Origin of the sequence: Streptomyces sp. NPDC050704 (genome assembly GCF_040654355.1) — a bacterium.
Lineage (GTDB): Bacteria > Actinomycetota > Actinomycetes > Streptomycetales > Streptomycetaceae > Streptomyces.
In genome coordinates this window covers 1-92,258 of sequence record NZ_JBFAHW010000038.1, presented here as the reverse complement: position 1 = coordinate 92,258, position 92,258 = coordinate 1, and the positions used below count along the sequence as shown (strand labels likewise).

The following is a 92,258-nucleotide window of genomic DNA, read 5'->3' as shown; positions in this document are numbered from 1 at the left end:
GTTCATGTCGACCGCGACCACGCCCCGGGCCAGCGCCGCCGGAAGCGGCAGGACGGGGGTGGCGGCGCGTTGCCAGGCGGCGGTGACATACCAGCGGCTGCGGGCCGGGTCGTGGTGGATGCGGTAGGCCACCGCCCGGTTGGCGGTGATCCGGTCGCGCCACTCCTGCCCGCGGTGCTGGAAGCGCACGGTCGCGTTCAGCAGATACCGGCCGTGCGGCGCGTTCGCCCGGTGGGCCAGCGGGGCCGGGAGCTTGAGCGAGAGCTGGCCGGTGTCGGTGACCCGGATCGTCTCGTTGCCGAACCGCTTGCCGGACTCCCCGTCCGCGGCCAGGAACATCCGCGCCGCCTGCCACCGCCGGCGCCACGCCGCTTCGTCCAGCCCGGCCGCCGCCAGGTGGTGCCGGGTGTTCGCGAGTTGCTTGCCGCCGCGCACCACGCGCACCCGGCTCGCCGCCCGGTCCGCCTCCACCGCGGCGAGCCGGTCCTTCAAAGTGTGCAGGCGGCGGGACTTGGCATGCCACTCACCCCGCGAGGCATACCCGCGCACCAGCCCGGCCCGCTTGTCCGCGGTGGCGCCCAGCGGACGGGCCAGCCGCGCCTCGACCGCGGCGATCTGCCCGCGCAACCAGCCCAGATGCGCGACCTGCCCGCGCCTCGCCAGCGCCCACTGGTCATGGCTGGCCTTGGTGATGCTGCCCGCCCAGCGCGCCGACGACCGCCCCGTCAACCCCCGCTTGCGCACGGCCCACGAGGCCGCATCATTTCCCAGCCCCTGTCGGGCGCGTGCCGCGAGATCCCTGGCCGCCAGCGAGCCCAGGAACACCCCGACCTCCGTCAGCACGGTCGCATCGGCCGCGCTCACCCGCAACCGGTCCCGGATCGCCACCCCGGCCGGACCGGGCACCACGAACGACGCCGCCAACTCCCGCAACCCACCCACCCCTTCACCCCCGCCCGGCCAGAAATCCCCGTCACGGCAGTCAACGAGCAGCCCCCGCAAAGGTCACCCATTCGACCCACGAACTCCCGTTCCCCTCCCGAGAAAGGGCCAGAACACACCCCCGACAGCACAGGCCGTCCCGGCACACAGCAGACCACCGCATCCGTCCCCGGCGCTCACTCGCGCTCACCAGAAGTCACTCCTGCCCGGTACACCGGCAGCAGTTCCAAACCCTCACCTGTGCCGGCGGCGCTGCCCGATGATGAAGGCGAGTGCGAGCCGGGAAAGGGGCGGCGAGGTGGCGGGTCCCAGGCGCAGCACCCATTCAGGCATGCGGCAGGCGCTCCGGGCCCATATCACGCCCCGGTCGTCCCTGAACTCGTAGGCACCCCACTTCGTACCGGCGAAAGGTTCGACGGAGCCCACCGGTGTACCGTCAAGAGCAAGCAGCGCGTAGCCGCCGGGCGAGTCCTTGCCGGTGCTGCGGATGATGTGCCCGGACACACCGGAGGGGTCCCAGACCACCAGTTCCGGCACGGATTTCCCGGCGCGGCGCTTCTCGACCCGGAACATAGGCTGCCCTGCGGGGTCGCGGACCTCCCAGTACGTCGTCTTCACCCCAGGCGCAGCAGGCACGGGTCGAGGAAGCGTGACCACCAACGCCGAGCGCCGACCGTCGGGCGTGTGCGCGCCCTTGCCCGTGACAATCAGCAGATCCCCGGGGGCGCCGGGTTCCGCGAGGAGCCGGCGGGTGCGCTTCCCTGCCCGGACCTGCTGCACCGTCAGGGCACCGAATGAGACCAGCCAGAACAACGACAGGAAGACAGGCAGAGCGGCAGCCCTGGGGCCGGGACGGTACGGACCCAACGGGCCGACGCGCACCTCGACGGTGTGTCCCGCGTCGCTGCGGCTGAGGCCGTAGATTCCGCCGGAACCGGTGTCGCCGCTGGTGGTGCGCCATGTCCCCGTGCACCTGAGTGGGCTGCGGCTGGCGCCCCGATGACACTCGGCGACCTGCGCGGTGGCCCGCTCTCCGGCCAGGAAGGTGCACGTCAGCACCGTGGGCCAGAAGAGTCCGCCGATCATTGCCAGGGGTATCGCGGCACGGAGCAACCAAAATCTCATAGTGCAGCAAGCTACAGCGGCGGACCGGCCGACACGCGGCCTGAACCCGCCTGCCCAGCTCTTCGACCAGCGCCTCCAGCTCGCTCCGGCGAGCCGTGATCCGCTCCAGCTCGGACATCCCCGCTCCGGCCCCGCGATCTGGTGGCGTATCCGTACGGCGACGGGTGGTTGGCGGTCCCTCGCCACAGGCGCGGCAGAACCCGAGAACCGCCCCAGCCGCCGAGTCAGACGATCTTCACCGTGGGCAGCGGCCGCCGGCCAGTGCGAGCGTGGCAAGGCGCGCACACCAGCCCACCTGACCAGCCGTTCTCACGATGCACACCGCTCATTGAGCTTTGTGCGTCCTGAAGTTACTCGTCACGGAGCTGGTATGAGCGGCCGGGCGGATACTCATGCTGGTGGTGGGCGGGAGTCTGCGTCGTAGATCGTCTGTCAGCATGCGACTTCGCAGCTCGTCAGAACCAGCGGGGATCGTAGGCGGGCGGTGGCGTGCGCCGCGTTCAGACGGAGCCTGGTGAGGATGCGTCAGTTTGTCAGGCGGGCGAGCGTCGTCTGCGGTGGCGATCATGGGATGGTCGGATCGCCGGTGGGGCCGAGGCCAGCCACGCGCGGCTGCTGGGTGATCTTATTGTGGCGGGCGGTAGTGACCTCCGAGGAGCGGGCCAAGCCGACCGGAACCCGCCCGTCGCGTTGTACGATCGACATGTCGGCCTCATGGACGTCCCGTGGCGAACTCGCGGGCCCGTTGTCGGCAGCTACCGCAAGGACCATTCATGAGGCTGTCCGCATTCCGTGCTCCTGTCGTGCTCGCATTGGTTTCCGCGCTGGCACTGGCCGCCTGCAGTAACAGCAGCGGCACTCCTGAAGTTGCCCGCCCGGCGGGCCCTGGTTCTCCGTCGCCAACGTCTGATCTCACGGATGATGCGATCCAGGAGGTCCTCAACAAGGCCCTGCCCCGCGGCGGAAGCGGCACGTTGATCGCCGCCCGCGGCGGTAAGGTCACACACTGCGCCGGTTACGGGATGGCCGATCGGGCCCACCGCATCTCCGCGAGCTGCGACACGGTGTACGACATCATGTCGATGACCAAGTCGTTCACGGCCGTGGCGATCATGAAGCTGCAGATGGCGGGCAAGCTGCAGGTCAGCGACACGATCAGCAAGTTCGTCGGACCTGTAACGGCGGACAAGCGCAACATCACGATTCACCAGTTGCTCACCCACACCTCCGGGCTGCCGGAGGCGCTGGGAGACGACTACGATCCGATCTCCCGCCAGGAGATGATCGACGGAGCCGCCAAGTCCAAGCTGATCGCCCCGCCCGGCACGAAGTTCGCCTACTCCAACCTGGGCTACAGCTTGCTGGCCGCCGTCATCGAGAACGCCTCCGGCACGGACTACGAGCACTTCCTGGCGAAGCAGATCTTTGCTCCCGCCGGCATGAAGGACACCGGCTACGTCCTGCCGCGCTGGGACACAGAGCGGATCGCGGTGGAGTACGACGAACAGGGCGTCTCCCAAGGGCGGCCGCTGGACCACCGATGGGCCGCTGACGGTCCGTACTGGAACCTGCGCGGAAACGGCGGTTTGCTGTCCACTGCCCGCGATATGTACCGCTTCCACCGCGCTTTGACTGGCGAGGCCCTCCTGGACCGCGACGCGCAGGCCATGATGTTCAAAGCCCACGCCCCCACCGACCTGCCGGGCTACGACGGCTACGCCACCGGCTACGGGTGGGGCATCATGCCCGATCGGAGCCTCGCGACCCACTCCGGCGGCAACGACTGGTCCTACGGCGTGAACGTGCACGCCGTGGACGGTGACCTGATGGTGTTCTGGATAAGTAACCAGGCTGTCCAGGACGGGAAATGGGATCTCCAAGAGGTCGCCCGACCCCTCATACTGAAGCTGATCAAGCACCTCCAAGCCCGCCCGGCCGGTGAGTGAGCGAATGCCGTCGTGATCGCGCAGTCACGGGGCTGGTGTGGGTCGGACGCGGGGTACTCCCGTCGGCCGGGAGCATGATCGGCTGTGGGAGATCGTCTGTCACCTCTGGACCTCTGTGCCGGCCGGGACGAGCAGGGCCCTCAGGAGTGTGGTCGCGTGACGGGCGTTCATGCGGACCTGGGTCAGGAAGGGCCAGGTGTCCCGTCTCTCCCAGGTCGAGGCGTCCCGGTCTATGTGAGGCACTTGCTCGTGTGTCTCTGTTAATCCGAGGCACTGCGGCGCCTGCGGTGCGCGCGGCCGCTCGGCTGCTGTCGTGATCCCTGAAGGAACGGGAGGTCACCGGCAGCTGCCGGAGACCTGTAATCCGCGGCGGTACGCACGTCACTTGTGGCAGCGGCTCGACCGGGAGGGTGTTCGGAGCGGCAAGCCAGGACCGACTACTCCAAGGCCAGGCCCCATTGGGCCAGGAAGTCGTCCGGGAGTCGATGAACTCGGGCAGGAACGCGGCGAACTCGGCAGCCACTTGGTCAGCGGTCATCCCCTGTTTCCCGGCCACCTCGGTGAAGACCTGCGCCGGCAGTACCGCCTGCAACTGGGCTGCGGACCGCCGACCGGGTACTCGGCGAGCCGTCGTCCGTAACGGCTGTGCACCCGGCGCGCGACGGTCGCGCAGTCCGGGCACGTCAACTCCGTCACGACGCTGCGGGCTTTGGCCGCAACCACCCCGTCCACCTCGGTCAACCGGTCCAGCACCATCCCCACGGCATCCGGGAACAGCACTTCCTTCAACGTGAGCAGATCCCCCATGACCAGGGCGTTCCCGCTGCCGAACGCCCCGGCCGGAGGGGGGAGGCGGACGCCATGCGGCAGCACCGCTACCCCTCGGACACCACCGACCTCGAATGGGCCCTCATCGAGCCTTTGTCGCCGGTGCCGACCTGCCGCACCCCGCGCGGCGGCCGACCGGAAGCCCATCCCCGGCGCGAGATCGTCGATGCCCTGCGCTATGTCGTCGACACGGGCTGCAAGTGGTCTGCGCTGCCCGGCGACTACCCGCCCTTCAAAACGGTGTTCGGGTTCTTCACCCGATGGTCCGCACCCGGGGTCTTCAACCTCATCCGAGACCAGCTGCGGCGCCGGGTCCGCAGGTCGACGGGCACGTCCCCGCACGTGGTGGCGGCGGTGATCGACTCGCAGTCCGTCAAGGTTGCCGCCACGGTCCCGGGCGCCACGTCGGGATAGGACGCGGGGAAGAAGACGCCAGGCAGGAAGAGATACATAATCGTGGACCTCAAGGGGCTCCCGCTGTTCGTGATGGTCACCCCGGTCGACCTGCACGACAGCGTCGTGGCCCGCGAAGCCCTTTTCCGGCTGCGGCTGATGTATCCCGAAATCAGTATCGTCTGGGCCGACGTGGCCTACGCCGGAACGCTCGTCGACTGGGCCAAGTCCTTCCTTCATCTGACGATCAAAACAGTGAGCAGGCCCAAGGGCGCCAAGGGATTTGTGGTCCTCCCGAGGCGTTGGGTGGTGGAGAGGAGCCTGGCGTGGCTGTTGCACGCGCGCCGGGACGTCCGGGACTACGAGACGAGGCCCGAGCACTCCGAAACGATGCTCACGCTCGCCGTGATCACGCTGATGCCCCGCAGCCTGGCCCGGCACCCCGTTTACCCGAAGGCGGCAAAGCCCCGCGTCCCCAGGCCGTCGCAGCGGCCTGAGCATCAGAAGTCCCAGTCCAGTTCATCCTCGTCAACGGCGACAGGCAGGTAACCGTCCACCGCCTCGCCGGTCTCCAGAGCCGTGGCTTTCGCATCCAGGAGAGCCGGGAGCGAGGCCCACATGGGGTTGGGCGAAAACGAGCATCCAGTCTCATGATCGGCCTTGCCGATCCTTCCGCGGCGACGGTAGGGGCGCATGTCCATGATGAGGTCATCCCCTCCGCCGTTATAGGCGATGGGGATCCACTGTGCGTGCCACCACGGCCCGTATTCCCCGTCCGGGTCGCCTTCCTCTGCTCCCGCCAGCACATCTCCGTAGATCTTCATGCGTGTCTGCCAGGCACTGGTGATGCCCTCCACCCCAAGCAAAGACCAGAACGGCGGCAGCAGGTCGCGATGGCCCATGCCGTTGTGCCGCAGCAAGGACTCGACCAAGGGCTCGGGGAACGGCTGACCGATGGCCTGTTCGGCCACGGCAATTGCCGAGCGCTCCGCCGGGGGGTCAAGCGCAGCAAACGTACGAGGCGTGTGCTGGGCGAGCCAAGCCTCTATACGGGTCCACGACTCGGATATCGACGAAGTCATCCTGGGATCATGCCAGTTCGACGCGCCGCTGAACGGGAGGATTCGAGACGGGTTCTGAGCTTGTTCTTTATCTTCTGGTGTTCCTGATGTGGTGCGGGCAGGGTGGGCGGCATGACAGACAGTTCCGGCCCTGTTCCTGCGGACGTAGACGACCGCCAGGCGGTAGAGCGCATCCTCGGTCGTCCCTTGAGCCAGACATGGCCGACGGGTGCCCTGGCACCGGGCCGCCGGGTCACGGTCGTTCGCGACCAGGACTGGGACGGTCCTTGGCAGGCCGAGTTTGCTGGAACGATCGATGCCATGGGTGCACCCGAACCCAACGAACATGCTCAGTCGCTCAGCGGCGAGCTGCTGTACTGGGTGACCTTTGACGCGCCGCAGTACGACTGCGACGGGGCCGGTCCCTATCACAAGGCCCAGATCTGGGGCCGGTACCTAAGGGCCGAGCCAGAGTCCGAAGCGTAGGGATGCAGCGCCTCATGTTCCGCTCGAATCGTCCGTCGAACTGGGTCGCTCACCTGGGGATTCGCCGGACGTGGGGGCGGCCTTCGGCTGATCATGTGCTCCGACCAAGGTGCACGTGACCACGACGAAGGCCGTAAGGGTGAGTTTGCTGCCTGATGCTGTCCGAAGGGAGGCGTTCGTGGAAGCGTCACGCTTCCGGGGCGAGTTCTACAAGTGCCTGACCGCCTGGCGCGATGAGTTGTTCGAGCTGGTGGACGCGGTGCTGTATGTGGACGGTGCGGTGAAGTCCCCGGTGGACCTGACGCTGTTGCCCGAGCATCGTCGTGGGCACCGAGCGATGTACGGCGGCTTGAACTACGGCCGGATCGACGTCGATCGCCTGCGGACGGTGCTGGCCGGGCTGTCGCTTCCACGTTTCGATGGCGGGCAGCTGGTCCTGGCGGTCGATGTGTCACATGGCTCCGCTCGGACGCGCCGTGCTTGGCCGATCGGCTGTTCTGCCACGTCTACGGCCGCGCGAAGACGGCCTCGCAGTTCATCCCGGGCTGGCCGTACTCGTTCGTCGCCGTGCTGGAGCGGGGCGCCACGTCCTGGACCGCGACTCTGGACGCGGTCCGGCTCGGACCGGTGGATGACGCGACCGCGGTCACCGCCGACCAGCTCCGAGGAATCGCTGAACGGCTCATCGCCGCAGGCCGGTGGCAGGCCGGGGACCCGGGCATCGTGATCGTGAGCGACGCCGGTTACGACGTCACCCGCCTGGCCTGGGTCCTGCGAGACCTGCCCGTCGAGCTGGTCGGCCGGGTCCGCTTCGACCGCGTCATGCGGCTGCCGAAACCACCGAGGATGCACGGCGTCAACGGCCGGCCGCCCAAGCACGGACCGGAGTTCCGCTTCGCCAAGCCGGAGACCTGGCCCGAGCCCGCCATCACCACGGTCACCGACACCACCAACTACGGCAAGGCCGAAACCCAGGCATGGGGCAGGGTCCACCTCAGCCTCACCCGCCGCTCCTCCTGGCTCGACCACGACGGTGAACTTCCCTTGGCGGAGGGCACGTTGATCCGCCTGAAGGTCGAACACCTATCGAAGGAACGGGACGCTCCGCTGCTTCGATCTGGAGCACACCTTCCGCTTCGTGAAGCGGACCCTCGGCTGGAGCACCTCGAAACTCCGTGCCCCCGACGCAGCGGACCGCTGGACCTGGATCCTGCTCGTCGCTCACACTCAACTCCGCCTCGCCCGGCCACTCGCCCGGATCTCCGTCGGCCCTGGGAGAAACCCACCGCACTCGACCGGCTCACCCCGGCCCGGGTCCGCCAGGGATTCAGGAACATCCGCGCTCACCTCGCCTGCCCGACCCGTGTTCCCAAACCCCGGGCACCCCGCTACGACGTCGGCAAGACCGTCAAACGCCCCGAGACTCTCAAGGCCATCGGTAGACCTGGCAGGTCCTGGTAAATAGAGAACAAGCTGAGGGCTTCCCCTATGGTTTGCATGCCACGCCGCCGAAGTCGTCGACCTCGGCGGACGCTTGGGCACCCGTCTCTGCGGGGCGCCAGCGAGAGACCGAGACGAGGCCGGGCGCCAGCAGCTCCAGGCCATCAAAGAACCGGGCGAGCTGTTCGGGACTGCGGTTGATGCGGGGGTTGTCGCTCGCCTCGTTCCACTGCTCGATCATCTCGCGCATCTGCTCGGGGTTGAGCACCTCGGTGTCGTCGCAGAGCACGAGGTGGCTGCCGGAGGGCAGGGCATCCATCAGGCGCCCGACTATCTCGTACACGGAGTCGTCGGTGACGTGCGCGGTGATCCCCAGCAGCATCAGCGCCACCGGCTGGGTGAGGTCCAGGGTCTTGGCGGCGTGTTCCAGGATCGCGTCGGGGTTGTGCAGGTCGGCGTCGATGTAGTCCGTCGCGCCCTCGGGCGTGCTGCTGAGCAGCGCCTCGGCGTGGGCCAGCACGACCGGGTCGTGGTCGACGTAGACGATCCGTGTCTCGGGGGCGAGGCGCTGGGCGACCTGGTGGGTGTTGTTCGCGGTGGGCAGGCCGGTGCCCACGTCCAGGAACTGGCGGATGCCGGCGTCGGTGACGAGGTACTCCACGGCGCGCACGAGGAACGCCCGCTGCTCCCGGGCGATATCGAGGATGGCCGGGTTGGCCTCGGAGATCTGGTCACCGACCTGCCGGTCGATCTCGTAGCAGTCTTTGCCGCCCAGCCAGTAGTTCCAGATGCGGGCGGAGTGAGGCACGCTGCTGTTGATGATCGGACGTTCAACCGACATGGGATCTCCCCGAGTTGACCTGATGTCACACAATCTAGCCGCATGGCACGTCGGGTGCCGGGGAAGACTGGATCTTCGCCGATGATCTGCACGTGTTCGCTGCCCGGCGCCGGATCTGGCTGTTCCGCTTGTGCCGTCCGACGTCGCTGCTGATACTCAGGGCCGCTGCTGCCCTGTCGGCCCTTCGCCCGTACGGTTGGACGAACCGAGTGTTCCCGCAGGTTGGTTCGGTGGTCCATCGCGCCGACGCATGGCCGTTTCAGACCGGCGTTGGCAGCGTCTTGTCTGTGCTCGTACGGTAGCGGCCACGACCGAGGCGCCGGACTGGCGCAGGTTGATCGAGATCGCCCGTTCACTCAACCACTACCGGTGGCAGCCCCGATGAGGAAGTCCGTGCGGTGCGGTCTTCCTCCAGCTGGTGAAGGGTGTGGAGGGGAAGGAGCGCCCAGGTTTCCCCCCGGGTGGGTGCGCAGCCATGGAAGCCGCGACTGCATCCGGAGAACGGCGCCGTGCTGGCCGAGGAAGTCGCCTTGCTGCGGGAGGAGTTCCTGCCCGGGTGGCGCCCCGTCGACCCGATGTCTCGCCCATGGTCGAGCTGAGCGACCTCGATGTCCGGGGAGCGCAGCCGGTGGCGCAGCACGCCGAGGCCGTGCGAGCGGCCGGGGGAGAGGCTGCTCTGCCCGGGCCGACGGGCGACGACATCGCTCGGCAAGTCGCAGCCGCCGCGACCGGCGAATGCGCAGGTCACGAGATCCCTTGCCGACACAAGCGTAGGACTCCGTTAGGTCTTTCCGTTCGGCCTGATCAAGAGCATGTTGGGTGTGTGGACGCACATGAAGTGAACCGTATGCGGGCGAAGTTGGCGTTGTTCGTGGCCGATGTGTTCGCGTCGGTGCCGCGTAAGGATCAGCGGGCGAAGGGTGACTGCTATCTGCGGGGGCTGATGCTGGACGGGCGGCGGAAGTCGATCCAGCCGATGGCGGAGCGGCTGCCGGACGGCAACGAGCAGAACCTGCAGCAGTTCGTGAACCAGTCGACCTGGGATCCGGTGCCGGTGCGGCGACGGATCGCGGAGCGGATGGTGCCGCAGCTCGGCCCGGACGCCTGGGCGGTCGATGACGTGTCGTTCCCCAAGGACGGGAAGATGTCGGTGGCGGTCGCGCGCCAGTACTGCGGCGCTTTGGGCAAACGGGCCAACTGCCAGGTCGCGGTGAGCGTGCACGCGGTCTCCGATGCCGCGTCCTGTCCGTTGCAGTGGCGGTTGTTCGTGCCCCAGGAGTGGGCGGACGACGCCCCACGCCGGCAGAAGACCGGGATACCGCGGGAGGTCGGACACCGGGAGAAGTGGCGCCTGGCCCTGGACATCTTCGACGAGTTGGCCAGGTGGAATCTGGTGGCGCCGGTGGCGGTAGCCGACGCCGGCTACGGGACCAACGCCGACTTCCGCGACGGCTTGGACGGTCGGGGCATCGGCTATGTCGTCGCCATCCGCTCGGATGTGACCGTCCACCCGCACGATGCGCGGCGCACCGCCCCGGCATGGTCGGGCAACGGCCGCAAGCCACAGTCCCGTTACCGCGACAAGCTGTCCTCGGTGGCCGCGCCGGCAGCCGGTCATGGACGGCAGACCTTCACCGAGGTGACCTGGCGGGAAGGATCCCGCGGGCCGATGCACTCACGCTTTGCGGCACTGCGGGTGCGGCCGGCCGGAGTCCGGGCCCGCCGCCTGGCCTGGGCCGCAGCCATCGCACAAGAGGGCTTCTGGGATGGGGTCCTGCCCGAGGTCACGCTGCTGGTCGAATGGCCCGAGCAGGCCCAAGACCCCACCGACTACTGGCTGACCAGTCTGCCCGCCGGCACCTCGCTCACCGAACTGGTCCGCCTGGCGAAGATTCGGTGGCGGATCGAGCACGACTACCGCGAACTCAAGCACGGCCGTCGGTGAGTGAGGAGGCCTCGCCGCTCATGGCGCGGGGCAACACCGTGACCGTGTCGGGGGCGCACTTCCGGTACCAGGTGGACGCGGTCCTGTCGGGGCCTGTGCGGACCCGGACATGGATGGTGCGGGAGGGGGTGTGGGGCTTACTTTGCCGGGGACGGGGTGGGCCGCTCTTCATACGGGGAGCTGCCCATGGACGTATGAAACCCAGACGTATGGAACTCAGCAAAGCCGTTCGACCCGGTCCGCCGCGTTGAGAACGGGAACCGAGCCGTAGGCGGTGTCAGACTGGTTCCACCAGACGATCCCGGTTGTCGCGTCGGAGTACTGGACCACGCGGTTGGTGTTGTTGTAAGAGGACTCGATACGGTTGCCCCAGCCCCAGGTGCTCAGATACTGCACGCCGCAGTCCGAAAGCCTTCCCCGAGAGCCCTGGAAATTCGGACCGTCCCAGAAGCAGAACCAGCCCTCCGGGCATGAGGCGGCCGTCGACTCGGCCGAAGCCGCGGACGCGACCGTCGATCCGGCCAGCAGCCCGACGACCCCCGCGAGCACCGCGATGCGACGCCTGATCACGGACATACCATCCCCTTCCGTATGGATGTGCATGATGCACATCTGAACGCTCAAAACAGTGGCAGCCGCGAGGCCGCCCAGCCAGGCAAGCAACACGCAACTAACCCGCAACTGACCTGATGCGCGGCCGCTGTTGTGTGTCTCAGTCGGACGGTGGCGGGTGGGAGGTGTACGTCCGCCTGGGCGGTCCGGGGCCCGACGTGACGGGGTGGGCCTTCGCGCTCGCCGAAGTCGGGTACACCACCGTGAGCGATGACCACACCTGAACGCTTGGGGCAAATATCAGGTACGCCCGGCTAAGAGGGTGCACATGGTGGGCCGCGCCGAGATCCGACCGCTGACCACGCGGACGGGGCCGCATGACGGCGACCTGCTGGGCGGAGGTCGATAACGTGCCGAACGTCCTCGACGACTCGCTGTCCGGCCCTGTCCGGGTGGTCGAGGTCCTGTACACAGAGCTGGTGGGCGCTGCGGTGGTCGGCTTCACCGGGTACCGGTCGCGGTCGCGCGCCGTGGGGGCGTGATCGGCGAGGCCGATGAACGTCCACACGGCAGTGTCTAACCGAGCCCGTACCTGCTACCACTCTGCTACCATCAAGTGTGGCTACGAATAGGCAAACGCAGGTCCGGCTGGACGAGGGCGTGTTGGAGGCCGGCAAGGCTGCCGCGCGCTCCCGCCGGCTCGACTTCAACAAGTACGTCGAGCGGCTCATCATCGAGGACACCACCGGGGCCCGTGCCGCCGGTATGGCAGCCGCCCAGCGTCTCATCGACGAGCACGGCACGTTCCTCGACGACCTCGAGCAGCAGCTCGACGCCCCGTACAACCAGCAGCAGCCGGGCGCCGCCGCGTGATCCTGCACGTCGACGAGTCCTGGATCTTCGAAGTAGCGGAGCGGGCCGGGCACCGCGATCCGGCCGCCGACGACTACGGCGTGCCCATCGCCGCCGTCGCCCGCCACCGCGGTGAACTCCTCGACACTCCCGTCTACGACGGCCCTTACACCCGGGCCGCCGCCCTGGTGCACACCGTGGGCCGCTGCCGGTGGCTGGAGCGCTCCAACCTCACCGTCGCCTGCGCCGTGGCCGTCATGTATCTCGAAGCCAGCAACATTCCCGTCAACCCCACCCGCGAACAACTCACCGCACTCGCTCACGAACTGAACAACCCCCGCTGCACCGCCAAGCGGATCGTCTCCTTCCTACGCACCTGGAAACCCTGATCCGGACAGGCGTTGATCGCCTTCCGTCCGGGCCAGGTCAGTGGGCCGGGGAGAACGGTGGCCTCTGAGGGCGCGGTGCTACGCGGCGTTTTCGGCCCGGACCCGCAGGAGCAGCAGGTCGAATTCCGGGCCGTCCGGGGTTGGGGACTGCTGCCGATTTACTGAGCGGGAGTGACTTCTGGTGAGTGTAAGTGAGTGCCGTAGCCGGATGCGGTCGGCTGGTGCCCGGTATCGGCGCCGGGATGGTCCGCTCTGTCGTGGGGTGTGTTCTCGGGTGTTTCGTTCTTCGGAGGGGAACGGGAGTTTGTGGGTCGAATGGGTGACCTTTGCGGGGGCTGCTCGTTGACTGTCGTGGCGGGGATTTCTGGCCGGGTGGGGGTGAAGGGGTGGGTGGGTTGCGGGAGTTGGCGGCGTCGTTCGTGGTGCCCGGTCCGGCCGGGGTGGCGGTCCGGGACCGGCTGCGGGTGAGCGCGGCCGATGCGACCGTGCTGACGGAGGTCGGGGTGTTCCTGGGCTCGCTGGCGGCCGGGGATCTCGCGGTACGCGCCCGGCAGGGGCTGGGACATGATGCGGCCTCGTGGGCGGTGCGCAAGCGGGGGTTGACGGGGCGGTCGTCGGCGCGCTGGGCGGGCAGTATCACCAAGGCCACCCACGACCAGTGGGCCCTGGCCCGGCGCGGCCAGGCGGCCCATCGGGGCTGACTGCGCGGGCAGATCGCGTCCATCGAGGCACGGCTGGCCCGGCCGCTGGGCGCCCCGGCGGACAAGCGGGCCGGGCTGGCGCGCGGGTATGCCTCCCGGGGTGAGTGGCATGCCAAGTCCCGCCGCCTGCAGACATTGAAGGACCGGTTGGCGGGGGTGGAGGCGGACTGGGCGGCGGGCCGGGTGCGGGTGGTGCGCGGCGGCAAGCGCCTCGCGCATGCCCGCCATCATCTGGCGGCGGCCGGGCTGGATGAAGCGGCGTGGCGGGCACGCTGGCAGGCAGTACGGATGTTTTTGGCCGCGGACGGCGAGTCGGGCAAACGGTTCGGCAACGAGACCCTCCGGATCACCGACACCGGACAGCTGTCGCTCAAGCTCCCGGCCCCGCTGGCCCACCGGGCGAATGCACCGCACGGCCGGTACGTGCTGGACGCGACCGTGCGCTTCCAGCACCGGGGGCAGGAGTGGCGGGATCGGATCACCGCGAACCGGGCGGTGGCCTACCGCATCCACCACGACCCGGCCCGCGGCCGCTGGTATGTCACCGCCGCCTGGCAACGCGCCGCCACCCCGGTGCTGCCACTTCCGGCAGCGCTGGCCCGAGGGGTGGTCGCGGTCGACATGAACGACGACCTCCCCCACTCTCGACTTCCCTCGAGCGGGGGACCCCCACGGCCGCCTGGCACCTGGACGGGCACGGCAACCCGGTCGGCGGGCCGCAGCGTCACCATGATGTTCATGCCTCTGTCGAGCCACACCGCGCGGGTACCGGACGGCGGCGGCACGCTAAAGAAGAGCCAGCCCAGGGGCGGCAAGGAACAGGTCGAGCCCGTGCCGTCCGGCACCCTCGACGCTACGGCCGCGAACCGCGCGTCTGGGATCGATTGAACAAGTCAGGAACGGTGTTGGTGATTTCCTCGTGTGCGTCGGCCCAGATGTCGGCGATCGTGTCGATGAGCGGCGGGACCTGGCCGGGGCCGTAGGTGCGGATCACGACGTCGGTGCGGGTGCTCGCCGCTGAAGCCGAGGCCGCCGTCGCCCGGGAAGCCGAGCTGCGCGAAGCCGCCCGGGCCGATGAGCTCCAGGCGCTGCGCGAGCTCGGCACGCTGGAGTAAACCGAGCCCCGCGAGGGCGGCGAAGCTGTACGGGACGAACTCACCCGGCGGGCCGGCTCGTATATGCAGAAGGATGCCGACGCCTGGCTCGCTCACGCCCTGGCCGCGCACTGCGGGCACTACGCGGATCCCGCCGTCCGCGCGGTCGCCGCCGATCTGCTGCCGACGCATCTGCTCGCCCACGCCGCGCTGCTCACCGAACTCGCGCACCTCGCGCCGGGCGCCGGCGTCGACCAACTGGCGTTGGCGGCCCGGCTCGCCGCCGCCGACCCCGAGGCCACCGGCGGCCTCGCCGCGTTCCTCGCCCGCTCCCGGTCCGAGCAGAGCTGATCCCATCGGTTTGACCGGCGCAGCGGATATAGGCTGACTCAACTATCAGCTGGAGGAGCGTCACATGGAACCGACCGTCGACAGGCCAGCGCCACAGGTTACCGTCACAGACATCCGTACCCTTTTGGACTCTTCCGCTGAGCTCCCCGTTCTGTACATCAACTACGGTCCCGGCGACGGCGACGGCGACGGGGACAGCGAAGCGGAGTTGGACGTGTGGGCCGCAGGCCTGGTCTACCAGCCCGACATCGTCCTCACCCGCGCGACCGCTCTGGACCAGCTTGGCGAGGAACCCAATAGCGAGGCCATCGCGGCGTTCCTGCCGAAGGTTCAGAAAGCCGTGGACCAGATGGTCTCGGTCCGAGGCCTGTGAAGCAGATCTGCTGCCCCGAGGGACCGTCTCATTCGGCAAGGTTGTCCTGTGACATCGATGCTGGATCGTTTGCCATCGAAGTTGGACTGTCCGGCGGCGCGGCGCGGGAACCTTCTGCGCTACGTCCAGCACCCCAGGTTGCGCTGTCCAACGGGGCGCTTACAGAGGGGCGTTGCGCTCCGCATTTCGCCGATAGATGTCATGTGCCGCCTGAGTGATGAACCCAGCGACGAAAGCGACCGGGCTGCCATAGAGCAAAGGAGGACCCACATCGGAAATCCAGTCCCCGATGGCTAGACAAGCGACAACGTCGAGGTAGCAAAACAGGAACAGTGCCCCTTGGCCGAGCTTCGTCATCGCCCATCCCCCTTGTGGTCACCGCTCTTTCGCCTATGAACATGCCCGGTCCGTTACGGTCCGACACCGCTGTCTCGTCTCAAATGATCTGGTCTGCGGGTAGGGCTGTGACCTGCGGCGACTAGATCAACTGAGACGCCGGGCGGCCGAGAATCTCGGGTGATCTGGTCCCGGACGGTTGGATGCCGGGTGCTGTCTCAGTTGATCTGGTCCGGTGGCATCGCTTCCAGCTGATATCAGGTGTGGGTGGTCGACCACGACTGGTAGTCCCTGAAGATCCTGGCGAGACTGTCCGACTGCTCTCGCGCGTCGAAGAACTCGGCGAGGAGTCGATGGAGAGTGATCACGGCCTCCGCTTGGCCCGGGGCGAGAGCGGGTGGATCCAGCCGCTGGGGGCCAGGTGGCGGACCACCGTGGCCGAGTGTCGGATTCCGTCATGCGAAAGGGTGACAACCCGTCTCAAACAATCCGGTCGACGCAGGCCAGGGAAAGTCTGACCGCTCCTGCGTCATCGTCACGGCCGCAGTTGCCGCGCCTGCGGGTCGAAGCAGTTGAGGCCCATCGACGAAGCAACTTCCGCCGCGTAGGCAGATGCCTCCACCGCCATGCTCCAGCGCATAGGGAAGTAGATCAGCGGCCCACGGGCCTCCTTGATCAGCGGACCCGTCGACCGAGGCGAGGTGTCGTCCTCGTCCTCGGTGAGATCGGGCCACCGTTCCAGGAGGGCGGAGACGAAGGTCGCTATTTGCTCCACTGGAGGAACCGCAAGCTCCTCCGTATCGATGTATCGGTCGTACAGATCGGTGAAGCATAGGGTTGCAGCGGCGTCATCCGACGGCCGCTCGCCCTCCCACACGGCAAGGTCGTAGCTCATGGGCGCAGCCTGCCACCCGTCACCGACAGCAGCACCGTCGGACCAGATCATCTGAGACGGCGAGCGGATCGGACCAGATCGCGTGAGACGGGACAACCGCGGAGGGCGGCCCGCACCATCCTGTCCAGTGTCCGGTGCGACTGGCGTAGCCGGGCCCGAAGGGACCGGGGCAGGCAGCTGTGAGGCTCGCTTGGAATCGGATAACACCGGCGGTGAGCTCCGGATGCGCAGTGGAGGAACAGATACCCATGTCGCCGTGGGCGGACAACCGAACGCGGTTCTTGCTGAACCTGAGCCGGGGCCGAACTGCACGTTGAGGGAACCGCCGTTGCAGACGACGTCACTGATGTCCGCCGGGGCTGCGGCTGCTGCCTGGCCGAGCGGAGAAAGAGGGATCACCGCTGCGGCGGCAACAGCCGCTGACATGAGGGGACTGCGCATGGGGCCTCGTTCTGCTTAGGGGTGCTTTCAGAAAGCCAAGTGCTTGCGGGCGAGGGTCATGCAGTGGGCGAGTTGAAGGAAGGCGTCGTGCATGTCGTCGCGTACTTCCCACCGGATTCGCAGGCGGCGGGGGCCATGGAGCCAGGCGATGGCGGACTCGGCGACCCACCTGACCTTGCCCAGGCCCGAGCCGTGCGGCTCGCCACGCCTGGCGATCTTCGGCGTGATGCCGCGCTCACGCAGCCGGCAGCGGTACAGGTCGTAGTCGTAGCCGCGGTCGGCGTATAACGTACGGGGCCTGCACCGGGGCCGGCCCCGCTTGCCCCGCACCGGCCCAAGGCTGTCGATCAGCGGCAGCAGCTGGGTGACATCGTGGCGGTGACCGCCGGTCAGCGACACCCGCAGCGGGGTGCCGTGCGCATCGGTCAGCACGTGGTGCTTCGAGCCCGGCCGCCGCCGGTCAACCGGACTCGGACCGACTTTTGGGCTGCGTCGCCCCCGCTTGGCCGGCACGTGCGAGGCGTCGATGGTGGCCCGGGAGAAGTCCAGACGGTCCGCCGCCCGCAAGCGGTCCAGCAGCACTCGCTGGAGTTCCTCCCACACCCCGGCCTCCTGCCACTCGGCCAGCCGCCGCCAGCACGTCGGCCCAGAACCGAACCCCAGCTCCTGCGGCAGGTACTCCCACTGGATGCCGGTGTACAGGACGAACAACACGCCCTGCAGCGTCTTGCGGTCATCGATCCGCTTGCGCCCCGGATGCCGAAAGCGCCGCTCGTGCTTCGGCAACAGCGGCTCGATCACCGCCCACAACTCGTCACTGACCTCCCACGGCTTCCGCCGCGCCATGGCCACACCCCACAAAACACGGAATCACCTACAACTCCACCGTGCCACAACACGATCTTTCTGCAAGGACCCCTTAGGGAATGTGAGCGAACACGGAAAGCGAACCCGCTTTCGCATGGGGCAGTCCGCGCCGCGCCCTCGGGCCCTCACCACGTCACCCGAACGGCGCGTGCGCTGCAGCCCGCAAGACAGCTGCCAGCCGGTCGTACGACCAGCTGGACGCGCCGTGCCCGGAGTCGGCCACCCACACCGACCGGGCCGACGACGGCGACCGGTACGCGGTGTGCGACGACCACGCGATGACCGCCCGCCTCCAGATCACCAACGCCCAGGTCCTGCCGGGCACCCCGGCCTGAACAGTCCGGCAGACCTGTGTCATCAACCCCCTGCAACCGCCGCAGAACCTGGGTCCCTGGGTCCTCAGACCGGTGTTTTCGCTGGTGGACACGATCCGCAACGGCTGCTGGGTCCACCTGGGTCCCTGGGTCCCGCACCCTCGTACGGCCGGGTTCGTCCGGAGTGGTCCCCAGGGCCGGGTGCCAGCCGTCCCGTGCCGAAGCCCAGCTGCACAGCCGGCCGAGTGCCGACCCGCCCGGCCAGCGCGAGCCCCACTCGCTCCAGGGCGTGGTTGAGCCGAGTGGCGAACCATGCGTGCGGGGCGGCCAACCGGGAGAACGGCTCGACGAACGTCCGGCGCGGGCAATCCGCCGCTCCGCAGATGAAGCACCGGACCGTCAGCTTGATCACAAAACTCTGCTCAGCTAGCGGAAGGTCCTTCCGTCTGCGCTGGTAACGGTCGTGGACTCGTTCCGAGAAGCGCCCGCAGTCCGGACACGCCGCCCCGGCCGCGTGGCCTCTCGCCACCACCTCGACCGTGCCGAACGCGGCCGTCACCGCCTCGACGTCCACATGGTCGATCCCGTCGAACACCAGCGAGTCCCAGAACGGTGCATCGGTCTGCATGACCAGCACCATCACCGTCCACAACCGGCCGCAGCGGCGGTCGGCAGACACCTGAGGGAGCGTCAATTGTGATCGTGGGACGACGAGGCGTACGCGGTCTCACGCGAACCTGTCTCCTCGCAATCGAACATCGAGGTAACGCTTCGTGACGGCTCCCCGAGATCTGTGCCAGAACCCGGGGTGAGCCAGGCCGAGTCCACGTGCCGATGTACGAAAGGTCTGCCCAGGCATGGGAGAGCGTGAGGGCGTGCGGCGGCGGTTCCTTGTGGGGCGAACGACCGGCACACTCGGCGGCCGGGCCGGGCTACTGTGCCCGTCGTAGGGGGGCTGGCACCGGCGGTGGCGGGGTGCGCGTCCAAGCCGTGCGAGTGCGCCTGACACACTGGCAGTTCGCTCCCGGCCACTTCTTGTTCTGATCGTCCGGAAGGGAGCTGACCATGACCACGGCCCGCTTGGGCGCAGCGGCTTGGGGCCTGTCGGCCGTAGCCGCCGGCGTGCTGCTCGTCGGCTGCTCGGGCTCCGTCAGCGTGGGAAACTCCGAGCCAAAGACGGGACGCGCAGCGGCTGTGCCAGGGACAGCTTCTAGCCGTTCGCGAGCGGAAGGCACCATCCGTGCATGACTACGACGACCCCGCCTGGGGGCCGCTTCCGGTCCGCCCGGCCGCACTGCGCTGGCTGCTGCTTCTGCCCCTGACCCTGGTGTTCCTGCCGCTGTGGTGGGTGGTGTGGGTTCTCATCGCGGTCTGTGTCTACTGCGTGGCGCCGTTGGCCGAGCTGATCGTCTACATGGTGCCGCGTGCCGAGAACGGTGCGACACGGATGCTGGACGCCACGCTGGGCCAAGTGCCGTTCGTCCCGCTCTGGTGCGTGAGCCCGGTGGCGCTGGTGCGGGAGGGCGACACGGCGTACTACCGGGCGCGGGTGGAGCGGCGCGTCGGGAAGCAGACCCGGCGAGTGGAGACCTCCCGGCACCGTCGCGAGTACCACCGCGACCTGGAACTGGCAGCACACTACTTCCGGGGCGCCGGCGCCGGTCACGTCCTGCGCGTCGCCTCGGAGCAGGGCTGGAACCTCCATCCGGTGCTGCGCTCGCACCCCCGGCGTCGGCTACGGCTGCGCCACAACGGCCGACCACGGCCGGACTGGATCTGACGGTCCTGAACGATCTTCGTCAACGGCGGCCGCCTCGCCCCGTTGATGAGCCGGTCGCGACACCGCGGGCCAGGCTCCGGGGCTGATCGGCCCCGGCGTGCTCGCACTCTTCCAAGGAGACGACACTGAAAAGAAGCGCCCTGCGGTGGCCGATACCGGTCATCGCGTCCGTGCTGGGCTTGTCCTGGTTGACCGGCTGCGCCATCGACAAGGGCACGGCACTCGCTGCGGATTTCGAAGAAGAGTGGGCCGGCACGCCGGACGTGGCAAAGATCCACACCACCAAGAACAACACGCTGCCCTTCAAGGGGACGTCGGACGGCACGCTGATCCTCAAGGAGGGCACTTCCGCCGACCGCGTGACCAAGCTGGCGGGCGAGATGAGACAGTACGTCGCCCGTCACGACAAGATCACCGGCCGGATCACGGCGGACGGCATCACCTTCACCGTGGTCGCGGACGAAAGGCGCACCCACGAAGTGCTGGCGCTGTGGCGGTCCCTGACGGCCGACGACCAGGTGGTGAACGCCGACATTTATGATTCGCCCTGGAAAGAAGCAACCGACCGCTGGCGGATCGAGGTCACCGCGGTCGATGCCGGCGGCGCATTGGCGGTGTTCAAGGACATGCTCGCCGAGGGCGACCGGCACCGGACCCTCTCCGGCGTGATGGTCCTCAAGGTCACAGGGCCGGGTCTCTTTGTGGAGACCGACTTCAACAACGGTTTCCCTGCCGAGGCGATCGCCGCGTACGAGGCGGTGCTCGCTCAGTACCCGGTCACCGGCGCGGGTGTGCGACGCGACGCTGTGTCTGGATCGGCGGTGAGCATCGTCGTGGCGCAGCGCGCGGATCGGGACCACGCCGACGAACTCGCCAGGAGGGCGGCGCCGAACCTCGGTGCCGCCGCCGTCAAGGTCACCAGCGACAGCCGCCACTGATCGCCGGCCTGTATCTGCCGAAGAAGTGGACCGGCGACCGGGAGCACTGCCGGTGCGTGCATCCGAGACCCAGGCCACGGCTGATACTGGCCCATCACCCTGGCCCAGCCGGCCGCCGCGTTCCCTGCCTCCAGGACGCGGCGGCCCTGCGCGAGCAGGGCCCCTCGCCTCGGAGCACTTCCGTCGGGAGGCGGCACAGCCCGCAGACCGCAACAGGGGGACGAGGCTGACCCCGCCGGCTGCGTCCCGCCCCTGCGTTTGACCGCCTACGAGGTCCGCCGCCTCGTCCTCGTCCTGCATCCCCAGCCCCAGCCGACCCGCCCCGACCGGATCCGGCAGTGTTTGCGCGGGTCCAGTCGGCGACGCTGCCCCCAGGCCCGCGCCCGCCATCGAACCCGCCGCTGCACGGCCCCGGCCACCCTGAACAACAGCAGTCCACCCGCTCTACGGCTGAAGGGCTTGTGGGGCGAACGACCGGCACACTCGGCGACCGGGCCGGGCTACTGTGCCCGTCGTACGGGGCTGACACCGACGGCGAGGGGCGCGCACGACCTCACTTTCGCGCGTGGGACGTCCCAGGATGACGCCACGTGTACGCCGACTGCGGCCGGACATCGCGCCGAAGGCCCAGTCTCGTCGCGGAGCCGGCCCGTGCGGTCGGTTCTGCTCATCGCACGTCAACGGAGGGAAAAGCATGCGCGCACTCACCAAGGCACTCGTCAGTGTCACCGCCGCCGTCGGAATCGCCGCCGGCGGCCTGGCCACCACGGGCACAGCCGTGGCGGCCCCCGCGCCGACCCAGCAGCAGGCGGTGACCGGTGAGGTGGGCACGCTCGCGGTGGTCAACCTCGGGCTGAGCACCGCCCAGGCGAAGGACTGGCAGTGCTGGCTGCGCGCACTGGGTTACAAGCCCGGCACGATCGACGGGCAGCTGGGTACCAGCAGCTGGAAGGCGGCGCAGGAATTCTTCACTCCCCAGGGCTTCTACAAGGATGACATCGACGGAATCGTCGGACCCCACACGATCCAGGCGCTCCAGCGCTACCTGAACTCCCGCAACCTGGGCTACAACCTTGACGTCGACGGGATCGCCGGAAAGCGCACCAAGGCCGCGTTCGCGCATTACGCCGACAGGTTCTCGCACCTCTGCTGAGCCGACAGGCACAATGCCTGACCATCGTGCTCAGGGCACTGTTCGTCGGTCTCAGCCAGGGCGTCCCCCTCGGTCTCGCCCCTGGTGCCGACGCGCAGTACTTCGTCGGCACGGCCCGCGCTCTGGCATCCGGGATGTCTCTCCTTGATCACGATACGGATGCTTCGTGATGGTCAGTCAGATGAGGCGTCGCCTCCACCAGCCACCCCCACTCGGCGCGCTGACCAGCCGCAATGACCGTAGGAGGCAGAGCGAACCGCTGCCTCGGTTTGACCGAGACACCGCACCGAATGCCCGAGATTGAGCGGGACATGTGACCGGATGCCGTACAAAGACGGGGACTGCCTCAACTGAACGGAGACGGGACATCTGGCCTGTGGATAACCCGCTTCCGCTCAGCGGCCTCGGAGCGCGGCCCGGATGGCTGCGACGTGGGGCTGGGGGAAGGCCCGCGCCTGTTGTTCGGCCTGAGCGTGCTCTTCGGCGGTGAGGGGCCGCCGTACGCACAGTTCGGTGATCTCGACTTCGTACCTGCGGTAGTCGTCTACTGGCCGGGGCAGTGGGACGGGGTACCGGTGCCAGCCGTGCGCGGTCGACCGCCACAGCGGGCGGTCGGCCTCTGCGAGGGTGCCGTAGTGATCGACGAACATGGCCACGACGCCGGCGTCGAAGTGCAGCGAGGGCCGGTCGCCCGCCTCGCATCCCGGGCAGCCGTCCTTGCCTGTGCACACCACGAGGCGCCGGTCGTAGCGCGGCGGGCAGAAGCGGGGATGGGCGCGCTGCTGGGTGTAGGCGCGGTCGATCCGGCGGCGGTGGACCTCGACGTGGCCGCCGGCTTCAAGGCAGCGCACGGCTCGCCGTACGGCGGCACGCTGACAACGCGTTCCCTGCCCAGGATGGGGCGTTCTCACATTTTCGGGGGTGACGAGGTAGGGGCCGACCCACTTGCGGGAGCAGCCCGTCGGGGCGGGCCGCACTCGTTCTGCATCCAGGGCCATGCAGCGAGCACAGGGCCAAACTCGACATCCCGGGGGTTACTCCTGGGTCGTGGCTATGCAGCACTTGCTTCATGCACAACGGACCTTGGCACCCGTCTCGATGCTGTACCGGCCCCAGAGCATTGCCCAGCGTGTCTCGGGGCCGTACTCGCCGTCCTGCCTCACGCCGGCTCTGCCCTGCGCGTATTCGAGTGCTTCCTTGGTGGCGGGCCCGAACTCCCCGTCAATCGCGATGTTCCTGCCATAGCAGTGCCGCAATGCCTTCTGCAGGGAGGTGACACCGCCACCGGTGCTTCCCTGGGCCATGACACATGTTGTGTTGGTGTTGCTGGTTGACGGCCTGGTCGTCCAGGTGGTGTCCGCACTCTGCGTCCAGGCGGACGAGGTGCACCACGGGTATGCCGCAGCTGCAGCAGAGGGCGCGGCAGCGAGGGCCCCTCCCAGGGAAGCAGCCAACAGCCCGGAAGCAACAAGTGATGTGGCGCCCTTACGAGTGCGCAGGAACATACTCAGCCCTCTCAGCGATCTGCAAACTTCCGGCCAGGTCGGACACGCTGTCGACTACTAGGTCAACGCGCGGCCGGTGTCAGCCCTGTACGACGGGGACAGTAGCCCGGTCCGGTCGCTGAGTGTGCCGGTCGTTTGCCCCACAAGGAACAGCCATCGCGCCGTAATACGGGCAAGGCGGCGGTCGAGACCGCCTCTGGTTTACAGCCGTGACCTTGTCGAGCTCAACTGCCGCTACCGCTGGGACCACGAGAAGCTGGGTCCGTCAGATCCGTGACTCGCAGCGAAGCCTCGATCGCACCGCCGACGGACCGCGATGCTGACGCCCCGCCGCGCTGCGCGCCCGCAGACGGGAGAGCCTCTGTAGACCAGCCTCCGTGAGGCCTTCACGCATGAAGGCCAGACGACTCGTTGAAGTGGCGGCCGCCCTCTTTGCCAAGAGGGCGGGATCTCCGCCTGGCACAAGACGTGTTCAAGCAGATCGACGCATTTCGTCGGCTCCTCGCCATAACCCAGCCCCACCCTCAGGCGAAGGACCCGGGCTCTCCCGCAAGATTCGTTCGGCCCTCCGACTACTCCGCGCCCCGATCCGGCGCACGCGGTCTGCCCGGCCGAACCCACTCACCCAGCACCGGAAACGCCAGCCAGGTGGACGGGTTCCCAGCCAGGCCGCTCCCAGATTCCGGGAATGCGCGCGCTTGGGCCTGGGGCATCCTCCTCCACCCCGGCCACGGCGACGTCCGCGCCGATCCGTACGCCGCACGCCGCGCCCTGCTCCTGCTGCAGGAGCACGGCGTCCAGCCGCCGCTCCAGGCAGTCCCCATGACGGACGACTCCGACGTGGCGATGACCTGGACGAACAACTCCGGGAGCGGGGCTGTGAGGGCATCGTCTGCAAGTCGGCCGACTCGGCATGCAAAGCAGAGCGGATCTGGAAGAAAGGCAAGACACGTGGACACAGTGGGCGCCGAGATCGTCGGCTGCACAGGCCTCGCCGCGCGCCCGCACGCTCTCGTCGTCCGGCTCCCCGGCGGCCGCATCGCGCGCACGCAGACCCTCAAGGCGCCACTCGCGGCCCGGATCTCCGCGTTCCTCGTCGCGAGTGGACCGTCCCGAAACGCACGCAGCCGTGCGGGGGAGGGCTACCGCACGACCGGACCGGGCCCGGTGGTCGAAGTCCTGGCCGGGACGACCAGACCATGGAGGCTCCGGACTGTCCTGAGTTGGGTGGCGTGCTTGTGCGCCCCGTGAAGAGGCATACCTGAAATGTTTCAGGTTCCGCCCACCGTGCGGCTTCTCCAGACTGAGGCAGGCGAGCAACGCCGCGCCCACAGACCACAACGGGGAGAGACCATGATCATCAAGAAGACTGCCCGGCGCATCGGTATCGGTATCGCGACCGTCGCCCTCGCGGGCACGGCCTTCGCGGGCTCGGCCCATGCCGGGGACCTGAAGGACGTACAGGTGACGGCCAGCGCACCCTGCACGGACCGTCACATCATCTTCGGCGTCGACGGCACTCTGTACCACGGCTTCGACTACAGCAAGGCGCTGAAGACCGTCATCTCCAAGGGCTCCCAGGGCAACATCGTCAAGGAGGCCCAGTGCCTGCTGGAGTACGTCAAGTGCGCTCCGGGCACGGTGGACGGCATCTTCGGTGACAAGACCAGGGCCGCGACGATCCGCTTCCAGGAGAAGAACGGGCTGGGCACCGACGGCTCGATCGGCCCGAAGACCTGGCCGAAGCTGCGCGACTTGGATCCCAAGGGCTGCTGAGCCGCGAATCCTGACGGTATCCATCTCATCAAGGGAAGAATCATGCCCCGAAGCAGCTCGTCCCCTTTCCAGGCCGCCCTCGCCACCGGAGCCCTCACCGCCACGCTCCTCACTGGAGCGATCGCCACCGCACCGGCCGCCTCTTCGGCGTCCTACCCGACCTGCAACGGCGTCAAGACGGTGTCCCTGTCCTCGACGGCCTCGGTCAAGCAGCCCTACTACAAGGGCAACGGGACCAGGAACTGCGTCCTGGCCTCCGGAAGCAGCAGCACGGCCGTCACCGCCCTCCAGGACGCCCTGATCGCCTGCTATAGGCAGGACACGGGCGGCAAGGACGGGGTCTACGGCAGCAAGACCAAGCAGGCCGTGTGGAACGTCCAGGGCCGGTACGACAGCCTCAAGCAGGACGGCGTCTACGGCCCGGAGACCCGCAAGATGATGGGCTGGCGCGTCTACACCAGCGGAAACGCCACGACCCAGTGCACGGCCCCGGGCACGTGAGGGCCGTACCGCGACGCTGAAAAGTCGTAGGTACCGTCAGCCAGGCCCGTCCACCACCATGGACCCCGTGCCGTCCCCGGGGGGAGTCGGCACGGCAGAGGGAGCAGACCGCGAACTGGGGTGCGCGATCGATCCCGTGCACGGCCGCGGTGAGCGTCACGTTCCCACGCTCACCGCGGCCCCCGGCCGTCCCACCGTGATACCTGCTTCGACCAGTGGCTCCTCGGAGTCGTTCCAGGCAAGGATGATCGAGATATTGCGGGGTGTGCCGTCCTTGGCGACGCAGGCCGAGCGGGTCACGTCGCGAGCCAGCAGTTCCTGAACCGGCCGGCCGGTTCAGAACCTCGATGATCTCATTCTGTTGTCGTTCTCGGTCCGTCCAGCGGATCGTTCTGGTTGGTCGCAGGTCGGCCGCTACGGGCCGTTAGCTGATTATTGGTGCGACGCACAACCTGAACTGTTTCAGGTACCCATGGCACCTGTGTTCAGGAGACAGTCAGGTGTGCCTGACCGGGCATGTACCCACCAGGGCGAAACGGGGAGCGGATTCTTAATTTCTCGTGCCGCTCGCCCTCACGGCACGCTCATGTCCCGCCACCGCTTCGTCCCGCGTGACTCAGCAGCTCAGGGCGGGACGCGTCCCGTGTTGTCCCAACCGGGCCGGGCTCTGTGGCTTGTTGGGATCACGACCTCCAACATGTCTGTCGTTCGAACGGACAGCACGGCTTGCCTGCGTCATCCGCCGAACACGACCGATGTCCAGATCGACCACACCTATTCCAGGGGTTTTCCATGACACTCACCGCAACCCGCAGGCGCACCGCGATCGCGCTTGCCTCGCTCACCCTGCTGGGTGGTACGGTCACCGGCGGCGTCGCCGCCGCGGCCGAGACCGGCGCCACCGCTGCCGCGGCCTACCCGTGCGACGTGAGCATGAGCTCCAGCGGCCGGCTCTCTGCCGGCTACTACAACGGCACCACGGTCCAGCCCTCCAGCTCGCAGGTGACCGCCGCCGGCAAGGAAGCCCAGTGCCTCCTCCAGTACCAGGGCCACAATCCGGGGACGATCGACGGCATCTTCGGCCGCAACTCCCAGGCAGCGGCAAAGAAGTTCCAGAGCGTCGTCAACTACGCCTGCGACATCAACCTGGCCGAGGACGGCCAGGTCGGTCCGCAGACCTGGCCCTACCTGCGCCGGCTCACCTGCTGACCCAGCTGTGGCATGGTGGTGCCCTCCTCCTCCCAGGTGGGTCTCTCAAACGAAGGCCCCTGTCTCACATTCGCGATGTCGTTGATCATCGCGGTGCTGGGCGTCGTGAACACCCTGGCGATGTCGGTCTTCGAGCGGCAGCGGCACCACGTGTGCTGGGTCGACCGCGACCGGCTACGCAGATGGGCCGAGCACGGTACCCCGCAGGACCTGCTTCACCTGCCCAACCGGCCCGCCCGCCGGGCGGCTTTGCGCCGGGCCGCCTGAGACGCGCTCACCGCATCCGACGACCGTGCCACCGAAGGGGACTGGTGTACGGCAATGGATCGCTTGACCCGTTGGTGAATTCCCGCTCGCCGTGGTTGCCGCTGTGGTCGCGGGCAAGATGGTCTGGCGGTGGCTCACTCTGTCGCGCAGGAGACCACCGTCCGCACTCGCCGTCGGCAGCCGCAGGTGAGTCTCGCTCGCTGTCGCCGGTCAGGCGATCGAGGAGATGCGCGCGGCCCGTTCATGGGCCGGCCGTCGCGCTGACTGTGCCAGGCCGTGTGTGCCCTTGCCGAAATGCAACTGAGTGCCTGTGTCTGATCCGGTGATGCCAGGACTGGCGTCCTTGTGGTCGATGACACGCGACGCTGGGAGACATCGCGAGGGGCAGCCGGGTGATCCCGGCTGCCCCTCGCTCCTGCTTCAGCGGTCCGGCGTCGTGCTTTGGACCTGCTGCCTGGTCAGGTCAGTCGGCGGCGGATCCACCGGGCGCAGAACCCGGTCAGGGCCAGGGCCAGGCCGAGGTAGAGCCCGGTCTCGGCCCATTGCAGGGCCCAGAAGTTGTCGGCCGGCTGGTACGTCACCTGCTGCTGGTAGCCCTGGGCGCCGAGGTCGGCGAGGCAGCCGTCGAACTGCTGCGTGGTGGGCGGGCCCGACGCGGTACGCAGGCAGTCGGCGAAGGACGACGGCACGGGGACCGGCCGGCGGCGTCCAACGTCTGTTGGGAGGTTTCCCAGGCACCGGGCACTTCGGGATGCGCAACGATCTGCTGGGCGCCCTCCTGGATGCTGATGGGGGCTCCGCCGGGCTCGATCGGCACGGTGGTCCGGTCCGTGGCGGCCAGATAAGGCCGGACCCACAACGGCACCGTGATCTGGACGGCGGCGTAGACGACGAGCGTGGTGGCCATCGCGGGCAGGGTGCGGCGGATGACCAGGCCGAGGGCGACGCCCAGGACGAAGGCGAAGGCGGCATGGGCCAGGGGGACGACACCGCGTGCGGCGAAGGCCACGGGGTCGAGCCGCGGGAAGTACGTGTCCGTCGCGCCCCCGCCGTTGACAGCCCGGTCGATGGGGTCGCTCCACCAGCTCACCGCGAGGCTGGTCAGCCCGGCGGCGTCATGGCGGCTGCCGCACCAAGGCCCAGCTTGGTCGCCAGCCAGCGGGTGCGGGTGACGCCCTGGTTCCACGCGAGGTAGTGGGTTCCGGTCTCCAGTTCGCGGGAGATCAGCGGTGCGCCCCAGAACATCCCGATGACCGCCGGCACGGCCGGCAGTCCGGCGTAGTAGAGGGTCTGGTCCGAACTGGAGACCTGGTCCACCAGGCTGCTGCCGGCCGTTCGGTTGTTCTCCGTGGGCCCGCCCACTCTGTTCTCGTACCGGCGGGGCCGCTGCGTTGGCCTTGTGGGTGGCGATGGAGATCGCGGCGTCCTGCCAGGGCACCGAGGGATGTGCCATGACGATGGTCAGATTGGGGAAGTCGGCGGCGACGTCGTCGAGGAGCATCGGGTCGGAGTGGCGCAGTTGATGCCTCGCCCGCCGGGCAGACCGGCGCCGATGCCGGTCTGGCCGGTGTGGAACAGGGCGGGGACGCCGAGTTCGGCGAGGGCTTCGTAGAGCGGGTAGTGACGGACATCATTGGGCTGGAAGGCCTGCAGGCTGGGGTGGAACTTGAAGCCGCGAACGCCGTGTTCGGTGACGAGCCGCCGGGCACGGGTGATCGCGGCCTGTCCGGCGTGCGGGTCGACCGACCCGAAGGGGATGAGTACGTCGGGATGTTGGGCGGCCTGGTCGGCGATCTCCTCGCTGGAGAGGGCCGGATGGCCGGTTGCGGCGGTGGCGTCGACCGTGAACACGACTGCGGCCATGCGCCTTGCGCGGTAGTGCTCGGCGATATGAGTGAGGGTGGGCGTGCGGTTCTCGGAAGATTTGAAGTAGGACGCCGAGGCGTCCATGAGCTCGTCGTCGAGTGAGTAGCAGCCGTGGGCGTCCTGTTCGACGTGGACGTGGACATCGATGGCGTCCAGTGTGGTGAGTTCCATGCTGTGTTCTCCCGGTACGGGTGGTCGCCGTGGGCTGTCGCGTCAGTGCGCGGAGCGCTGGGCGGCCAGAGCGGTGAATGTGTCCAGCCCTGTCGGTTCGGCCAGGGTGTCCCGGTCCACGACGTCGGCCGGAGCGGCTCCCAACAGGATCTTCTTCGCGGGCAGTTCGAGTTTCTTGCCGGTGCGGTTCCGCGGGACGACCGGCACGGCGGTGATGCGGTCGGGCACATGGCGCGGGGAGAGGGTGTCTCGCAGCGCTGTCGTGATCCGTCGTCGCAGAGCGTCGTCCAGTTCGGCGCCGTGGCGCGGTACGACGAAAAGGAGCAGTTCGCCGGGGCCGCCGTCGGGGTCCTCCAGGTGGACGACCAGGCTGTCGTCGACTTCGGGCAGCTCTTCGACGACACGGTAGAACTCCGCCGTTCCCAGGCGCACCCCGCCGCGATTGAGTGTGGCGTCGGAGCGTCCGGCCACCGTGCAGCTGCCCGTCGCCTCGCTGAAGCGCACCCAGTCCCCATGTCGCCACACTCCGGGGTAGGTGTCGAAGTAGGCGGCCCGGTAGCGGGAGCCGTCAGTGTCGCCCCAGAAGCCGACGGGCATCGAGGGCATGGGCCGGGTGATGACCAGTTCGCCGAGCTCGTCGGTCACCTCGTTGCCCTGCCCGTCGTACGCGGTGGCAGCGACGCCGAGGCAGGGGCCGGAGATCTCTCCCGCCCGGACCGGCTGGAGTGGGCCGCCCTGCAGGATTCCCGTGCACACGTCGGTGCCGCCGCTGCCTACGTTGAGCAGCACACGGGGGCCGAACTGCTCGCGCACCCAGTGGAATCCCTCCGGTGGCAGCGGACTTCCCGCAGCGCCGATCTGGCGCAGCCGGGACAGGTCGTGGTCCCGCGCGGGGGTCAGGCCCTCCTTGCGGCAGACCATCAGGAATCCGGGGCTGGCGCCCATGAGGGTGGCACCGGTCTCCTCGGCCAGCCGCCACTGCCAGTCCAGGCCGGGGTGCAGGGGGTTGCCGTCGATCTGCACGATGGAGGCGCCCACGAGCAGCCCGGAGACCAGCGAGTTCCACATCATCCACGCGGTGGTGGTGAACCACAGGATGCGGTCGCCGGGGCGGAGGTCCCAGCTCAGGGAATGGTTTTTCAGATGCTCCAGCAGGATCCCGCCGTGGCCGTGGACTATCGGTTTGGGTTTGCCCGTGGTGCCGGAGGAGAACAGCACGGAAGGGGACGGGGTCGAAGCCGGGGTCGGCGGGTGCGGCGAGCAGGTCCGCCCAGGCGACCGTGTCGGTGAGTTCCCCGGGCCCGTACGGTACGTGGACGGTGTGGCGCAGGGTGGACAAACCGGCGCGGATCGCGGCGAGTTCGTCGCGTCGATCGATGTCCTTCACGCCGTAGCGGTATCCGGCGGTGGCCAGAAGGATGGTGGGCTCGATCTGAGCGAACCGGTCGATGACACCGCGGGCACCGAATTCCGGTGCGCAGCTTGCCCAGATGGCACCCAGGCTCGCGGTCGCCAGGAACGCCACGAGGGTTTCGGGGATGTTCGGCAGGTAGGCGACGACGCGGTCACCCCTTCCGACACCGAGGCGGCGCAGACCGGTGCGGGCGCGGGCGACCTGGTCGGCCAGTTGCCGCCAGGTCAGCTCCATGGGTCCGCGGGTCTGCGAACGCGCCAGCACCGCCGCGTCGTCGGGCGCGGCTTGCGCTGGACGTAGGGCGTGCTCGGCATAGTTGAGCGTCGCGCCGGGAAACCATTCGGCGCCGGGCATGTCCCGTCGGCCGAGTACCCGGTCGTAGCGAGTGTGCGTACGGACGTTGAAGTGGTCCCAGATCGACGACCAGAAGCCTTCGAGGTCTGTGACCGACCAGTGGTGCAGGTCGTGGTAGCCGGTGAAGGCAAGATCCCGGGTGCGCTCCAGCCAGGTGAGATAGCCACCGATCGCGGTGGCGCGGCGCACGTCGGGAGCCGGTTCGCTCAACAGCTCGGGCTCGTTCATGGGGTGACCTCCGCCTCCGCGAGCCGCTGGAAGGCGTGGGCGTACGCCTGTGCGGCGCGGTCCAGGTCGTTCGTGTCCAGCGCGGTCGACAGGTTGATCATTCCTCGCGGAGTCGTGTAGACGCCGTCGAGGAGCAGCGCCAGGTGCAGGGCGCTGAGCAGGGGGGTGGCGGCGGCCCTGCGGGCCTGTTCGGCGTCGACCGGCGCGGTCGGGGTGAAGTGCACGTTGAGGATGGATCCGGCGCGGGTCACCGTGGCCGGGATTCCGGCCCCGGCCGCCGCTGTGGTGATGGTGTCGGCGAGGCGGCGTGCGGCCCGGTCCAGGCGGCCGATCGCGGGGGCGTCGAGGTGCCGGAGGGTGACGGCACCGGCGGCCGCGGCGGTGAGGTGGCCGTTGAAGGTGCCGGAGTGCGCGAGGCCGCGGTCGGTACTCGCGGCATCGGCGAGGTGGGCTGCGACAAGTGGTACATCTCCGCGGCCGAGGAGCGCTCGCTGCGCGCGGCCGCCCGCGCGCAGCGAGCGAGTGGAGCGGCCGTTCACACCCATGCGGCCCGTTGGCCGGTCGGCCTGCCGCAGTTGGACCTGCTCACCTCCGAGGGAGCCGACCCGGCGCGCGTCGCCATCGGCCACTGCGACACGGTGACCGCCCCCGGCTACGCGGAACAGATCGCCCGCCGTGGCGCGTACGTCGGCGTCGACACGATCAACACCGACCATGCCGGCGAGGTGGACCGCCGGGTACGGATGGTGCTGGATCTCGTGCGGGCCGGGTACATCGACAACATCCTGCTCTCCCACGACGTATGTCTGATCTCGCAGCTCCGCGCCCACGGTGGGGGCGGGTACGGGTTCGTCCACACCCGATTTCGCGAGCAGTTGCTGGCGGCCGGACTCGACGCGGGCGAGTTCGAACACATCACGACGGCGAACCCGGCCCGCCTGCTGTGCTCCTGGCCTGAGCCCGCGGGCTAACGTATCTCCGTCCGCAGCAACCGTGGAGAGAGGGACAACTGATGGGCGAGAGCAGCGGCCGTCGCGGGGGCAGGCAGGCGGCCCGCAATCCGCTGTCGCGTGCGGAGGTGATCGACGCGGCTCTTCGCTATGTGGACCTGCACGGCCTGGACGCGCTCACTATGCGGGCGCTCGCCACGGAAATGGGGGTCTACCCCACGGCGCTGTACTGGCACACCGGCACCAAGGCACAGCTCGTGGCGGCCGTCTCGGCACGGGTGCTGGAGGACATCGTGCTCCCCGCCGACCACGGCATGGCCTGGGACGAGTGGCTGACCGAGGTCGCCCGGCTGTGTCGCCAGGCGATGCACCGGCACCCTAACCTCGCCCCGATCCTGGGCTCCCAGTTGGTGGTGAGCACCACCGCGGTCCCGTTCGCGGAGCGCGTGGTGGGTGTGCTGGAGCGAGCCGGCTTCTCGGGGCGGGACTTGGTCGAGGTGTACAACGCGGTGGTCGGATTCGTGCTCGGCTGGGTGACGCTTGAGCTCTCCAGCGTGCCGGCGGATGTGGAGGAGGGCTGGCAGAAGGAATACGCGGCCCAGCTACGGACGGTGAACCCGAACACTTTCCCGGTCCTGACCCGCAATCTCAGTCTGCTGGAGAACAACGCGTTCCTGGTCCGCTGGGACTCCGGCAGGGACCGGCCCATGGACGGCAGCTTCGAGACCACACTGGAACTGCTGCTCCTGGGGTTGCACGCCAAGCTCACCGCACAGTGATGAGGCGAGCGAGCGTTCGCGGTGAGCGAGCACACCGACACCTCCGGATCCCGGGCACGACCACGTAGTCACCTGGAAGACCTGACGGAGTCCTATTGGGAACTCGGCACGGCAGGCACTTGAACCGCAGCGGCGTCGGGACAGAACATGTACGCCACAAGAAGGCGTCGGAACATCGGACACGAGATGGATCACCGGAGATGAACAGCACTGGATCGGTGACCGACAGGTCGCGCGGGGTGTTCGCCGTGGATTCCAGGGTCCCGGGTGCCGCACCGCGAGGATTCGATGCCTTCCGTCGTGGATGGCAGACGCAGATCGGCGATGTCTTCCCCCTGCCGGCCTTCAGTCCGGGCACGATCGCCGACTTCCGGCTCAAGGGATCCGTCGCCCGGGTGCGCGATGTGGTGATCGCTGATCTCCACATGGCGTCGGCCACCCGGATCGCGGACCCCGCGGGCGGCGATCGGGACCTGGTGGAGATCCACGTATTGCGGCGCGGCGCATGGACGTTGGGCGGCTTGCCCGATCGCGACGAGCACACCGTATCGGCCGGGCAGTTCCTTTTCCGGCACTTCGGGCGGCAGATGCCCTTCGAGACGGCGCCGCACACCACGGCGCAGTTCCTTTTCCTGCCCTCCGCGACGCTCAGATCCCTGCTCGGGAACCGGACTGTCATCGGGCCGGCGGACTCGGCCGAGATGCGCCTGCTGACGGCCCACACGAACATGATCCAGCAGACGGCCACCGACCTCGGCCCGGCCGGTGTGCACGCCGCCCACAGCACCCTGATCGAACTGGCCAAGGCCGTGGCGGTGAGCCGCTTCGACGACGTGGAACCACAGCTGGCTCCCGCACTCACCCGGGCCGCGAAGGACCTCGCCAACGGCCATCTCGCTGATCCCGAGCTGTCCCCGACGATGCTGGCACGCGAGCTCAACGTCTCCGTACGCACCCTGCAGCGGGCATTCGCCACGGTAGGAGAGTCGGTGGCCGCCTACATCCGCCACCGGCGGCTGGAAGAAGCTCGGCTCGCCCTCACCGCGCCATCCGGCCGGTGGAGCATCTCGGAACTCGCCGCCCGCTGGCACTTCGTCGACAGCAGCCACTTCATCCGAGCCTTCAAGAAACACTACGGCCAAACGCCCACCGAATATGCCCGCTCGACCGGATCGGCCGCACGCTGAACGGACCTGAAGCAGGGCCTGACGCATGAACTGACCGATGACGCCGGGAAGTTGACCGTACTGTATTTACCAAATGTCACCACCCCGCAGAACACCACGAGTTAAAGACTTGCCCAGCAACCTCAACCGCCGCAGCGTCAGGACAAGATCGGCGGCGTCGGCCTGGACTGTTCAACCAGGATGACGGCGTTCCACTCCCAGACCGGATCGCTGCACTGTCTGGAGGCCCGTGAATCCGGACATTCCGTGAGAACCTGCCGCCCAGGTATTGATCAGAAACTTATGGGGTTCTGGTTCAGGGCGTAACGGAGGTGTGTGCCGCGCCGTAGGCGAGTCTGCGTCCCGTCGACCTCGGGACCGTGACCCGAATCGTCGAGGAGGCTTGGGCGGGGTCGGCGCCGACCGCTGAGACCCTGGACGGCGTGGTGGGTCGCCCGCGCTGAGCGGGAGGTGGACCGCGTTCAGGGCAGCGGGGTGAGTGCGTCCTCCAGGGCCGCCCGCGCGCCGCGCAGGGCGAGACGGAGCTGGTCCGGTGTACGGCGGATCTGGGCGAGCAGGAGGCCGCCCTGGATTGCGGCCATGGTGAGGTCGGCCAGCTCCGTCACGTCCGCGTCCGGGCGTAGCTCGCCCGACTCCTACATCCGGCGCAGGCCCGCGATGAGGGGTGCTTCCCAGCGTGCGAAGGCGTCCACGAACGCTTGTCGGGCGAGGTCGTCCCGGCCGCTGAGCCGGCTGGCCAACGAGCCGATCGCGCAGCCGCCCACCGCGTCCTGTCGCGTCCCGTTGGCCACGATCGCGTCGAACCAGCGGTCGATGTCGGCCAGTGAGTCGACTTCCAGGAGCAGCGCTTCCTGTGCGGCCAGCACCGTGTCCACGGTGGAATGAACCACGGAGCGGATGAGATCGTCCCGGTCGTCGAAGCCGTCGGGGCGCGGGGTGGTGAGGTCGCGTCCGGCGTGGCGGAACATGCCCTCGATGCCGCCGGGCGTGGCGATCATCAGAAGGTCGGCGCGGTCGGAGGTGATGCGGCAGCCGTGCGGGACGCTGCGGGCCAGGTAGACAATCCCGCCTTCGTGTAGCTCGGGCTCCTCCTCCCCGAACCAGACCAGGGCCGTGCCCTTGATCAGCATGAACGCCTCGTCCTCGCGGGTGTGCAGGTGGAACGGCGGGGCTTCGCCCTTGGCGACATCGAAGCGGCCCACGGTCAGCTTGCCCTCGGTGGTTTTCTTGTCGAGCAGCACGGAGAACGTTCCTCGTCGAGCCATTCGAGCTTCTGTTGCTGCTCGGGCTGCGCCAGATAGGCCATCGTCAGGAGAAGTCCGTTCCTGGAGGTCGGCGGGGAAACTGGTTCCTGAAGGCCGGGGGAGGGCGGGCCCCGCAGAATGGGGCGGGCCGGAACCCGCCCCCAGGGGCTCAGACGGCCGTGGCGGCGCGCTTGCCCAGTTCGAGGGCGTGAAAGAAGGTCCGGGCACTCATGCCCATGGACGGCACGTTCTCCTGCATCAGCCGCATGCGGTGCGGGGCGTCATGGAACTTGGGGTCGAGCTGGAACTCGGCGGCCAGGGAGAACCAGGTGACCGGTACTGCGCCGGCTTGGACCATGCGCTGCACCGCCGCGTTGTGCGCCTCGAGCGAGGGGCTGGCGGAGGCGTCGACGGCCACGTGCACGCGGTAGCCCTCGCGCAGTCCGCCCAGCACCGTCTGCAACACGCATCCGTCCGTGGCGATGCCGCCGACCACCAGGTTCTCCCGGCCTTCCTCCCGGACCGCCTGGGCGAACGACGCGTCCAAAAAGGAGTTGAAGTCGACGGCACGCTCGATGACCGGCTGGTCACCGATGGCCTCCAACAGCTCCGGGTACAGCGGGCCGGACGGCTTGCTCGACTGGCCGTTGGTCACGACCAGACCGCTTTCGTACCACTTCGCCGTCTTCGCCAGGCCCACGACGTTGTCGATGTGTTCAGCGAGGTTGTGGGAGCGCAGAAGGTTTGCGAAACCGACTGCGTAGTCGACGAGAACGACGGTGGTGTTGGCGGGGGTGAGGGGCTCAGGAGTCATGACATGACTTCTTTCTGATCACAGAGGAGGACAGCGACGCGTTGATCGCGCAGCGGTGGGCGGGTTTGTAAGCTTTTTGTCTGGCCAGTCACTCTCTACTCGGGCATGAACTAGTAACCGGATGTGCACTTTCGGTATGGAGGGTCCATCGCCGACAGGGAGCAACACCGCGAGCGGCGAGATCGTCGCAGCCGCACGGGCCGCCTTCTCCGGGCTGGGCTTCGGCAAGACGACCATCCGCGAGGTCGCACGCCGGGCGGGGGTGACGCACGGCCTGGTGATACGGCATTTCGGGTCCAAGGAGCAGTTGTTCCTTGCCGCGGTGCCCAGTCCCCGCACGCGGATGGCACAGGTGGCCGGTGATCTCAAGTCGTTGCCGACGCGCAGCGCCCGGTCATACGTCCGACGCATGACCCTCAGGGGCGGCAACGACTCCTTGTCGCTTGTGGGCCGTTCAGCTACAGGGCATTCAGCGGCCGATGTTGTCCAGCTCGGTCAAGTCCTCATGCGAGAGGGAGAGTCCCGCGCCGACGATGTTCTCGCGCAGGTGCGCTGTCGATGACGTGCCGGGGATGAGCAGGATGTTCGGTGATCGCTGCAGCAGCCAGGCCAGTGCGACGGACATCGGTGTCGCCTTCAATCGAGCGGCGACCGCCGAGAGCGCCGAGGACTGGAGCGGGGTAAAGCCCCCGAGGGGGAAGAAGGGCACGTACGCGACGCCTTCGGTGGCGAGCCGGTCGATGAGCTTGTCGTCGTGGCGGTGGGCGAGGTTGTACATGTTCTGCACGCACACGATCGGCGCGATGCTCTGTGCCTCGGTGACCTGCTCCTCGGTGGCGTTGCTGACCCCGAGGTGGCGGATCAGGCCCTGCTGCTGGAGTTCCACGAGCGTCTCGAACGCCCCGGCGAGCGAGCCGGGCTGGGGACCTTCGGCGTTGCCGAGTCGGAGGTTGACCAGGTCGAGTACGTCGAGCCGGAGGGACTTGAGGTTGTCGTGGACCTGACGGCGCAGGTCTTCGGGTCGCCGGGCCGTGGGCCAGCCACCCTGTTCGTCGCGGGTCGCGCCCACCTTGGTGACGATGTGCAGCGACTCGGGATAGGGGTGCAGTGCCTCGCGGATCAACTCGTTGGTGACGCGCGGCCCGTAGGCGTCGCTGGTATCGATGTGGGTGATACCGAGGTCGACCGCCGCTTCGCGCAGAACGGCCAGGGCGCCCTCGCGATCGGCGGGCGGCCCCATGACCCACGGGCCGGCCAGTTGCATGGCGCCGTAGCCGAACCGGGTGACGGTCAGGTCACCCAGAGTCCAGGTGCCGCCGGGAAGAGAGAGGGAGGGTGTGCTCATGCTGTTGCCTTTCGTCGTGCACTTGGGGGGTGCCCCTATGTGGTTCGTCAAGGGAATCGGGCTGCATCAGAGACGTGAGCCCAGGCAGCATGGCGGTGTGTCTGATCTGCCGTGGGACGACGTCCAGTACTTCTTCGACCTGGATGAGACGGGGACGCTGCCGGACGTGCGCGTCCCTGATACCTCGGTGGAGGACTGGCAGGCGGTTCTCGATCTGATCAGCGCGAGTGGCTGGAAGTGCCAGTACTCCGAGGGCGAGGTCGTGATGCCGGTGCCCCGGGCGGAGGCAGTGCTGTCCCGCCCGGCCGACGCCGAGTGCCCGGACCTGCGGGTCTGGCCGGCAGCCGATGTGCTGGTGATTTTCCGCTTTCACGTGCCGGAGGAGATCGATTTCGATGTTGATCTGCGTGAGTTGCAGGGCCGGCAGCGACTCGATGTGTTCTGTGGCTTTCTGCGGGCGATCGGGCGACGGCTGGGCAAGCCGGTGCTGATGGATCCGGAGGGTGATTGCGGGTATCCGGTTCTCGGGTTCGTTGTTGAAGCCGATCGGGTCGTTCTCCTGGCTGAACGGCCGGTCAGCTGACCGCTGATGCCGACTGTGGTTCGTTGCGTTGAAGGTGCCGTCGCGGAGCATGGCGACGAGCACGTCGGCCCGGCGGCGGGTGAGGCAGAGCAGGGCCTGAGTGTGGTGTTTTCCTTGGGCGATTTTCTTGTCGTAGTAGGCCCGTGATTCCGGGTCGGCCAGGGCGGTGAAGGCGGAGAGGGAGAAGGCCCGTTTCAGCTGTTCGTTGCCGTGGCGGGAGAGCTGTTCACCGCGGATCGAGGAGCTCTGGTCGCCGGAGCCAGGCCCGCGTAGGAGGCCAGGGGGCCGGCGGTGGGGAAGGTGCTGGCGTCGCCGGCGTCGATGAGGATGCGGGCTCCGGTCCTGACTCCGTTTCCTGGCATGAAGATCAGGACCTTCGAAAGAGGGTGGGTATCCAGTAGTTCCTCGATCCTCGTGGCGAAGAGTTTGCGCTGGTCAAGGATGGAAAGCGGCGGCTTCAGGCCACGACTGCACCCTGGATTGTGAAGGGATCGATAACTACGCCTACGAGCGGTTTTCTTCCGATTCGATTACTTGCAGGCACCTCGCGAGGGCGGCCTCCATGTATCGGCGCCACAGGGGAGTGAATGGACCGGCGAGAATCCAGCGACGACCCGGAAGAGGCTTGAATTCGTAGGTCCACCGAATGAGGGTGCCATCGCCGTCGGGATTGAAGTTCCATTCACCTCGAACGCCTGCCGCGAGTCGAGAGAGGATGTTCGTGAATCCCGTCAGCTGATACGCAAAACTAGAGCCTTCCGTATACTCGATCAACTGTTCGTCGGCCTGTGACCCGTCGTCGAACTGCGGGTTCCTGGTGGGACCGACGTGATCCCATGCTTCGGTCTGGTTCGCCACACCTTTGACACCGGGAAAGGGTGCCACCCGGTGGAAAACGCTCGACAGGTCGATGGGAACGATCAATCGGAACGCGTTGGCGGGCGCCACCGAAGTTCGCCGTTGGACTGTGATCGGAACAGTGTTGTCGGTTGAGCTGATAAGGAGGGGTATCGCCTGGACCACTGCGGCCCCCTGAGGCGCGGTCGTTTTCTTCCCAGCGATCGGTTTCTTGTCGGACATCGATGTTCTCCTGTCTTGGTGATGTGAATCCACTGTGAAGCATTAATGAACATGAAATGCTTCGAATGGGAAGCAAGCATATTCGTAACGTGAGTGATCCGACCACCGGCCTGAATATCGAGTGCCTACTTCACCTCCTGACGGCGGTCAGCGGCCTGGCGCAGTACAAGGCTGGACGAGCCCTGCGTGCCGGCGCCGAGGCGCTTCAGGGGCGACGTCGAGGTAGGGACCGCCCGGCATTCCGGCGGGCCCTTTCCTCGCTGAACCAGGGACCGTTCGACGAACGGTTCAAGTTCCGTAGTGCAGTGATATGTGGCTGGAGATGTGGGTTGGTAAGTGACAGCAGGCCGCTGGTCACGGCTCAGATCGACTTGAGCACCCGGACCCGGTCGGCGATGGCACGTCGCGCGACGTCGGTGTCGAAGGCGATGGAGTCGAACTCGTGGGGGGCGCCGGGGTGGAGGTGGAACTCCACCGGCACGCCGGCGCGGCTGAGTTTGGTCGCGTAGGCGGTGTCCTCGTCGCGGAAGACGTCGAGTTGGCCGACCTCGATGTAGGCCGGAGGCAGGCCGGTCGCATCCTCGAGACGGGCGGGAGCCGCCGTGGGCGGGACATCGGGGCCGCCGACGGCCCCACCGAGCAGTGCCGGCCATGCGGTGAGGCTGTCGTCGTAGGACCACAGGAGATAGGGCTCGATGTGGGGGTCGGGTGTGGTGGTGCGGTCGTCGAGCATCGGCATGAGCAGGATCTGCCGGGCTATCTGCGGGCCGCCGCGCTCGCGGGCGAGGATGGTCAGGGCGGCTGCCATGCCGCCTCCGGCGCTGTCGCCCATCACGCCGATGCGGTTGGCGTCGACGTTCAGCTCGGCGGCGTGTTCGTGCAGCCAGCGCAGTGCGGCGTAGGCGTCTTCGAGCGGTGTCGGGAAGGGGTGCTCGGGGGCGCGGCGGTACTCGACCGACAGCATCGGCACGCCGCTGGAGGACACGTAGCGGGAGACCGGGCCGTCGAACAGGTCGATGTGGCCGAAGATGTATCCGCCGCCGTGGAAGAACAGCACGGCCGGGCCGGGCTTGGCGCCGTCCTTGACGTACCAGCGCATTTTGATCTGTGTGCCGTCGTCCGCGGTCGCGTAGTGCTCGTGGGTCGTCACGTCGGCCGGGATCGGCTGCGCGGCTCCCGCGGCGCCGATGATCGGTTCCCACATGGCGCGGCGACCCGCGATGTCGCCCACCGCCGGCGGCTTGGCCTCGGCCATCGCGCCGGCCATCGGGGCCAGCGCCTCGGCGATCTCGGGATCCAGGGACAGTGTCACGGTCGTTTCCTTTCGAGGCCGGCCGGTCGGTGTCAGGCGGCGGGCGCGACGATGACGGCCTTGCCGTGCAGCTCGCCCGTGGCGGCCCGGGCGTGGACTGCCGGCAGCTCCGCCAGCGGCACTCGCTGCGCGACGTCGACGCGCAGCTCGCCGGAGTCGATCAGTGCCACCAGCCGCGACAGCTGGTCGGCGTCGCTGCGGACGAACAGGTCGATGCCGCGCACGCCGCGCTGTTCGTCGCTGGGTGCGGGCATCCACACCGTGGTGTTCACCAGTACCCCACCGGGACGGATCAGGGCGGGCAGCGCGGCCAGCTGCGCCGGGTCGATCGGCGCGAGGTTGAGCACGACGTCGACCGGCTCGGTCACCTTCTCGGTCACCTCGGCGGTGGTGTGATCGATGATCTCGTCGGCGCCCGCCGTCTTGACCTGCTGGCTGCTGCGCGGGCCGGCGGTGGCTATCACGTACGCGCCGGCGTTCTTGGCCAGCTGCACGGCGTAGCCGCCGACCGCTCCGCCCGCGCCGTTGATCAGCACGCGCTGACCCGCCGTCAGCTTGGCGTGGTCGAACAGCGCCTGGTACGCGGTCAGGCTCACCAGCGGCAGCGCAGCGGCGTCGGCCAGCGGGACGCTCTTCGGCGCCGCCGCGAGGATCTCGGATGGGGCGATGACGTACTGCGCTGCGGCGCCGGGCTTGTCCATCGGCAGGAAGCCGACAACCTGGTCGCCGACCGCGATGCCGTCGACGCCCTCGCCCAGCGCGTCGACCGTGCCGGCGACGTCGAGGCCGGGAGTGTGCGGCAGCACCACCGGGATGGGGCCTTGCATGAAGCCGCCGCGGATGTTGCCGTCGACGGAGTTGAACGACGTCGCGGCGACGCGGATCCGGACCTCACCGGCCCCGGGGACGGGCTGCTCCACGTCCTCGTAGCTCAGGACGTCGGGGTCGCCGTACTCGTGGAAACGTACTGCCTTCATTTCGGTTCTCGCCTTCACTGCGATCGATGTTGCTTCGAATTCGAAGCAACTATTGATGACGGTACCTCTGCTTCGAATTCGAAGCAAGTGTTTGTCGGTCACTGCCGGTGCGAGCTCATCGCCACGGCGAGTTCGGCGGCGGCCTGGTCGATGCACGCGCGCAGCCGCGCCGCGTCGCTGCGCGCCGTGGCCTGCCAGTCGGCGGGGTCGGCGACAACGATTGTGGGCACGGGTTCGGCGTGCACGGCGGTCAGGTGTCTGCGCATCACCTGCGTGAGGTCGGGCGGCTGCCGGCGGGAGCCGCTGTTGAGCGCCAGCAGCACCGGCATGCCGGAGAGGATTCCGTCCCCGAAGACGGCGAAGAACGAGTCGAATACCTCGCTCGGGGATGCGGCGAGCACCGGGGTCGCCACCACGAGCCCGTCGGCCGCCACGACCGCCGCGATCGCCTCCCGCAGGTCGAGGCTGGCGCGGCGCTGGGCAATGTGTTGAGCGAGGTCCGGCGCCAGCCGGTGCAGCTCCAGCACCTCCACCTCGGCGCGCGCACCTCCGGCCGCCAGTGACCGGCACACAGCCTCCGCCACCCAGTCCGCGAGCCGGCGAGTCGGACGCGGATGGCCGGCACCGGCGCTCACCACAGCCAAGGACACCGGACTCCACGCGGCGGTGCTCATCTCGGCATCGTGTTCTCGGCTTCTTCCCCGCGGCCGGGCTGTGGTGCCGTCACCGGGGAGGGCCGAGGACGACGTTGCCGGACAGTTCCGCGGCTTCGGCAAGCAGCTGAGCGGAGATCTCGAAGCCCTCCGGGCGCGGCTCGCGAAGGTCACGGCCCGCGTGGCGGAACATCTTCTCCAGCCCTCCGGGGGTCGAGATGAACAGCAGGTCCGCCTTCTTTGAAGTGATGCGGTAGCCGTGCGGAATGCGCCGGGGCAGGATGCCGCCCTCCCGCAACTCGTACTCCTCCTCGCCGGCCCACACCAGCGCCGAACCGGACAGCAGCAGGAAGACCACATCCTCGTTGTTGTGCACGTGCAACGGCGGCGCCTCGGCGTCGAGCAGGGCACTGAAGACACTCCCGCCGATCCACTCGAGCTGCTGCTGGTCCTCACGTTGCGCGAGATTGGAGATACTCATGGCCGGTCCTCGGGATCCGTGGGCGGCGGCGCCGTCCTCCCTTCCGCAACCCTGCGCCGCACCGCTGCCCGATCTCCACCTTCTGCGGTGCTCACTCGGGCCCAACACTGCCCACACCGTGCGCTCGCGAGGCCACCACATCGGACCGGTGAGACCCTCGCCTCCGCCCAGTCCCTCCGCCCGGGATGGCACCGGAACTCACGGAAAAGTGCAGTTCCAACTCCGCCGAGGTGGCTGGAACGGCGACACTCCACACTCTTCGAATTCGAAGCAGTAGACTCCGGACATGCCTGATTCACCGCCGTCGCTCGACCGTGTGCAACTCGGCGCCTACTTCGACCTCGTCGAGGTGGCCAGCCTGCTCCGGCATGCGGTCGAGCAGCAGCTGCGCGAGACCGGTGATCTCAGCTATGTGCAGTTCCAGCTGCTGGCCCGCCTCGGAGACTCGCCGACGGGCAGCCACCGCATGACCGACCTCGCCGACGGCGTCGTCTACAGCCGCAGCGGCCTGACGTACCAGGTAGGTCTCCTCGAGAAGGAGGGCCTGGTCGTCCGCGCTCCCTCGCTGGACGACGAGCGGAGCATCACCGTCACCATCACCGATGCCGGGCGTGAGCTGCTTGCGAAGGTGCTGCCGGGGCATGTCGAGGTGGTCAGCGGCCTGTTGTTCGAGCCGCTTTCACGCGACGACGTCAAGGCTCTCGCGAGCCTGCTGGCGCCGGTACGCGACCATATGCGCTCGACACCGCCCCGCTCGGCCACGCCTCGCCGCCGCAAAGGCGGATCATAAGGACTCGACAGGCGTCGGAGCCCCGCAGACCGCAGCGGAACAGGACAGGGCGAGACGCCGGGCTGGCCGCGGCAGTCGCCGGTCAACCGGGAGGGGGAAGCCGAGGCGTCAGGTTGGTCGGCGGGCGAACTGGGCGGGTGTTTCTTGAATGCGCGGATGAAGTGGCTGCTGTCGGTGAAGTGCCGGCGCGCGGCGGCTCCGTAGACAGCCAAGGGCGAAGAGCCCAGAGCTCGTTGGCAGCGGTGTGCTGCGGGGTCACCCAGCGCATCGTTCCGTGGAAGCCGTCGATCGTGGAAGCGCTGAATTCCGGCAGGGGGTACAGGTCCCCAAGCGGTGTTCCATGTGTCGATGAACGGCTCCCCCGTCCCCCGGCCGGTGCCGATGGAGTCGGCGTCGACGGTGAACGTGCCCGTCCTGTCGCCCGGGCGGAGGGAACGCGCCCTGCTGCTCGTGTGTCCTCCGCGCCGACGAAGATGTCGCCGCAATCCCATCCGGTGTCGCAGACGTACACGCTTACTACGCAGAGCCGTTCCTACTCTTGGCTGCACTTCAACCGTCAACAACCAACCGCCCGCGGGTGCACCCAACGGAACCATGGGCCTTGCACGCCGACACCGCAGGCGCTCTGCCCAGCGGCAAGGTCGTCGTCGCGCCAGTCGACCGACTGCCACTTGACCGACATCTGAGGAGACGACCGCGATGATCCCCGACGACGATCCGTCCCGCTCGCTGACCGTCGCGAACCCCGACGACCCCGGCACGACGTACATCTCTCTGGTGGGCAACACGTACGCCATGCTGGTCACCGGCGAGCAGACCAATGGCCAATACTGCCTGATCGACATGCGCATCCCCGACGGCGGCGGCCCGCCGCCGCACCGGCACGACTTCGAGGAGATGTTCACGATCCTCGAAGGCGAGATCGAGTTCACCTTCCGCGGCGAGAAGCACACCGTAGGGGCCGGGTCCACGATCAACATCCCGGCCAACGCCCCGCACAACTTCCGCAACGCCTCGGGTGCGCCGGCCCGCATGCTGTGCATGTGCACCCCCGCAGGCCAGGACGAGTACTTCACGCGCATCGGCGATGCCGTCGCGGGCAAGGACGCACCGCCGCCACAACTGTCGGAGAACGAGCTCGCGGAACGCCGCCGTCGCGCGGCCGAGCTGGCCTCGACCTACCGAAGCGAGTTCCTGTAGCCCGCAGGGGCCGGCCAGCCCGGCCGTCGGCCAAAGCCCACCGAGCCTGGGCGCCCTTCGACAGCTCGACCTCATCCAGGACTCGGCCGGGCCCGGTCCCGCTCCGGTCATGGATGTGACCGGGCTGAGCGGTGTGACTGGCGAGGTGTGATCGTGCCAATGACGCCGGGCCGCGCCGAGTTCTGGGGTCGCCATGCCCCTGAGCGTGCCAGGAGAGGCAATTGCCTCTCCTGGCACTGGACTGGCTATCTCCACGAAAATGGTTCGCTTTGACCATCCGTCTCCTGTCCGACCGTGGAGGTATGACGGAAACCAGAGAGGGGCTTGGATTGGGAGCGGTGGGCTTGGCGGGCCGGCTGGCGCAGGCTCGAGCCGGTGCGCTGGTGGGCAGGGAGCCGGAGCGGGCGGTGCTCGACCGGATGCTCTCGGGCGCGGCGGACGCTCCGCTCGTGGCGTACATGCACGGCCCCGGCGGCATCGGCAAGTCCTCGCTGGTGCGCTACGCCGCCCGGAAGGCCGAGCTCACCGGCCGCCGCGTGGTGCACGTGGACGGACGGTTCCTCGACGCCGATCCGCGCCGACTCGAGGAGACTGCGGCCCCGGCGTGTGCCGAACCCGGTGCGGTGCTGCTCATCGACACCTTCGAGCAGTGCCAGCCCCTCGAGGCATGGCTGCGCGAGACCTTTCTGCTGCGGCTCGCCGACCACGCGATCGTGGTGGTAGCCAGCAGGGTCGCCCCCGACGCCGAATGGTCGCTGGACCCTGGGTGGGCGCAGTTGTTCACCGCACTGGCCGTGCGGCCGCTCGACGCCGCTCAGTCCCACGCCCTGCTCGCTGCCCGGGGTGTCCCCGCAGAGCAGCGCGGCGCCTTCGTTGCCTTCGCCGGAGGCAGCCCGCTCGCCCTCTCGCTGGCCGCCTCCGTCCCGGCCGCACCCGGCGCACCGTGGGAGCCGACCGGCGACGTCCTGAGGACCCTCGTCGAGCGGCTGGTGGGCGACCTGCCCAGCGCCGTCCACCGGCGCGCCCTCGAGGTGGTCGCGCAGGCCTACGTCACCCGCGAACCCCTGCTGCGCGCATTGCTGGGCGACGAGGAAACCGACAAGGTGTTCTCCTGGCTGCGCCGGCTGCCCTACATCGAGGCCACACCCGAAGGGCTGCACCCGCACGACGCGGTGCGGGCGACCCTCGAGGCCGACCTGCGCTGGCGGGACCCCGAGCGCTACGACGACGTCCGCGCCCGCATATCGCTCGCCGGCCTGCAGGCCGTGCGCGGCGCCGCCGAGGACGACGTGCTGCTGCGGGTCGCGGAGTGGATGTTCCTCTTCCGCAACCAGGGCGGGCCGGATGATCTGTACAACTACCGAACGCACCCGCACATCGAAGACACTCCGCTCCGGGCCGAAGACGTCCCCGGTGTGCTGCGCATGGCAGAGGAAGCGGAGGGGCCGGCATCAGCGGCAGCGGTCGCGCACTGGGTGCGCCGCCAACCGGAGGCCTTCCGCGTCCATCGCTATGCGGGCTCCTCCGCACCAGCGTCATTCATGGCCATTCTGCGGCTGGACGCACCACTGCCCGAGGATTGCGCTGAGGACCCGGTAATCGCGGCAGTCTGGGACCTTGTGGAGGAGGCCGCTCCCCTGGGGCCGGGCGAGCACTTGGGCATCCGCCGCTTCGCGGTGCAACCCGGCGGGAACCAGAGGCCCTCGCCCCTGATGGAGCTCACCAGCCGGCGCACCATCGGCGAGGAGATGCGGACCCACAAACGCGCGGTGACCTTCACCGTCTTCGAAGACGCCGACCGGTGGGGGCCCTACCTCGCCGAGGCCGGGATGCCGGAGGTCGCGGCCGTGGACGTCGACGGGAGGCAACAGCACGTCTTCGGCCGGGACTGGCGACGGCAAACAGTGGAACAGTGGGTGCAACACCGGGCCCGCACCGCGGTCATGCCCGTAGCAACATGGCCCGCAACTGCCGCCGCGAGGGACCCGGGCGACCAGCCGGCGCGCGCCGTGTTCGCGGAAGGCGTGCTCGAGACACTGCGCACCTGGCACACCCCCCGCGAATTCGCCACCAGCGTCCTGCTGTACTCCCATCTCGTGCCGCCGGGCTCACCCGACCCGGCCGCGGACCTGCGCGGCGCCATCATCACCGCCCTCGACGCGCTGCAGATCGATCCCGCGGGCGTCAAAGCGCACGAGGCTCTCACCGCCACCTACATCACGGCCTCCCGCACCCATAAGGCCGCCGCCCGGCGACTCGGGGTTCCCTACGGCACCTACCGTCGCCACCTCGCCCTGGCCAAGGAACGCCTCATCGAACAACTGCTGCGACAACCAACCACGACAATCACCCCGACCCCGCACCCTCGCGAAAGCTCCGCCACACCAGCCTGTGTGGGGTCTGTCCAGTGAACGGCCCTGTCTCACTTTCGGTGGTGACGGAGCGTGCTGCTATCCGAGGAGGATGCGGTGGCGAAGCAGGGTGAAGCCTGCTCGTCCGTGCATCTGGCGGCGATCCGCTCCGGAGTCGGACCACGTGGTGTCCGTGTACGTCACCGGTCGGCACCTCGACAAACTCTCCGCCCGCGCGGGCCAGTTCCGCATCTGGCGGTTCCCCGGGCACAACCAATGGTGGCTGGCCAACCCTTCTCCCTGCCGGCGGCGCCGGACGGACGGGGGCTGCGCCTCACAGCGAAGGCGGCCGGTAGCACCAGCGCCGGCCTGCGTAACGTCCCGGTCGGGAGCCGCGCCTTCGTCGAGGGTCCGTACGGGGCGTTCACCTCGCTGCACCGGACCCGACCCGGCGTCCTGCTGATCGCCGGCGGCGTGGGGATCACGCCCGTGCGGGCGATGCTGGAGGAGCAGGCGGCCGGTGACGTCGTCGTGCTGTACCGGGTTCGCAGCGAGGCCGACGCCGTGCTGCTGAACGAGGTGCGCCACCTGGTCGCGCTCCGGGGCGGACGGTTGCACCTGATCACCGGCAGGACCGCGGAGGGCGGCGACCCGCCGTTCGCCCCCGGCAGCCTGCACCGGCTGGTCCCCGATGTCACCGAACGCGACGTGTACGTCTGCGGCCCGCCCGCCATGACCAGGGCCGTGCTCGCCGGCCTGCGAGACCTGCGGGTCCCCGCGCGACAGGTGCACGCCGAGAGGTTCGGCCTGGCCTGAACCGGAAGGGGCCCGACGTCCAGACCGGCGCGTAGAGACCCGCTGCAGGCCGACCAGTACCCGTCGCTCAAGCAAAACGGCCCCGGACGAGGAGCCCAAGGTCGAACAGAGCGCCTCCCTGGGGGAGAAACCCCAGGTCGGAAGGGTAATGTGGGGTGCCCAAGGCGGGGCCACATGCAGATAGTTGCAGGGCTGACCAGCGGTTTCTTGTTGTGCGGCTGGTGGTCGAGGGGCGGTTTCGTCCTGCGGCGTGGGATGGGTCGGTGTGATGGGCGACTCGGACGTGGGGTCTGCCCGGGGCGAAGGTCCGCTCCGGACAGCGAGGGGCGGGTCGCCTGATCTTGATGCGTGGCTGCGGTGTGGCTGTGCGCTGGTGGTGGCGGGGGTTGCGGCGTATGCCTCGTACGTTCATCAGCGGGATTTCGCTCTGCAGGGTGGCGCGGATGAGGTGAGCGCGTCGTTGTGGCCGCTTTCGGTGGACGGTTTGCTGCTGCTGGCGACGGTCGGTCTGCTGAAGCCGTCCGGGGGCGGTGGCCGGCGGGCACGATTCGCCGTGTGGCTGGCCTTTCTGTTGGGGATCGTGGTGTCCCTGGCGGCCAATATTGCGGCCGCGCCGTCGCTGGCCTGGAAGCCGGTGCTGGTCGCCGGGTGGCCGCCGGTCGCGCTGCTGCTGTCGGTGGAGCTGCTGGCGCACCGGCCCGCCGTGCGAGCGAAGGCTGAGCTCGGCGCTGGAGATCATGGTGAGGGCGATGCCGGCCGTGATCGCACCCAGGATGACCAACTGCTGGAGCGTGCCCGGCTCGTGGACGCGTGTCACCGGGATCTGCATCAGCGCCCGGTCTCGGCTGAGTCCCTGCGCAAGGAATTGCGGATTGGTGCGGACCGGTCGAGGCAGTTGGTGGCGCTGGTGCGTGCGAGCCGTAATGGCGGTGTCTGAGAGTGAGTGCCGACGCCTCAAGACTGTCTTGACAACCTCCGATTGCGCTCGTTTGGAGGGATTTTCTCGCGGGGCCCGCAGCGAAGAGTTGCAGTAGCCGAGGGGCGGTGGCTGGTTCCGGTGGGTGTTGGGTGAGGGGCGATGGGTGGGTAGCCCGGAGGCGATTCAGGTATGGGCTGCGTCGCGGTGTACGGACGGAGCAGGATCGCGCCGCGGCCGCAGTGACCCCTCTTCGGCTTCGGGCTCGGGGACGGTTTCCACGAAAGAGAGGAACCCCAGCCGACGCGCGGCTGGGGTTCCTCAAGGCGATCAGTATCGGTCAGCAGTGGAGTTGCCCACGCGGTGAACAGCTCGTCCACGCGTCGGCGGACCGCACCCCATCGCGATCACCGTGGATCAGGCGGGTCAGCGCTGCAGGGTGAGCAGACCCGGCCGGTACGGCAGGCTCATGTAGCCGGTGTTCGGCGGGATGTCCTTGAGGAGGCCCTGGTAGAGGAACTGCAGGTTGCAGGGATCGATGGTCATGGTCTGGTCGGGGTTGTCGCGGACCAGGTCACCGTGGCTGACGCCCTGGGCCCAGGTGGAACCGCTGTTGGCGCTGCCCGCGAAGGGGCTGCTCTCGCTGCCGGCCTGGACGGTCCACGGACCGTCCAGGCTGGAGGCGGTGAACGAGCGGAAGTAGCGGTCCGTACCCGACGCCTCAACGATCATGAGGTACTGGTTCTGGCCCTTGACCTTGTAGACCTCCGGCGCCTCGAACAGAAGTTTCTCCGTGTCACTCATGACCGTCGTGTACGACGAGCCGAAGCTGCTGGGGAAGTTCTCGAGCGGCATGCTCGTCCGGTAGATATTGCCGTTGTCACCGGCGAAGAACAGGTACATGTTCTGGTCGTCGGCGATCAGGGTCGCGTCGAGCGGGGCGTCGTCCTTGTTCGGATCGGGGTTCGGGGGGAGGGTGCCGGTGAACAGCGACTGCGGGGCGGACCAGCCGTTGGGGTTGGTGGGGTCGCTGGACGTGCTGTAGAGGAACGCCGGCCACTGGTACACCATCACCCAGATGTTCTTGGTTGAGAGGTAGAACAGTTCGGGCGCCACCGCGGTGTGGTTCGTCTTGGTCTGGGTGGCCGCCCCCATGTCCGACCAGTTCGTGAAGGGACTGAACATCGTCGAGCCCCACCCACCTGCGTTGGCGGTGGTCGCGTAGACCAGGTTCTTGCCGTTGTACTTCACGGTGGTGAAGTCCTTCAGCGCGAGCTGCCCGTTCGCCGGCTCCGCCAGCGGACCCGACGAGGTCCACCGGTAGGTCGACGGAAGAGCACACGTGCCGCCCGTCGCGGACAGACCGGTCCACTTCTGGTTGGTGCCGCCGTGGCACGACCAGATCTGCACCGCCGTGCCGTTGGCCTTACCCCAGCCTGAGACCTCCAGGCACAGCCCGGACTGCACGCCGACGACCGTGCTGTCGGCGTTCACCCGCCACTGCTGGTTCGCACCGCCGTTGCAGGTGCGGATCTGCACCCGGGTCCCGGACGTGGTGGCGCTGCCCGGGACCTCCAGGCACTTGTTGCCGTACACGGTCAGCTGGTTGTTGTCCGTCGACGTCCACTGCTGGTTGATTCCGCCGTGGCAGTCCCAGATATGCACGTTCGCGCCGTCGGTCTGGCTGAAGCCCTCCACGTCGAGACACCGGCCGGAATCAACGCCACGCAACTCGCCGCTGCTGGCCGCCTGAGCCGGGTTGACGACGAGCATCGTCGCCAGCGCGGCCAGAGCCGCGAGCACCACAGACAGCTGCCTGCGGCCGAAACTTCTTCTGCGCATGTGGACCTCTTCGTCCTTGAGCAAGCAGCTCCGGCTTGCCCCGTCAGAGGCTGTCCGGATGCCGGTATGGTGCGACCCTGGTCGTTCGGCATGTCGAACGAGGGTCGAAGTGTCGATCAGCTGGATAATAGGGTTCCGGTGATCAGCGTCAATGCCTCGCGCAAAATTCGCGGCCAGAAACGTTCGCAGGCTGAAAGCAGGCGACTTCAAGTCCCGTGGTTGTACGGGTCTTTGGCTGAGGGGAAGGTAGCGGTGCGGGCACGGGCTTGGTGATCATTACGGACCCCGACCAGGTCGCTCACCTGAGCCTCTGGTTCGGCTTGGTGCCCGACCCGCGCTCGCGGCGGGGCCGGTGGCACTCACTGACGCCGGTCCGGTCGACGTGTGCCTGCGGCGGTCGTCTGCGGTGCGGGGAGCGTCGAGAACTCGCCGAGTTGGCTTTATCGAGCAGTAGTGACGTCGCTTGTCGATGAGTTTGGGAGGTGCCTATTTCCACGGATGGGTGATGTCGACGAGTTCGGGAGGCACCAGGGTTCTTGCCAGGGCAGCATCGAGGTGCTCCTGGTGAAAGGTACTTGTCATGCTGCGGATGTCGAAGGTCGAGCTGTGCGCGGCGATCCGGCGTGACCATCGCGGCGGCATGTCGATGCGGGAGCTTGAGCGTATGCACACCGTGCTGCGGCGCAAGGCACTCGGCGAGTTCGTCGAGCAGATCCAGCACTCCCTGATCATCCCCACCGGCAAGCGCAAGGGACAGAGCCCGTTCGTCGTCAGCATCTACCGGGCCCTCGCCGAACACGAGAAGACCCAGGCGTACCCCGAGGCCGTCGAGACAGCACACGCCGACTTCGCCGCCCTTCAGCAGCGCGACCGCAGCCTCAAGTAGTTACTCAGCGCTACACACCACCTGGCGGTAGCTGTACGAGAACAGGGCCGTCGCGGTGGCGGCGGCCGCCGTCTGTCTTTTCCTGTGCTTCCTGTGCGGCTTCAGCCGCTCGGCCACCGCGGGACGGTGTGCGGCCGGAAGCATGTGATGGTTCGCGCCGGCGAGGTGGAAAGGGAGCCCGGGCGTGTCACCGGGTCACGGGGTCCGGTGAGACGGTGCGACCGCGTCTCGGAGAAAAATGATTGAGACGGCAACCTTTCCGCTCTGAGTGGCCACTTAGGGGTGTACCGACGAGGGCAAGCCGTGGTCAGCGGCGCTACGCCCTCTGTGTCAACACCCGATCGGAGCCCCACGTGTCACCAGACGACCCGAGATCCGCCGAGCAGCCGATGCCTCGGGGTCGCACGCCCCACCGCCGTAGCCGGACGCTCCGGCATTGTGTCGTGGGGGCGGTGGCGGTGCTCGCCGCCTCGGCCGGTATCGGCGCCCTGACCCCCAGCGCGGGCGCCGCGCCGACCGTCGGCATCCGTGTGGATGCCGGTACCTCCTTGGGCACGGTGCCCAGTAGTGGTGTCGGCCTCAACACGGGCTTCGGCGACGAGCACATGGGGACCGCCAAGGTGACCTCGCTGATGAAGGCCGCGGGAGTTCGGCAGCTGCGCTATCCCGGCGGCTCCGGCGCGGACGACTACCACTGGAAGACCCACACCTCCGGCGACGGCAGCGGCTGGATCCCCTCCAACACCAACTTCGACCGCTTCATGGCCACCGCGAAGAAGGTCGGCGCCCAGCCGATCCTGACCGCGAACTACGGTTCCGGCACCCCCCAGGAGGCCGCCGACTGGGTCAAGTACGCCAACGTCGACAAGGGTTACGGCGTGAAGTACTGGGAGATCGGCAACGAGGTCTACGGCAACGGGCACTACGGCGACGGCAAGGGCTGGGAAACTGACACGCACGCCGACAAGAGCCCGAAGGAGTACGGGAAGAACCTGGTCGCCTACTCGAAGGCGATGAAGGCCGTGGATCCGAAGGTGAAGATCGGAGCGGTGCTCACCACCCCTGGCTTCTGGCCGGATGCGGAGAAGGCTCCCGGTGACAGCGCCGACTGGAACAACACGGTGCTCTCCATCGCGGGAGGCTCGATCGACTTCGTCATCGTCCACTGGTATCCGGGCGGCACCACCACGGCCGACCTGCTGAAGACCCCTTCCCGGATCGCCGGTGTCAGGTCCTCGCTGCGCTCGCTGATCGCCAAGTACACGGGCTCGCGCGCCGCTTCGGTGGAAATCGCGGTCACCGAGAACGGCGCCGTCGGCTCGCCCGCCCAGACCAGCCAGGCCGCAGCCCTGTTCGCGCCGGACACCTACATGACCTGGTTCGAGCAAGGCGCCACCCACGTGGACTGGTGGAACCTGCACAACGGCACGGACCAAGCACCCACCACCGTCCACGGCCAGACCGACTACCAGGACGGGGGCATTCTCTCCGCCGGAACCTGCGCCGGGGGGAAGTGCGAACCGCCGCGCGACAAGCCCTTCCCCACCTACTGGGGCATCCGCTCGCTGACCGCACTGGCGAAGCCTGGCGACACCATGGTCAAGTCGTCCTCGCGCAACTCCTCGGTCGCTGTGCACGCGGTGCGGAGCAGCAACGGCGGTCTGAACGTCATGCTGATCAACAAGAGCCCGCAGAACGCGGCGAAGGTGTCGCTCTCGTACGCCGGATTCACTCCGGCCGCAGGGGCGGTCACGACCGTTTCGTATGCCAAGGGAGGCACCGCCCTGACGACGGCGAAGCGGGGCTCGGCGGTCGCACAGAAGCTGCCGCCGTTCTCGATCACGACTCTTCAGCTGAAGCGTGCGTCGGGGACTGCCGGCGCTGACAAGCCGTAGCCCGCACCCACGCCGACCGCCGCCGCTCCGGTTGTCTCCGCCTCCGGCACGACCGGCACCCGTGCGCAGGCGGAGAGGGGCGCACCCGTCGGCCAGCCGACCCCGAGCAGCATGTCCGGCGGCCTGGGTTCCACCGGGGTGGGCAACGCTGTCACGTACAGCGCCCTCGGTGGCCTGCTGGTCATCGCTGCCGGCGGCGTGCTGGTGCTTCGCGGACGTCGCCGCAGGGCTTTGCACGGGAAGTGAGACCGCGTGAGTGACTGACGGCCCGGCAGCAACGCCACCTACCCGTGGCGTGCGCGCCGGGCCGTCGGCCTCCGCGCCGGCGTCGGCGGTCAGGAAACAAACAAGGCCCGGGCCGTTGACCTGGACCTGGCTACCTCGGCACCGGTCCCGACCCGTGGGGCGGCCCACGGGCCGCGTTCCGGGCCACCGTGGAACTGCCGCGCGAGGACTTCGCGATGAACTACAACCAGGTCGTCCAGGCCGGCATGGCCGCCATCGGCACCACGCTCCGCGTCGGGATCGACCTCCAGGCCGTCCACGGCCCGAGCGATTTCTGGGCCAGGGGCCTGGGCGACTAGCAGAATCGGCCGAGAGGGTCCGCCTCCCCTCCGGCGCCAAGCTGCTGGCCAAGCTCATGATCATTCTCGGCGCCAACCGCTGTACCGATGTTCCAAGCGCCGCCAATTGCATCAGATGGGAATTCGCGACGGTATGCGAATCGGCCTGCGTGGGAGCATCAACCGCGCCGCGATCCCGTGGAGTTGGGCGCCTGTGTTACCGGTGACGATAGCGGCTGGCAGGGCCTTGTCGCCACTGACCCGAGGGGCTGACCTGCGGGTTCTCTGGCGGCTCGCATCTGATGCGAGCCACGGAGAGTGGTGAATCAGTGGGGTTCAACGGCCGTGCGTCAGATCCCGGCCTATACGTCCAATCTTGATGAAGACGTCCCTCCCCTCGTAGCGTGAAGACCGTGACTGCAGACACCTCACGGTGCTAACTCGTCAAGCGGCGGCGGCAATTTGGGTGGGATAGGCGGTCGCTTCGTCGAACAGTTCGTGGTTCTGGATGCAGTGGTAGAGCTGGCCGATCATGCGGTTGAAGAGGTTGCGCTGGGCGGCTGCGTGCCAGTCTCCGCGGTCATCGCGCCGTCGCTTGTAGTGCGTCTTGGCGCCCGGTGAGGCGGTGATCGCGGAGAACGCCCAGAGGTAGCCGGCGTGGTTGAGCCGGTCGTTCTTCACCCACCGCCGGGTGATGCTCGACTTCTTCCCTGAGGCGCGGGTGATGGGCGAGGCGCCCGCATAGGCCTTGAGGCCGCGGGCGTCCGCGAACCGGGCGTGATCGTCCCCGATCTCGGCGAGCACCCGGGCGCCGAGCTGGATCCCGAGTCCGGGGAAGCTCAAGATCACTTCAGCGTCCGGGTGCTGAGGGAAAGCCTCTTCCACCGCCTTCGCGAGGTTGTCTGCGGCGGTGCAGGCGGCTTCAAGCTGGACCAGGAGGGCGAGCATCTGCTGGCCGAGCGCGTCCTCGACCAGGGGCGGCTGGTGGGCCCAGTCGGCCCGGAAGGCCTCTCGGAGTCGCTCGGCCTCGGCCTCGATGCCGCGCTTGCGGCCGGCGCGCTTGAGGGCGGCGTGGAGCTGGGGGCGGGTCAACTTCGTGGCCCGGGTGGGTGTCGGGGCCGCCTTGAGGAGTTCGCGGGCCTCGGGGCGGCAGAGCCCGTTGGCCCAGGTGGCGAAGGCGTCCAGGGCAGCGGGGTAGTACTCGCGCAACAGGGACCGGAGCTGGTTGGAGATCTGCTGGCGGTTCCAGGTCGCGTCCTGCTGGGCGCGGGCGAGCACGGCGATGGCGCGGGCCAGATCCGTGTCGTTGGGCAGCTGCCGGTGGGCGTGCATGTCGGTTCGCAGGATGTTCGCGAGGACGAGGGCGTCGCCCGGGTCGGACTTCTTGCGCGAGACGCTGTGCCGGTCGCGGTAGCGGGCCGCAGCCATGGGGTTGATCGCGAAGACCTTTCGTTTGCCCTGCCGCAGCACGGCGACCAGCAGACCTCGGGAGGTCTCGATCGCCACCGGGATCGGGTGTTCCTCGGTGTCGCCGTACTCGGCGAGCATCTCCAACAAGATCTTGTAGCCGACCGCATCATCCGTGATGTGGCGTTTGGCCATCAGCTGGCCCGAGTCGTCGACCAGGGCGACGTCGTGCGTCCTCTCGGCTCAGTCGATTCCGCAGTAGATCAAGGCGTCCTCCCCATGGCGTGGGTGTTTGCGCTGGTCACGAGCGCATGCGGGCCACGCGGCGACCTAATTCCAGGACTCGGCGACAAGGCCGGTCCGCCACCTCACTAGCCGTTCGTGGCACCAGCGCGTCACACGGGCCTCGGTCTCGACGGGAGCTCGCAAAGCTCGGGCATATCGAGAGGTCACCATGCAGCGGGCTCGCACCACCAACGTCAACGAGCAAGCACGGCCTGGGGTAGTGGCGGTCACACAGGCGCGAGCGCTTCGCGCTTCGCTCAAGGCTTCTCAAGCCAGGCTTCGTGTAGGAATCCGTCCGATGCCCACGCGACCACCACCACGAGTACGGGGACTGCACGCCGCTCTATGCGGAGGTCTCAATGAACCCGGTTCGCCGGAGGCGTCGCAGCCCCCGTACTCGAACAACCCGCTGGAGCGACAACCGCTCTGTGTGGGCCGCTGAGAACGAATTAGGCTTCGTGGACGTCGTCGCGTCGTTCCCAACGGATGCGCAGGCGGCGGAAGCCGTGCAGCCAGGCGATCGTCCGCTCGACGACATACCGGAAGCTGCCCAGGCCACTGCCGTGTTGCTCGCCTCGTTCGGCGATGACCGGGCGGATGCCGCGGGCCCAGAGCGGGCGGCGGTACTTGTCGTGGTCGTAGCCGCGGTCGGCGAGGAGTGCGGCGGGGCGGTGTCTGGGCCGGCCGACGGCGCCGGCCACGGCCGGAACCTGGTCCAGCAGCGGCAGTAACTGTGTGACGTCGTTGCGGTTGCCGCCGGTCAGCGACACCGCGAGCGGGATGCCCTGGCCGTCGGTGAGGACGTGGTGCTTGCTGCCCGGCCGTGCGCGGTCGACCGGGCTGGGCCCGCTTTTGGGCCGCGCCGCGCCGCCCGCACATGGGAGGAGTCGATCACCGCCCGCGACCAGTCCAGCTGCTGCGCCGCCCGCAGCTTCTTCAGCAGCACCAGATGCAGCTCGTCCCACACGCCGGCCTCGTTCCACGCGGCCAGCCGCCGCCAGCAGGTCATGCCCGAGCCGAAGCCCAGCTCCTGGGGCAGGTATTCCCACTGGATGCCGGTATGCAGCACGAACAGGATCCCGCACAACGCCTGTCGGTCCGGCACCCGCGGTCTGCCTTCGGCCAGCTTCGGAGCGGGCTCGGGCAGCAACGGCTCGATGAGCGACCACAGTTCGTCCGACACGATCCACGGCCGCGACTGACGGTTCCCCATAACCAGACCAACGAGCCGACAAGCAAACAGTCGCATGATCAACAGCTTTTGGTAGAGCCAGTTAGGCATCCGTAAGAGCACGGCCCGCGGGCACCACAGCGGCGACGCTCTAATCCTGGCCTCAGGTTGATCGGGGAGAATGAGCGGCAAAAGCATCGACTGGAGGGGGCGGGCCGGCGTGCGGATCATGATCGCGGATGACGAGGCGGCCATCCGTGAGTCGCTGGAGCGGGTGCTCCAGGTCGAGGGTTACGACACCAGCACCGTCACCAACGGTTTCGCCGTGCTCGACGGGGTCGGTGGCGACGCACCGGATCTGCTGCTCCTCGACGTGATGATGCCCCGCCTCGGCGGGTTGGAGACCTGCCGGCGGTTGCGGGCCGCGGGCCGGGATCTGCCGGTGCTGATGCTGACCGCCCGTGACCAGGTCTCCGACCGGGTCGCGGGGCTGGACGCGGGCGCCGACGACTACCTGCCCAAGCCGTTCGCCACCGAGGAGTTACTGGCCCGGGTGCGGGCCCTGCTGCGCCGGCGCACGCCGGCCGACGAGGAGTCGCAGATCCTCTCGTTCGCCGACGTCCGGCTCGATCCCGACAGGTTCGAGGCGTGGCGGGGCGCGCGGCCGCTGCGCCTGACCCGGACCGAGTTCTCCCTCCTGCAGGTCCTCGTGAGCAACGCGACCCGGGTCGTGACCCGTGACGCGCTGTTCGAGGCGATCTGGGGCTTCGGCATGAGCTCCACCGCCAACAACCTCCAGGTATACGTGAGCTACCTGCGCCGCAAGATGGAGGCCGAGAGTGAGCCGCGATTGATCTACACGCTGCGCGGCCTGGGATACACGTTGCGGGAGACTCCTCCGTGAGCAGGCACGCCGGCCGGGAACCGCGCCGGCTGACCCGATGGTGGCGCCGATGGTCCCTGCGGGCCAGGCTGACGGTGATCGCGGCGACGGCCATCGCGGTCAGCGTGTTCGTAGCCTTCCAGGTGGCCAGCGAGCTAGTGGACTGGGAGCTGAAGGACACCGCCGAGAATCAGCTGCGCGCCGACTCCCGCGTTCTGGCGACGAACGCGGAGCGCGCCGGTCTGGCGCAGGTCCAGCTATCGCCGTATCCCGGATCCGGTCGGCTGGTGCGGGTCATCCTGCCCGACGGCTCGATCCGGACGCCGGCCGGCCAACCCGCGCTGCCCCCGGTCAGCGAGGACGCCGGGCGCGTGGCGCAGGGCGCGTCGGCCGACCTGATGGAGTCGAACGACAGCGACGAGGACGGCTACGTCATCTACACGCTGCGGGCGGGCGACGGCGCGGTCCAGGTGGCCCACGTCGTCGACGACAGCCCGATCAACCGGTTCGGGTTCGGCATGCTGCTGATCGGGCTGTTCTGCGTGGTCGGCGGCGCCCTTGTCGGGCGGACCGTGGCGCGGACCGGGCTGGCACCGCTCGACCGGCTGACCGCCGCCGCGGTACATGTCGCGCACACCCGGGATCTCGACGCCGACATCCCGGACGAGGGCGGTGGGGAGATCCGGCGGCTGATCCAGTCGATCAACGACATGCTCGCCGCGCTCCGGGACTCCCGGCGGGCCCAGCGGCTGCTCGCCGAGGACGCCGCCCATGAGCTCAAGACCCCGCTCACCAGCCTGCGCCTCAACGCCGAGCTGCTGATCCGGCTGGATCAGCGGGGCACCCTGGACAGCGCACTGCCGGCGGAGAGCCGGACCCGGCTGCTCAACGATCTCGGCGCCCAGGTGGCCGAGTTGAGCACCCTTGTCGCCGAGCTGACCGACCTGGCGCGCGGTGACGTCAGCGACGAGAGCACCGAGGTGCTCGACCTCGCCGACGTGGTGGTGGCCGCCGCGACCCGGGCGGGTTCCCGCGTGCCCGACATCGAGGTCGCGCTCGATGTGACCTCTGTGTGGGTGAGCGGGCGTCCCGCTGCGCTCGAGCGGGCGGTGCTCAACCTCATCGACAACGCCGGCAAATGGTCCCCCGCGGACCAGCCGGTCCAGGTCCGGCTCCGTGCCGAGGGCGCGTCGGCGGTGCTCGAGGTCGACGACGCCGGGCCGGGCATCGACGCCGCCGACGTACCGCGGGTGTTCGACCGGTTCTACCGTGCCGACAGCGCCCGGGCGTTGCCGGGATCCGGTCTGGGGCTGTCGATCGTGCAGCGGGTCGTCGACGCCCACGGCGGCCGGGCCACCGTCGCCCGCTCCGCACGCGGTGGCGCGCTGCTTCGAGTCGACCTTCCGGCCGCGGCCCCGCCCGCCCCGATCGCACGGCTCACCGCCGGGGAGGACACCGCGGCGCGCTGACCCGCCCCGGCGGCGCGGCGCAGGACAAGGGACGGCGGCCCTCGGCATGGCCCCGCGCGGCTCACCGTCCGGGGCAGGACACCACGATGCGCCGACCCCAGCCCCGGCGGCGCGGCGCAGGACCAAAGGGCGGCGACCGTCGGGCCCATGAAAAAAGCTGGGACGGGCCTGGGGGCCCGTCCCGGATCTCGTCCGTGCCGTCGCGCTCAGCGTTGCAGCGCGGGCTCCTGGTCGTCGGCGAGCGGCTGTGGACCGTCCGGCAGCTCCGCCGCTGGACGGGACAGCCGGCTCGGCCACCACATCCGCCGGCCGATCAGCAAGGTGAGGGCGGGCACCAGGACCGACCGCACCAGCAGGGCGTCGAGCAGCACGCCGAAGGCGACCAGGAACCCGACTTCGACCAGCATCACCAGCGGAAGTGTGGCGAGGACCCCGAACGTGGCCGCCAGGACCAGGCCTGCCGAGGTGATGACGCCACCGGTGGCCGAGAGGGCTTTGAGCATGCCCTCTCTGGTGCCGAGACGCACGGTCTCCTCCCGGGCCCGGCTGGCCAGGAAGATGTTGTAGTCGACGCCGAGCGCCACCAGGAACAGGAATGCCAGCAGCGGCACCGAAGAGTCGACGCCCTTGAACCCGAGAATCGTGTCGAAGACGAACACGCTGCCGCCGAAGGCCGCGGCGAATGAGATGACCACGGTGGTCATCAGGACCAGCGGGGCCAGGATCGCACGCAGCAGCAGCCCGAGGATGATCAGGACGACGACGAGCACCAGCGGGATCACCAGCTTCTCGTCGCGCACGGTGGTCACCTCGGTGTCGAGGTTCTCCGCACTCGGCCCGCCGACGATCGCCTCAGCCCCGCTCACCGCGTGCACGGCGGTGCGTACCCGCTTGATCGTGTCGTACTCCGCGGTGGTGTCCGGCGCGTCCTTCGGGGTCACGGAGATGTTGGCCCAGCCACCGCTGGTCTGCTCCGGGACGGCCTCGGCCACACCGCGAGTGTCCTTGACGACGTCGAGCACCCGCTCCTGGTGCGCCGGCCGCGTGAAGATCGTCATCGGCTGGCCGCCGAGCTCCGGGAAGTGCTCGCGGAGAACGGTGAAGCCGTTGACCGACTCCGGCGTGTTGAGGAACTGGTCCTGCTCCCGCAGGGCGCCGGTGTTGCCCGCCAGCCCGAGGGCGAGCACGCCGAGGACTCCGAGCGAGCCGAGCGTCGCCACCCACCGGCGGCGGCTGATGGCGGTGCCGAGCCGTCCCCACAGCCCCGGCTTCTCCTCCACGGCCGTGCTGAACCGCGGGATGGCCGGCCAGAAGACCCGCCTGCCGAGCACCACGAGCACCGCCGGGAACAGCGTCAGCATGGCCACCAGCGCGCACAGGATGCCGGCCGCACCGATCGGGCCCAGCCCGCTGGTGCTGTTCAGGTCCGCGACGAGCAGGCAGAGCAGGCCGACGACCACGGTGGCCGCGGACGCGATGATGGCCGGCGCCGCGCCGCGTAGCGCGTGGACCATCGCGACCCGGACGTTCTCATGGTGGTGCAGTGCCTCCCGGTATCGAGCGATGAGCAACAGCGCGTAGTCCGTGCCGACGCCGAACACCAGGATCGTCAGCAGCGCCGAGTTCTGGTCGTTGACCACGATGTCGAAGCCCTTGACGAGCAGGTAGACGGTTCCCATCGAGGTCAGTGCGGCCGCGCCGACAGCCAGCAGGGGGATGATCCACAACACCGGGCTGCGGTAGGTGATGATGAGCAGGAGCGTGACGACGATCATGGTGGTGAGGAGGACCTGCGTGTCGATGCCGTCGAAGACAGCATCCATGTCGCCGTCGATCGCGCCCGGCCCGGTCACGTCGAGTTCCAGGCCGGCGGGGCGGTCCTTCGCGGCGTCACGTACCGGGCCGACGAGGTCCTCCGGTGGGCCGTAGGACATGTTCACATCGAGGGTGAACACCATCGCCTCGCGGTCGGTGGAGCGGCTCATCGGTGAGCCCTCGTCGTCCTCGCCGGCCTCCGCTGTCCCCTTCGGCGGGTACTTCTTGGTAAGGGTGTCGTAGTGGCGCTCGACCGTCGCGCGGTCGGCGTCGGTCATGCCGCCGGAGCGGTGGTACACGAAGACGAACGTGTTGTCCTCACCACCGGGGAGCTTGTCGTCCAGCGCCGCCACCTTGGTGGACTCGGCACTGGCCGGCAGGGTGTCCACGGCGCTGTCGGTGGTGACCGAGCTCAACTTTCCGCTCAGCGGCACCATGCCGACCGCCAGCACCAGCCACAAGCCAATAACCAACCATGGCACCCACCGGCCTGCCAACCGACCGGCCGGCGCTTCCCCGGACGGCGCTGCGTTGACTGCCATCACTAGCCTCCTACATACAAATTGCTTCGCTTGTCTGGATGCCTCCTTCTTACGGAGCGAACCTGAGACGACTGTTAGAGCGGCGCTCAGGCCGGTTGGCCGGACCATGTGCCCAGGGCACGCACCAGCGTGGTGGCGTCGCGGACCTCCGCGCGGTCGACGAGGTCGAGCAGGAGCCGACGACCCGCACGCGGCAGGTCCGCCGACCGGGTCACCGCGGTGACGACGTCCGGGTCGGCTCTCGCCGCTCCAGCGTCCACTCCATGTCCGGACACAGGGTGCCGACGAGCCGGTGGTCGTCGCCCAGGTCGTACCGGACGTCCAGGTCGGCGGGCATGTCGGCGACGCACCGGTGGGCGTCGTCGAGGGTCCTGGCGCAAGGTCCCCTCTCCGTGGCGCCGGCTGCTGGTCGTCGCACTGCCCGTGGCTGTGGGCTGGGCGTGGGTTTCCTTCGCCGTGCCGGATGACCCGTCCCGTCCTGGCGCGAGCGATGTCCACACTCCCGGACCAGTGCGCCTGCTCCTCGAACTCGCTGTGTTCTTCGGCGCGGTGGCCGCGCTCGACTTCGCCGGCCTGCGCCGCGCGGCCCGCCAACTCCCTGTGATCATGGTCGGCTACCAGGTCCTCGCCGCATCGCCCGCACGATCACCGACCTGGCGACGGTCGGCGCCCCCGCCACCTGGGCCCTCTCCAACCACGACGAAACCCGCCACGTCACCCACACCGGCATCACGACCCCGCTGCGCGACCAGGGCCACCCCACCGACGTCACCCTCGGCACCCGCCGAACCCGAGCAGCGGCTCGGTGATCAGCGGAGCCGAAGCCCGATCTCGCGCCGCCCCACCACTCCTCGAACACGCCCTGGAGAACCGGGACGGCCGGCACCCCGGCTTACGAGCGGCTGAGCCCGGCTGCCCAGTCGAGCTGTTCGGAGTGAAACGCTCGCCCTGCATAGTGGTGGTCCACGTTGTGGCCGCTGTCCTTGATCGTGTGTGCGGTCACCTGGGGCGCGGTGGTGAAGGCGGCGGCGAAGGCGGCGATGCTCTCCGGCGTCGAGTTCCACAGCCCCTCGTGTTCGGCGAGGCCGTAGTGGACAGGCACGTTCACGGCGGGCGCGAGACGGGCGAAGTCGCGGGTCCAGCCTTCGATGACCTCGTACAACTCGTCGACCGGGATCGGCGCGCAGGCGGGTTCGGCGGCTTTGAGCACGGCGGGGTCGTGGGTGCCTTCGGGGCCGTACATGAACCGCGCGGTCTTCGGATGTGAAGTCGATCGACGAGCCGTGGGGGGATGGCCTGCCAGGCGTCGGTGACTGCGGCGGTCTTCCAGGCGATGTTGGCCGCGTCCCCGACGCACGTGTCGCAGCCGTGCCCACCCCACGGGGGATTCACGTGGGCGCTTTCGCCGACGAGGAGGACCCGGCCGTCCTGGAAGCGGTCGGCGATGAGCATGCGGGCGGTCCACGGGTCACACGCCGGCAGCTCATGGTCGGCGGGTTCGCCCACCAGGTCGGCGATGAGCCGTGCGGTGTTGCGCGTACCGTATGCGGCGTCGAGGCCGGGGAAGCTCGCCCACCATGTTCCGGACAGGTCGAGGCGTCCCAGCACTCCTGTGGTTCTGGCGCCGACCACCCTGTACCGCACTGCGGGCCCCAGGTCGGTGTCCGGACCCGGGGCCCGGAAGATGACGTCGAAGTTCGGGCGTGGGTCGGAACGGCCCTCGTACACCGCCCGGATCTGCTCGCGCACCGCGCTGCCGGGGCCGTCACAGCCGAGTGCGTAGTTGGCGAAGACCCGGTACTCGTGACCCTCCCCGTTCCGTAAGTCGACCATCACCCTGTCCGGGTGCTGCAGCACCCGGGGCACGATGTGACCGAAGCGGGTCTCCACACACTCCTGCCGTGTGAGGTGGTCGCGCAGGACCTGCTCGGGCACCGGCTGTGCGACCTGATGCCCCGCCTCCGCGAAGCGCTCGTCCCGGTCGGTCACCAGTTCGGGGACACCGTCGAAGTCAGTGATGCGATGACCGGAGAGTGCGTCGCAGAACGTGACGCGCTGCGACCACGCCACCGGCAGCGGCGCCGCCTGCCTCACCTGCTCGGCCACTCCCCGGCGGCGCAAGTGCTCCATGGTCCGCACGTTTGTGGTCTTCGCTCGCGGCCTCCTGCGGGAGACGGTTGGCCGCGGCCCGACGATGACGCAGTCGATGTTGTGCAAGGCCAGTTCGGCGTCATGCAGGGCCAGTTCGGCGGCTGCCGCCAGACCTGACGGTCCGGCCCCGACCCGGGCGGCGGCCTTCGCAGGGTGAGCCAGTGCTCGACAGGGCCTTCCGGATCCTGGCGGCCTTCGGGCCGGCGGCCCCGGCCTTGTCCCTGACTTCGCTCAGCGTGCGGTCGGAAATGCCGAAGAGCACCACCTCGCGCATCGTCGGCAAACTGGCTGAGCTGGGCGTCCTGGACCGCACCGACGACGAAAAGTTTTCCGCCGGTCTGCGCATGCTGGACATCGCTTCCCTGGCCCCGCGTGGCCAGGGCCTGCGGGCGACCGCTGTGCCCCGCTGGGCGTACTTGGCTGTCGCGCGCTGGATCACCGGCCGGAGCGGGCCGTCCGGGATGTCGTCCTCTTCGAAGGGCGGCTGCCCGGCGAACAGGTGCTGGAGGATCTTGCCGAGAGCGTAGACGTCTGCGCGGGCGCCCACAGTCTTCGCGGCGTTCCGCTGCTCTGGAACCATAGGGGAGTCCCGAACCCGTCTCCGGTCCAAGTCAGCGTGGTTGTCATGCGTTCTTGCTCACGCGCCAGCCCAAAATCGCTGATTTCCCACTGCCCGTCGGATGTCCTGAGCACGTTGGCGGGCTTCGGATCGCGGTGGAGGACTCCGGCGTCACGGACGTAAGTGAGGCCACTGCAGATCTGGCTCATTATCTCGACGATCTCGATCTCCTTGCCCTCGAACTCCGGGACACGATCATGGAGATTGCCCTGGGCAAGGGGCATGGCATACCGGATCTCATCGTGGTCTGACATGTCGCCGTGGGCGATGACGCGGATCATGTTCGGGTGCGACAAGCCGTTAAGGATCCGCAGTTCCCGCCGGAAGCGCTTTGCTGCGTCCCCGTCGAGGTCCTGGATGTCGCGCTGGATTTTGATGGCAACAGGCTGGTCCGTCTGGCGGTCCAGAGCACGATGGACATGCGCGAACCCGCCCTGGCCGATCGGAGGTTTCTCGACCTGGGCGGACCGGCGACACCCATAGCGGCCAGCCGTCCGGGGCCGCGATGACCTGTTCGTTCCCGCCGGGGTGCCGGTGTTTCCCGGACCACCACAGGTTCGCACCGTTGGGGCCAGCGGTGGCCACGCGATCGGTGCGGATCACCGTGCCGTCCAGGTTGAGGTGGGTGTATCCGGCCGCCGCCGCGCGTTCCAGTGCGGTGGACAGGTCGGGCGCGTGGTCGGCGAGCACGGTCAGGCCGCCCTCGTGCAGGTAGCGGTAGGCGGCCGGGGCCGCGATGCCGTTGTCCCGGGCGAGTTGGACGAGCCGGGTGCCGTCGACGAACCAGCGCAACACCAGCACGGCCTGCTCGAAGACGCCCAGGGCGCGGGTGTTCTTGCGGGTGCCGCGCCGCACATAGTCGTGGGTGCGCTTCTCGATGGCGGCGAAGGCCACAGGCAGCACCGGCTGGGTCCGGTCCAGCGCCTGCACCTGCGTCTTTTCGTCGACCGACAGGACGACAGCGCCCCCGGGCGGTCCAGGTACAGCCCGACGATATCGGCGACTTTCTCCGCGAACGCAGGGCCTTTCGACAATTTGAAGGTGCCCGACCGGCCCGATTCCGGCGGCGGGCTCGTCCTGGTCAGCGCGATCACCCGGCCGCGGGTCCGCGGCGGTACCTGGTCTTTCCCGCCGCCGCGCTTCTTTTCCACCAGGCCCGCCGGGCCGTGCCCGGAGTACCGGGTCTTGGGGCGGTCCACCGTCCGCGCGGACACACCGGCCAGTTCGGCGATGTCCTTACGGCGGCCCTCGCCGGCCCACAACACGGTGCGGGCCCGAAGGGCCACGTCCGCCGTCACGTGTCGGCCGGCCGCCAACATCCGCAATTTCGCGGCCTTTTCCGAAGAGAGGTTCACGCACTGCCCAACGAGTCAAAGTGCGTCAGGTGACACAAACTGGATCACGAGACACTAGCGCGACACTTCGATCTCTCCAGAAGAGCATGCGATCCGCCGTTGTACGAAGACCGCGTGATGCGGCAGCCGCGCATCGCATGCTTTGACTGTACTCTTGCCTTACAGCCAAAGCATTCTTCACTTCTGCCGACGCCGGTGCGTCACTTCACGGGCACTTTGGCTTTTATTCCGAACAGCTTTTCCGCATTTCGGTACGCAATTTTTTCCTTGTCTTCGCGTGGCAAATCGACTCCGCGGAACCAGTCGGTCTGCTCCTTTATGTCCGCGAACGGGTAGTCGGTTGCGAACATCACTCGATCCACGCTTATGTATTTCAGCAGGAGATCGAGCAGTTCGGTCTGGGGGAATGCGCTGGTTGTGACCCAGAAATTGTCCTGGAAGTATTGCCCGATGGGCTTCTCGAGCGAGTCTTTGGTCGGCTCGCCCATGTCATTGACGATCCGCTTGTAGTAGAAGGGAAGACCTTCGCCCATGTGGCCGATGATGATTTTCAGTTTGGGGAATCTGTCGAAAACCCCGTACGCGATCATCCGAATGCATTGGGTCAGCACCTCCTGGTGCCAGCCATATCCAGACCCACTGAAAATGTAGTCTTGGTACTCTTCCGTGTATTTAGACCGTGTGGTGCTGTAGTAGATCTTGAAGACCTCGTCAGCTGGATAGCCGGGATGCAGGTAGATCGGCACATCGAGAGCAACGGCACGTGCCAACACGGGCTCGAAATCGGGATGATCGAGATACTTCTTCGCGATGTGTCCGTTGGTCAGTGCGCCCAAGAAGCCATCTTCCCGAATCGAGCGTTCCAGTTCGTCCGCCGCCGCCTCCGGGCTCTGCAAGGGCAAGGTGGCGAAAGCCTTGAAGCGGCCCGGATATTTGGCGATTGGCCCGTCTACAAGTTGCCGGTTAAGACGATAGGCAAGGTCGATGCCCCTTTGCCCAGGGACATTTTGTACGGAGGGTGTATGAGCAGAGAGGATTTGAACGTTGAGTCCCCCCGCATCCATATCGCCGATGCGGCGTTGGCCTAGATCCGAAAGACCAATTTCCTCAAGGAACGCTATGTGATCCTGATTGATAGAGTTCAGCTTCAACAACGTGGGAGTCGTAAAGGTCTCCTCCGTGCCGATGAAGGGCAGGTCCCGGTCTCGCAATGCAATGTCCGGAGTCTTGTCCGGAGTCTTGTTCTCGTCCGCTGCCGAAACGGCGGCATACGCGGACAAGCCGGCACCAGCGCCAAGTGCCGTGGAAGCGGCTAGAAAGCCGCGACGTCCCATAGACTTCATGTCAGTCTCTCTTCAGGTGTTTGTGTGGTGTGGTATCCGTACGGCATCCGTCTGCGAGATGCTTCAGTTCGACCCTTCGTCGTTACCAGGCGCGCCCAGGTGTCCACCCACGCCGCGTCCCCCTTCCACCTCGGCGCCGGCCACGCCGGTTCCGCCGAAACACTGCCGGCCGAGACCAGGGGTTTTCGCGTCCTGCTCGCGCACCGCGGCAGCGCCGCCCGGCGGCACCGCGTACACGATGGCGTGGTGTGAGATGGCGACGTTCTCCGGCGTGAACTGGGTCCCGGTCAGGAACGCCGTCTTGGTCAGGCCCGGATCGATCATCTGGCACCGGTGTTCGTCCGAGCCGCCGCCCTCCGGCGGCGCGGGCGTGCAGGCCTCGGCCGTCCTCAGGTCGAGGAACCGCTCGCCGGCGCGCAGCGGCTGTGGTGGCGCTGACGACCCGCCCGCGTGCGCGCTGTGCGGGCCGGCCGCGGCGGGCCCCGCACTGTTGTCGGCGTGCGATCCGCAGGCGGCGACAGCGAACGCCGTCGCCGGCGCGCCATGGTGGCCGCCCCGAACCTCAACCGCCCGGGGCGGCGCCTTCCCTGACGGCGCTGCGTCGACTGCCATCACTAGCCTCCTACATACGGGTTGCTTCGCTTGTCTGGATGCCTCCTTCTTACGGAGCGAACCTGAGACGACTGTTAGAGCGGCGCTCCGGCCGGTCGGTCGGACCATGTGCCCAGCGCACGCACCAGCGTGGTGACGTCGAGGTCCTGCCCGGTAGGCAAGGCCCAGGCGACACAACCGTCGGGCCGGATCAGCAAGGCATTGACGTCCACCCTGTCCGTGCAGGCGGTGACGGTGTTGACCCGTCCGGTCCACGCGGCCGCGGCGTCGCGGACCTCCGCGCGGTCGACGAGGTCCAGCAGGAGCTCACGACCCTCAGGCAGCAGGTCCGCCGACCGGGTCACCGCAGTGACGACCTCCAAGTCGGGCCGCTCCAGGTTCAGTTTCATGTCCGGGCACAGGGTGCCGACGAGCCGGTGGTCGTCGCCCAGGTCGTACCGGACGTCCATGCCGGCGAGCATGTCGGTGACGTACCGGTGGGCGTCGTCGAGGTCTATCAGGTCGGAGAACATCTCCCACAGCGCCCTCGTCTGCGGGTCAGGTCGCATCAGGGCGAGCTGGGCCCGGGTGTTCTGCGGCAGGCGTGTCGCGACCGGATGCCGTTCGGTGGTGTACGTGTCGAGGATGTCCTCGCCGACCCAGCCGTGTACCACGGCCGCGAGCTTCCTGCCGAGGTTCGCCGCGTCGGCGATACCGGCGTTGAGGCCCTGGCCGCCGACTCTCGCACCCTCGAACCGTGCATCAAGGGCTACAAGACTGAACGCTCCGAAGGCGGCCCGCCGTCCACGGCCATGCAGGAACTTGGCATAACGCTCCCGCTGTGATCGTTTAGTGGATTGGGCTATGCGCCTGCGGCGTCACCGGTGGGCTGGTTGGGTGGAGCGAGACCAGCCGCCTCATCGCCATTTGGGGGGATGGCGGAGGGCTCCGGCATGCCCGCTTCGGCGGCGGCAGTCGGGTCGGTTGAGATAGGGCTCGCCACGGGCAGGCCTATACGAGCGCGGATGACATCGGCCTCCGCCCTCTTCATTTCGGCCTGAGCACGAATGAGATCGGAATCGGCCTGTCCGCGAGCCCGGATGACGTCGGATTCGTTTTGCCCGCGTGCTCTGACGAACTTCGCAAGCCCAGTGAGAATTCCTCCGATGAGCACGCCGGAGACGGTGCCGATGCTGACGATGGCGGCCACCAAGGGTGGGGCGTCGCTAGGGCCAAGCCCGGCGTTGCTGATGTCTGTGAGCACCGCCCGTGTACTGAGCCAAGCTATTGCCAGCAACGCGAGCACAACGAGGAGCAGCCACAAGGCGGCGCGGAGGGGGCGGAAGCCGTAGCCGGTGGTGGCGTCTTGGATGTAGCTCCAGAGGCGGCCGTCCCAGGAGAGGGTGGCTCGGCGGCGGCGTTGTTGGGCGATCTGGACCAGCTGGGCCGCGTGGTTGTCGCCGACGCGCTGGTAGGCGGCGGTCAACTGCTCGTAGGCGTTAGGGACATAGCCCTCGCGGTCCCGTTCCAGCATCGGCAGCCGGCGCTCGGCGGGCTCCTGCGGGGTGAGCGAGGTGTAGACGAGCCCGTTGAACTGGACCTCGTCGGGTACCACTTCCGGTTCCAGGAACAGCACGTCGATCTGTGCGTGGCGCAGCGTGAGGGTGCCCTCCATGGGCGGCCCCTTGCGCAGCCACAGTTCCCCGATGCTGCAACTGCTGGCCCGGAGCGCCGCGTTGCCCGGATTCGACAGACATGCGTACGACAGATCGAGCCGGCCCGCGATCCTGGCGCCCCGCAGACCGATCCAGCCGAACGTGGCCAGGAACCGCATGGAAAAGTCGCTCTCCACACTCAGGGTCTGCGCGTCGAGCACGATCTGGCTGGGGTTGCTGAGGCTGGCATGGTCGAGGTTGATCGACCCGGCGACCGAGGCGCCGTTGAGTCGCACCTCCCCGTGCGTGCGCAGCCAGGGCGCCCACAGGTCGTCGCCGATGGACACGTGGTTGAGCTGGAGCGCGGGCTCAGTGGTGCTCCCCGGTGTGATGTCGGCCCCGTCCATGAACAGTGCCCCGCCGATCTGCGCGCCGCTGAGCCGCACCGGCCCGCGCACCCGGCAGTCCGTCAGCCGCAGGACGTCCACCATCCGCATGGCGGCGGCGACCAGCCCGGGCAGCACGGAGCTGCTCAGGTTCAGCTGGCGCAAGCGGGAGCCGTACAGCAGCGGCGCGTCCTCGAAGAAGCAGTGGCTCAGCCGTACGGCGTGATCCACCGTGCCGTACTGCAGGTTGAGCAGACCGGTGATCCGGGCACCCGCCAACTTGAGCGCGGGTATCTTCCCGTCCTCCTGCGGCCCGTTGAGGAGCACAGTGCGCAACACGGCCGCCCGGATAGTCCGTTCGGGCGGCCAGCCGCCGCCGTCCGTCACGTCCTCGTCGTCCGCCGTGCGGAAGTCCACGGACTCGCCCCGAGGAAAGGCCTGCCACACCCGTAGTTCGGCTCGCGTCAGATCATCGAGATCCATGAATCGGAACCTTGACGCCCGCCATCACAGGTGTCAACAGGCCCTCAATCCCACAACTCAGCATGCCTTCGGTGCACCTGAGTCGCCCGTTCACGAAGAACCGCTCGTAGTGCTCCCACTCAGATCACCCGTTTTACAGCGGACTGACCTCGTTCACGAGGCGAGTTCAAAGCGTTGACTGCCTGCCACCCTCGGTGACACGCTTAGCACTTGGTCACCCGCGCGAGACCGAGGTTGGCGTGACCGATTTCCCGATTTCTGAGAAGGCCCGGCGCGCCATTACCAAGGCGGTTGCGGCCAGCGAGTCTGCGGAGGAGGCGGGCTGCAGACCTCGCCCGTTCGAGGGAATTCGGCGGCTGGTGTCTTCAGCCGGTGCGCTCGCGCAGGTTAGCATCCTGCCCGGCTAGTGCGTACTGCCGATCACCGCCTGCTTCCGGAGCCACGCCGCCGGACGCGGGGGTCAAGGTCCTGCGGGGCCCGCTCCTTCCCGTTCTGCGTTCCGTCGTGTCCACGGCAGTCGTACGAGCCGGTGTCGGGGGCGTGGCCCGGCCTGGCCAAGGAGTACGTCATGCCGAAGAACCAGTCCACCGCCGCGCAGAGCGCCCGCAGGGCGAGCCGGCGCGGGATGAAGTACACCGAAGCCCTGCGCCGCGCGGGGGCCGGCGATGCGCCGCACGCACCTCATGTGCTGCGGTTCCTGGCTGAGCGCTCGGGGAACCTCTACTACTTGGTCGGTGGGATCGCGGCGGCCTGGGCACACAGCGGACAGCGGGTCCTGCTCCTCGAGGAAGCCGAGGACTACTGGCGCTGGAGCCTGAGCGGCGTGGGTCGCAGCCGGAGCCGCCGCAAGAAGGAGATCAAGCCGGCCACCCCGCCGGAGCCGACGACCAGCACGCTGTGGGCCCCGCCGGACGGCCCCGGCCTCCTGACACGCCACACCTGCATGTGGCAGGTCCGCCACCCCTCGCAGGAGAGTGACCGCGGCTTGCCCCGCACCGACCGCAGCCCGCTCACTGCGGCGGTGTCCGACGCCCTCGACGCTTACGACGTGATCGTCCTCCTGCCGAAGTACTGGTCCTACCCCGACCGGGAGAGCGCGACAGCGCACGTCGTTCTCGGGGAGATCGACATCTTCCCGCACACCGACTGCCGGATCGCGTTCCCCGGCCCCAGGGGCGAAGAGAAGGGTGTCCCGCTGAGCCCCGAGCAGAGCGCGGCGGTTCTGCGCGAGCGCTGTCTGGACTTCCTCTTCGGATCTCCTCATCTGCCCATCCATCTGGACGGGGTGATCTGGCAGTCGAACGGACAGCTGCCCGTCGATGAGGACTACCTGGCGGGCGTCGACCGGGACATGAACCGCGCCGGGCTGCGCCCCCTTGGATGGGCAATCTCCGAGCGCTGGTCTTCCCCGCACCGGCAGCTGCCCGGGCCCGACCAGATGAAGGACCTCAGCTTCGTCCAGCGGTACCAGCCCATCGCGGGGCGCCTGCGCACGGCGCTGGACGCCCGTCCCTCCCGCAGGAACTGACACGACAGGGCTGGCCCGCACCGCGACTTGTGGACCAGCCCTTCGAGGCTCTTGGTCGTCTTGACCGGCTCACCGGCCATGCCCGTGCCGTTGCCGCATTCTCACTGACGTGCCGGGCTGTCGGTGCTCCCCCCTACGCTGTCGCCCAAGCATGTGCGACAGGAGGGCAATGTGGCCCGCAGCGGGATCAATAAACGTGAGCTGGACAAGTTCACGGACAACCTTGCCAATGGCTTCGTAGGTGACGGTTGACGCCACTTGTAGGTCAGTTCTGACTCCACCCGGTGCCTGGGGGACCCGATTTTGTAGGTGAGAAATGACTCCACCTGGCGGGCCCGCTGCGACGGATTGAGCCCGTGCCGGGTCAGGGGCCCGAGGGCGTTACTGTTCGGGGCCTACTGATCGTGGCTGGAACCGACGGTGTGGTCCGCGTCATGCGCCGTCGCTGACCGGCGCAGTAGCAGCATCGACAACGCGACGGGCTGGGCGAACTTCGTCTACATCGCCAGCCGCAAAGACCCCTGAGAAGCTGTGTCACATCTCCTTTTCGATGGTCACAGCGCCATGAGGCGCTGTGGCGGCGCAGACCCGACGCGCGCAGCCTCGATTTGCCGACGGGATTCTCGGCCCGGCAGTCAGCCGCGCCGTTGATCATTCGCCGCTGTCAACACCGATCTCGGGTGTTTCGGGCTCCGCCGAAAGGCATGGTCGCCCAGGATGCGAGCGGCAACGATGCCTGTGCACAGCAAAGTTCTGGCGGAGGCCACACCTGACGGCCGGCCGAGTGCACGTGTGACGTCCGGTACCGCGTGGGCCAGGTTCCGGACGTCACGTGCTGACTCGCGGCAGCCGTCTGAAGCCTCCGCTGCCGTTCGGTTGCCAGTCCATCGATGCCAAACCGAACGGCAAGCAGAACCACCACCATGTCTCACGACACCGTGACCTGCGAAAAGGAGATGTGACACAGCTTCGCGATCTCACGGGGCCGCGGTCACTCAAGGGTCGATCTAACTAGGGGGAAAGGACCTTAACATCCATGCGAGTAGCCAGACGTTCAGGAAGGCTTGTCGTGAGCATGCTCATGGCGGGGGCAGCTCTCACCTTCACGGCGGGCACCGCGTCCGCGGACGCCGCAGCGCCGAGACCGGCGACCGCGTCAGCGGACGAAGGAGCGGACGGACGGAGACTGACAGACGACGACTGCGTCGTCGAACTCGAAAAGCTGCGGCCAGGACAGCGCTCCTCGCGCGTGGCCTCCCGCGTCTGCGGCGCGGCAGCCGAACAGCCCTTGGCCGAGGCCGAGGCGGCCAGAGTGCTGATGCTCAAGGTCTACGAGCATGAGGACTTCAAGGGTGCGTCCACCGTCTACACCGGCAAGGACGGACCATGCGATGCCGAGGGCTACCGCATCCCGGACCTGGGGAGCTTCAAAGACCGCACCAGCTCCATGGTCATGTACAACAACTGCATCCGCGTGCGCGCCTATCAGGAGGCGAACTACCAGGGGGAGAACAAGACGTACTACGGGGACCGGGTCGCCTCTGTCGGCACGACCATGGACGATAAGATCGTCTCCGCCACGGTCCGGTACGAGCCGCTCACGCTTCTGCCGGGCAATCAGCTGACCGCGGTGTCTCTCGGCGACAGCTACATCTCGGGCGAGGCGGGCCGCTGGCACGGCAACTCCACCGAGCTGGCCGGCACCAGGGAGGGCACCGACCGGGCGGCGGTGAACTGTGGCCCGATCCGGTGCGAGTACGACCCGGCCAGGATCTACGGCGGTACCACGGTCAAAGGCATTCCCACGTTCGCCAGGGGCGGTAACGGCTGCCATCGCTCGGATGTAGCCGAGATCGAGGAAAAGAGCTCCCACCTGCCGGTCCAACTGAGGGTCAACCTCGCCTGTTCGGGCGCCCAGACCAAGCACATCGACGGCGAGGTACTCAAGGGGGAGCAGCCGCAGATCGAGCAGTTGAAGAATGTCGCGCGCCAGTCCCAGGTGAAGATGGTTGTGCTGTCCATCGGGGGCAACGACCTGAAGTTCAACGACATCGTCAAGGACTGTGTGTTGCGGTTCGGCCTGGGGATGGAAGACTGTCGCTTCAAGGGGCAGGCTGCGGTCAACAAGCTCATGCCCACGGTGCGGGCGGACATCGCAGAGACCATCAAGAAGGTGCGCGACGCGCTGAAGGCGGAAGGAGACACGGACTACCGCTTCATCCTGCAGTCCTACCCGTCGGCGGTTCCCAGGGGCGAGGACGTCCGCTTCAGTGGGCCCGACCGTGCGGTGCGCGGCTGCCCGATGAAGACAAACGATCTCACTTGGGCGCGTGATGGGTTGATTCCGGAGATTTCCAAGAACCTCCGGGAGGTGGCCAAGCAGCAGGAGGGTGTGGATTTCCTCGATCTGCAGGACGCTTTCGAGGGCCGGGAGGTGTGCGGAAGGGACTCCAAGCAGAGTGACGAAGATCCTCCCGTCAGCGGCAGTACCAGCGAGTGGGCGCGCTCCCTCTCCTCCGGAGCCACTGGGAACCTGCAGGAGTCCGTGCACCCCAACGCCTATGGGCAGGCCGCCCTGGGCGCCTGCCTGGAGAAGATGACGGCCTCACCGGCAGGCTCGTACGCCTGCACGAATGCCGGACCGGGCACCCCGCCCGCCGGGATGAGTGTCAAGCCGATCTCGTCCTGATCCAACCCTGACCGCAAGGTCTGCACGGTTGCCTGCCGACGCGGGCGCGTTTCGAGGGGCGGGCTTCAGCTGACAGCCGGAGCCCGCCCTACGGCATGGCGCGTTTGCCTCGGCCTCACTCAGGCGCCGACTCTTTCACAGTGATGCCTCCCTGTCAGCCTGTCACCTACTGTGCCCAGGCCCGTTACGCGACATGCAGGTCCGCCGGGATCCCGGCATGAGTGGACGGGATACCGAACCCGGGGCCGTTCAATAGACTCGGCCACCAGCTCGTCGTAACGGCTCCGCGTGACCTTCCCGACCATCTCCACCATTGGGGCCATGGCGCGTAGGACGGCGCCATCTTCGTCAGCCCGCGGCGACCGCGGCGGCCTGCTGTTCGGCGCGGGCGCGGGCGCGGGTGGCGGCCAGACGGTAGGAGTCGGTGCCGGTCTCGATGATGTTGCCGCCGAACGTCAATCGGTCCACGATGGCCGCGCAGAGCCTTGGATCCGTAAAGGTTTTGGTCCAGCCTCCAAAGGATTCGTTGGAGGCGATCGCCACAGAATTCTTTTCCTCACGCTCCGTCAAAACCTGGAACAGCAGCTCCGCCCCGCGACGATCAAGCTCCATATAGCCTAGTTCGTCAATACAGAGAAGGTCGACGCGGCCGTAGCGGGCGATGGTCTTGGCCAGTAGCTTCTCGTCGGCGGCCTCCACGAGCTCGTTGACGAGCTTGGTGGCCAGCACGTACTTCACCCGGTACTCGTGCATCGCCGCCTCGGTGCCCAGCGCGATGAGCAGATGGGACTTGCCGGTTCCGCTGTCGCCGATCAGACACAGCGGCAGGCCCTTCTTGACCAAGTCGCACTTGGCGAGGGTGTGGATGGAGGCCGCGTCGATGACAGGGTTGGCGTCGAAGTCGAACTGCCGGATCGACTTCTCGCGCGGAAAGCCGGCCGCCTTGATCCGGCGCTCCGAGCGGCGCCGTGCCCGGTCGTCGCATTCGGACAGCAGCAGTTCGGCCAGGAACCCGCGGTAGGTCATCTGGTCGCGGACGGCGGCTTCGGCCAGTTCGGGGTACTGGGTGCGGATGGTGGGCAGCCGGAGCATCCGGCATGCCTGGTCCACGGCGGTGTCGGCGGCCTGTTCGGTCAGTCCGCGGTTGCGCTTGGCGGTCACGGTGCCTCTTCCTGGTATGCCTGGCCGTCGGCGGGACGCCGGCGGAATCGCAGCAGCTGGTCGTAGGCGGCCACCGACGGCAGCGGCCTGGGGTCGGGTGGCAGGGCGGCCAGGCGCCGCTCGGTCAGCGAGGTCACCGTCGCCCCGCCGTCCACCCGGCGTGGCGGGGTGTCCTGGTCGGCCGGCTGTTCGGCGCCCTGGTCGGCCTCGCCCCACTTGCGGGCCTTCAGGGCGACCGCGTCGGCGGTCAGCGCTCCGGCCCGCAGCGCGGTCGCGATCCCGGCGACCACGTGGTCGTGGACCATGTGCCGGTGCAGCAGCAGGACGGAGATGAGCGCCCGGGTGCCCTCCGCGTCGCCGTGGGCGGTGCAGGCCGCCTGCCACCAGGCGTCGTGGACCGGGGTGAACCTGCCCGCCGAGCGGGCCTGGTCCAGCGCGGTCGCCCCGGGCAGCGCGCCAGGCTTGCGGACCAGCGCTTCCAGGTAGTGGTCCAGCTCCAGGCGGGAGCCGCCCTTGGCGATCAGCCGCTCGTGGCGGGCGACTTCCTTGTGCGCGTCGTAGACAACGAGCTCGGAGGCGTGCAGCACGACCCGCACCATCCGGCCGATCAACCTGACAGGCACCGAGTAGTGGTTGGTGCGCACGCTGACCTGGCTGTAGCGGTCCACCCGCAGCGAGGACACCAGCCCGGTCTCGAACTCCTCCTCCGGCAGCGCCACCAGCAGCGGGCGCTCGACGGCGAACATCTCACCGATGGTCAGCGCCCGCTGCATGATCCGGCGGGCGTCGTCCTCCTCGTCCCAGAGCTCCACCATCGCGTTCAGCTCCGCCAGCGAGGTAACTTTCGGGACGGGGACCAGGTGGTTCCTGCGGAACCAGCCGATCTGCCCCTCGACGCCGCCTTTCTCGTGGGCGCCCTCGATGCCGGGGTTGCAGTAGAAACTGTTGATCGAGAAATGGGACCGGAACGCCGTCCAGCGGTCGCTTCCACCCGGCCCCGGGTACGGCCCAAAACCTGGCTGACCGCGGCGCGTAGATTGTCGTAGCGGACCTTGCCGCGCGGCACGCCGCCCAGCACTTGAAGCGCGTGGACGTGGCCTTCCAGGAATGCTTCCTGCCCGCACGAAGCGAAGATCTTGTGCACGGACTTCCCGCTGAACGAAAGGCGCAGCGAGAACAGGAACACCTTGGTGGACACGCCGTCCAGGTGGATCCACACGTCCCCGAAGTCGACCTCCGCCTCGTCACCGGGGCGGTGGGTCTGCGGCACGAACACCTGCGGCGGCCCCCGGCCCTCCTCCACCCGGATCTCCGGACGGCGTCCGGCGATGTAGGCGCGGACCATCGAATACGTCACGCCCCGGGCGTCGTGCTCGTCGATCAGCCGGTCGAAGACCCGCTTGACGGTGTGCCGCTGCTTGCGCGGCGCGTCCAGATCCTCCCGCAGGATCTGGTCGATCGTGGCCTTGAACGGATCCAGGCGCGAGATCCGGGGCGGAAGCTGCTTGCGCGGCGCCGGCCACACCGACTCCAGCGCCAGCGCCACCGTCCTGCGGCCCACCCCGTACTTTGCCGACAAAGCCCTGCTGGACAGCCCTTCGACCCGAGCGTCATGGCGTATCGCCGCGTACAACTCGACCTTCGAAAGGGGCACTTGGGCCACCCAGGGCTAGCTGATGCACTCCGATACTCCCACCGCAAGGCCCCCAGTGGAGTCAAAACTCACCGACATCAACTCTCCACCGACACCACTGGAGTCAAAACCCACCCACCACTGGCCTCAAAACTGACCTACAAAGCCAACTTCTGCAGTAGGTCTCCTCGGGCTTCATGCAGGCCGGTCACGTGAGCGAGCGGCAACACCAGGGTGTGACCTGGGCTTTTCTCCCGCTGCATGAGAGTGGGGATGACGAAGACGTTCTTCGAGCGATACGCAACCAGGTCCGCGTCGATCTCGTCTTGGCCGATTACTGATTTCGGCGTTTTAGGGTCTGGGTAGTCGACAGTACCGACGCGGACGTAGTCGTCGCGGCCGAGGCGGACGCGGTGGTTGATCCCGAATGACGTAGTCGGAGCAGGAAGCGGCCGCCACGGAGCCCTACGCGCCTGGCCTGGCTTCGGCCGTAGGGTGCGTTCGTCTTCGTCGGCAAGTCAGCGTCTTGAAGGAGGCGTGAGAGCCTGTTCCAACAGGGTCTTCGCGGCCGCGCGCGCGTGCTGGCCGTAGTCCGCCTGGTTCAGCACCATGGCGCGGCTGGCTGCTCCGTCCGCGAGGGTCACCAGTTGCTCGGCGAGTGCGGCGGGTTCACCGCAGCCCAGTTCCGCCACCAGATCGGTGACCAACTGCACCATCCGGAGTTTCTGTTCGCGGGCGTAGGCGTGGATCGGATGCTTCGGATCGGGGAACTCTGCCGCTGCGTCGATGAAGGGGCACCCTCGCACCGAGGGCGTGTCCGGGGTGGGTTGATCGAACAGGCGAAGAATCCGCTCGCGAGGGCTGAGGCCCTCACGGATCAGCACACCCTCCATGGTGTTCCCCGACGAGGCCAGCGCCTGCAGGTAGGCAATCGCCAGTTCGTTCCTGGAGCGGAAGTGGGCGTAGAGGGTCCGCTTGGACACCGGTGCCGTCTCTGCGACCTGCTCCATGCCGGTCCCAGTGATCCCTTGGTCCGCGAACAGTCGGGCGGCGGCTGCCAGGATGCGTTCCCTTGCGCCTCGCCCTCCTCGCCGCGTCGTGTCACCCATCGTGCCCATGAAGAAAGCATACGGCTGCGTTTACTTTGCTCGGGGCGCTGGGCTACCATCTCATCTCAAGTAAACGGACACGTTTACATCATGAGGGGTCCCATGAGTTGGTCCGACCACACCGAGCTGAGCAGCTACGCGGAGAAGCTGATCCGTGCCCGACGTGCGACGCGGGCTTTCCGGCCCGAGCCCGTGCCCAAAGAGACGATGCACACGATGTTCTCGCTGGCTGGAGCGGCGCCGTCCAACTCCAACGCGCAGCCGTGGCGGGTGGAGGTCGTCAGTGGCGCGTCGCGCGACCGTCTGGCGGCGTCCCTTCAGGAGGCCCACGCCGCACGGCGCGTGTCGGTCGACTTCCCGTACAGCGATGACCTTTACTCGCCGGTGCAGCAGGAGCGGCGGGTCGCCTTCGGCGGTCAGCTCTACGGGACACTGGGCATCGGCCTTGACGACCATGCGGCGCGCGCGGCATATGACGCCGAGAGCCTGGGGTTCTACGGTGCACCGCATGTCGCGTTCCTCTTCGTCGCCGAACAGGACAACGCGCGGCTGGCTGCCGACGTCGGCGCCTACATGCAGACGCTACTTCTGGCGATGACCGCGTATGGCGTGGCCAGCTGCCCGCAGGGACTGCTGAGCTTCTACGCCGACGAGGTACGCGCCGAACTCGGCGTCACCACAGGAAAACTGCTCGTCGGGATCTCGTTCGGATACGCCGACGACGCCGCACCGGTAAACCACATCATCACTGAGCGTGCCACGCTGAGGGAGACCACAACATTCCACGGCTGACAGTGAGGAGTGACCTGGGCGTAGCCCGGAGCTCGACGCTTCGGCTGTCCGTGGGTTACTGACTTCGGCGTTTTCAGGGTCGGTCCGTTCTGCCGAGAGTGAGGCCCGTCCCGGCGAGGAATCCGCCGAGGACGCGGTGCCGGTACTGCAGCGTCTTGAGCCGTCTGCGGAGCAGAGTCTCCAGCTCTCCGAGGGTGCGGGCGGCCAGGTTGGCCAGGCTCCTTTTGATATGCGCCCACATGCCCTCGACTGGATCGAGGTCGGGCGCATACCCGGGCAGCAGGACCACTGACAGCCAGTCCCGCTCGGCCACGAGCGTCTGCATCGCCTTGGAGATGTGGGTGCTCAGCCGGTCCCACACCACGATCAGCGGGGCCTTCAGCAGGTGGTGGGCGCCATCCAGCAGGCGGATGTAGTCCCTCTCGCCCAGCGAGCGGCGCTCGCCCTTACGGCCGGTATGCCGGCGCAGCCGGTAGCACAGGCGGGCGGGCAGGCCGGGCCGGTAGCACAGCAGCCCGGCCACCGACAGCCGTCCACGGCCACGGCCGGAAACGCGCACCGTTGGGGTGATGCCGCGCCGGCCCCAGGTGCGGCCCTTGGGCGGACGGCCGGTCACGCCCGCTTCGTCTCGAAGCAGACGAACGCGCCGGTCGCCGCCCGGAGGGTTTTACCTCCTGCCAGGTCACCTCCCGCCATGCGGTGATGGCGTCCTCGTCACGTTCGGCGGCGGGCCGGGCGGGCATCTGCACGCTGAAGCCCATCCGGTGCAGCAGCCGGGTCACCCCGGAGACGCTGTAGGAGAGATGGAACTTGCGTCCGATCAGCGTGCGCACCTTGCGGCGGTCCAGACTTGGTCGTCTCTCCAGCCGTGCGCGGCTGGCCCCTCCTCCAGCCAGACGGCGAGCTTGGCCTGCAGGTCGGGGCCGAGACGGCAGTCGTAGCCCGGGGCCCCTGGGAACGCAGCGCTTCCCGCCGGCCGGACGCCCAGGCACGGCGCCCCTGGTAGACCGACTTCTCGCTCACCCGTAACTCCCGGGCGACGTACGGGACTTTCATGTCCTCCTCGAAGAGGTCAGCGGCCCGCATGCGTACCTCTTCGTGGCGCTGGCGCTGCTCGGCGGTCAGCCCGCCCCCGTCTGGATACCGCATACTTCCGGGCTACCAGCCACGACGAACCCTGTCACCGGAGCCGACAAAGCCTCAGACGCTATAACGCCGAAGTCAGTAAGGGCGGGCGGGATCGGCGATGATGCGTCGGCAAGCATGGTCTTCCACTCGGAGCACGGGGCGTAGGAAACTCTCTGATTTTGGAAGTCATGCCTTCGATTTCCCCGAAGTGGCACCCACTTGACTGCCCACCGGATCCGCACCTCACCGACAACGCCGAAGCCCTGGGAGACTGACGCTCGTGGAGCCCCAGATCATCGTGAGTCTGGCGTCTACAGGAGTCGCAGGGTTGGCGGTCGTCGCGAGCCTGGTGACGACACTGCTCTCCCTGCGCGCACAGCGGGAGAACATGCGCGACACGCTCGACACGCAAGAGCGGCTGTCCGCCGCGCAAGAACGCGCGCTTCACGAGCGATCGCATGCGCAGGATCTACGCGACAAGCGAGCCGAGCCGTATCTCGCCTTGATCAAGTGGGCCGAGCGACTGCTCGCTGCGCTCGACGAGCTGGACGAAGTCGCCAAGCCGCACTTGTCAGTCGAGGAATGGAACATCAACCCAGACGTCGACAACCTTCTCGATCTCTACGCCTCCGACGTCATCCACGTGCGGTACGCGGCCCTCCGCGGCAAGCTCATCGGGCTCGTCGCCACGGACGGCCCACGGCTTCCACAGCTCGTGACGTGGGCGGAGTCGGAAGGCGAGGTCGACAACGTCAGTATCGAAGCCGGGTCGCCATGGAGCGCCTGGCCCGCACGAGCGGAAGCCCGTGCCCAGCTGACGGACGACGCCATAGATCTCATCGCGCAGGTCCGGGCCGAATTGCAGGGGGGAACGAGTCGCGGATACTTCATCATCTGGCGGTTGTCCTGACAGACCGACAGTCAACATAGACCACGGACTGACGCGAACGGCGTGCTCCGCGTATGCCCAGAAACCGACCGGGCATCAGGACTCCACGACCCGCGTAGCATGTGCACTCATCTCAGCCCCACACGACCGCAAACCGGACGCGACGCGACTACGCCGAAGCCCTGCAGAGGCTTATCGTTCAGAATCTGTCCGGCCTTGTCCGTAACCCGCTTTGCTTCTCCGTCGCCCCGGGCAGTCTCAGGGCACAGACCCGCCAGCGGGCCGTTGAGCCCGGTGGAGGTCGTGGGCATCGTCCGTTGGTCCGGGCAAGCCCTCAAGCCAGGAGAGCGGGCTCCCCTGCTTGCTGTTCACCCTCGAAGCGCCGGCGGTCGAGCGCCGGCGCTTCACCCGCGACGTGTCCGCCCTTCAGAGGGGCCCTGACGTCGCGGAGCTGAGCGCACGGGCCCCGGCGATACACGCGTCGGCGGCCCGCGCACTCAGGTCACAACCGACACACCATCCGGCAGAGTGTGCCCCGCTCTCGCAGCCCTCAACGGTCTCCCGTTCCCGGCCCGTGACGACCAGCCATCGCCTCCGCTCGCCCGCCATGGGGTACATGTACCCGTCGTATGGGCCGAGGCCTGCGGACTGCGGGTTGGTCAGGGGTTCGCCGCGGCGACCATCGTGCCGAAGCGGGTGCCGATCCAGCCGACTGTCTCGACCTTCCCGTCGAGCTGTCGGGCCGCCTTGCGCATCGCGGCCCTGATCAGTTCGACTCCGCCAAGCCCGACGGCCTCCTCGTCGTCCAGGTTCACCTGGCAGGAGCCGCCGTAGCCGCCGGCCCCTCGGGACAGGAACGGCGCGGCAACCGGACCATGGCCTCGGCCACGGCGATGCAGCGTGGGTCCTTCGCATAGGAAGCCATCGGCGCCATCGTAGAACCGCCTGCGCGCAACGAGACGCCGTTCTGCGGGGTGCTCCAGCTCGGCGGCAGCATCAGCTGGCTCAACAAGAACAACCCCGAGGTCAAGGCCCTGTCCGTCATGGCGCACTCCAGCCGCGTCTGCGACGCCAAGGCCACCCGCAACCGGGGATGCGCGTGGTGACACCGGCAAAGTACGAGCTCCTGAAGCAGGCGGTCGTCCAGTACGCCCTCGCGCTCGCCAGCGACTTGGGCCGATGGGGCGACGAACAGTCCGTCGCTGCGCAACTCACTCACCACAAGTTCACGGGCGACCGCTTCTTCGACACCTAATCCGAGGCCGCCCGCACCAGCACGTGACCATCACGCACCCCGAATGAGCCCGCGGCACGTTCACTGAAGACTTGAAGGGGCGCCCGCCGTCGACCGGCCACTGCCCCTCTCTTTTTGCCCGAACGATGTCGGCAGGGAGTGAGGCCGCTGGTACCGTCGCTCGTATGGACCAGAACGGATCCCCGGTGCCGCCCTTCGACTCGGAGGAGTACGCGCGCGTCGCGGCAGCCGCCGACATCGTCGGCAAGTCCCCCCAGGACTTCGTCCGCGAAGCCGCGCTCAAGGCTGCCGAGGACCCGTTTCTCAAGGCCCTCGGCAAGACCCGCGACCGCGTCCCGCAGCTCGCCGAGGTCTTCGCCACCCAGGACACCCACGCCGCCGACACCAGCACGCCCGCGTGGCCCGACCCCGCGCCCATGGGTAGCCGCGACCTCCACGAGTCCCAGCAGCACGGTCACGCCGCGTGACCCGGTTCCTCACCCCACAAGAGCTCCTGCAGATCGCGCAGACCCTCCCGGGCGACCCGGCCTGTCTCGACCTGGGCGTGCTCGACGGCGCCTGCGCCCGAGCGCAGGCCCACTACATGGGCCGCGACGTGTACGCGAGCGACTGGCTCAAGGCCGCGGCCATGCTGGAGAGCATCGCGCTGCACGAGCCGCTGGAGGCGAAGAACGAGTTCTTCGCCTGGCTGGTCGCCGAGACGTTCCTCAACACCAACGGCGTCACGCTGGACTACGAGCCGGAGGAGGCCCTCGCGCTCGTCATGCGGGCCAAGCACAAGGGTGCCCGCGTTCAGGAGATCGCTGCGCAGCTGCGCGCCTGGTCCACCGACTGACTCGTCGGCGGGTGCCTGGCCTATCCCTCCGGCGTCGGGCTCCTCGAACGTGATGGCCTGCTCGTTCTCCGTTTTCTCCGCAGCGCTCAATCGCTCGATCTTGTGTCTCTCGCCCCTGCGCGGGCTTCAGCCCTCAGGAGAGTGTGCGAGTCCACATGCCGACACTCTTGATCATTTTCGCCGGGTGTTGACCTGTTCGCGCAGGTCAGGTCTGCGCTCTGTTTGGCAGGCGCGCAGGACGTCCAGCATCAGCCCCCGCAGATAGCAGTCACCCTTTGCCCGCTGATGCTTACGCGGCACCGACGCGAACACATCGGCCACGAACAACGCCAACTTCGCCCGCATACGGTTCACTTCATGTGCATCCACACACCCACCATGCCGCTGAACACGACGGACAGAAGGACCTAACGGAGCCCTACTAGGCGTCCGGGCTGGCCAGAGCCCCGGAGCTGGTTCCGCGAGTCGTCACACCGGCCGGGGCCGTTACGGCTTCGCGGACCCGCTCGGCGGCCCGTCGGCGGGCCCGGTACGCCTTCTGTCGGCAGGCGAGGCGGTCGTAGAGGGCGTCCCGGCGGTGGCCGCGACGGCGGCGTAGCCCCGCGGTCGGTCAGCGGGCGGTGAGCCCGGTGAGCAGGAGGGCGAGCCATCGGGCGCGGGCGGTGGGTGGCTGGTCGGCGGGGAGGGTGTAGAGCATCAGGTACAGGTCGTCGACGGTGAAGTCGGCGCGCAGACCGCCCTGGGCTTGTGCGGTGCGGATGAGCCGGCCGAGGGCCTGGGTGACGCGGGTCTCCACCTCCTGCATGGCGGGGTGGGCTGCGTGGTCGGCGCCGAGCGCGTACGCGGCTGCTTTGACGGCGCGGTTGTGGGCGACGGTGTCCATCACACGGCTGAGGAAGCCGGTCAGCTCCGCCATGGCGGGTGAACCCTGGCTCTCGCGTTGCAGGCACTCTTCGGCGTCGTCGGCGAGTGTTTCGAACGAGGCGGCGACCACGGATGCGACCAGGTCGCTCTTGTTCGGGAAGTGCTTGTACAGGGTTCCGACCGCGACGCCCGCAGCAGCGGCGATCTGCTCCATCGACACCTCGGGCCCGTGCTCGGTGATCTGCTCATGCGCCGCGGTCATGATCCGGGCGCGGTTGCGGGCCGCGTCGGCACGCAGCGGTCGGGGTGAGGTCATGGAGCCCTCCGGGACCATTTGACGAAAGATGAATGATGCTTCACTCTACAACATGAAGCATAATTCACTTTATGGAGGTTGATCATGGCCAGCACGACCGACCGGTGGACCGAACAGGACATACCTATCCAGGACGGCAAGGTCGCCGTCGTCACCGGCGCCAACAGCGGCCTCGGGCTGCAGACCGCGCGGGCCCTGGCCGAGCATGGCGCGCACGTCGTCCTCGCCGTGCGCAACCTCGACAAGGGCCGCGAGGCCCTCGCCCGCATCAGCGAGCGTGCCCCGGGCGCCAAGCTCAGCCTCCAGCGCCTGGACCTCGCCTCCCTCAAATCGGTACGCACGGCCGCCGATGAGCTGCACACGGCGCATCCGAAGATCGACCTGCTCATCAACAACGCGGGCGTGATGTTCACACCCCGGCAGAAGACCGAGGACGGGTTCGACATGCAGTTCGGGGTCAACCACCTCGGGCACTTCGCGCTCACCGGCCTGCTGCTGGACCTGATGCTGCCCGTGCCCGGCTCCCGGGTGGTCACCGTCAGCAGCTTCGGCCACCGCATCCGGGCCGACATCCACTTCGACGACCTGCAGTTCGACCGCTCCTACAACCGGGTTGTCGCCTACGGTCAGGCCAAGCTGGCCAACCTGATGTTCACCTACGAACTCCAGCGCCGCCTCGCCCCGCACCACACCACCATCGCCGCCGCCGCGCATCCCGGCGCGTCGGATACCGAACTCACTCAGAACATGAGCGGCCTGGTGCGCAAGGGGGCCGAACTGGTCCAGCCTCTGCTGACCCAGCCGGCCGCCATGGGAGCGCTGCCCACCCTGAGGGCGGCCACCGATCCCGTCGTCACCGGAGGCCAGTTCTACGGCCCCAACGGCGTGGGCGGAACCCGCGGATACCCCGAGGTGGTCGCCTCCAGCAAGAAGTCCCACGACACGGCCGTCCAGCAGCGCCTGTGGGTCGTGTCCGAGCAGCTCACCGACGTCCGGTTCTCCGTCTGAGGCCTCCACCCGCGATCCGGCCGACCAAGAGGAGAGAGTCGGCCTACGCTGCTACTCGCGGGCCCCGGAGGCCCTTGGCCGACTATGCCCCTGGCGGCGTGGGCGCCGGGACGGCGGTAGGGCACACCGGTGACAGCAGGGTCAGCGGCGCGCGTCGCCGGGTGCGAGCAGGCTGGTGACCTCGGCGATCGCTTCCGCCGACGGGTGGAAGTAGCGCCGTACGTTCTCCGGCTTCTTGTGCCGGGACTTGGCCATCAGCATCGGCAGGCTGGCCCCGGCCTCGCCGAGGTGGGTGAGCCCGGAATGCCGGTATTCGTGCAGGTCCCAGCCCGTGCCCGGTACGCCGCCGATGGCCGTGTGCGCATCCAGCAGGGCGCGGGCCTGGCCGTAAGACAGCCGGACCAGCCCGGTGTCCGGGCACACGTCACGCGGCGCGATGACCTTGCCGGGACCCGGCTTGCGGTGGGTGACGAACACCGGCCCCCGCGTACGGCCCTTGATCAGCCGGGGCAGCAGGCGGGCGGTACCGGCGTCCCAGTACACGGGCTCCAGGACGTAGTCCTCGCGCGTAACGCCGCGGCGGCGGGTGCGCGGCTTCGCGCCCTTGGCCTTCACCGGAGCCCGGCGCCCGGCGAGGTCCAGCTCCTCGATGTTGACGCCCAGGATCTCCTCCGACCGCGCGGCGGTTTCGTAGAGCATCCGCCACAGCGTCTGCTCCCGGAGATGGACGTCGCGGCGGGCGATCAGCCGGTCGACCGCCATCTTCGAGCGGGCCGGAGTCTCCGAGTCCGGCAGGGGCATCCGCTTCACCCAGGCTGGCACCTTCGGGCCGTCGTACCCGCGCTCGGCACACCTGCCCAGCCAGGACAGCACCGCCGCCCGGCGGGCGTTCCACGTGTTGACCGCCGCCTCGCCCCACAGCTGTTCGAGGGCGCCGCCGATCTCGTCGTCCGCGACTGTGGCCAGCGGGCGGGCCTCGCCGAGGTGTTCGGCGGTCTTGCCGACGCCGATTCCGTACGACCGGAGCGTGTTCGCGTTGTCCAGCGAGTCGAGGAACACGTCGGCCGCCGCGCGGACGGTCAACGCCTTCCCGGCGGGCAGTCGTACGACAGCGGGCACCGCTTCCCCTTGCCACAGATAACGGGGCCGCTTCGCGCACGGCCCCGAGAACGTCGCCGCAGGTCGGGATCAGCGATCCCGCAGATAAGAGGGCGTTATCTGCGGGAAGACTTCAGACGGGTCCGGCCGCCGACGCTCCGTCAGCCGCCCACCAGGGCCGACAGATCCTTAGCGCCGGTTTTCGTTCCGATGTTCCTCAACCCCCGAGGAGATGTCCGAGTACGCCGCTGCGCTGGCTCGCGAACACGGGCTCATCTGCTTCGATCCGCAGGGAGAATGCCTCCGGCCGTGAGCTGGATGTTCTGTCAGCACGCGACTTTCCTCCTTCGACGCGACGGACCGGGCGTCCTGACGTCGGCCGTTCGCCCTCTATAGGTCTTGCTCCGCGCCCGCCGGCGCCGGCCTGGCAGCCGTCCAGACCGGCGGACGGGGCGACGTCACGCAGGGACGTCGAGCGGCGGGTGCTCGAGCACGCGGGGCTTGTACTCGACCAGCTGGATGCGGCCGTCGAAGGTGCGGTGCTCGATCATCTCGAGGGCAACGTCCGGATAGCCGTCGTAGATACGTTCTTCGCCCGTGGCCCCGGTGATCACAGGGAACATCACGACCCGGAAGCGGTCGACGAGTCCGGCTCGTAGCAGGGACCGGCACAGGCTGAGGCTGCCGATCGTGCTGAGGAGCCCCGAGGCACTCGACTTCATGGCGCGGACCGCCTCTACGGCGTCGTCGCGGACGAGCGTGGAGTTGGCCCACGTCAGTGGCTCCTCGAGTGAGGAGGAGAACACCACCTTGGACGCTTGCGTGAGCTCGTCGACGGACGCCTCTTCTTCGGGCCTGAACTCGTCTTGGCCATTCGGGACCTCGCCTGCGGCGAAGCCCGACATCAGGCGGTAGGTGTTCGCTCCCATCAGGTAGGTGGCCTTGGGCTGCTTGCCGAGCCATGCGAGGTACTCCGGGCCCTCGAGGCCCCAGAACCCGGGCCATCCCTCTCCCGATGCGTGGCCGTCGAGGGAGGTGATGAAGTCGACGAGAAGCTCCGACATGGCGGTGTCCTTTCCTAGGGTGTCACGAGCTTGGACCGGCCGGGAGCCGCAAACTCATCGGTCGCGCTGTGGAGAAACGAGAAAACCCATGACGCTGTAGCCGATCAGGTCGGCGGAGCGGCACTTCGGGTGGATGCGGCTCCGGCGCGGCGGGAGAGTGTCTTGTACTCGTCGAAGGCGGCGACGTTGACCGAGGTTGATGGACGCCGGGAGGGGTCCGGGTGTGAAGTGTCCGGGCCCCTCCCGGTGTCGCTTACCGGTGGGGTAACTGGCCGCCGATGCTGGCTGGCGAGCTGGGAGGCTGGCTGGGAGAACTCCGGCCTGTGCCTCCGCTGCCAAAGACCAGCAGCACGAGGATGAGCAGGAGGGTGCCGCCTCCGCCGGCCGCCACGGCAACAGGCCGGCTGATCCGGCGGTGGTGCGTGCGGACGTAGGTACCGTCCGCACGGTGGTAACCCTGCACTCGCGTCGTCGGAGCCGGCCGAGGTCGGGCAACGGCCGTACTCGCCCGACGAGGAGTGGGGACTGGCCGAGCAGGACGAACGCCGCTGGGGCGAGGTACGGCGGTGGTGCGGACGGACGTAGGTACCGTCCGCGCGGCGGTAGCCGCGGACATGTGTCATCAGTCGGTGCCGCTCCAACTCACGCCGCAGGTAGGTCAGTTGATTGCCAGGAAGCCGGGGCGGTGGCCGGTCCGCCAACTGCCCGACCGCCGCGCATCACGGGCGCGTGAGGAGACCGAATTGCGGTGTGCTTCAGGGCGCGTGTCCGCTGTCCGTCGTTGGGGTCGTCGCTGCAGGGCTCTGTGTGCGTCCAGGGGGCTTGGCAGATGACGATGAGGGCTCGTTCGAGTTCGACTCTGGCGTCGTCGGGGAGGGAGTCCCAGACGGTTTCGACGGCCTTCGGGTAGCGGAGCTGGTACACCCGGTAAGAGGTGGCAGGTCAGGCGGCGCCCTGTGACGCGATTCGCTCAGCCGCTTGCTGGAGGCGGTCGGTGCCGTCGATCCACTCGCCGGAGGGCTCTTCGCCGCGCTGGACGGCGGCCACAATCTCACGGCTGTTCTCGAACGCGGCGAGGGTGTTCTTGGCGATGCGCTCCCACTTGGCGAAGACGGTGAGCAGTTGGTGCGCGGGTGCCCGGTTGATTTCGCCTAGGAACCGCTGGGCGAGGGTCGGGTTGCCGAGGGCGTCGCTGATCCGCTCGATGGTCCACGGGGCGCTGTTCATCGTCGCCTCCCGGTGAAAGTGTTAGCGGTTTCGAGCGTAGGGCCTGGGGGTTGTGGGACCGGCGGGAGGTCGGTGGCATGTCCCGAGGCGAGACGATTGGGTCGGTGAACGTCACGCCGTGGAAGGCGGCCTCGCCGAACATCTGGGCGCGGGAGAACAAGGCCCCGCTCGCGCACCGGGGGCCGCTACCCAGGCGGGCCTGCGGTCCCCGGCCCGGACCGAGACGCGCAAGGCCGTTCGGGACGCCCTGGAGTGCCCGGTCGACTCCATGGGCGCCGACTCCAACCAGGACATCGCACAGGCTGTGTTCGACGCCGCCGACGGCGGCTGCCCGCTGGTCGACCTGGCCGACTTCTGGATGCCCGACAGCCGGGACGCCTACGAGCGGATGATCGCCGCCCACGGACGCATCCCGAAGAACTGCCAGGCGTGCTCCCGGCTGGCGCGCATGCAGAAGAAGGCGGGTGGCTGCCGCGTACGAACCACTGGCCCTTGTGGTCGGTACAGGGACGCCGGGGCAACTACGTCCGGCCGCACTGCTACTGCGCCGCCTGCATCTGCAGGGAGCAAGGGAGGTGGGCTTCGTAGACCTCACCGGACTTGCGGAGACGGCCGACAACCATGGCCCAGCTGTATAGAGAGTGTTCCGCGCATGCTCAGCTCGCACCACGGCCTCAGCCACGGGCATCGGCGCGGAGCCCGTGGGGCAGAGCCCCGCATATCCCTGACCTGGCCTGTTCACGCCTGGCTTGATCACGTGGAGTGGTGGTTTCCTGACCCAATGTCAGTGGCCGCTGCAACGATGGGCAGTTGCGCGGGGACACACGACGAGGGGGACAACGTGCCTTGGGTCAAACCGTATGTGCGCTCCGACGGGACGCCGGTTCGCGGGTATTCCCGCTGGGCTCCGGGAGCGCGCCGGGACATGGCGATATTAGCCGTGGTCGCACTGGCGGCCATCGGTATGACGAACGGCGGCGTCAGCACGGGCGGGGGCAACGGCAAGATCCCGCGGCCGCAGCCGCAGCCGACGGTGCAGTACCCGATCAAGTTCGAGAACAGCACGACGAAGGCGAAGCGACCACAGCCCACGGTGTCGTACCCGATTCCGTGGGCGTCGTCGGACGGCGAACGGTGACGCGTCGGCGGCCGCCCGTGAGGCGGCGGACACGGGGGAGGGGCAGGCGTCAGCGGCGGCAGGCGGACAACCAACTGGTCGCGGTCCTGGCGGTGGCGGTCGTCGTCATCGGTCTGTTCGTGGCGGTGGTCAACTGGCTGCTGGCCCACTGGTGGGTGCTCATCGCCGTGGTGGTGCTCGCGGCCCTGGCGGGCGGCGGCTGGGTGTATCAGCGCCGGCAACGAGCGCGGTGGGAGCAGGTCCAGGCGCGCGGTCTGCGCTACGCGCTGCCGCAGCTGGATGCCCTGCATCACCGGGAGTTCGAGCACGCGGTGCGGGAGTTGATGCGCCGGGACGGCTGCCGGGACGCGGAACGGGTCGGCGGGGGTGGTGACCTGGGCGCCGACGTGAAGGCAACGGACCCGTTCGGACGGCGCTGGGTGATCCAGTGCAAGCACCGTCGGGGCGGCGACCGTGGCTCGGCGGTGGGCACGCCGGACCTGCAGGTCCTCAACGGGACGGCCCGCCCGGTACACAAGGCGGATGTGGTGGTCCTGGTGACGAACGGGCGGATCTCGAAGCCCGGCCAGGACTTCGCGAAATCCCAGCGGCTGCACCTGGTGGACCGGCGCCTGCTCGGTACGTGGGCGGCGGGTTCACAGCCGCTGTGGGATCTGCTGCGGGCAGTGCCACCGCCGCGGCGGCCCTCGGCTCTGTCCTGAGGGAACTGTCGCCAATTGGCGACAGTGGAATGGGGTCCGCCAGACCGGCGGACCCCACCTTCTGTGCGGCAGGCGGTAGCTCGGGGCCAGTCAACAAGAGCAGGCCGACCACCCCGAGTGCTTCCCGTCCCCGTCACGAGACGGGAAGCACCGTCCAGCACGCCCGACCGCCTGGGCAGGCCGAAAACAAATGATCACAGCAAGAGGCGCACCCCCATCAGCCTCGACAGCTCGGGGTGCGCCTCTCTCATGTCCGCCCACAAAGGGGCGAGAACGGAGACCATCATGCCCGCCTCTGCTGCCGTACGGCAGCACTCCCGCACACTCGCCATCGCCGCGGCCGCTGTGCCGCTGGCCCTGGCCGTGCTCGCCGACGACGTGCGCGTGCGCCGCCAGCTGCAGGTCGCCCGCCGGGACCCGTTGACCGGCCTGCCCGGCCGCGACATCCTCATCGACCGCACGGCCAGGCTCGCCCGCACCTACCGCGCGTACCTGCACGTCCTGGTCGCCGACGTTGATGGCCTGAAGGCCGTCAAAGACACCCTTGGGCATGCCGCCGGTGACGCCCTGATCGCCGCGACCGGCCGGCGCCTGGACCAGTGGACGGCCGACCGCGGCGGGCTCGCCGCCCGCCTGGGAGGTGACGAGTTCGGCGTCGCACTGCTGCTGCCGCTGACCACTGCCGCGGTCCGCGAGGTGCTCGCGCTGCGCGCACTGCTGGCACAGCCCGTCGACCACGACGGGCAGCCCTGCGCGACCTTGAGGGGCGGATCCTGCGGCCGACCGTGTCCATCGGCACCGGCCGCGCCCGCAACCTGCCGGAGGCGGCCGATGCTTCCCGGATCCTGCGTGGTGCGGACCGGGCCATGGATCTCCTTGATCTGCTCGTTGAGTTCCACGTCCCGGCGCCGGCGTCCGCACGGCTCCCGCTCGGCACGACGCCAGCGGTAGTACGTCGAGGAGGCAATGGGGAATTCCCGGAGTACGCACTCGACCCCCAGGCGGGGATGCTCGTCAACGAGCGCCGTCACCTGGGCCGGGTCGGGTCGAGCTGCGCCGCGAAAGACGCCGAGGCCATCCGCAGGACCGTTCGCCCGCTTGAGCTGGACGTTCTCCTTGCGCAGCGCGGCGAGCTCCGCCCGCTCGTCGGTGGTCAGCCGGTCATCCCGCTCGCCGGCGCCCGCCTCGGCCTGTCGGATCCAGCCGCGCAGGGCCTCCGGATGCACGCCGAGATCGACGGCGAGCTTCTTGATCTGCGGCCTCGGGTCGGCGGTGCGGTACATCCGCACCGCACGCTCACGCAACTCCAGCGAGTACTTTTTGGGAGCAGCCATGGTCGATGTTCCTCTCATGATTCCCGTCTGACCCTCTGTCAACACACCCCGCATCTCGGGGGGTGCCTCTGTGTCTGTCAAGGCGTGACGGCAAGAGGTTGGGCTCGTCGTTCGTCGGTGAGCATGACTTTCCAGACATGATCGGCCAGGCGACGTTTCAGGCAGCGTTTGGCTTCCCTGGCAGTCTTTCTTTCGGAGAGTTTCCGCTGGTAGTAGGTGTGCCCGGGCGAGTTGGGCATGTGAATCTGGACAACGGCGATGGTGTGGAGAACGGAGTTGAGCTGCCGGTCTCCGGATCGGGAGAGCCGGTGGCGGGCCCTGTCGCCGCTGGCCATC

86 protein-coding genes and 21 pseudogenes are annotated in these 92,258 nt (G+C 68.2%); 53 read left to right on the top strand and 54 right to left on the bottom strand.

Annotated features, from left to right (window positions below; translation table 11 throughout):
• Positions 1-942: pseudogene (locus AB0I18_RS23255) on the bottom strand (IS200/IS605 family accessory protein TnpB-related protein); the annotation flags it as partial.
• A gap of 234 nt (positions 943-1,176) precedes the next feature.
• Positions 1,177-2,067: a hypothetical protein gene (locus tag AB0I18_RS23250; RefSeq protein WP_363107463.1), complete on the bottom strand. Its 891-nt coding sequence runs from the start codon at positions 2,065-2,067 to the stop codon at positions 1,177-1,179.
• Positions 2,068-2,840: 773 nt separating this feature from the next.
• Here AB0I18_RS23250 and AB0I18_RS23245 point away from each other — a divergent pair.
• Together AB0I18_RS23245 and AB0I18_RS23240 are read left to right on the top strand one after the other, a co-directional pair.
• Positions 2,841-4,013: a serine hydrolase domain-containing protein gene (locus AB0I18_RS23245; RefSeq protein WP_363107462.1), complete on the top strand. Its 1,173-nt coding sequence runs from the start codon at positions 2,841-2,843 to the stop codon at positions 4,011-4,013.
• 861 nt (positions 4,014-4,874) lie between these two features.
• Positions 4,875-5,783 (top strand): annotated as a pseudogene (locus AB0I18_RS23240) (IS5 family transposase).
• Here AB0I18_RS23240 and AB0I18_RS23235 read toward each other — a convergent pair.
• On the bottom strand, positions 5,735-6,316 hold the full coding sequence (locus AB0I18_RS23235) for an SMI1/KNR4 family protein (RefSeq protein WP_363107461.1): 582 nt from the start codon (positions 6,314-6,316) through the stop codon (positions 5,735-5,737). The pseudogene AB0I18_RS23240 and the gene AB0I18_RS23235 overlap by 49 nt on opposite strands.
• Before the next feature lie 111 nt (positions 6,317-6,427).
• Here AB0I18_RS23235 and AB0I18_RS23230 point away from each other — a divergent pair, with 111 nt between their 5' ends.
• Positions 6,428-6,781: a ferrous iron transport protein A gene (locus AB0I18_RS23230; RefSeq protein WP_363107460.1), complete on the top strand. Its 354-nt coding sequence runs from the start codon at positions 6,428-6,430 to the stop codon at positions 6,779-6,781.
• Between the two features lie 139 nt (positions 6,782-6,920).
• Positions 6,921-8,242: pseudogene (locus AB0I18_RS23225) on the top strand (transposase).
• A gap of 25 nt (positions 8,243-8,267) precedes the next feature.
• Here AB0I18_RS23225 and AB0I18_RS23220 read toward each other — a convergent pair.
• Complete coding sequence (locus tag AB0I18_RS23220; protein ID WP_363107459.1) at positions 8,268-9,062, bottom strand: SAM-dependent methyltransferase; 795 nt, start codon at positions 9,060-9,062, stop codon at positions 8,268-8,270.
• A 461-nt stretch (positions 9,063-9,523) separates the two neighbouring features.
• Here AB0I18_RS23220 and AB0I18_RS23215 point away from each other — a divergent pair, with 461 nt between their 5' ends.
• From AB0I18_RS23215 to AB0I18_RS23205, 3 genes and pseudogenes are all read left to right on the top strand, one after another.
• Entirely contained in the window at positions 9,524-9,661 is a 138-nt protein-coding gene (locus AB0I18_RS23215; RefSeq protein ID WP_363107458.1) for a hypothetical protein, read from the top strand.
• Between the two features lie 224 nt (positions 9,662-9,885).
• Positions 9,886-10,998, top strand: a pseudogene (locus tag AB0I18_RS23210) (IS701 family transposase); the annotation flags it as partial.
• Positions 10,989-11,147 (top strand): annotated as a pseudogene (locus tag AB0I18_RS23205) (diacylglycerol kinase); the annotation flags it as partial. The pseudogenes AB0I18_RS23210 and AB0I18_RS23205, both read left to right, overlap by 10 nt.
• Positions 11,148-11,223: 76 nt before the next feature.
• On the opposite strand, the gene AB0I18_RS23200 reads toward AB0I18_RS23205, so the two are convergent.
• Positions 11,224-11,673 (bottom strand): peptidase inhibitor family I36 protein, encoded by a 450-nt coding sequence (locus tag AB0I18_RS23200; RefSeq protein WP_363107457.1) that lies wholly within the window; start codon positions 11,671-11,673, stop codon positions 11,224-11,226.
• Between the two features lie 263 nt (positions 11,674-11,936).
• Between AB0I18_RS23200 and AB0I18_RS23195 the strand changes: the two genes are divergently transcribed.
• The 7 genes and pseudogenes from AB0I18_RS23195 (at position 11,937) to AB0I18_RS23165 (ending at position 15,319) form a co-directional block, all read left to right on the top strand.
• Entirely contained in the window at positions 11,937-12,101 is a 165-nt protein-coding gene (locus AB0I18_RS23195; protein WP_363107456.1) for a hypothetical protein, read from the top strand.
• Between the two features lie 76 nt (positions 12,102-12,177).
• Complete coding sequence (locus tag AB0I18_RS23190; RefSeq protein ID WP_363107455.1) at positions 12,178-12,432, top strand: hypothetical protein; 255 nt, start codon at positions 12,178-12,180, stop codon at positions 12,430-12,432.
• Complete coding sequence (locus tag AB0I18_RS23185; RefSeq protein WP_363107454.1) at positions 12,429-12,800, top strand: fic family toxin-antitoxin system, toxin component; 372 nt, start codon at positions 12,429-12,431, stop codon at positions 12,798-12,800. The genes AB0I18_RS23190 and AB0I18_RS23185 overlap by 4 nt, the downstream gene beginning before the upstream one ends.
• A 386-nt stretch (positions 12,801-13,186) precedes the next feature.
• Positions 13,187-14,226, top strand: a pseudogene (locus tag AB0I18_RS23180) (IS200/IS605 family accessory protein TnpB-related protein); the annotation flags it as partial.
• A gap of 258 nt (positions 14,227-14,484) precedes the next feature.
• Positions 14,485-14,616, top strand: coding sequence for a hypothetical protein (locus AB0I18_RS23175; protein ID WP_363107453.1), 132 nt, complete (start codon positions 14,485-14,487; stop codon positions 14,614-14,616).
• Positions 14,617-14,679: 63 nt separating this feature from the next.
• On the top strand, positions 14,680-14,946 hold the full coding sequence (locus tag AB0I18_RS23170) for a hypothetical protein (protein ID WP_363107452.1): 267 nt from the start codon (positions 14,680-14,682) through the stop codon (positions 14,944-14,946).
• 64 nt (positions 14,947-15,010) lie between these two features.
• The gene (locus AB0I18_RS23165) at positions 15,011-15,319 is read left to right on the top strand and encodes a hypothetical protein (protein ID WP_363107451.1); all 309 of its coding nucleotides are present in this window, start codon (positions 15,011-15,013) and stop codon (positions 15,317-15,319) included.
• 159 nt (positions 15,320-15,478) lie between these two features.
• Here AB0I18_RS23165 and AB0I18_RS23160 read toward each other — a convergent pair whose 3' ends face one another.
• The 4 genes from AB0I18_RS23160 to AB0I18_RS23145 all read right to left on the bottom strand — a co-directional run bounded on the left by AB0I18_RS23160 (position 15,479) and on the right by AB0I18_RS23145 (position 18,851).
• Positions 15,479-15,676 carry a hypothetical protein gene (locus AB0I18_RS23160; protein WP_363107450.1) on the bottom strand — a complete coding sequence of 66 codons (198 nt, stop codon included), beginning with the start codon at positions 15,674-15,676 and terminating at the stop codon, positions 15,479-15,481.
• 514 nt (positions 15,677-16,190) lie between these two features.
• Positions 16,191-16,550, bottom strand: a complete 360-nt coding sequence (locus AB0I18_RS23155) for a hypothetical protein (protein WP_363107449.1) — start codon at positions 16,548-16,550, stop codon at positions 16,191-16,193.
• A 468-nt stretch (positions 16,551-17,018) separates the two neighbouring features.
• Positions 17,019-17,837, bottom strand: coding sequence for an IS5 family transposase (locus tag AB0I18_RS23150; protein WP_363107448.1), 819 nt, complete (start codon positions 17,835-17,837; stop codon positions 17,019-17,021).
• A 420-nt stretch (positions 17,838-18,257) separates the two neighbouring features.
• Positions 18,258-18,851, bottom strand: coding sequence for a transposase family protein (locus AB0I18_RS23145; RefSeq protein WP_363107446.1), 594 nt, complete (start codon positions 18,849-18,851; stop codon positions 18,258-18,260).
• A 561-nt stretch (positions 18,852-19,412) separates the two neighbouring features.
• Between AB0I18_RS23145 and AB0I18_RS23140 the strand changes: the two genes are divergently transcribed.
• The 4 genes and pseudogenes from AB0I18_RS23140 to AB0I18_RS23125 form a co-directional block, all read left to right on the top strand.
• A complete protein-coding gene (locus tag AB0I18_RS23140) occupies positions 19,413-19,952 on the top strand; it encodes a hypothetical protein (protein ID WP_363107445.1) in 540 nt (179 codons plus the stop codon).
• Between the two features lie 179 nt (positions 19,953-20,131).
• Positions 20,132-20,890: a hypothetical protein gene (locus tag AB0I18_RS23135; protein WP_363107444.1), complete on the top strand. Its 759-nt coding sequence runs from the start codon at positions 20,132-20,134 to the stop codon at positions 20,888-20,890.
• Positions 20,891-21,584: 694 nt separating this feature from the next.
• A complete protein-coding gene (locus tag AB0I18_RS23130) occupies positions 21,585-22,043 on the top strand; it encodes a peptidoglycan-binding domain-containing protein (RefSeq protein WP_363107443.1) in 459 nt (152 codons plus the stop codon).
• Between the two features lie 5 nt (positions 22,044-22,048).
• Positions 22,049-22,213, top strand: a pseudogene (locus tag AB0I18_RS23125) (TetR/AcrR family transcriptional regulator); the annotation flags it as partial.
• A 225-nt stretch (positions 22,214-22,438) separates the two neighbouring features.
• Here AB0I18_RS23125 and AB0I18_RS23120 read toward each other — a convergent pair.
• Both AB0I18_RS23120 and AB0I18_RS23115 read right to left on the bottom strand, forming a co-directional pair.
• On the bottom strand, positions 22,439-22,894 hold the full coding sequence (locus AB0I18_RS23120) for a hypothetical protein (protein ID WP_363107442.1): 456 nt from the start codon (positions 22,892-22,894) through the stop codon (positions 22,439-22,441).
• A gap of 216 nt (positions 22,895-23,110) precedes the next feature.
• The gene (locus AB0I18_RS23115) at positions 23,111-23,347 is read right to left on the bottom strand and encodes a peptidoglycan-binding domain-containing protein (RefSeq protein ID WP_363107440.1); all 237 of its coding nucleotides are present in this window, start codon (positions 23,345-23,347) and stop codon (positions 23,111-23,113) included.
• Between the two features lie 1,152 nt (positions 23,348-24,499).
• Between AB0I18_RS23115 and AB0I18_RS23110 the strand changes: the two genes are divergently transcribed.
• The 3 genes from AB0I18_RS23110 to AB0I18_RS23100 all read left to right on the top strand — a co-directional run bounded on the left by AB0I18_RS23110 (position 24,500) and on the right by AB0I18_RS23100 (position 25,825).
• Positions 24,500-24,799, top strand: a complete 300-nt coding sequence (locus AB0I18_RS23110; protein ID WP_363107439.1) for a hypothetical protein — start codon at positions 24,500-24,502, stop codon at positions 24,797-24,799.
• Positions 24,800-24,901: 102 nt separating this feature from the next.
• On the top strand, positions 24,902-25,324 hold the full coding sequence (locus AB0I18_RS23105; protein WP_363107438.1) for a peptidoglycan-binding domain-containing protein: 423 nt from the start codon (positions 24,902-24,904) through the stop codon (positions 25,322-25,324).
• 42 nt (positions 25,325-25,366) lie between these two features.
• Positions 25,367-25,825, top strand: a complete 459-nt coding sequence (locus AB0I18_RS23100) for a peptidoglycan-binding domain-containing protein (RefSeq protein WP_363107437.1) — start codon at positions 25,367-25,369, stop codon at positions 25,823-25,825.
• A 156-nt stretch (positions 25,826-25,981) separates the two neighbouring features.
• Here AB0I18_RS23100 and AB0I18_RS23095 read toward each other — a convergent pair whose 3' ends face one another.
• Positions 25,982-26,125 (bottom strand): hypothetical protein, encoded by a 144-nt coding sequence (locus tag AB0I18_RS23095; RefSeq protein WP_363107436.1) that lies wholly within the window; start codon positions 26,123-26,125, stop codon positions 25,982-25,984.
• Positions 26,126-26,617: 492 nt separating this feature from the next.
• Here AB0I18_RS23095 and AB0I18_RS23090 point away from each other — a divergent pair, with 492 nt between their 5' ends.
• The gene (locus AB0I18_RS23090) at positions 26,618-27,034 is read left to right on the top strand and encodes a peptidoglycan-binding domain-containing protein (RefSeq protein ID WP_363107435.1); all 417 of its coding nucleotides are present in this window, start codon (positions 26,618-26,620) and stop codon (positions 27,032-27,034) included.
• Between the two features lie 75 nt (positions 27,035-27,109).
• A complete protein-coding gene (locus AB0I18_RS23085; RefSeq protein ID WP_363107434.1) occupies positions 27,110-27,301 on the top strand; it encodes a hypothetical protein in 192 nt (63 codons plus the stop codon).
• Positions 27,302-27,759: 458 nt separating this feature from the next.
• On the opposite strand, the pseudogene AB0I18_RS23080 reads toward AB0I18_RS23085, so the two are convergent.
• The 4 genes and pseudogenes from AB0I18_RS23080 to AB0I18_RS23065 all read right to left on the bottom strand — a co-directional run.
• Positions 27,760-28,648, bottom strand: a pseudogene (locus tag AB0I18_RS23080) (transporter); the annotation flags it as partial.
• Between the two features lie 43 nt (positions 28,649-28,691).
• Positions 28,692-29,338 (bottom strand): annotated as a pseudogene (locus AB0I18_RS23075) (amidohydrolase family protein); the annotation flags it as partial.
• 42 nt (positions 29,339-29,380) lie between these two features.
• Entirely contained in the window at positions 29,381-30,556 is a 1,176-nt protein-coding gene (locus AB0I18_RS23070) for an AMP-binding protein (protein ID WP_363107433.1), read from the bottom strand.
• 109 nt (positions 30,557-30,665) lie between these two features.
• Positions 30,666-31,334 (bottom strand): annotated as a pseudogene (locus tag AB0I18_RS23065) (AMP-binding protein); the annotation flags it as partial.
• A gap of 35 nt (positions 31,335-31,369) precedes the next feature.
• On the opposite strand from AB0I18_RS23065, the gene AB0I18_RS23060 reads away from it, so the two are divergent.
• From AB0I18_RS23060 to AB0I18_RS23050, 3 genes are all read left to right on the top strand, one after another.
• Complete coding sequence (locus tag AB0I18_RS23060) at positions 31,370-32,305, top strand: hypothetical protein (protein ID WP_363107432.1); 936 nt, start codon at positions 31,370-31,372, stop codon at positions 32,303-32,305.
• A gap of 41 nt (positions 32,306-32,346) precedes the next feature.
• Positions 32,347-33,063 carry a TetR/AcrR family transcriptional regulator C-terminal domain-containing protein gene (locus AB0I18_RS23055; RefSeq protein WP_363107431.1) on the top strand — a complete coding sequence of 239 codons (717 nt, stop codon included), beginning with the start codon at positions 32,347-32,349 and terminating at the stop codon, positions 33,061-33,063.
• A 200-nt stretch (positions 33,064-33,263) separates the two neighbouring features.
• On the top strand, positions 33,264-34,250 hold the full coding sequence (locus AB0I18_RS23050; protein ID WP_363107430.1) for a helix-turn-helix domain-containing protein: 987 nt from the start codon (positions 33,264-33,266) through the stop codon (positions 34,248-34,250).
• Between the two features lie 461 nt (positions 34,251-34,711).
• On the opposite strand, the gene AB0I18_RS23045 is transcribed toward AB0I18_RS23050, so the two are convergent.
• The 3 genes from AB0I18_RS23045 to AB0I18_RS23035 form a co-directional block, all read right to left on the bottom strand.
• On the bottom strand, positions 34,712-34,855 hold the full coding sequence (locus AB0I18_RS23045) for a hypothetical protein (RefSeq protein ID WP_363107429.1): 144 nt from the start codon (positions 34,853-34,855) through the stop codon (positions 34,712-34,714).
• Between the two features lie 30 nt (positions 34,856-34,885).
• Entirely contained in the window at positions 34,886-35,515 is a 630-nt protein-coding gene (locus AB0I18_RS23040) for a cupin domain-containing protein (protein ID WP_363107428.1), read from the bottom strand.
• A 148-nt stretch (positions 35,516-35,663) separates the two neighbouring features.
• A complete protein-coding gene (locus AB0I18_RS23035; RefSeq protein ID WP_363107427.1) occupies positions 35,664-36,308 on the bottom strand; it encodes an isochorismatase family protein in 645 nt (214 codons plus the stop codon).
• 121 nt (positions 36,309-36,429) lie between these two features.
• Between AB0I18_RS23035 and AB0I18_RS23030 the strand changes: the two genes are divergently transcribed.
• Positions 36,430-36,870 (top strand): helix-turn-helix domain-containing protein, encoded by a 441-nt coding sequence (locus tag AB0I18_RS23030; protein ID WP_363107426.1) that lies wholly within the window; start codon positions 36,430-36,432, stop codon positions 36,868-36,870.
• Here AB0I18_RS23030 and AB0I18_RS23025 read toward each other — a convergent pair.
• Positions 36,778-37,653: an aldo/keto reductase family oxidoreductase gene (locus tag AB0I18_RS23025; protein WP_363107425.1), complete on the bottom strand. Its 876-nt coding sequence runs from the start codon at positions 37,651-37,653 to the stop codon at positions 36,778-36,780. The genes AB0I18_RS23030 and AB0I18_RS23025 overlap by 93 nt on opposite strands.
• Positions 37,654-37,750: 97 nt before the next feature.
• Here AB0I18_RS23025 and AB0I18_RS23020 point away from each other — a divergent pair, with 97 nt between their 5' ends.
• On the top strand, positions 37,751-38,236 hold the full coding sequence (locus AB0I18_RS23020; RefSeq protein ID WP_363107424.1) for a hypothetical protein: 486 nt from the start codon (positions 37,751-37,753) through the stop codon (positions 38,234-38,236).
• Positions 38,237-38,266: 30 nt separating this feature from the next.
• On the opposite strand, the pseudogene AB0I18_RS23015 reads toward AB0I18_RS23020, so the two are convergent.
• The 6 genes and pseudogenes from AB0I18_RS23015 to AB0I18_RS22990 all read right to left on the bottom strand — a co-directional run.
• Positions 38,267-38,649 (bottom strand): annotated as a pseudogene (locus AB0I18_RS23015) (transposase); the annotation flags it as partial.
• 91 nt (positions 38,650-38,740) lie between these two features.
• Positions 38,741-39,316: an SRPBCC family protein gene (locus AB0I18_RS23010; RefSeq protein ID WP_363107423.1), complete on the bottom strand. Its 576-nt coding sequence runs from the start codon at positions 39,314-39,316 to the stop codon at positions 38,741-38,743.
• 361 nt (positions 39,317-39,677) lie between these two features.
• A complete protein-coding gene (locus tag AB0I18_RS23005; RefSeq protein WP_363107422.1) occupies positions 39,678-40,628 on the bottom strand; it encodes an alpha/beta hydrolase in 951 nt (316 codons plus the stop codon).
• Between the two features lie 32 nt (positions 40,629-40,660).
• Positions 40,661-41,605, bottom strand: coding sequence for an NADP-dependent oxidoreductase (locus AB0I18_RS23000; RefSeq protein ID WP_363107421.1), 945 nt, complete (start codon positions 41,603-41,605; stop codon positions 40,661-40,663).
• Positions 41,606-41,703: 98 nt separating this feature from the next.
• A complete protein-coding gene (locus AB0I18_RS22995) occupies positions 41,704-42,279 on the bottom strand; it encodes an NAD(P)H-dependent oxidoreductase (protein WP_363107420.1) in 576 nt (191 codons plus the stop codon).
• A 49-nt stretch (positions 42,280-42,328) separates the two neighbouring features.
• Positions 42,329-42,739, bottom strand: a complete 411-nt coding sequence (locus tag AB0I18_RS22990) for a cupin domain-containing protein (RefSeq protein ID WP_363107419.1) — start codon at positions 42,737-42,739, stop codon at positions 42,329-42,331.
• A gap of 286 nt (positions 42,740-43,025) precedes the next feature.
• Here AB0I18_RS22990 and AB0I18_RS22985 point away from each other — a divergent pair, with 286 nt between their 5' ends.
• The 5 genes and pseudogenes from AB0I18_RS22985 (at position 43,026) to AB0I18_RS22965 (ending at position 48,833) form a co-directional block, all read left to right on the top strand.
• The gene (locus tag AB0I18_RS22985) at positions 43,026-43,529 is read left to right on the top strand and encodes a MarR family transcriptional regulator (RefSeq protein WP_363107418.1); all 504 of its coding nucleotides are present in this window, start codon (positions 43,026-43,028) and stop codon (positions 43,527-43,529) included.
• A gap of 699 nt (positions 43,530-44,228) precedes the next feature.
• Positions 44,229-44,729, top strand: coding sequence for a cupin domain-containing protein (locus tag AB0I18_RS22980; RefSeq protein WP_363107417.1), 501 nt, complete (start codon positions 44,229-44,231; stop codon positions 44,727-44,729).
• Between the two features lie 302 nt (positions 44,730-45,031).
• The gene (locus AB0I18_RS22975; RefSeq protein WP_363107416.1) at positions 45,032-47,140 is read left to right on the top strand and encodes an ATP-binding protein; all 2,109 of its coding nucleotides are present in this window, start codon (positions 45,032-45,034) and stop codon (positions 47,138-47,140) included.
• Positions 47,141-47,249: 109 nt separating this feature from the next.
• Positions 47,250-47,896 (top strand): annotated as a pseudogene (locus AB0I18_RS22970) (oxidoreductase); the annotation flags it as partial.
• A gap of 268 nt (positions 47,897-48,164) precedes the next feature.
• A complete protein-coding gene (locus tag AB0I18_RS22965) occupies positions 48,165-48,833 on the top strand; it encodes a DUF2637 domain-containing protein (RefSeq protein ID WP_363107415.1) in 669 nt (222 codons plus the stop codon).
• A gap of 405 nt (positions 48,834-49,238) precedes the next feature.
• Here AB0I18_RS22965 and AB0I18_RS22960 read toward each other — a convergent pair whose 3' ends face one another.
• The gene (locus tag AB0I18_RS22960) at positions 49,239-50,654 is read right to left on the bottom strand and encodes a non-reducing end alpha-L-arabinofuranosidase family hydrolase (protein WP_363107414.1); all 1,416 of its coding nucleotides are present in this window, start codon (positions 50,652-50,654) and stop codon (positions 49,239-49,241) included.
• A 580-nt stretch (positions 50,655-51,234) separates the two neighbouring features.
• Between AB0I18_RS22960 and AB0I18_RS22955 the strand changes: the two genes are divergently transcribed.
• The 3 genes and pseudogenes from AB0I18_RS22955 to AB0I18_RS22945 all read left to right on the top strand — a co-directional run.
• A complete protein-coding gene (locus AB0I18_RS22955; RefSeq protein WP_363107413.1) occupies positions 51,235-51,540 on the top strand; it encodes a hypothetical protein in 306 nt (101 codons plus the stop codon).
• Between the two features lie 443 nt (positions 51,541-51,983).
• Positions 51,984-53,435, top strand: a complete 1,452-nt coding sequence (locus AB0I18_RS22950; RefSeq protein WP_363107412.1) for a cellulose-binding protein — start codon at positions 51,984-51,986, stop codon at positions 53,433-53,435.
• 360 nt (positions 53,436-53,795) lie between these two features.
• Positions 53,796-54,019 (top strand): annotated as a pseudogene (locus AB0I18_RS22945) (hypothetical protein); the annotation flags it as partial.
• 423 nt (positions 54,020-54,442) lie between these two features.
• Here the strand turns inward: AB0I18_RS22945 and AB0I18_RS22940 are convergent.
• Positions 54,443-55,672, bottom strand: a pseudogene (locus AB0I18_RS22940) (IS110 family transposase).
• Positions 55,673-56,139: 467 nt separating this feature from the next.
• A protein-coding gene (locus AB0I18_RS22935) for an IS5 family transposase (protein ID WP_363107411.1) occupies positions 56,140-56,903 on the bottom strand; the annotation gives its coding sequence in 2 pieces (ribosomal slippage) (positions 56,140-56,571 and positions 56,574-56,903; 762 coding nt in all).
• A gap of 178 nt (positions 56,904-57,081) precedes the next feature.
• On the opposite strand from AB0I18_RS22935, the gene AB0I18_RS22930 reads away from it, so the two are divergent.
• Both AB0I18_RS22930 and AB0I18_RS22925 read left to right on the top strand, forming a co-directional pair.
• Positions 57,082-57,765, top strand: coding sequence for a response regulator transcription factor (locus AB0I18_RS22930; RefSeq protein WP_363107466.1), 684 nt, complete (start codon positions 57,082-57,084; stop codon positions 57,763-57,765).
• The gene (locus AB0I18_RS22925) at positions 57,762-59,213 is read left to right on the top strand and encodes a HAMP domain-containing sensor histidine kinase (protein WP_363107410.1); all 1,452 of its coding nucleotides are present in this window, start codon (positions 57,762-57,764) and stop codon (positions 59,211-59,213) included. Before AB0I18_RS22930 ends, AB0I18_RS22925 begins: the two co-directional genes overlap by 4 nt.
• A 206-nt stretch (positions 59,214-59,419) precedes the next feature.
• Here AB0I18_RS22925 and AB0I18_RS22920 read toward each other — a convergent pair whose 3' ends face one another.
• The 3 genes from AB0I18_RS22920 to AB0I18_RS22910 form a co-directional block, all read right to left on the bottom strand.
• On the bottom strand, positions 59,420-61,570 hold the full coding sequence (locus AB0I18_RS22920) for an MMPL family transporter (protein WP_363107409.1): 2,151 nt from the start codon (positions 61,568-61,570) through the stop codon (positions 59,420-59,422).
• Between the two features lie 86 nt (positions 61,571-61,656).
• The gene (locus AB0I18_RS22915) at positions 61,657-61,785 is read right to left on the bottom strand and encodes a hypothetical protein (RefSeq protein WP_363107408.1); all 129 of its coding nucleotides are present in this window, start codon (positions 61,783-61,785) and stop codon (positions 61,657-61,659) included.
• Entirely contained in the window at positions 61,782-61,988 is a 207-nt protein-coding gene (locus AB0I18_RS22910; RefSeq protein ID WP_363107407.1) for a hypothetical protein, read from the bottom strand. The genes AB0I18_RS22915 and AB0I18_RS22910 overlap by 4 nt, the downstream gene beginning before the upstream one ends.
• A 5-nt stretch (positions 61,989-61,993) precedes the next feature.
• On the opposite strand from AB0I18_RS22910, the gene AB0I18_RS22905 reads away from it, so the two are divergent.
• Positions 61,994-62,476, top strand: a complete 483-nt coding sequence (locus tag AB0I18_RS22905; protein WP_363107406.1) for a DUF2568 domain-containing protein — start codon at positions 61,994-61,996, stop codon at positions 62,474-62,476.
• On the opposite strand, the gene AB0I18_RS22900 is transcribed toward AB0I18_RS22905, so the two are convergent.
• Positions 62,463-62,678: a hypothetical protein gene (locus tag AB0I18_RS22900; RefSeq protein ID WP_363107405.1), complete on the bottom strand. Its 216-nt coding sequence runs from the start codon at positions 62,676-62,678 to the stop codon at positions 62,463-62,465. The two genes, AB0I18_RS22905 and AB0I18_RS22900, sit on opposite strands and share 14 nt — an antisense overlap.
• Positions 62,675-63,883: an FAD-dependent monooxygenase gene (locus tag AB0I18_RS22895; RefSeq protein ID WP_363107465.1), complete on the bottom strand. Its 1,209-nt coding sequence runs from the start codon at positions 63,881-63,883 to the stop codon at positions 62,675-62,677. The genes AB0I18_RS22900 and AB0I18_RS22895 overlap by 4 nt, the downstream gene beginning before the upstream one ends.
• Here AB0I18_RS22895 and AB0I18_RS22890 point away from each other — a divergent pair.
• Positions 63,883-64,248 carry a helix-turn-helix domain-containing protein gene (locus AB0I18_RS22890; protein WP_363107404.1) on the top strand — a complete coding sequence of 122 codons (366 nt, stop codon included), beginning with the start codon at positions 63,883-63,885 and terminating at the stop codon, positions 64,246-64,248. The genes AB0I18_RS22895 and AB0I18_RS22890 overlap by 1 nt on opposite strands.
• Here the strand turns inward: AB0I18_RS22890 and AB0I18_RS22885 are convergent.
• From AB0I18_RS22885 to AB0I18_RS22860, 6 genes and pseudogenes are all read right to left on the bottom strand, one after another.
• Positions 64,157-64,903, bottom strand: coding sequence for a serine/threonine-protein kinase (locus AB0I18_RS22885; RefSeq protein ID WP_363107403.1), 747 nt, complete (start codon positions 64,901-64,903; stop codon positions 64,157-64,159). The genes AB0I18_RS22890 and AB0I18_RS22885 overlap by 92 nt on opposite strands.
• Positions 64,791-65,192, bottom strand: a pseudogene (locus AB0I18_RS22880) (transposase family protein); the annotation flags it as partial. The gene AB0I18_RS22885 and the pseudogene AB0I18_RS22880, both read right to left, overlap by 113 nt.
• Positions 65,181-65,659, bottom strand: a pseudogene (locus AB0I18_RS22875) (helix-turn-helix domain-containing protein); the annotation flags it as partial. The pseudogenes AB0I18_RS22875 and AB0I18_RS22880, both read right to left, overlap by 12 nt.
• A gap of 236 nt (positions 65,660-65,895) precedes the next feature.
• Positions 65,896-67,038 carry an amidohydrolase family protein gene (locus AB0I18_RS22870; RefSeq protein WP_363107402.1) on the bottom strand — a complete coding sequence of 381 codons (1,143 nt, stop codon included), beginning with the start codon at positions 67,036-67,038 and terminating at the stop codon, positions 65,896-65,898.
• 63 nt (positions 67,039-67,101) lie between these two features.
• Entirely contained in the window at positions 67,102-67,650 is a 549-nt protein-coding gene (locus AB0I18_RS22865) for a hypothetical protein (protein ID WP_363107401.1), read from the bottom strand.
• Positions 67,651-67,724: 74 nt separating this feature from the next.
• Complete coding sequence (locus AB0I18_RS22860; protein WP_363107464.1) at positions 67,725-68,342, bottom strand: FAD-dependent monooxygenase; 618 nt, start codon at positions 68,340-68,342, stop codon at positions 67,725-67,727.
• A gap of 18 nt (positions 68,343-68,360) precedes the next feature.
• Between AB0I18_RS22860 and AB0I18_RS22855 the strand changes: the two are divergent.
• A pseudogene (locus AB0I18_RS22855) lies at positions 68,361-68,474 on the top strand (transcription factor); the annotation flags it as partial.
• A 17-nt stretch (positions 68,475-68,491) separates the two neighbouring features.
• Here AB0I18_RS22855 and AB0I18_RS22850 read toward each other — a convergent pair.
• Positions 68,492-70,153: a membrane-associated oxidoreductase gene (locus AB0I18_RS22850; RefSeq protein WP_363107400.1), complete on the bottom strand. Its 1,662-nt coding sequence runs from the start codon at positions 70,151-70,153 to the stop codon at positions 68,492-68,494.
• 568 nt (positions 70,154-70,721) lie between these two features.
• On the opposite strand from AB0I18_RS22850, the gene AB0I18_RS22845 reads away from it, so the two are divergent.
• A complete protein-coding gene (locus AB0I18_RS22845; protein WP_363107399.1) occupies positions 70,722-71,681 on the top strand; it encodes a hypothetical protein in 960 nt (319 codons plus the stop codon).
• 1,288 nt (positions 71,682-72,969) lie between these two features.
• The gene (locus AB0I18_RS22840) at positions 72,970-74,370 is read left to right on the top strand and encodes a GDSL-type esterase/lipase family protein (protein ID WP_363107398.1); all 1,401 of its coding nucleotides are present in this window, start codon (positions 72,970-72,972) and stop codon (positions 74,368-74,370) included.
• A gap of 348 nt (positions 74,371-74,718) precedes the next feature.
• Here AB0I18_RS22840 and istB read toward each other — a convergent pair whose 3' ends face one another.
• From istB to AB0I18_RS22825, 3 genes and pseudogenes are all read right to left on the bottom strand, one after another.
• Entirely contained in the window at positions 74,719-75,531 is an 813-nt protein-coding gene (gene istB, locus AB0I18_RS22835) for an IS21-like element helper ATPase IstB (protein WP_363107397.1), read from the bottom strand.
• Positions 75,528-77,185, bottom strand: a pseudogene (gene istA, locus AB0I18_RS22830) (IS21 family transposase). The gene istB and the pseudogene istA overlap by 4 nt, the downstream one beginning before the upstream one ends.
• Before the next feature lie 497 nt (positions 77,186-77,682).
• On the bottom strand, positions 77,683-78,282 hold the full coding sequence (locus AB0I18_RS22825; protein ID WP_363107396.1) for a helix-turn-helix domain-containing protein: 600 nt from the start codon (positions 78,280-78,282) through the stop codon (positions 77,683-77,685).
• 93 nt (positions 78,283-78,375) lie between these two features.
• On the opposite strand from AB0I18_RS22825, the gene AB0I18_RS22820 reads away from it, so the two are divergent.
• Positions 78,376-79,065 carry a nitroreductase gene (locus AB0I18_RS22820; RefSeq protein ID WP_363107395.1) on the top strand — a complete coding sequence of 230 codons (690 nt, stop codon included), beginning with the start codon at positions 78,376-78,378 and terminating at the stop codon, positions 79,063-79,065.
• Positions 79,066-79,138: 73 nt separating this feature from the next.
• On the opposite strand, the gene AB0I18_RS22815 is transcribed toward AB0I18_RS22820, so the two are convergent.
• Together AB0I18_RS22815 and AB0I18_RS22810 are read right to left on the bottom strand one after the other, a co-directional pair.
• Positions 79,139-79,681: a transposase gene (locus tag AB0I18_RS22815; protein ID WP_363107394.1), complete on the bottom strand. Its 543-nt coding sequence runs from the start codon at positions 79,679-79,681 to the stop codon at positions 79,139-79,141.
• A gap of 130 nt (positions 79,682-79,811) precedes the next feature.
• Positions 79,812-79,898, bottom strand: a pseudogene (locus tag AB0I18_RS22810) (winged helix-turn-helix domain-containing protein); the annotation flags it as partial.
• 623 nt (positions 79,899-80,521) lie between these two features.
• Between AB0I18_RS22810 and AB0I18_RS22805 the strand changes: the two are divergent.
• A complete protein-coding gene (locus AB0I18_RS22805) occupies positions 80,522-81,103 on the top strand; it encodes a hypothetical protein (protein WP_363107393.1) in 582 nt (193 codons plus the stop codon).
• 638 nt (positions 81,104-81,741) lie between these two features.
• Here AB0I18_RS22805 and AB0I18_RS22800 read toward each other — a convergent pair.
• Positions 81,742-81,897 (bottom strand): hypothetical protein, encoded by a 156-nt coding sequence (locus tag AB0I18_RS22800; RefSeq protein WP_363107392.1) that lies wholly within the window; start codon positions 81,895-81,897, stop codon positions 81,742-81,744.
• Positions 81,898-82,056: 159 nt separating this feature from the next.
• Between AB0I18_RS22800 and AB0I18_RS22795 the strand changes: the two genes are divergently transcribed.
• From AB0I18_RS22795 to AB0I18_RS22780, 4 genes are all read left to right on the top strand, one after another.
• Positions 82,057-82,188 (top strand): hypothetical protein, encoded by a 132-nt coding sequence (locus tag AB0I18_RS22795; protein WP_363107391.1) that lies wholly within the window; start codon positions 82,057-82,059, stop codon positions 82,186-82,188.
• Positions 82,185-82,337, top strand: coding sequence for a hypothetical protein (locus tag AB0I18_RS22790; RefSeq protein WP_363107390.1), 153 nt, complete (start codon positions 82,185-82,187; stop codon positions 82,335-82,337). The genes AB0I18_RS22795 and AB0I18_RS22790 overlap by 4 nt, the downstream gene beginning before the upstream one ends.
• Positions 82,338-82,501: 164 nt before the next feature.
• A complete protein-coding gene (locus AB0I18_RS22785) occupies positions 82,502-82,804 on the top strand; it encodes a hypothetical protein (RefSeq protein WP_363107389.1) in 303 nt (100 codons plus the stop codon).
• Positions 82,801-83,172 (top strand): fic family toxin-antitoxin system, toxin component, encoded by a 372-nt coding sequence (locus AB0I18_RS22780; RefSeq protein WP_363107388.1) that lies wholly within the window; start codon positions 82,801-82,803, stop codon positions 83,170-83,172. Before AB0I18_RS22785 ends, AB0I18_RS22780 begins: the two co-directional genes overlap by 4 nt.
• Before the next feature lie 192 nt (positions 83,173-83,364).
• Here AB0I18_RS22780 and AB0I18_RS22775 read toward each other — a convergent pair.
• A pseudogene (locus AB0I18_RS22775) lies at positions 83,365-83,541 on the bottom strand (IS701 family transposase); the annotation flags it as partial.
• 241 nt (positions 83,542-83,782) lie between these two features.
• Entirely contained in the window at positions 83,783-84,352 is a 570-nt protein-coding gene (locus AB0I18_RS22770; protein ID WP_151481226.1) for a TetR/AcrR family transcriptional regulator, read from the bottom strand.
• An 84-nt stretch (positions 84,353-84,436) separates the two neighbouring features.
• On the opposite strand from AB0I18_RS22770, the gene AB0I18_RS22765 reads away from it, so the two are divergent.
• Positions 84,437-85,360 carry an SDR family NAD(P)-dependent oxidoreductase gene (locus AB0I18_RS22765; RefSeq protein WP_363107387.1) on the top strand — a complete coding sequence of 308 codons (924 nt, stop codon included), beginning with the start codon at positions 84,437-84,439 and terminating at the stop codon, positions 85,358-85,360.
• Between the two features lie 141 nt (positions 85,361-85,501).
• Here AB0I18_RS22765 and AB0I18_RS22760 read toward each other — a convergent pair whose 3' ends face one another.
• The 3 genes from AB0I18_RS22760 to AB0I18_RS22750 form a co-directional block, all read right to left on the bottom strand.
• Positions 85,502-86,479, bottom strand: a complete 978-nt coding sequence (locus AB0I18_RS22760; RefSeq protein WP_363107386.1) for a site-specific integrase — start codon at positions 86,477-86,479, stop codon at positions 85,502-85,504.
• 437 nt (positions 86,480-86,916) lie between these two features.
• Entirely contained in the window at positions 86,917-87,522 is a 606-nt protein-coding gene (locus AB0I18_RS22755) for a dihydrofolate reductase family protein (RefSeq protein ID WP_363107385.1), read from the bottom strand.
• A 942-nt stretch (positions 87,523-88,464) separates the two neighbouring features.
• Complete coding sequence (locus tag AB0I18_RS22750; protein ID WP_363107384.1) at positions 88,465-88,749, bottom strand: hypothetical protein; 285 nt, start codon at positions 88,747-88,749, stop codon at positions 88,465-88,467.
• 925 nt (positions 88,750-89,674) lie between these two features.
• On the opposite strand from AB0I18_RS22750, the gene AB0I18_RS22745 reads away from it, so the two are divergent.
• From AB0I18_RS22745 to AB0I18_RS22735, 3 genes are all read left to right on the top strand, one after another.
• Positions 89,675-89,887, top strand: a complete 213-nt coding sequence (locus AB0I18_RS22745; protein WP_363107383.1) for a hypothetical protein — start codon at positions 89,675-89,677, stop codon at positions 89,885-89,887.
• A 17-nt stretch (positions 89,888-89,904) separates the two neighbouring features.
• Positions 89,905-90,588 (top strand): restriction endonuclease, encoded by a 684-nt coding sequence (locus AB0I18_RS22740; RefSeq protein WP_363107382.1) that lies wholly within the window; start codon positions 89,905-89,907, stop codon positions 90,586-90,588.
• A gap of 285 nt (positions 90,589-90,873) precedes the next feature.
• The gene (locus tag AB0I18_RS22735) at positions 90,874-91,539 is read left to right on the top strand and encodes a GGDEF domain-containing protein (protein ID WP_363107381.1); all 666 of its coding nucleotides are present in this window, start codon (positions 90,874-90,876) and stop codon (positions 91,537-91,539) included.
• A 149-nt stretch (positions 91,540-91,688) separates the two neighbouring features.
• Here the strand turns inward: AB0I18_RS22735 and AB0I18_RS22730 are convergent.
• A pseudogene (locus AB0I18_RS22730) lies at positions 91,689-91,922 on the bottom strand (transposase); the annotation flags it as partial.
• Between the two features lie 77 nt (positions 91,923-91,999).
• The coding region (locus AB0I18_RS22725; RefSeq protein ID WP_363107380.1) for a transposase at positions 92,000-92,258 on the bottom strand (259 nt) is incomplete at its 5' end.

Coding starts and splice junctions, on each gene's coding strand:
- AB0I18_RS22985 (WP_363107418.1), top strand. CDS start 43,026: ATGCCTGATTCACCGCCGTCGCTCGACCGTGTGCAACTCGGCGCCTAC.
- AB0I18_RS22990 (WP_363107419.1), bottom strand. CDS start 42,739: ATGAGTATCTCCAATCTCGCGCAACGTGAGGACCAGCAGCAGCTCGAG.
- AB0I18_RS22755 (WP_363107385.1), bottom strand. CDS start 87,522: ATGTCGGAGCTTCTCGTCGACTTCATCACCTCCCTCGACGGCCACGCA.
- AB0I18_RS22870 (WP_363107402.1), bottom strand. CDS start 67,038: ATGAAGTCTATGGGACGTCGCGGCTTTCTAGCCGCTTCCACGGCACTT.
- AB0I18_RS22850 (WP_363107400.1), bottom strand. CDS start 70,153: ATGGATCTCGATGATCTGACGCGAGCCGAACTACGGGTGTGGCAGGCC.
- AB0I18_RS23155 (WP_363107449.1), bottom strand. CDS start 16,550: ATGAGCTACGACCTTGCCGTGTGGGAGGGCGAGCGGCCGTCGGATGAC.
- AB0I18_RS22920 (WP_363107409.1), bottom strand. CDS start 61,570: ATGGCAGTCAACGCAGCGCCGTCCGGGGAAGCGCCGGCCGGTCGGTTG.
- AB0I18_RS23130 (WP_363107443.1), top strand. CDS start 21,585: ATGCGCGCACTCACCAAGGCACTCGTCAGTGTCACCGCCGCCGTCGGA.
- AB0I18_RS22845 (WP_363107399.1), top strand. CDS start 70,722: ATGCCGAAGAACCAGTCCACCGCCGCGCAGAGCGCCCGCAGGGCGAGC.
- AB0I18_RS22960 (WP_363107414.1), bottom strand. CDS start 50,654: ATGCGCAGAAGAAGTTTCGGCCGCAGGCAGCTGTCTGTGGTGCTCGCG.
- AB0I18_RS22770 (WP_151481226.1), bottom strand. CDS start 84,352: ATGACCTCACCCCGACCGCTGCGTGCCGACGCGGCCCGCAACCGCGCC.
- AB0I18_RS23035 (WP_363107427.1), bottom strand. CDS start 36,308: ATGACTCCTGAGCCCCTCACCCCCGCCAACACCACCGTCGTTCTCGTC.
- AB0I18_RS23085 (WP_363107434.1), top strand. CDS start 27,110: ATGTCGTTGATCATCGCGGTGCTGGGCGTCGTGAACACCCTGGCGATG.
- AB0I18_RS23195 (WP_363107456.1), top strand. CDS start 11,937: ATGACGGCGACCTGCTGGGCGGAGGTCGATAACGTGCCGAACGTCCTC.
- AB0I18_RS23160 (WP_363107450.1), bottom strand. CDS start 15,676: ATGACGAAGCTCGGCCAAGGGGCACTGTTCCTGTTTTGCTACCTCGAC.
- AB0I18_RS22750 (WP_363107384.1), bottom strand. CDS start 88,749: ATGAACAGCGCCCCGTGGACCATCGAGCGGATCAGCGACGCCCTCGGC.
- AB0I18_RS23105 (WP_363107438.1), top strand. CDS start 24,902: ATGATCATCAAGAAGACTGCCCGGCGCATCGGTATCGGTATCGCGACC.
- AB0I18_RS23010 (WP_363107423.1), bottom strand. CDS start 39,316: ATGTCCGACAAGAAACCGATCGCTGGGAAGAAAACGACCGCGCCTCAG.
- AB0I18_RS22955 (WP_363107413.1), top strand. CDS start 51,235: ATGCTGCGGATGTCGAAGGTCGAGCTGTGCGCGGCGATCCGGCGTGAC.
- AB0I18_RS23170 (WP_363107452.1), top strand. CDS start 14,680: ATGCAGAAGGATGCCGACGCCTGGCTCGCTCACGCCCTGGCCGCGCAC.
- AB0I18_RS23025 (WP_363107425.1), bottom strand. CDS start 37,653: ATGAGCACACCCTCCCTCTCTCTTCCCGGCGGCACCTGGACTCTGGGT.
- AB0I18_RS22765 (WP_363107387.1), top strand. CDS start 84,437: ATGGCCAGCACGACCGACCGGTGGACCGAACAGGACATACCTATCCAG.
- AB0I18_RS23000 (WP_363107421.1), bottom strand. CDS start 41,605: ATGAAGGCAGTACGTTTCCACGAGTACGGCGACCCCGACGTCCTGAGC.
- AB0I18_RS22965 (WP_363107415.1), top strand. CDS start 48,165: ATGGGCGACTCGGACGTGGGGTCTGCCCGGGGCGAAGGTCCGCTCCGG.
- AB0I18_RS22825 (WP_363107396.1), bottom strand. CDS start 78,282: ATGGGCACGATGGGTGACACGACGCGGCGAGGAGGGCGAGGCGCAAGG.
- AB0I18_RS23040 (WP_363107428.1), bottom strand. CDS start 35,515: ATGGCTCGACGAGGAACGTTCTCCGTGCTGCTCGACAAGAAAACCACC.
- AB0I18_RS23150 (WP_363107448.1), bottom strand. CDS start 17,837: ATGGCGCGGCGGAAGCCGTGGGAGGTCAGTGACGAGTTGTGGGCGGTG.
- AB0I18_RS23100 (WP_363107437.1), top strand. CDS start 25,367: ATGCCCCGAAGCAGCTCGTCCCCTTTCCAGGCCGCCCTCGCCACCGGA.
- AB0I18_RS22980 (WP_363107417.1), top strand. CDS start 44,229: ATGATCCCCGACGACGATCCGTCCCGCTCGCTGACCGTCGCGAACCCC.
- AB0I18_RS22745 (WP_363107383.1), top strand. CDS start 89,675: ATGGCGATATTAGCCGTGGTCGCACTGGCGGCCATCGGTATGACGAAC.
- AB0I18_RS23230 (WP_363107460.1), top strand. CDS start 6,428: ATGACAGACAGTTCCGGCCCTGTTCCTGCGGACGTAGACGACCGCCAG.
- AB0I18_RS23250 (WP_363107463.1), bottom strand. CDS start 2,067: ATGAGATTTTGGTTGCTCCGTGCCGCGATACCCCTGGCAATGATCGGC.
- AB0I18_RS23245 (WP_363107462.1), top strand. CDS start 2,841: ATGAGGCTGTCCGCATTCCGTGCTCCTGTCGTGCTCGCATTGGTTTCC.
- AB0I18_RS23090 (WP_363107435.1), top strand. CDS start 26,618: ATGACACTCACCGCAACCCGCAGGCGCACCGCGATCGCGCTTGCCTCG.
- AB0I18_RS23115 (WP_363107440.1), bottom strand. CDS start 23,347: ATGGCCCAGGGAAGCACCGGTGGCGGTGTCACCTCCCTGCAGAAGGCA.
- AB0I18_RS23050 (WP_363107430.1), top strand. CDS start 33,264: ATGAACAGCACTGGATCGGTGACCGACAGGTCGCGCGGGGTGTTCGCC.
- AB0I18_RS22820 (WP_363107395.1), top strand. CDS start 78,376: ATGAGTTGGTCCGACCACACCGAGCTGAGCAGCTACGCGGAGAAGCTG.
- AB0I18_RS23165 (WP_363107451.1), top strand. CDS start 15,011: ATGGAACCGACCGTCGACAGGCCAGCGCCACAGGTTACCGTCACAGAC.
- AB0I18_RS22865 (WP_363107401.1), bottom strand. CDS start 67,650: ATGGCAGTCGACGCAGCGCCGTCAGGGAAGGCGCCGCCCCGGGCGGTT.
- AB0I18_RS23235 (WP_363107461.1), bottom strand. CDS start 6,316: ATGACTTCGTCGATATCCGAGTCGTGGACCCGTATAGAGGCTTGGCTC.
- AB0I18_RS23055 (WP_363107431.1), top strand. CDS start 32,347: ATGGGCGAGAGCAGCGGCCGTCGCGGGGGCAGGCAGGCGGCCCGCAAT.
- AB0I18_RS22785 (WP_363107389.1), top strand. CDS start 82,502: ATGGACCAGAACGGATCCCCGGTGCCGCCCTTCGACTCGGAGGAGTAC.
- AB0I18_RS22735 (WP_363107381.1), top strand. CDS start 90,874: ATGCCCGCCTCTGCTGCCGTACGGCAGCACTCCCGCACACTCGCCATC.
- AB0I18_RS23030 (WP_363107426.1), top strand. CDS start 36,430: ATGTGCACTTTCGGTATGGAGGGTCCATCGCCGACAGGGAGCAACACC.
- AB0I18_RS23220 (WP_363107459.1), bottom strand. CDS start 9,062: ATGTCGGTTGAACGTCCGATCATCAACAGCAGCGTGCCTCACTCCGCC.
- AB0I18_RS22995 (WP_363107420.1), bottom strand. CDS start 42,279: ATGAGCACCGCCGCGTGGAGTCCGGTGTCCTTGGCTGTGGTGAGCGCC.
- AB0I18_RS22975 (WP_363107416.1), top strand. CDS start 45,032: ATGACGGAAACCAGAGAGGGGCTTGGATTGGGAGCGGTGGGCTTGGCG.